This is a genomic window from Pseudomonas sp. 67(2021), assembly GCF_017491835.1.
GTDB classification, from domain to species: domain Bacteria; phylum Pseudomonadota; class Gammaproteobacteria; order Pseudomonadales; family Pseudomonadaceae; genus Aquipseudomonas; species Aquipseudomonas atacamensis.
This window is the reverse complement of record NZ_JAFGYL010000018.1, coordinates 57,672-143,007: the sequence shown is the minus strand read 5'-3', so window position 1 is coordinate 143,007 and position 85,336 is coordinate 57,672. Positions and strand designations below refer to the sequence as shown.

At 60.4% G+C, this 85,336-nt stretch carries 85 protein-coding genes, 4 tRNA genes and 2 pseudogenes (1 of these 91 running past the window's edge); 73 read left to right on the top strand and 18 right to left on the bottom strand.

Translation table 11 applies throughout. The features are described from left to right. Positions 1-105, bottom strand: a pseudogene (locus J5M66_RS27025) (two-component sensor histidine kinase); the annotation flags it as partial. Beyond that, positions 105-854 carry a response regulator transcription factor gene (locus J5M66_RS20975; protein ID WP_207807809.1) on the bottom strand — a complete coding sequence of 250 codons (750 nt, stop codon included), beginning with the start codon at positions 852-854 and terminating at the stop codon, positions 105-107. The pseudogene J5M66_RS27025 and the gene J5M66_RS20975, both read right to left, overlap by 1 nt. Before the next feature lie 262 nt (positions 855-1,116). Between J5M66_RS20975 and pyrF the strand changes: the two genes are divergently transcribed. Continuing rightward, complete coding sequence (pyrF, locus tag J5M66_RS20970; protein WP_123443619.1) at positions 1,117-1,815, top strand: orotidine-5'-phosphate decarboxylase; 699 nt, start codon at positions 1,117-1,119, stop codon at positions 1,813-1,815. Positions 1,816-1,940: 125 nt separating this feature from the next. Here pyrF and J5M66_RS20965 read toward each other — a convergent pair whose 3' ends face one another. Continuing rightward, positions 1,941-2,945: an NADP-dependent oxidoreductase gene (locus J5M66_RS20965; protein WP_024013948.1), complete on the bottom strand. Its 1,005-nt coding sequence runs from the start codon at positions 2,943-2,945 to the stop codon at positions 1,941-1,943. Between the two features lie 237 nt (positions 2,946-3,182). On the opposite strand from J5M66_RS20965, the gene J5M66_RS20960 reads away from it, so the two are divergent. The 3 genes from J5M66_RS20960 to J5M66_RS20950 all read left to right on the top strand — a co-directional run bounded on the left by J5M66_RS20960 (position 3,183) and on the right by J5M66_RS20950 (position 7,612). Beyond that, positions 3,183-3,944: an SDR family oxidoreductase gene (locus J5M66_RS20960; RefSeq protein WP_016773663.1), complete on the top strand. Its 762-nt coding sequence runs from the start codon at positions 3,183-3,185 to the stop codon at positions 3,942-3,944. Positions 3,945-4,135: 191 nt separating this feature from the next. Beyond that, a complete protein-coding gene (locus tag J5M66_RS20955; protein WP_207807808.1) occupies positions 4,136-5,536 on the top strand; it encodes a PLP-dependent aminotransferase family protein in 1,401 nt (466 codons plus the stop codon). 108 nt (positions 5,537-5,644) lie between these two features. Next, a complete protein-coding gene (locus tag J5M66_RS20950) occupies positions 5,645-7,612 on the top strand; it encodes a methyl-accepting chemotaxis protein (RefSeq protein WP_207807807.1) in 1,968 nt (655 codons plus the stop codon). 253 nt (positions 7,613-7,865) lie between these two features. Here J5M66_RS20950 and J5M66_RS20945 read toward each other — a convergent pair whose 3' ends face one another. Beyond that, a complete protein-coding gene (locus J5M66_RS20945) occupies positions 7,866-8,624 on the bottom strand; it encodes a hypothetical protein (RefSeq protein ID WP_039764159.1) in 759 nt (252 codons plus the stop codon). Positions 8,625-9,007: 383 nt separating this feature from the next. On the opposite strand from J5M66_RS20945, the gene J5M66_RS20940 reads away from it, so the two are divergent. The 4 genes from J5M66_RS20940 to J5M66_RS20925 all read left to right on the top strand — a co-directional run bounded on the left by J5M66_RS20940 (position 9,008) and on the right by J5M66_RS20925 (position 9,420). Further along, positions 9,008-9,083 (top strand) — tRNA-Glu (locus J5M66_RS20940). A gap of 2 nt (positions 9,084-9,085) precedes the next feature. After that, positions 9,086-9,161, top strand: a tRNA-Gly gene (locus tag J5M66_RS20935). Between the two features lie 104 nt (positions 9,162-9,265). Next, positions 9,266-9,341 (top strand) — tRNA-Glu (locus tag J5M66_RS20930). 3 nt (positions 9,342-9,344) lie between these two features. Further along, a tRNA-Gly gene (locus J5M66_RS20925) sits at positions 9,345-9,420 on the top strand. Between the two features lie 136 nt (positions 9,421-9,556). Here the strand turns inward: J5M66_RS20925 and J5M66_RS20920 are convergent. From J5M66_RS20920 to J5M66_RS20905, 4 genes are all read right to left on the bottom strand, one after another. Next, a complete protein-coding gene (locus tag J5M66_RS20920; protein WP_207807806.1) occupies positions 9,557-11,296 on the bottom strand; it encodes a dipeptidase in 1,740 nt (579 codons plus the stop codon). A gap of 187 nt (positions 11,297-11,483) precedes the next feature. Further along, positions 11,484-12,122: a LysE family translocator gene (locus J5M66_RS20915; protein WP_016773667.1), complete on the bottom strand. Its 639-nt coding sequence runs from the start codon at positions 12,120-12,122 to the stop codon at positions 11,484-11,486. 1 nt (position 12,123) lies between these two features. Then, the gene (locus J5M66_RS20910; RefSeq protein ID WP_110601728.1) at positions 12,124-12,894 is read right to left on the bottom strand and encodes a 2OG-Fe(II) oxygenase; all 771 of its coding nucleotides are present in this window, start codon (positions 12,892-12,894) and stop codon (positions 12,124-12,126) included. A 90-nt stretch (positions 12,895-12,984) separates the two neighbouring features. Further along, entirely contained in the window at positions 12,985-13,611 is a 627-nt protein-coding gene (locus J5M66_RS20905) for a hypothetical protein (protein ID WP_073472234.1), read from the bottom strand. Positions 13,612-13,700: 89 nt separating this feature from the next. Here J5M66_RS20905 and J5M66_RS20900 point away from each other — a divergent pair, with 89 nt between their 5' ends. Next, positions 13,701-14,699 carry a LysR family transcriptional regulator gene (locus tag J5M66_RS20900; RefSeq protein ID WP_024013940.1) on the top strand — a complete coding sequence of 333 codons (999 nt, stop codon included), beginning with the start codon at positions 13,701-13,703 and terminating at the stop codon, positions 14,697-14,699. Between the two features lie 647 nt (positions 14,700-15,346). Here J5M66_RS20900 and J5M66_RS20895 read toward each other — a convergent pair. Together J5M66_RS20895 and J5M66_RS20890 are read right to left on the bottom strand one after the other, a co-directional pair. After that, entirely contained in the window at positions 15,347-15,754 is a 408-nt protein-coding gene (locus tag J5M66_RS20895; RefSeq protein WP_039760212.1) for a PA2817 family protein, read from the bottom strand. A 73-nt stretch (positions 15,755-15,827) separates the two neighbouring features. After that, entirely contained in the window at positions 15,828-18,275 is a 2,448-nt protein-coding gene (locus J5M66_RS20890) for an acyl-CoA dehydrogenase (protein ID WP_207807805.1), read from the bottom strand. A gap of 247 nt (positions 18,276-18,522) precedes the next feature. On the opposite strand from J5M66_RS20890, the gene J5M66_RS20885 reads away from it, so the two are divergent. The 4 genes from J5M66_RS20885 (at position 18,523) to J5M66_RS20870 (ending at position 21,690) form a co-directional block, all read left to right on the top strand. After that, positions 18,523-19,182, top strand: coding sequence for a transglutaminase family protein (locus tag J5M66_RS20885; protein ID WP_071173232.1), 660 nt, complete (start codon positions 18,523-18,525; stop codon positions 19,180-19,182). Positions 19,183-19,225: 43 nt separating this feature from the next. Beyond that, positions 19,226-19,849: a glutathione S-transferase gene (locus J5M66_RS20880; RefSeq protein WP_123443610.1), complete on the top strand. Its 624-nt coding sequence runs from the start codon at positions 19,226-19,228 to the stop codon at positions 19,847-19,849. A 132-nt stretch (positions 19,850-19,981) separates the two neighbouring features. After that, complete coding sequence (locus J5M66_RS20875; RefSeq protein WP_016771010.1) at positions 19,982-20,914, top strand: ABC transporter ATP-binding protein; 933 nt, start codon at positions 19,982-19,984, stop codon at positions 20,912-20,914. Beyond that, positions 20,911-21,690, top strand: a complete 780-nt coding sequence (locus tag J5M66_RS20870; RefSeq protein ID WP_056788203.1) for an ABC transporter permease — start codon at positions 20,911-20,913, stop codon at positions 21,688-21,690. The genes J5M66_RS20875 and J5M66_RS20870 overlap by 4 nt, the downstream gene beginning before the upstream one ends. Before the next feature lie 139 nt (positions 21,691-21,829). Here J5M66_RS20870 and J5M66_RS20865 read toward each other — a convergent pair whose 3' ends face one another. Continuing rightward, entirely contained in the window at positions 21,830-22,348 is a 519-nt protein-coding gene (locus J5M66_RS20865; protein ID WP_016770668.1) for a DUF2062 domain-containing protein, read from the bottom strand. Between the two features lie 136 nt (positions 22,349-22,484). Between J5M66_RS20865 and J5M66_RS20860 the strand changes: the two genes are divergently transcribed. From J5M66_RS20860 to J5M66_RS20805, 12 genes are all read left to right on the top strand, one after another. Then, positions 22,485-24,719: a DNA internalization-related competence protein ComEC/Rec2 gene (locus J5M66_RS20860; protein ID WP_207807804.1), complete on the top strand. Its 2,235-nt coding sequence runs from the start codon at positions 22,485-22,487 to the stop codon at positions 24,717-24,719. 101 nt (positions 24,720-24,820) lie between these two features. Continuing rightward, positions 24,821-25,456 (top strand): MotA/TolQ/ExbB proton channel family protein, encoded by a 636-nt coding sequence (locus J5M66_RS20855; protein WP_016771007.1) that lies wholly within the window; start codon positions 24,821-24,823, stop codon positions 25,454-25,456. After that, entirely contained in the window at positions 25,453-25,881 is a 429-nt protein-coding gene (locus tag J5M66_RS20850) for a biopolymer transporter ExbD (protein WP_207807803.1), read from the top strand. Before J5M66_RS20855 ends, J5M66_RS20850 begins: the two co-directional genes overlap by 4 nt. After that, positions 25,881-26,891 carry a tetraacyldisaccharide 4'-kinase gene (gene lpxK, locus J5M66_RS20845; RefSeq protein ID WP_123443607.1) on the top strand — a complete coding sequence of 337 codons (1,011 nt, stop codon included), beginning with the start codon at positions 25,881-25,883 and terminating at the stop codon, positions 26,889-26,891. The genes J5M66_RS20850 and lpxK overlap by 1 nt, the downstream gene beginning before the upstream one ends. 23 nt (positions 26,892-26,914) lie before the next feature. Then, positions 26,915-27,100 (top strand): Trm112 family protein, encoded by a 186-nt coding sequence (locus tag J5M66_RS20840; protein ID WP_003179363.1) that lies wholly within the window; start codon positions 26,915-26,917, stop codon positions 27,098-27,100. Next, positions 27,097-27,861: a 3-deoxy-manno-octulosonate cytidylyltransferase gene (kdsB, locus tag J5M66_RS20835; protein WP_024013932.1), complete on the top strand. Its 765-nt coding sequence runs from the start codon at positions 27,097-27,099 to the stop codon at positions 27,859-27,861. Before J5M66_RS20840 ends, kdsB begins: the two co-directional genes overlap by 4 nt. Beyond that, complete coding sequence (locus J5M66_RS20830; RefSeq protein ID WP_123443606.1) at positions 27,861-28,325, top strand: low molecular weight protein-tyrosine-phosphatase; 465 nt, start codon at positions 27,861-27,863, stop codon at positions 28,323-28,325. Before kdsB ends, J5M66_RS20830 begins: the two co-directional genes overlap by 1 nt. Continuing rightward, positions 28,322-29,341, top strand: coding sequence for a UDP-N-acetylmuramate dehydrogenase (murB, locus tag J5M66_RS20825; protein ID WP_123443605.1), 1,020 nt, complete (start codon positions 28,322-28,324; stop codon positions 29,339-29,341). Before J5M66_RS20830 ends, murB begins: the two co-directional genes overlap by 4 nt. 299 nt (positions 29,342-29,640) lie before the next feature. Further along, on the top strand, positions 29,641-30,111 hold the full coding sequence (locus tag J5M66_RS20820; RefSeq protein WP_016771000.1) for a (2Fe-2S)-binding protein: 471 nt from the start codon (positions 29,641-29,643) through the stop codon (positions 30,109-30,111). After that, positions 30,108-32,429, top strand: a complete 2,322-nt coding sequence (locus J5M66_RS20815; protein ID WP_207807802.1) for a xanthine dehydrogenase family protein molybdopterin-binding subunit — start codon at positions 30,108-30,110, stop codon at positions 32,427-32,429. The genes J5M66_RS20820 and J5M66_RS20815 overlap by 4 nt, the downstream gene beginning before the upstream one ends. After that, the gene (locus tag J5M66_RS20810; RefSeq protein WP_016770998.1) at positions 32,429-33,409 is read left to right on the top strand and encodes an XdhC family protein; all 981 of its coding nucleotides are present in this window, start codon (positions 32,429-32,431) and stop codon (positions 33,407-33,409) included. Before J5M66_RS20815 ends, J5M66_RS20810 begins: the two co-directional genes overlap by 1 nt. Next, positions 33,406-34,002, top strand: coding sequence for a nucleotidyltransferase family protein (locus J5M66_RS20805; RefSeq protein ID WP_024013927.1), 597 nt, complete (start codon positions 33,406-33,408; stop codon positions 34,000-34,002). Before J5M66_RS20810 ends, J5M66_RS20805 begins: the two co-directional genes overlap by 4 nt. A 191-nt stretch (positions 34,003-34,193) precedes the next feature. Here J5M66_RS20805 and rne read toward each other — a convergent pair whose 3' ends face one another. Further along, a complete protein-coding gene (gene rne, locus J5M66_RS20800; RefSeq protein ID WP_207807801.1) occupies positions 34,194-37,466 on the bottom strand; it encodes a ribonuclease E in 3,273 nt (1,090 codons plus the stop codon). A gap of 699 nt (positions 37,467-38,165) precedes the next feature. Between rne and rluC the strand changes: the two genes are divergently transcribed. From rluC to sppA, 3 genes are read left to right on the top strand one after another with little or no spacing between them, the layout of a single operon-like run. Further along, the gene (gene rluC, locus J5M66_RS20795) at positions 38,166-39,125 is read left to right on the top strand and encodes a 23S rRNA pseudouridine(955/2504/2580) synthase RluC (protein ID WP_016770994.1); all 960 of its coding nucleotides are present in this window, start codon (positions 38,166-38,168) and stop codon (positions 39,123-39,125) included. Continuing rightward, entirely contained in the window at positions 39,112-39,774 is a 663-nt protein-coding gene (locus J5M66_RS20790) for an HAD-IA family hydrolase (protein ID WP_016770993.1), read from the top strand. The genes rluC and J5M66_RS20790 overlap by 14 nt, the downstream gene beginning before the upstream one ends. A gap of 24 nt (positions 39,775-39,798) precedes the next feature. Further along, a complete protein-coding gene (gene sppA, locus J5M66_RS20785; RefSeq protein ID WP_071173216.1) occupies positions 39,799-40,788 on the top strand; it encodes a signal peptide peptidase SppA in 990 nt (329 codons plus the stop codon). Positions 40,789-40,874: 86 nt separating this feature from the next. On the opposite strand, the gene J5M66_RS20780 is transcribed toward sppA, so the two are convergent. Next, the gene (locus tag J5M66_RS20780) at positions 40,875-41,453 is read right to left on the bottom strand and encodes a nucleoside triphosphate pyrophosphatase (RefSeq protein ID WP_123443601.1); all 579 of its coding nucleotides are present in this window, start codon (positions 41,451-41,453) and stop codon (positions 40,875-40,877) included. Positions 41,454-41,558: 105 nt separating this feature from the next. Here J5M66_RS20780 and J5M66_RS20775 point away from each other — a divergent pair, with 105 nt between their 5' ends. From J5M66_RS20775 to J5M66_RS20645, 27 genes are all read left to right on the top strand, one after another. Next, a complete protein-coding gene (locus tag J5M66_RS20775; RefSeq protein WP_003204262.1) occupies positions 41,559-42,086 on the top strand; it encodes a YceD family protein in 528 nt (175 codons plus the stop codon). A gap of 13 nt (positions 42,087-42,099) precedes the next feature. Further along, on the top strand, positions 42,100-42,282 hold the full coding sequence (gene rpmF / locus J5M66_RS20770; protein ID WP_003179396.1) for a 50S ribosomal protein L32: 183 nt from the start codon (positions 42,100-42,102) through the stop codon (positions 42,280-42,282). A 4-nt stretch (positions 42,283-42,286) separates the two neighbouring features. Continuing rightward, the gene (gene plsX, locus J5M66_RS20765) at positions 42,287-43,297 is read left to right on the top strand and encodes a phosphate acyltransferase PlsX (protein WP_083387041.1); all 1,011 of its coding nucleotides are present in this window, start codon (positions 42,287-42,289) and stop codon (positions 43,295-43,297) included. A gap of 123 nt (positions 43,298-43,420) precedes the next feature. Next, on the top strand, positions 43,421-44,359 hold the full coding sequence (fabD, locus tag J5M66_RS20760) for an ACP S-malonyltransferase (protein ID WP_207807800.1): 939 nt from the start codon (positions 43,421-43,423) through the stop codon (positions 44,357-44,359). 16 nt (positions 44,360-44,375) lie between these two features. After that, entirely contained in the window at positions 44,376-45,119 is a 744-nt protein-coding gene (gene fabG / locus J5M66_RS20755) for a 3-oxoacyl-ACP reductase FabG (RefSeq protein ID WP_016770989.1), read from the top strand. 196 nt (positions 45,120-45,315) lie between these two features. Then, on the top strand, positions 45,316-45,552 hold the full coding sequence (acpP, locus tag J5M66_RS20750) for an acyl carrier protein (protein WP_003175607.1): 237 nt from the start codon (positions 45,316-45,318) through the stop codon (positions 45,550-45,552). Positions 45,553-45,660: 108 nt separating this feature from the next. Continuing rightward, positions 45,661-46,905 carry a beta-ketoacyl-ACP synthase II gene (fabF, locus tag J5M66_RS20745; protein ID WP_038860467.1) on the top strand — a complete coding sequence of 415 codons (1,245 nt, stop codon included), beginning with the start codon at positions 45,661-45,663 and terminating at the stop codon, positions 46,903-46,905. Continuing rightward, positions 46,905-47,720, top strand: coding sequence for an aminodeoxychorismate lyase (pabC, locus tag J5M66_RS20740; protein ID WP_136492930.1), 816 nt, complete (start codon positions 46,905-46,907; stop codon positions 47,718-47,720). The genes fabF and pabC overlap by 1 nt, the downstream gene beginning before the upstream one ends. A gap of 3 nt (positions 47,721-47,723) precedes the next feature. Next, positions 47,724-48,905 (top strand): endolytic transglycosylase MltG, encoded by a 1,182-nt coding sequence (gene mltG, locus J5M66_RS20735; protein ID WP_207807799.1) that lies wholly within the window; start codon positions 47,724-47,726, stop codon positions 48,903-48,905. A 19-nt stretch (positions 48,906-48,924) separates the two neighbouring features. Next, complete coding sequence (gene tmk, locus J5M66_RS20730; RefSeq protein WP_016770985.1) at positions 48,925-49,557, top strand: dTMP kinase; 633 nt, start codon at positions 48,925-48,927, stop codon at positions 49,555-49,557. Then, positions 49,550-50,533 carry a DNA polymerase III subunit delta' gene (locus J5M66_RS20725; protein ID WP_136492931.1) on the top strand — a complete coding sequence of 328 codons (984 nt, stop codon included), beginning with the start codon at positions 49,550-49,552 and terminating at the stop codon, positions 50,531-50,533. The genes tmk and J5M66_RS20725 overlap by 8 nt, the downstream gene beginning before the upstream one ends. A 42-nt stretch (positions 50,534-50,575) precedes the next feature. Then, a complete protein-coding gene (locus tag J5M66_RS20720) occupies positions 50,576-50,932 on the top strand; it encodes a PilZ domain-containing protein (protein WP_016770983.1) in 357 nt (118 codons plus the stop codon). A 15-nt stretch (positions 50,933-50,947) separates the two neighbouring features. Further along, complete coding sequence (locus J5M66_RS20715) at positions 50,948-51,739, top strand: TatD family hydrolase (protein WP_116658525.1); 792 nt, start codon at positions 50,948-50,950, stop codon at positions 51,737-51,739. A gap of 351 nt (positions 51,740-52,090) precedes the next feature. Beyond that, positions 52,091-52,729, top strand: coding sequence for a TetR/AcrR family transcriptional regulator (locus J5M66_RS20710; RefSeq protein ID WP_016770981.1), 639 nt, complete (start codon positions 52,091-52,093; stop codon positions 52,727-52,729). Between the two features lie 138 nt (positions 52,730-52,867). Then, complete coding sequence (locus J5M66_RS20705) at positions 52,868-53,836, top strand: radical SAM protein (RefSeq protein WP_207807798.1); 969 nt, start codon at positions 52,868-52,870, stop codon at positions 53,834-53,836. Positions 53,837-53,963: 127 nt separating this feature from the next. Continuing rightward, entirely contained in the window at positions 53,964-54,569 is a 606-nt protein-coding gene (locus J5M66_RS20700) for a DUF4823 domain-containing protein (protein ID WP_016770979.1), read from the top strand. Positions 54,570-54,583: 14 nt separating this feature from the next. Further along, a complete protein-coding gene (locus tag J5M66_RS20695; RefSeq protein WP_207807797.1) occupies positions 54,584-55,144 on the top strand; it encodes a DUF1285 domain-containing protein in 561 nt (186 codons plus the stop codon). A 101-nt stretch (positions 55,145-55,245) separates the two neighbouring features. Continuing rightward, on the top strand, positions 55,246-55,962 hold the full coding sequence (locus J5M66_RS20690; RefSeq protein WP_016770977.1) for a FadR/GntR family transcriptional regulator: 717 nt from the start codon (positions 55,246-55,248) through the stop codon (positions 55,960-55,962). A gap of 133 nt (positions 55,963-56,095) precedes the next feature. Further along, entirely contained in the window at positions 56,096-56,971 is an 876-nt protein-coding gene (locus tag J5M66_RS20685) for an SMP-30/gluconolactonase/LRE family protein (protein WP_207807796.1), read from the top strand. A 270-nt stretch (positions 56,972-57,241) separates the two neighbouring features. After that, complete coding sequence (locus tag J5M66_RS20680; protein ID WP_130902383.1) at positions 57,242-58,060, top strand: SDR family oxidoreductase; 819 nt, start codon at positions 57,242-57,244, stop codon at positions 58,058-58,060. A 137-nt stretch (positions 58,061-58,197) separates the two neighbouring features. Next, complete coding sequence (locus J5M66_RS20675; RefSeq protein ID WP_016770973.1) at positions 58,198-59,202, top strand: substrate-binding domain-containing protein; 1,005 nt, start codon at positions 58,198-58,200, stop codon at positions 59,200-59,202. Positions 59,203-59,255: 53 nt separating this feature from the next. Continuing rightward, positions 59,256-60,803 (top strand): L-arabinose ABC transporter ATP-binding protein AraG, encoded by a 1,548-nt coding sequence (gene araG / locus J5M66_RS20670; RefSeq protein WP_041479431.1) that lies wholly within the window; start codon positions 59,256-59,258, stop codon positions 60,801-60,803. Positions 60,804-60,815: 12 nt separating this feature from the next. Beyond that, positions 60,816-61,784 (top strand): L-arabinose ABC transporter permease AraH, encoded by a 969-nt coding sequence (gene araH / locus J5M66_RS20665; protein WP_038861078.1) that lies wholly within the window; start codon positions 60,816-60,818, stop codon positions 61,782-61,784. Between the two features lie 186 nt (positions 61,785-61,970). Further along, a complete protein-coding gene (locus J5M66_RS20660) occupies positions 61,971-62,684 on the top strand; it encodes a GntR family transcriptional regulator (RefSeq protein ID WP_016770970.1) in 714 nt (237 codons plus the stop codon). Beyond that, positions 62,681-63,679, top strand: coding sequence for an ADP-ribosylglycohydrolase family protein (locus J5M66_RS20655; protein ID WP_207807795.1), 999 nt, complete (start codon positions 62,681-62,683; stop codon positions 63,677-63,679). Before J5M66_RS20660 ends, J5M66_RS20655 begins: the two co-directional genes overlap by 4 nt. Positions 63,680-63,881: 202 nt before the next feature. Beyond that, the gene (locus J5M66_RS20650) at positions 63,882-65,348 is read left to right on the top strand and encodes a cytosine permease (protein WP_024013910.1); all 1,467 of its coding nucleotides are present in this window, start codon (positions 63,882-63,884) and stop codon (positions 65,346-65,348) included. After that, positions 65,341-66,270: a PfkB family carbohydrate kinase gene (locus J5M66_RS20645; RefSeq protein WP_207807794.1), complete on the top strand. Its 930-nt coding sequence runs from the start codon at positions 65,341-65,343 to the stop codon at positions 66,268-66,270. The genes J5M66_RS20650 and J5M66_RS20645 overlap by 8 nt, the downstream gene beginning before the upstream one ends. 145 nt (positions 66,271-66,415) lie before the next feature. Here the strand turns inward: J5M66_RS20645 and J5M66_RS20640 are convergent, their stop codons facing one another. From J5M66_RS20640 to J5M66_RS20630, 3 genes are all read right to left on the bottom strand, one after another. After that, positions 66,416-66,796 carry a Rho termination factor N-terminal domain-containing protein gene (locus J5M66_RS20640; protein ID WP_071173202.1) on the bottom strand — a complete coding sequence of 127 codons (381 nt, stop codon included), beginning with the start codon at positions 66,794-66,796 and terminating at the stop codon, positions 66,416-66,418. 61 nt (positions 66,797-66,857) lie between these two features. Then, the gene (locus J5M66_RS20635) at positions 66,858-67,115 is read right to left on the bottom strand and encodes a hypothetical protein (RefSeq protein ID WP_024013907.1); all 258 of its coding nucleotides are present in this window, start codon (positions 67,113-67,115) and stop codon (positions 66,858-66,860) included. A gap of 44 nt (positions 67,116-67,159) precedes the next feature. Beyond that, a complete protein-coding gene (locus J5M66_RS20630) occupies positions 67,160-67,504 on the bottom strand; it encodes a hypothetical protein (protein WP_071173201.1) in 345 nt (114 codons plus the stop codon). A gap of 387 nt (positions 67,505-67,891) precedes the next feature. On the opposite strand from J5M66_RS20630, the gene J5M66_RS20625 reads away from it, so the two are divergent. From J5M66_RS20625 to J5M66_RS20580, 10 genes are all read left to right on the top strand, one after another. Further along, positions 67,892-68,371, top strand: a complete 480-nt coding sequence (locus J5M66_RS20625; protein ID WP_207807793.1) for a GNAT family N-acetyltransferase — start codon at positions 67,892-67,894, stop codon at positions 68,369-68,371. A gap of 159 nt (positions 68,372-68,530) precedes the next feature. Beyond that, complete coding sequence (locus J5M66_RS20620; protein ID WP_110601673.1) at positions 68,531-69,193, top strand: hypothetical protein; 663 nt, start codon at positions 68,531-68,533, stop codon at positions 69,191-69,193. Further along, a complete protein-coding gene (locus J5M66_RS20615; RefSeq protein ID WP_076563791.1) occupies positions 69,190-69,684 on the top strand; it encodes a PAAR domain-containing protein in 495 nt (164 codons plus the stop codon). The genes J5M66_RS20620 and J5M66_RS20615 overlap by 4 nt, the downstream gene beginning before the upstream one ends. A 6-nt stretch (positions 69,685-69,690) precedes the next feature. After that, entirely contained in the window at positions 69,691-70,431 is a 741-nt protein-coding gene (locus J5M66_RS20610; RefSeq protein WP_122507577.1) for an alpha/beta hydrolase, read from the top strand. Next, the gene (locus J5M66_RS20605; RefSeq protein WP_148046987.1) at positions 70,424-70,918 is read left to right on the top strand and encodes a hypothetical protein; all 495 of its coding nucleotides are present in this window, start codon (positions 70,424-70,426) and stop codon (positions 70,916-70,918) included. Before J5M66_RS20610 ends, J5M66_RS20605 begins: the two co-directional genes overlap by 8 nt. 209 nt (positions 70,919-71,127) lie before the next feature. Continuing rightward, positions 71,128-72,117 (top strand): 2-dehydro-3-deoxygalactonokinase, encoded by a 990-nt coding sequence (locus J5M66_RS20600; RefSeq protein ID WP_207807792.1) that lies wholly within the window; start codon positions 71,128-71,130, stop codon positions 72,115-72,117. Between the two features lie 19 nt (positions 72,118-72,136). Continuing rightward, entirely contained in the window at positions 72,137-72,757 is a 621-nt protein-coding gene (locus tag J5M66_RS20595; RefSeq protein ID WP_207807791.1) for a 2-dehydro-3-deoxy-6-phosphogalactonate aldolase, read from the top strand. A gap of 62 nt (positions 72,758-72,819) precedes the next feature. Then, a complete protein-coding gene (gene dgoD / locus J5M66_RS20590; protein WP_016770960.1) occupies positions 72,820-73,968 on the top strand; it encodes a galactonate dehydratase in 1,149 nt (382 codons plus the stop codon). Positions 73,969-74,159: 191 nt separating this feature from the next. After that, on the top strand, positions 74,160-75,470 hold the full coding sequence (locus J5M66_RS20585; RefSeq protein ID WP_207807790.1) for an MFS transporter: 1,311 nt from the start codon (positions 74,160-74,162) through the stop codon (positions 75,468-75,470). Between the two features lie 61 nt (positions 75,471-75,531). Next, positions 75,532-76,335: an IclR family transcriptional regulator gene (locus tag J5M66_RS20580; RefSeq protein WP_207807816.1), complete on the top strand. Its 804-nt coding sequence runs from the start codon at positions 75,532-75,534 to the stop codon at positions 76,333-76,335. An 11-nt stretch (positions 76,336-76,346) separates the two neighbouring features. On the opposite strand, the gene J5M66_RS20575 is transcribed toward J5M66_RS20580, so the two are convergent. Then, on the bottom strand, positions 76,347-77,399 hold the full coding sequence (locus J5M66_RS20575; RefSeq protein ID WP_016770957.1) for an alcohol dehydrogenase catalytic domain-containing protein: 1,053 nt from the start codon (positions 77,397-77,399) through the stop codon (positions 76,347-76,349). 190 nt (positions 77,400-77,589) lie between these two features. Here J5M66_RS20575 and J5M66_RS20570 point away from each other — a divergent pair, with 190 nt between their 5' ends. Together J5M66_RS20570 and J5M66_RS27245 are read left to right on the top strand one after the other, a co-directional pair. Then, positions 77,590-78,480, top strand: a complete 891-nt coding sequence (locus J5M66_RS20570) for an AraC family transcriptional regulator (protein ID WP_090288604.1) — start codon at positions 77,590-77,592, stop codon at positions 78,478-78,480. A 17-nt stretch (positions 78,481-78,497) separates the two neighbouring features. Beyond that, a pseudogene (locus tag J5M66_RS27245) lies at positions 78,498-78,590 on the top strand (metal ABC transporter ATP-binding protein); the annotation flags it as partial. A gap of 74 nt (positions 78,591-78,664) precedes the next feature. On the opposite strand, the gene J5M66_RS20565 reads toward J5M66_RS27245, so the two are convergent. After that, positions 78,665-80,329: an electron transfer flavoprotein-ubiquinone oxidoreductase gene (locus tag J5M66_RS20565; RefSeq protein ID WP_024013896.1), complete on the bottom strand. Its 1,665-nt coding sequence runs from the start codon at positions 80,327-80,329 to the stop codon at positions 78,665-78,667. Between the two features lie 550 nt (positions 80,330-80,879). Between J5M66_RS20565 and J5M66_RS20560 the strand changes: the two genes are divergently transcribed. The 6 genes from J5M66_RS20560 to J5M66_RS20535 all read left to right on the top strand — a co-directional run. Continuing rightward, positions 80,880-81,629: an electron transfer flavoprotein subunit beta/FixA family protein gene (locus J5M66_RS20560; RefSeq protein ID WP_007908338.1), complete on the top strand. Its 750-nt coding sequence runs from the start codon at positions 80,880-80,882 to the stop codon at positions 81,627-81,629. After that, on the top strand, positions 81,630-82,559 hold the full coding sequence (locus J5M66_RS20555; RefSeq protein ID WP_016770954.1) for an FAD-binding protein: 930 nt from the start codon (positions 81,630-81,632) through the stop codon (positions 82,557-82,559). It begins immediately after the preceding gene. Between the two features lie 81 nt (positions 82,560-82,640). Further along, positions 82,641-83,462 carry a transporter substrate-binding domain-containing protein gene (locus tag J5M66_RS20550; RefSeq protein ID WP_207807789.1) on the top strand — a complete coding sequence of 274 codons (822 nt, stop codon included), beginning with the start codon at positions 82,641-82,643 and terminating at the stop codon, positions 83,460-83,462. Positions 83,463-83,471: 9 nt separating this feature from the next. Next, positions 83,472-83,834 (top strand): DUF4398 domain-containing protein, encoded by a 363-nt coding sequence (locus tag J5M66_RS20545; protein WP_207807788.1) that lies wholly within the window; start codon positions 83,472-83,474, stop codon positions 83,832-83,834. Then, positions 83,831-84,643: an OmpA family protein gene (locus J5M66_RS20540; RefSeq protein WP_024013894.1), complete on the top strand. Its 813-nt coding sequence runs from the start codon at positions 83,831-83,833 to the stop codon at positions 84,641-84,643. Before J5M66_RS20545 ends, J5M66_RS20540 begins: the two co-directional genes overlap by 4 nt. A gap of 201 nt (positions 84,644-84,844) precedes the next feature. Then, positions 84,845-85,336, top strand: the 5' portion of a protein-coding gene (locus J5M66_RS20535) for a PLP-dependent aminotransferase family protein (protein ID WP_024013893.1). The gene runs 948 nt beyond the window's last position; the window shows 492 of its 1,440 coding nt (coding positions 1-492); its start codon is at positions 84,845-84,847; its stop codon lies off the right edge, out of view.

Genomic DNA, 85,336 nt, shown 5'->3' with positions numbered 1-85,336 from the left:
GCCGTAGAGCCTGAACCAGGCGAAGGCCAGCAGGTGCGCCAGGACAATCGCCACGAACAGCACCCCGAACAGGCGACCGAACAGGGTGTCCAAGCGCGCCTTCATCAGCCGATGTCCCGCGCGTCGAACAGGTAACCCTCGCCGCGCACGGTCTTGATCAACTGCGGGGCTTTCGGGTCGTCACCGAGTTTTTGCCGCAGGCGCGAGACCAGCAGGTCGATGCTGCGGTCGAAGGCTTCGATCGAGCGACCGCGAGCGGCGTCGAGCAGTTGTTCGCGGCTGAGCACGCGGCGCGGGCGTTCGATGAAGACCCAGAGCAGGCGGAATTCGGCGTTGGACAACGGCACTACCAGGCCATTGTCGGCGACCACTTGGCGCAGGACGCTGTTGAGGCGCCAGTTGTCGAAGCGAATGTTGGCGCGCTGGTCAGTGCGGTCGTCGCGCACGCGGCGCAGGATGGTCTGGATGCGGGCGACCAGTTCGCGTGGTTCGAACGGCTTGGCCATGTAATCGTCGGCGCCCAGTTCCAGGCCGATGATGCGGTCGGTGGGTTCGCAGCGGGCGGTGAGCATCAGGATCGGGATGTGCGATTCGGCGCGCAGCCAGCGGCACAGCGACAGACCGTCTTCGCCGGGTAGCATCAGGTCGAGGACGATGACGTCGAAATGTTCGCCCTGCAGCGCCTGGCGCATCGCAGCGCCGTCGGTGACGCCGCTGGCGTGAATGTTGAAACGGGCGAGGTAATCGATCATCAGCTCGCGGATCGGCACGTCATCGTCGACGATCAGCGCGCGGATGCTCCAGCGCTTGTCGTCTTTGCTTTCATCCGTCATGGTTGTCGGGGTGTTGTGCATGGGGCTGTTCGCTGCCAGTGGTGGTTTCAGCATAGGCGTCCGGCCGGGAGGCGGGAAGTGCTGTTGTAAGGACGTGTTGCGCCGGGCGAGGCTAACCCGTATGCGTGTTGCCGGCGTGTCGGCTGTGTATCGGAGTCGACACAATAGCCGTGCGGGCTAAGCTGATAACCGCCAGCGCGACGATTTACCGATCATCGGGTGCCGCGCTGCCGCCGGTTCCGCTACAATGCGCGCCGTTTTCGACCAGCCTGAGAGCCCATCCATGTCCGCCTGCCAGACTCCTATCATCGTCGCCCTGGATTTCCCCACCCGTGACGCCGCACTGAAGCTGGCCGACCAGTTGGACCCGAAATTGTGCCGGGTCAAAGTGGGCAAGGAACTGTTCACCAGTTGCGCGGCGGAAATCGTCGGCACCCTGCGTGACAAGGGTTTTGAAGTGTTTCTGGACCTGAAATTCCACGATATCCCCAACACCACCGCGATGGCCGTGAAAGCCGCTGCCGAGATGGGCGTGTGGATGGTCAATGTGCACTGCTCCGGTGGCCTGCGCATGATGGCCGCCTGCCGCGAAGAGCTGGACAAGCGCAGTGGTCCGCAACCGTTGTTGATTGGTGTGACCGTGCTGACCAGCATGGAGCGCGAGGATCTGGCCGGTATCGGTCTGGATATCGAGCCGCAGGAACAAGTGCTGCGTCTGGCGGCGCTGGCCGAGAAGGCCGGGATGGACGGTCTGGTCTGTTCGGCGCTGGAAGCGTCGGCGCTGAAAACCGCGCACCCGTCGCTGCAACTGGTGACCCCGGGGATTCGCCCGGCAGGCAGCGCGCAAGACGATCAACGGCGCATTCTGACCCCGCGTCAGGCACTGGATGCCGGTTCCGATTATCTGGTGATCGGCCGTCCGATCAGCCAGGCGCCGAACCCGGCCCAGGCGCTGGCGGCGGTTGTAGCCGAAATTGCCTGAATCTTATTGACGATCCAACTGTGGGAGCAGCCTGCTCGCGAGGAGGGAGTGTCAGTCGGCATCATTACCGACTGATCCACCGCTTTCGCGAGCAGGCTCGCTCCCACATTGGTTTCTGAGTGGTTTTAGACTTTCAACACCAACTTGCCAAAGTTCTCGCCGTTGAACAGTTTCATCAGCGTCTCAGGGAACGTCTCCAGTCCCTCAACCACATCTTCCTTGCTCTTGAGCTGCCCGTTGGCCATCCAGCCGGCCATCTCCTGGGCGGCGCTGGCGAACTGCGCGGCGTAGTCCATCACCACAAAACCTTCCATGCGCGCGCGATTGACCAGCAGTGACAGGTAATTGGCCGGGCCTTTGACCGCTTCTTTATTGTTGTACTGGCTGATCGCGCCGCAGATCACCACCCGCGCCTTCATGTTCAAGCGGCTCAGCACCGCGTCGAGAATGTCGCCACCGACGTTATCGAAGTACACGTCCACGCCTTTCGGGCATTCGCGCTTCAGACCGGCCACGACGTCTTCGGCCTTGTAATCGATGGCGCCGTCAAAACCCAATTCCTCGATGAGGAATTTGCACTTGTCGGCCCCGCCGGCGATGCCGACGACGCGGCAGCCTTTGATTTTGGCGATCTGCCCGGCCACGCTGCCCACCGCACCGGCCGCGCCGGACAGCACCACGGTGTCACCGGCTTTCGGGGCGCCGACATCGAGCAGGGCGAAGTAGGCGGTCATGCCGGTCATGCCTAGTGCAGACAGATAGCGTGGCAATGGCGCGAGTTTCGGGTCGACCTTGTAGAAACCGCGCGGCTCGCCGAGGAAATAATCCTGCACACCGAGGGCGCCATTGACGTAATCGCCGACGGCGAAGCCAGGATTGTTCGAAGCGATGACTTTTCCCACGCCCAGTGCGCGCATGACCTCACCGAGACCGACCGGCGGGATGTAGGACTTGCCTTCGTTCATCCAGCCGCGCATGGCCGGGTCGAGGGACAGGTATTCGTTTTTCACCAGAATCTGTCCCGCCTGTGGCTCGCCGACCGGTACTTCCTGGTAAGTGAAAGTCTCGCGGGTCGCGGCGCCCACCGGGCGTTTGGCGAGCAGGAACTGGCGATTGGTCTGGTTGGTCATGACAGGCACTCGAATGGAATGAAGCCTTGTTGATAGCTCTTCAACGCCGATGTCGCAAGGTTGGCTGATACGGCGAATGCGAGTCGATCCAGTGCAGTGATGGTTACAGGGCGGGTTTCATCACTGCGGCGCATGCGCCGGTAAACAGCGATTGCATAGTGCTGACGTGCTTTCGCTGCCCTTGGCTATGCTGCGACGCCAACATCTCCCAGTTTTTTTGCATTCGAGGACATCTCCATGAGCATGACGTTTTCCGGTCAGGTGGTTGTAATCACGGGAGCCGCCTACGGCATCGGCCGCGCGACAGCCCTGGCGTTTGCCGCCGAAGGCCTGAAAGTGGTGGTGGCTGACCTCGACGCGGCTGGAGGCGAAGGCACGGTTGCGCTGATTCGTACCGCCGGTGGCGAAGCGTCCTTCGTGCGCTGCGACGTGACGGTGGAAAGCGATGTAAAAAATCTGATGGATGAGGTGATCAATACCTACGGTCGTCTCGACTATGCCTTCAACAACGCCGGGATCGAAATCGAGAAGGGCAAACTGGCCGACGGTACGCTGGACGAGTTCGACGCGATCATGGGCGTCAACGTCAAAGGCGTCTGGCTGTGCATGAAGTATCAATTGCCGCTGTTGTTGGCGCAGGGCGGTGGCGCGATCGTCAACACGGCGTCGGTGGCCGGGCTGGGTGCGGCGCCGAAGATGAGCATCTACGCGGCGTCGAAACATGCGGTGATCGGCCTGACCAAGTCGGCGGCGATCGAATACGCGAAAAAGAAAATCCGCGTCAACGCAGTGTGCCCGGCAGTGATCGATACGGACATGTTCCGCCGTGCCTACGAAGCCGACCCGAAGAAGGGCGAATTCGCCAACGCCATGCACCCGGTCGGGCGCATTGGCAAGGTCGAGGAAATCGCCAGCGCGGTGCTGTATCTGTGCAGCGATGGCGCAGCGTTCACCACTGGGCACTCATTGGCGGTGGACGGCGGCGTGACGGCGTTCTGAAAGTTGCCGAAATACAAAGAACCGGCCTGCGTGCGGGTTTTTTTGTACCCCGCGGTCGGTCCCTGTGAATACCGTTAAACAATGTGTATCAAACCGTTAGAACTGCCGCATTTGGCGGCGTTGTCGCACAGCCTCGGCGGCGCGGCTGTGATTTACTGCTGCCAGCAAAACTGACAGGAGTTTGCGAGCTCATGGAACTGAGAATTGACCGACAGGCAATGGTGCCGGTCGTGCAGCAGATCGTCGACGGAATGACTGACTGGATTGTGCAAAGCGGCATCCCGCCTGCCACCCGGTTGCCCTCCGTACGGCAAATCGCCCGGGGTAATCTGCTCAGCCAGTCGTGTGTCGTCGAAGCCTGCGAGCGCCTGGTTTCGCAAGGTGTGTTGACTGCGCGTCAGGGCGCGGGATTCATCGTCGCGGCCTCGCCGCCGTTGCGCGAAACGGACTCGGAACTGGCAGTGTTCGAGGGCCGCCATGCGTGGTGCGATGAGGTGAGCGCTTCGACGGGCCGCTTGATCTTGGGGCAAGGAGGCTTGCCGCCGAGCTGGCGTGAGCCCGACGACCTCAGCTATGCGCTGCGCGAGGTGGCGCGCACCGACATGGCCAGCCTGTTCAACTACAGCTCGCCGTTGGGCCTGCCAGCGTTGCGCGAGCAAATAGCCAAGCGCCTGAAACTGCTGAATATCGACGCCTGCAGTGCTCGGCTCATGAGCACCAGCGGTGCCAGTCATGCGCTCGATCTGATCGTGCGCACCCTGTTCAAGGCCGGCGACTGCGTGGTGGTGGAAACGCCCGGTTATGCACCGTTGTTTGACCTGCTGCGCCTGCACGGCGTACAGATGCTCGAAGTGCGTCGGACACCGAGCGGGCCGGACATCGACATGCTCGAGTCAGTGCTGCGTCAGTTTCGTCCCGCTGCCTTGTTCATCGGCAGCCATCACCACAATCCCACTGGCAGTTGCCTGACGCCTGCCGTCGCCCAGCGCATCGTGCAATTGAGCAAGACCTACGACCTGCGCGTGATCGAAGATGACGTCTACGCTGATCTGCACACCGGCAGCGGTACGCGGTTGGCAGCGCTGGACCATGGCGGCCGGGTCATTTATGTCGGCAGCTTCTCCAAGACCCTGAGCAGTTCGTTGCGGATCGGCTTTGTTCTGGCTGACAGCGAACTGCTGACGCGCCTGGCCGAGGTCAAGATGATCAGCGGCCTGGGCTGTTCGAGGCTGGCCGAGGCGGTATTGGCAAGACTGATGGCGACCGGCGCGTATCGCAAACTGGTGCAGCGCCAGCGCCAGCGCTTGAATGCCGATCGCGCGGCGGCCTTGCAGGCTCTGGAAGATGCCGAGTGGGAAGTGTTCGGCAAGCCGGTTGGCGGGTTGTTTATCTGGGCGCGGGCGCGCTTGCGCGACCAGACGTCGGTGCGCAGGCAGGCCCAGCGTTGCGGACTGGAGTTATCAGCAGCGGACGCCTTCAGTCCCAGCGGTGAGTGCGGTGACTGGCAGCGCATCAATGTGGCCTGTGCCTGCGACCCTCGGGCGCGGCAGTTTTTTCGCAATACTTGCGCGGATCGACCTCCAGCATTCTGAAAACGACGCGGGCGTAGCTTTTTGCCATTATTCCGACGCCAGAGTCTTGTGCTGGTTCGAGCCCGTTGCGAATCTTCGGCAACAGACTTTGGCAGGGGACTACGCGCAATGATTTCGGCCGTGCAAGGACGTTTTGCCAACCTCGGTATGGCGAAAAAACTGGGTATCGGATTTGTGCTGGTCTTGCTGCTGACTGCATTGGTGGCGGCGATCGGCGTATGGTCTCTGCAAACCATCAGCCTGCGTTTCGACGGCTTGAAGCAGATGTCCGCGCTCAACAGCGGCCTGCTCAAGGTGCGCCTGCTCGAGCAGGAATACGCCCTGCGCGGCAATCCGAAAACCGCCGATGCCTTGCGCGAAGGCGTCGATGGGCTGATCGTTCTTGCCGGCGAGCTCAAGGCACATTCCCCGGCCAATGTGCCGGTGATGAGCGATGTCGAGCAAGCCCTGGGTGCGTATCGCAAGGCCTTCGATGAGTTCGTCTCGCTGAGCCAGGCCAAGGACCTTGCGCTGGAGATGGCCAGTTGGTCGGTGTCCAGTGTGGCCAATAACCTCGATGTGTTGCAGAGCGGGCTGGCCGATGATGGTGCCTACACCTTGAAAGACACCGAGGGCAAGGACGGCGCCCAGTTCATCGAACAGGCGAATCAGGTCAGTCAGGTCTCGCGACTGATGCTGCAAGCGATGAACGAAGCGCGGGTGCGTCTGGATCAGAGCCGCAAGGGCGATACCGACAATGCCGGTCAGGGCAACATCGAGCAGGCCGCGCAAGCGCAGGAGCAGGCCGAGGCGCTGAAAACCACGGTCAAGGACGAGGGCTATCTGACTGTGCTCAACGAAGTGTCGGGGCATATCGCCGGATTCAACGAGAAACTGGCTGAATACACCGGGTTGCTGGCGCAAGAAAAAACGGTTTATGACCAACTGCATCAGCGCGCCGCGCAGGTGGTGGACCGGGTCAATCAGGCCTACGTCGCCGAAGACGCTTCGATGCAGGCGGAGCTGAAAAAGAACACGGTGTTGATCATTGGCTCTTCGGCGCTGGCCTTGTTGGTCGGATTACTTGCCGCGTGGGTGATCACGCGCCTGATCGTTGCGCCGCTGCGCAGTGTCATTCGTGTGGCGCAGCAGATTGCTGCGGGTGATCTGACGGCGAAGGTCGAGGTGACGCGCCGCGATGAAATGGGACAATTGATGTTGGCCATGCAGCAGATGGCTGCCGGCCTCGGCACGATTGTCAGCGGCTTGCAGGCCGGGATCGAGCGCTTGGCCGGTTCCGCGCAATCGCTGTCAGCGGTGACCGAGCAGACCAATCTGGAGGTCAACAGCCAGAAGGAGGAAACCGAGCAGGTCGCCACCGCCATGAACCAGATGACCTCCACCGTGCATGACGTCGCGCGCAATGCCGAAGAGGCGGCGCTGGCGGCGCAGACGGCGGATGACAAGGTCGAGAGCGGCCAGCAGGTGGTGCGCCAAAGCATGGCGCGGATCGAGCAGTTGGCGGATTCGGCGACTTCGGCCAGTTCCAGCATCGAGAGCCTCAGTGCCGAAATTCAGAATATCGGCACGGTGCTCGAGGTGATCAAGAGCGTGGCCGAGCAGACCAATCTGTTGGCGCTGAACGCGGCGATCGAAGCGGCGCGGGCCGGCGAGCAGGGCAGGGGATTCGCGGTGGTGGCCGATGAAGTGCGTGCACTGGCGCGGCGCACGCAGCAATCGACCGAGGAGATCGAGCGCCTGGTCAGTGCTCTGCGCGCGGCGGCGCAGTCGTCGGTGCAGCAGATTCGCAGCAGTGGCGAGTTGGTCAAACTGGCGGTCAGTGATGCGTTGCAGACCGAAAGTGCGCTGGGGAGTATTGCCGCGGCGGTGTCGTTGATTCAGCAGATGAATCAGCAGATCGCGGCGGCGGCGGAGGAGCAAAGTTCGGTGGCAGAGGAGATCAATCGCAGTGTTACGCAGATTCGTGCGAGTGCGGATCACTCTTCCGTGGCCATGCGCGGGAATGCGGCTTCGAGTGTTGAGCTGGCGCAGTTGGGCGGGGAGTTGCGCTCGATGGTTGGGCATTTTCGGCTTTGAGTCTTGGCGGCCTTTGGGCCGGCCAGGCTCTTGGCTTCGCCGCGTGGGGATGGCCCGGGTTTGCTTTTGCTGTTCTGTGGGAGCTGGCTTGCCAGCGAAGGCGGCCTGACAGCCGACCGATTTTTACCTGAGAACACTGCTTCCCAATGTGGGAGCGAGCCTGCTCGCGAAAGCGGTCTTCAATTCACACCTCTTTCAATTCGCCCACAAAAAAGCCACCCATGAAGGTGGCTTCTTTACCGGCATTCTCGACTCAGTCGTAAATCACTTTCTTCTTCCAGTCCGCATCGGCTTCGACATCCTTCAAACCGGCGGTCAGTTGGTTTTCTTCACCTTCCACCGGGGCAATCTTGTCCATGACCTGGGCATTCGCTCGGGCGAGGAGTTTTTCCAGGTATTGCAGTTGCTCCGCGTACATCTGCGGGTCCTGCTGTTTGCGCAGATATTGCACGCCGCGTTCGAAGGCGAGGCGGGCCTGGCCGGGTTGGTTTTGTTGCAGGGACTGTTGGCCGAGGTTGTTGAAGAATTCGATGTGCAGCAGCACGAGAATGTGGCGCACCTCGCGAATCCATTGTTTGGCTTCGTTGGGTGGCAGGAAGCCGTCGTGGGCGGCGCGGGTGATCTGGCCGTGCAGGGCTTCGAGGAGGAAGCGCACGTCTTTGGCTTTGGCTTCGGTCAGGATCGGCGCGGGCGGGTTGTTCACCGGGATCGATTCGCCCTGGGCAACGAGGGCGCTGAGTTCGGTGATGCGGGCCTTGGTCGTCGCGCTGGTTTTTTCCAGATTGAGCAGGCGCTGGCAGACGTTGAGTTCCAGGCGGGTCAGCAGTAGCTTGAGCGCCGGGGTCATGAACTGGCCGGGGAAGGTTTCGGTCAGTTCGCCGCAGCGGCGCAGGCGGTCGTTGAGTTCGACTTTGGTGCGGGCCTTCTCCAGTTTGTTGTTTTCCACCACATGGTTCATGTAGCCAATGGCGATCAGAATTGCGATCCCGGCTACGACTAGCAGGGTGATCATGAGTGGTGTCACCGGTAAGACCTCTTTATAGGGTTCGCATGCGAGTGTAGTGGCTGGGCATTTAGGCGCCTAGCGCCGCTCGACGGGTTTGATCGGCTGCTGCAATCTGTATCGGCCGCCAGCTGTATAGATGAATGCTGGCGCTTGATGTGCAGATTGCCATCACTGTGCGGTGACTATAACGTCTTGGCGAGTGGCGGAATATAGGCGTCAGGTTTCGGACGACGGAAAAGCCCTACGCGGCCCGTAATCCAGGTCGAAGTCATTGATTTAAATAAATTTATATCAGGGGGTTGACGACCCCTCAATCCATCCATAGAATGCGCGCCACTTGCAGCGTAAAGCACACAGCGAAACGCGGCAGGGAGTGAATGTTGTAGTGTGTCCCCTTCGTCTAGTGGCCTAGGACACCGCCCTTTCACGGCGGTAACAGGGGTTCGAGTCCCCTAGGGGACGCCAATGCGGGAATAGCTCAGTTGGTAGAGCACGACCTTGCCAAGGTCGGGGTCGCGAGTTCGAGTCTCGTTTCCCGCTCCAATTTTAAACAGCAGTGCTTTCGGGCGGTGCTGAGTGAAACCAGAACCAAGTCTTCGGATGCGGATCTGGACACCGAAACACACACCATGTGTTCCGGGTAGCGTGTCCCCTTCGTCTAGTGGCCTAGGACACCGCCCTTTCACGGCGGTAACAGGGGTTCGAGTCCCCTAGGGGACGCCATTTGCGGGAATAGCTCAGTTGGTAGAGCACGACCTTGCCAAGGTCGGGGTCGCGAGTTCGAGTCTCGTTTCCCGCTCCAATTTCACAAAAACGCCGATCAGTGATGATCGGCGTTTTTGTTTGTGCGCGTTTTGTGGCGGCAATAAAAAAGGACCTTTTCACAGGTCCTTTTTTATTTTGCGCCCGGTCATCAATGATCGGGCTCAGGCAGAGCTTTACAGCTTCGGCAACTGCCCGACACGCCCCATCATTTCCGTGACGATCTGCAGATCCAGCAGGAACTGCTCGACGGTCTTGAACTCGCCATCAGTGTGGCCGGTGTATTTGGCTTCAGGTCGCGCCAGGCCGAATTGCACGCCGTTCGGCAATTCGTGAACCGACGTCGCGCCAGCGGAAGTACCGAATTCCGACTTCATGCCGAGGTTTTCGCTGGCTACGGCAAGCAGCGCCTTGACCCACTCACCCTCGGGGTTGCGATACATCGGTTCAGCCACTGAGTAATCGAACGCTACAGCGACATGAGTCTTCTTGCTCCAGGCATCCAGTTTCTCAGCAATTTCAGCCTTGAGCTTTTCCGGAGACTTGCCCTTCGGTACGCGCAGATTCACCGCCAGCTTGAAGGTTTTGTCATCCTCACCGACGTAGGTCAGCGAGGTGGTCAGTGGTCCCATGAACGAATCAGAGAAGCCAACGCCAAGTTTTTTGCCCAGATAATCCAGGCCCCAGTTGTCATCGGCATAGCGCGCCGCGTCGGTGAACTGGTTGTGCTTGAGCGCGATTTGGCCGTTCAGGCTGTTGAGGAAACTCAACATGCGCGCGACCGGGTTGACGCCGGACTCTGGTTCGGAGGAGTGCGCAGACACACCGGTTACGGTCAGTTTGACGTCTTTGCCATCAACCTTTGCCGCGACTTCGAAGTCGCCGCCGTTGGCCTTGGCATAAGCGTCGCCGGCCTTTTGCAGACTGGCGGCGAGCTCGGCTGGCTTGTCGGTTACCAGTGCGACCACCGAAGCGGACGGAATCTGGTTGGTCGCTTTGCCGCCGGTCATCGAAATGATTTCCGCGCCGTTGCCTTCGCCTTTGCGTTTGGCAAAGTTGGCCATGACGGTGCCGTAACCTTTTTCGGCGATCACCACCGGATAACCGCCGTCCAGCGCCATGTTGTAGTTCGGCGTCGGGTTGCGTTCGAAGTAATAAGGAATGGCATCGCCGCTGGTTTCTTCAGTGGTGTCGACCAGCAACTTGAAGTTACGCGCCAGTGGCAGTTTCTCGTCCTTGATCACTTTCATGGCGTACAGCGCCACGACGATAGCGTTCTTGTCATCCTCGGTGCCACGACCGTACATGCGATCGCCGATCAGCGTGACTTTGAACGGGTCGAGTTTGGTGCCGTCCTTCAGCACCCAGTTTTCCGGCGTCACCGGCACCACATCGGCGTGGGCATGAATGCCAACGACTTCGTCGCCTTTGCCGTTCAGAGAAATTTCGTAGACACGGTTATCGATATTGCGGAACTTCAAACCGAAAGATTCGGCGAGTTTCTGGATCTCGCCGGCAATCTTGATGAATTCCGGGTTGTCGTGTTGCTCCACGCCGTCCTTGCGGAAGGTCGGGATCTCGACGAGTTGGCGCAGGGTTTCCAGCGCGGCCTTGCCATATTTCACGCGGGTATAAATGCCCAGCAGACGGTGAATTTCATTCTGCTGTTCGGCGTTCAGGGTCTTGTTGTCGAGGAAGGCGCTGATGGACGGGTTGAGCTTATCCGTCTTGGCCAGGTCGCTTTTCGCCAGGCTGCCAAGAAAGCTACGGAAGTCCGTCAGATTCTTGCCGTCGAAGGATTTCAGAATCGCTGCACTTTGCTCGGCAGTGATGTTGGCTTGTGCGGCGCTGGTGAACGCTGTGAGGCTGGCCATGACGAGCGTGGCAGCGGCCAGTTTTTTCAGGGAAAAGACCATGTAACAGGCATTCCTTTGCTAGAGATTGGGAAAATATGTCTGACGCTTGCGGCAGAAACATTTTGCAACCTACCACCATGAGCAGGTGAAGAGGGAGTCACAAACTTGATCTGTCGCACAGAAACGCAAAAGAGGCGCACAAATGAAAAAGTCCCGGCAACTGATGCCGGGACTTTTTTTGTGCGAGTTACATCGACAGCATCAGGCGTCCGGCAAACAGAATGAGGATGACGCCCATGCTGCGCTCGAACCAGTGTCCAAGGCGCATGAACAGCAGGCGCACTTTGTTGCTGGAGAAAAACAGCGCGACGATCACGAACCACAGCGCGTTGACGAAGCACATCCACAAGCCATAGAACGCCTGGATCTGCAGCGGTGTGCTGGCGCTGATGATCGTGGTGAAGATGGCCAGGAAAAACAGCGTGGCCTTGGGGTTGGTCGCGTTGGTCAGAAAACCGGTGCTGAATGCCTTGAACAGTGACTGTTCAACCAGCGGCTCATCGGCGGTTTTTTCGCCTTCGACGCTGCTCTTCGGTTTGCTGCGGATCAGGCTGACGCCCAGATAGAGGATGTAAGCCCCACCGACCACTTTGGCCACAGTCAGCAGCCACGGCGTGGTGTGCATCAGGGCGCCGACGCCGAGCAGGGTATACAGCACGTGCACGGAGATTCCCGCGCCGATGCCCAGCGCAGTGCAGATGCCGACGAGCCGGCCGAAGCGCACGCTCTGGCGGATGGTCACGGCGAAGTCCGGACCGGGCGCCACCACGGCGAGAAAGTGGATGGTGGCCAATGCGAGAAACTCGCCCAGGTAATTGGAAAGCATGTCAGCTCCAGAAAGTCAGAGGGGAGGCATCGCCGCGATAGCCGACAAAGAACGACAGGCTCAAACGCGGATCGGCCACGCCCGGAGTCACCGAGTGCATGCGCCGCGAATTGAACATGATGAAATCGCCGGGCTGCGGTCGTACTTCGAGGGCGGGCGGCCCCAGCAGCGACGGCTCGATGCCATAACTGTCGCCGCGCATTTCGTCGAATTGATCCGGGGTGATGTGGTCGTTCCACATCTGCAAGGCGCCACCCTCGGTGGGCATGTTCAGGTAGACGTTGCAGGCGAATTGCGCCTCGAGGCTGCGCGCCTGAAAACTGTCCGGGGCGTCCTTGGCGAAGATGTCGTGATGAGCAAGAAAGCACACGCCGGGTTTGACCACTCGCGACAAGCCGACATACATCTTGCGCCCGTAGAGATTTTCCAGATGCGCGCCAGCGGGCCAGGACTCGTCGAGCATGCAGCGCAGGGTGTCGATCGGCGAGGAGTAGGGCGCGCAGCGCTGGCGCAGTTCGGCGATGTTGCGGGTGGCGCGTTCGAAGTAATCCTCGATCAGCAGCGGCTGGTTTTCCGCCTCGTAAAAGGCCATGCCGATGCGGCCGATGCTCGGTGCGTTGATGTAGCCTTCAAAGCCCGGGGCGAGGATCTTGTCGCCAATTTCGATCGCCAGCGGCTCGGGGAGAAAGCGTTTGACGCGGATGGCGAGGACTTCTTCGTTGGCCAGTTTTTTTATGCACGTCTCATCGAGACGCTCGACGTCTAGCATCATTTGTTTTAGGTCCATCTATCGATAGTCAACGGAACCGGCGAGTGCGGTTCCCCGGCGTCGGACGCTGCGCGATGGCAACGTCCGAAATGCTCAATCCACGCTGTAGTGGACGGACAGCGTGCCTTTCTTCTGCGAAAGGGACGCGATCGTGACTGTGCCCAGATCCTTCAGGCTGCGTACGTGGGTGCCACCGCAGCCATAGGCTGGCAGCTCACCGAAACTGATTTCCCGCGCGCCCTCGCGCAGTGAAGTCAGACGCGGCAGATCGTGTTCGATCCACTGCTCGATACCGGTTTGCACGGTTGGCGCATCGACTTCTTCCGCGCCATCGCCCGGTTTGAATTGCACCCGGCCTTCGTCCGGCCAGTGGTGCGCTTTGATCGGCATCCAGCCCATGGCCTGAATGAAATGACCGATCAGATGCCCGGCCGAATGCATGCGCGTGTTGAAGCGGCGGCGTTCTTCATCAATGCGGATGACGGTCATGCCCAGCGGCAGCGGGCGGTCGACGAAATGCACAATGCACTCCGCTTCCTGCACCACGCGCGACACCCGGCTTTCACCGATCCAGCCGGTGTCGCAAGGCTGACCGCCGCCCTGGGGGTGAAACAGAGTAGCGCGCAGCACTACGGCGAATTCGTTCTCGTGGGGTGTGCAGTCGAGGACTTCGACATTCGCCTTGAGGTCGTCACTGTGAAAAAACAGGCGAAGCGTCATATTCCATGCCCTGATCGAAGTTCTGTTTTTATTATATGAATCGTGCAATAACGTGATAATCCGTTCCAACATCAAAGGACTTGTGCGTCGTGAGCATCAATCTTCCGCTGCCGCTGCTGGGTGAAATGGCGATTTTCGTCAAGGTTGTCGAGACCGGCAGCTTCTCTGAAGCGGCGCGGCAGATGGGTTCCTCACCCTCGGCGGTCAGTCGCAGTATTTCCCGCTTGGAAAAGGCGTTGGCCACGCGCCTGCTGCAACGCACCACGCGCAAACTGCGCTTGAGCGATGGCGGCGAAGAGGTGTTCAAGCGTTGCCAGGAAATGGTCAGCGCGGCCAGATCGGTGATGGAAATCAGCGGCCAGTTCACCCACGAAGCCGAAGGTCTGGTGCGGGTCAGCGTGCCGAAAGCGGTGGGGCGCTTTGTGATTCATCCGCACATGCCGGAGTTTCTGCGTCGCTATCCCAAGGTTGATGTGGAGTTGCTGCTGGAAGATCGTCAGGTCGATCTGATCGATGATCATGTCGATCTGGCGATTCGCATCACTGATCGTCCACCGGCCGGTCTGGTCGGGCGGCAGTTGCTGACCATCGATCATTTGCTTTGCGCCACGCCTCAATACCTGGCCGAACACGGCACGCCGACGCATCCTCACGATTTGCTCAACCACAGTTGTATTTATCTGGGCGAAACGCCGAGCGATGCGCGCTGGAAGTTCAAGAAGGGCAGTAAAGCTGTCACGGTCGGGGTGCGTGGGCGTTATGCCGCCAATCACACGGGCGTGCGCTTGGGGGCGGTGTTGCAGCATATCGGGATTGGCAGTCTGCCGTATTTCACGGCGCGTTACGCCTTGGAGCAGAAGTTGATTGTGCAGGTGTTGCCGGACTGGACGTTTCTTGCCTCTTATCATGGTGGGTTGTGGCTGCTGCATTCGCCGACGCGGTATTTGCCGCCGAAGTTGCGGGTGTTCATTGATTATCTGGTGGAGTGTTTGCAGAAGGAGCCGACGTTGGGTAGGCCCGGGAAATCTGCCGGTGGGAGCAATGCGGCTGTGGCGTATGAGCTGCCGGAGAGTGAGGGGTTGCTTTGAGGTTTTTTTGGTGGGACTTGGCGGCCTTGGGGCCGACCAAGTTCTTGGGGTTTTGGGTGTATATCCGTTTCTGCGGGTGTTGCGGCTGGCGGTTTCGCCCTTACGGCGAGTCACCTTTTCCAAACGCCGGAGTGCCGGCCCAGCAAAAAGGTAACCGAAAAGGCTTGCTCCTGCGTTCGGCCCTCGCAGGCTCGGGTTCCTTCGCTCCGGAACTGATCCGGGCGCAGCGGCTACGGTTTGCTTCGCTGCACCTCCTTCCGCTGTGTACGACTGCGTCGTACGGTCGCTGCGCTCCCACGCCCGGATCAATCCCTCCACTCAGCCTTCCGACGTCGCCTGTGAATCAAGATCAAAAGCGGTACTCGAGCTTGCGCTCATTGTTTTGAACGGTGAAAAGCGTGTGGTCTGCTTTGGATCTGTGTTGAATTCGCCCCTCACCCCAGCCCTCTCCCCGAGGAGAGGGAGCTGATTTGTGTGCTTTTCAAATCCTGAGTTCAACTCGGACTTTCACATCGACGTACCTCGTCCAAACACCTCGGTCAGTCCCCTCTCCCTCCGGGAGAGGGCTAGGGTGAGGGGCTTTTGATCTTGAAAAAAAGGCCCGCATGGAATCACCAGTGCGGGCCTTTTCATTACCGTTTGAAAAATCAGTGCTTGCTGTCCTGTGCAGACATGGCCAGCAGTTGTTTTTCCTGGTTCCAGTCGAACGGTTCGTCGTTCTGTTCGGCTTCGTAGCGGCGTTCTTCGAGGGCCTGGTAGAGGTCGATTTCTTCGTCGGAGAGGTAGTGGAGGCAGTCGCCGGCGAAGAACCACAGCAGGTCGCGGGGGATCAAGTGGGCGATTTGCGGGTAGCGGCTGATGACTTGGGTGAGGATATCCTGGCCCAGGTATTGGCTTTCGATAGGGTCGATCGGCAGGGAGGCCAGCAGTTCGTCGAAGCGCTCGAGGAACAGGGCATGGCTTTCTTCGGGCACTTGTTCGGCCTCACCTACGGCGACCAGGATACTGCGCAGGTGGTCGAGCAACACGAGATGATCGGCAACGACGTTGGACACGAGATAAGTCCTCAAGAGCAAAACGGGCGCGGGAGTATAAAGCCCTCGCGCCGTTTTTTCACATAAACCGGGATCAGCGGACTTTGCCCGCTGCCTGGGTCAGTTCCTCTTTGGCGAAATCATCGACGTCGATCACCTTGCGGCGGGCCGCTTCGGCGTCGCGCAGGCTTTGCGCTTCGACGGCTTGCAGTACGCCGGCTTCCAGTGCGGCATCGATGGCGTGTTCGCCGGCTGCCGGTTTGACCTGGCCGCTCTTCAGTGCGGTGTGCAGTTTCTTGTGCAGCGGTTGCGCGGCGTTGAGCAGATCGCTGGCGTGTTGCAGCGCGCCCACGGCATCGTCCGCCGATTGCGGGCGGTAGCAGCCGGCGAGCAGTTCTTCCAGGGCCGGATCGCCTTTGGCGCGACCGATGACCCCAGCGACTTCGGCGCCGAGTTTGTCCGATGGGCCTTTGTGACGGCGACCAAACGGGAAGACGATGACCCGCAACAGGCAGCCGAAGACTTTGTTCGGGAAGTTGCTCAGCAGTTCATCCAGCGCACGCTCCGACTGGCCGAGACTTTCTTCCATGGCCCAGCGGAACAGCGGTTCCATGTACGCCGGCGAATCCAGGTCGTGATAACGCTTGAGCGCGGCGGAGGCCAGATACAGGTTGCTCAGTACATCGCCAAGGCGAGCCGACAGACGTTCGCGGCGTTTCAGTTCGCCGCCCAGGAGCATCATGCTGAAGTCGGCGAGCATGGCGAATGCGGCCGCCTGACGGTTCAGCGCGCGGAAGTAGCCTTGGCTGATCCTGTCACCCGGCGCATGTTCGAAATGGCCAAGGCCGAGGTTCAGCACCAGTGTGCTGGCGGCATTGCTGACGGCAAAACCGATGTGCTTGAGCAGCAGGCCGTCGAATTCCTTGAGTGCCTGATCCTTGTCCTCGCGACCGGCCAGGGCCATTTCCTTGAGTACGAACGGATGGCAACGGATCGCGCCCTGACCGAAGATCATCAGGTTGCGCGACAGGATGTTCGCGCCTTCGACGGTGATGAAGATCGGCGCGCCGTTCCAGCTGCGGCCGAGGTAGTTGTTCGGCCCCATGATGATTGCTTTGCCGCCGTGCACATCCATGGCGTGGCTGATGCATTCGCGGCCGCGTTCGGTGAGGTGATATTTGAGGATCGCCGACAGCACCGAAGGTTTTTCACCCAGGTCCACCGCGTTGGCGGTGAGCATGCGGGCGGCGTCCATCATCCACGCGTTGCCGCCGATGCGCGCCATGGCTTCCTGGATGCCTTCGAAAGCGGACAGCGGTACATTGAACTGCTCGCGAATCTGCGCGTACTGGCCGGTGACCAGACTGGTGAACTTGGCCGCGCCGGTGCCCACGGCTGGCAGCGAGATCGAACGCCCGACGGACAGGCAGTTCATCAGCATCATCCAGCCTTTGCCGAGCATTTCCTGACCACCGATGAGGTAGTCAAGCGGAATGAACACGTCCTTGCCGGAGTTCGGGCCGTTCATGAACGCGGCGCCCAGTGGCAGGTGACGACGACCGATTTCCACACCTGCGGTATCGGTCGGGATCAGCGCCAGGCTGATGCCGAGGTCTTCCTCTTCACCGAGCAGGTGATCCGGGTCATAAGCCTTGAATGCCAGGCCAAGCAGGGTAGCGACCGGGCCGAGGGTGATGTAGCGCTTTTCCCAGTTCAGGCGCAGACCGATCACTTCTTCACCTTCCCACTGGCCTTTGCAGATGATCCCGGTGTCGGGCATCGCGCCTGCGTCGGAACCGGCCAGCGGGCCGGTGAGGGCGAAGCACGGAATATCGTCGCCACGGGCCAGCCGCGGCAGGTAGTGATTGCGTTGTTCGTCGGTGCCGTAATGCAGCAATAGTTCGGCCGGGCCGAGGGAGTTGGGCACCATCACGGTAGAGGCGAGGTCGCCGCTGCGAGTGGCGAGTTTCATTGCCACTTGTGAGTGAGCGTAGGCCGAGAAGCCTTTGCCGCCGTATTCCTTGGGAATGATCAGGGCGAAAAAGCCATGTTCCTTGATGTGCGTCCAGGCCTCGGGCGGCAGGTCCATGGACTGGCCGATCTGCCAGTCGCTGACCATCGCGCAGAGTTCTTCGGTCGGGCCATCGATGAAAGCCTGTTCTTCTTCAGTCAGTTGCACCTTGGGATAGGACAGCAGTTTGTCCCAGTCCGGACGGCCGCTGAACAGCTCGCCGTCCCACCATACGGTGCCGGCATCGATCGCGTCGCGTTCGGTCTGCGACATCGGTGGCAGGGTTTTCTGGAACCAGTTGAACAGCGGCGCGGTGAAGTGTTTGCGACGCAGGTCAGGCAGCAACAATGGCGCGGCCACTACCGCCAACAGGACCCAGAAGACAAACAGCAGCCAGCCCGGCGCGTGACTGAAAATCCCCATGGCGACCAGATAGGCCGCAACGATGCCCAACGCGGGCAGCGGGGCGATGCGTCGATGGGCGAGATACGCCACGCCGACGATCAAAACCAGTATCCACAACAACAGCATATTCAGTCCTCCGTGAACCAAGGCAAATCGACCCTCCAGAGCTTAGACGGCATCTGCAAATAAGGGTGGTCAGAGCATGGTGATTGAAATCGTGGGAAACCCCGGATGGTTTTCGTAGGTTCGGTGGGCAACACGTGTGGGAAATCGTTCGTTGCTGCGCAGCTTTGCTTTCAGGTTTGGCCGAAACGTCGTTATCTCTGTGCTCAGGCTGTCGCTAGACTCGTGACTCATCCAGGAGATTGCCGTCATGCACGAGTATCTGAGCCCCGGCCGCTTCATCGATAGTGACCACCCGGCGGTGGTGGAGTTCGCCGAGCAGCATCGCGGTGCCAGTAATGATCCGCGTGAGCAGGCGATCAGTCTGTATTACGCCGTGCGCGAGGCGGTGCGCTACAACCCGTACACCTTCAGCCGTGATCCGCAAACCCTGCGCGGCAGTTACGCACTGGCAGCAGGGGAGAGTTACTGCGTGCCGAAAGCCACGCTGCTCGCCGGTTGTGCGCGGCATTGCGGGATCCCGGCGCGCATCGGTCTGGCCGATGTGCGCAATCATCTGTCGACGCCACGTCTGCTCGAGTTGCTGAAAAGCGATGTGTTCGCCATGCATGGCTACACCGAACTGTTTCTCGATGGTCGCTGGGTCAAGGCGACGCCAGCGTTCAACCAGCAACTGTGCGAGTTGTTCAACGTCGCAGCGCTGGAATTCGACGGCATCAATGACAGCGTTTTCCATCCGTTCAACCGTGACGGCGCGCAGTTGATGGAGTATCTGCTTGATCACGGCCAATTCACCGATGTGCCGGAAACCTTCTTCTTCGAGCACCTGCAAAAGTGCTATCCGCATCTGTTCAGTGAGCAACTGCCGGTGCTGCTGGGCGATATGCAGGCCGATTTGAGTCGCACCTGATCCGGCGTATGCTGGCCGTCCACTCACTTGCAAAGAGGCGGTCATGCTGAAGATCTGGGGACGGAAAAATTCATCGAACGTCAGAAAGCCCTTGTGGGCTGCCGAAGAGCTGGGCCTGGCGTACGAGGCCATCGATGCCGGCGGCGCGTTCGGTGTGGTCGACACGCCCGAGTACCGCGCGATGAACCCCAATGGCCGGGTGCCGGTGATCGAGGATGACGGGTTCGTGCTGTGGGAATCCAACGCCATCGTGCGCTATCTGCTGGCCAAACACGCCCCGGACAGCGCCTGGTATCCGGCGGATGCGCAAGCCCGCGCCGCAGCGGACAAGTGGATGGACTGGACCACTTCCAGTTTCGCCGGACCGTTTCGCACGGTGTTCTGGGGTGTGCTGCGTACGCCTGCCGAAAAGCAGGACTGGAAGGCGATCAACGCCGCGATCAAGGAATGCGATGAATTGCTGAACATGGCCGACCATGCCTTGATCAGCCAGCCTTATCTCTCCGGCAATGACATCGGGATGGGCGACATCCCGCTGGGCAGTTTCATTTATGCCTGGTTCGAAATGCCCATCGAGCGCGCTCCGCAACCGCATCTGCAAGCTTGGTATGAACGTTTGAAGCAGCGTGCGGCCTATCAGAAGGCGGTCATGACCGCGTTGACTTGATAATTACTATCGACACACTTGACTGTACTTGTGCGGCGGCGGCAAGCACCATTGCGAACTTGCGCCGCGGTTGTTTCCCTCGCCGCCGCCCTTATTTACTTCTTTCCTTCCTTCTTGGTGCGTAAATCCGATATGAGTTCCGCTCTGTCCATCCGGCAGCTAACCAAAACCTACGGCAACGGGTTCCAGGCCTTGAGTGGTATCGATCTGGACGTCGCCGAAGGTGACTTTTTCGCCTTGCTCGGCCCTAACGGTGCCGGCAAATCCACCACCATCGGCATCCTCTCGACCCTGGTCAACAAGACCAGCGGCACCGTGAATATTTTCGGCAATGACCTGGACAAGAACCCGGCGGCGCTCAAGCGCTCGATCGGCGTGGTGCCGCAGGAATTCAACTTCAACCAGTTCGAAAAGACCTTCGACATCGTCGTGACCCAGGCCGGTTACTACGGCATTCCGGCGAAAGTCGCCAAGGAACGCGCCGAGCAGTACCTGACCCAGCTCGGCCTGTGGGACAAGCGCGATGTGCCGTCGCGTTCGCTGTCCGGCGGCATGAAACGGCGTCTGATGATTGCCCGTGCGCTGGTGCATGAACCGCGTCTGCTGATCCTCGATGAGCCGACTGCGGGCGTCGATATCGAACTGCGCCGTTCGATGTGGACCTTCCTCACCGAGCTGAACCAGAAAGGCATCACCATCATCCTGACCACGCATTACCTGGAAGAGGCCGAGCAGCTGTGCCGCAACATCGGCATCATCGACCACGGCACCATCGTCGAAAACACCAGCATGAAACAGTTGCTGGGCCAGTTGCATGTGGAGACCTTTTTGCTTGACCTGAAGAACGACTTGAGCGCGGCGCCGCAATTGCTCGGCTACCCGGCCCGATTGCTCGACGGCCACACCCTGGAGGTGCAGGTCGACAAATCCATGGGCATCACGGCGTTGTTCACCCAGTTGGCGCAGCAGAACATCGAAGTGCTGAGCCTGCGTAACAAAACCAATCGCCTCGAGGAGTTGTTCGTGTCCCTGGTGGAGAAAAATCTGTCGAAGGTGGCGGTATGAGTTCCGAGTTCGGTCCCAACCTCGTCGCCCTGCAAACCATTGTCTACCGCGAGGTCAAACGCTTCATGCGGATATGGCCGCAGACGCTGCTGCCGCCAGCGATCACCATGGTTCTGTACTTCGTGATCTTCGGCAACCTGATCGGCCGGCAGATCGGCGACATGGGTGGCTTCACTTACATGGAGTACATCGTGCCGGGGCTGATCATGATGTCGGTGATCACCAACTCCTACGGCAACGTGGTCTCGAGCTTCTTCGGCAGCAAGTTCCAGCGCTCGATCGAAGAGTTGATGGTCTCGCCGGTGTCACCGCACACCATCCTGATCGGCTTCACCATTGGTGGCGTATTGCGCGGTCTGGCGGTGGGTCTGATCGTGACGATCCTGTCGCTGTTCTTCACCCATCTGCAGGTGCATCACCTCGGTGTGACCATTCTGGTGGTAGTGCTGACCGCGACAATCTTCTCGCTGCTGGGCTTCATCAACGCGGTGTTTGCGCGCAACTTCGATGATATTTCGATCATTCCGACCTTTGTGCTGACCCCGCTGACTTACCTGGGCGGCGTGTTCTACTCGATCACTTTGCTGCCACCGTTCTGGCAGACCGTGTCGCTGGCCAACCCGGTGCTGCACATGGTCAACGCGTTCCGCTACGGCATCCTTGGTGTCTCGGATATCCGTATCGGCATCGCCATCACCTTCATGCTGGTGGCGACCGTGGTGCTGTATCTCGGCTGCGCGCGGTTGCTGGTGAGCGGGCGCGGGATGCGTACCTGATCCCGACCGCGTCGCTTTCTTCGCTAGCAGGCTCGCTCCCGCATTGGAATGATATTCTCTGTGGGAGCGAGCCTGCTCGCGAAGGGGCCAGCCCAGACACAACAAAAAACGGCCTCCCATAGCGGAGGCCGTTTTGCATTCACTTCTGCCGACTTTTCTTGCGCCGCCGCCATTGCCGCGCCACCCACCAGCGCCAGTACAGCATCACCAGAAAGTACGCGAGAACGCCCAGCACCAGACCGACAACCACCGAGCCCAACAAAAACGGCTGCCACAATGTCGACAGCTCACCGCTGATCCATTCCCAGGTCAGCTCGTCCGGCAGATGCCGCGCCGGCACATCCATCAGGAACGCCCCGGCCTGATAAGTGCAGAAGAACACCGCCGGCATGGTGATCGGATTGGTCAGCCAGACCAGACTCACCGCGATCGGCATATTGCCGCGCACCATCACCGCCAATGCCGCCGCGACCAGCATCTGCGCGGGTATCGGCAGGAATGCCGCAAACAGGCCGACCGCCATCGCCCGGGCGACCGAGTGGCGGTTGAGATGCCAGAGGTTCGGGTCATGCAGCAACGTGCCGAGAAAGCGTAAGGATTTGTGTTCCCTGATGCTCGTCGGGTCGGGCATGTAACGTTTGAATAAGCGCCGGGGCATAAGGCTTCTCGGTCGGTTAAGGCGGCAAGTATGTCTGGATTCTACGAACCGCCCATTCAGACTTTGTGACAATTGTTGACGACGGTGGTGCCGCACACCCGCTATGCCTAAGGAGGGGACTCTCAAGGACGGGCATATGCGCACAGGGATGATGGCGCTGGCAGTCGGTCTGCTGGCCCCGGTTTTTTTGCCGGCCTTGCCGCCGGTCGGCTTGCTGGTAGTGCTGCCAGTGGTGGCGCTGATGCTGCTGCCGTTTCGCAGCTATCCATTGGCATGTTTGCTGTTTGGCTTTACCTGGGCCTGCGTTGGCGCGCAGTGGGCGCTGAATGACCGCTTGCCACCGAGTTTGGACGGCGAAACCCGTTGGCTTGAAGGGCGTGTGGTCGGCTTGCCGCAACACAACGATGGCGTGGTGCGTTTCGAGTTGGCTGATGCGCGTTCACGCCACGAAAAGCTGCCGTCGCTGCTGCGCCTGGCCTGGTACGCCGGGCCGGCGGTGAATAGTGGTGAGCGTTGGCGTCTGGCGGTGAAATTGAAGCGCCCGAGTGGCTTGCTCAACCCGGACGCCTTCGATTACGAGGCCTGGCTGCTGGCGCAACGGATCGGGGCGACCGGCACGATCAAGGATGGCCAGCGCCTGGCTGAGGCCCGGTATGCATGGCGCGACGGCGTTCGCCAGCGCCTGCTGGCGGCCGATGCACAAGGACGAGAGGGCGCGCTGGCGGCGCTGGTGCTTGGTGACGGTTCAGGCCTCAGTCGCGAGGATTGGCAGGTGCTGCAAGACACCGGCACCGTGCATTTGCTGGTGATCTCCGGCCAGCACATCGGCTTGCTCGCCGCAGTGATGTATCTGCTGGTCGCCGGGCTGGCGCGTTTCGGAATCTGGCCGTTGCGCTGGCCATGGCTGCCGTGGGCGTGCGGCCTGGCCTTCACGGCGGCGCTGGGTTACGGCCTGCTCGCCGGTTTCGATGTGCCAGTGCAGCGCGCCTGCGTGATGGTGGCGCTGGTGCTGCTGTGGCGCCTGCGTTTTCGCCATCTTGGTGCGTGGTGGCCGTTATTGCTGGCGTTCAATGGCGTGCTGTTGTTCGATCCGCTGGCCAGTTTGCGTCCAGGTTTCTGGCTGTCCTTCGCGGCGGTGGCAGTGTTGATCTTCACTTTCGGCGGGCGGCTGGGGGCCTGGCGCTGGTGGCAGACCTGGACCCGCGCGCAGTGGCTGATCGCAATCGGCTTGTGTCCGGTGTTGCTGGCGCTGAGCTTGCCGATCAGCGTCAGCGGGCCGGTAGCCAATCTGCTGGCCGTTCCGTGGGTCAGCCTCGTGGTGCTGCCGCCGGCATTGCTCGGCACGCTATTGCTGCCCGTGCCTTATGTTGGCGAAGGGCTGTTGTGGCTGGCCGGTGGTTTGATCGACTGGCTGTTTATCGGGCTGGCGCTGATTGCCTGGCACTGGCCGGCGTGGATACCTGCCGCCATTCCACTCTGGGCGTTGATCCTGGGCAGCCTTGGCGCGATTTTATTGCTGTTGCCCCGAGGCGTGCCAATGCGACCGTTGGGCTGGCCGCTAATGTTGCTCCTGGCATTGCCGCCTCAAGAGCGAATAGAAGAAGGGCGGGCCGATGTCTGGCAACTCGACGTCGGCCAAGGCCTGGCCATCCTCATCCGCACCCGCCATCACGCGCTTCTCTATGACGCCGGCCCGCGTTTCGGCGAGTTCGATCTCGGCGAGCGAGTGGTACTGCCAGCGTTACGTAAACTTAATGTCCAAGCGCTCGACTTGATGCTGCTCAGCCACGCTGACGCCGATCACGCTGGCGGCGCCCGGGCGGTAATGCAGGGATTGAAGGTGCACCGCGTGGTCAGCGGCGATGCGCCAAACCTACCGCCGGAGCTGAACGCCGAAGTCTGCGCAAGTGGCGAACGGTGGCAGTGGGACGGCGTGCAGTTCCAGCTCTGGCAATGGTCGGCGGCCGATGACAGCAACCAGCGCTCCTGTGTATTGCAGGTCGTGGCCAACGGTGAACGCCTGCTGCTCACCGGCGATATCGACATTCGCGCCGAGCGCGTTCTGCTCGACAGCCCGCTGGCCGTGCCGACGCAGTGGCTGCAATCGCCCCATCACGGCAGCCGCAGTTCATCATCGATGGCCCTGCTCAAAGCCTTGCAGCCCGAAGCGGTGCTGATCTCCCGTGGCCACGGCAACTCCTTCGGTCATCCGCATCCAACCGTGCTGGCGCGATACCGCAAGCAAGGTCTGCGCATCTACGACAGCGCCGAGCACGGTGCCATTCATCTGCAACTGGGCAGCTTCAAACCGCCGTGGACGATGCGTCAACAGCGGCGTTTCTGGCGCGATCCACCGGTGGCTGGCCGTTGATCGGTGCCAGCATGAGTGCCACCTCACGGTCGTCGGGGCGGCGACTCTTAATCGCGGATCGGTATGGTAAAGTGGCGCACTTTTTCGAGGGGACTGTCACTGTGTGGGAATTGGTCAAATCCGGCGGCTGGATGATGTTGCCGATCATTCTGAGTTCCATCGCGGCCATGGCGATCGTCGCCGAGCGCCTGTGGACACTGCGCGCCAGTCGCGTCACCCCCGAGCATCTGCTGGGTCAGGTCTGGGTCTGGATCAAGGACAAGCAGCTCAACAAGGAAAAACTCAAGGAATTGCGCGCCAACTCGCCGCTGGGGGAAATCCTCGCCGCAGGCCTGGCCAATTCCAAGCATGGTCGCGAGATCATGAAAGAGTGCATCGAAGAGGCCGCCGCGCGGGTCATTCATGAACTCGAACGCTACATCAACGCGCTCGGCACCATCGCCGCCATGGCGCCGCTGCTCGGCCTGCTCGGCACCGTGCTGGGCATGATCGACATTTTCAGTGCCTTCACCGGCTCCGGCATGACCACCAATGCTTCGGTATTGGCCGGCGGTATTTCCAAAGCGCTGATCACGACCGCAGCGGGCCTGATGGTCGGGATTCCAGCGGTGTTCTTCCACCGGTTTTTGCAGCGCCGCATCGACGAGCTGGTGGTCGGTATGGAGCAGGAAGCGATCAAACTGGTGGAAGTAGTGCAGGGCGACCGTGATGTCGATCTGGCCGAGGGCAAAGCGTGAAATTCCGTCGCAAGCCCCGGGAAACCGTAGACATCAACCTCGCGTCGCTGATTGACGTGGTGTTCATTCTGCTGCTGTTTTTCGTGGTCACTACCACTTTCACTCGGGAAACCCAGTTGCGCGTGGATCTGCCGGAAGCGGTCAGCGGTTCGCCTGCCGAAGATCAGCAGGTCAAACTGCTGGACGTCGCGATCAGTGCCGAAGGCGTGTTCTCGGTGAACAACAAGATTTTGCCGAAGAATGATCTGGCGACGCTGATGGAAGCCATGCAGAAAGAATCCAACGGCGACACCAACATGCCGTTGTCGATCAGTGCCGATGGCAAGGCCCAGCATCAATCAGTGATCACCGCCATGGACGCGGCCGGCAAGCTCGGTTTCAGCCATCTGCGCATGACCACGGTCGAGGCGGCGCCGAAATCCTGATGAGCATGTCCGATCGCCTGCTCGCCGCGTGGTATCAGGGGCATCCGGCCCTGACGCTGCTGCGGCCACTGGAAATGCTGTATCGCCGTGTGGTGATCAACAAGCGTCAGCGCTTTCTCGATGGTCAAGGCGAGATCTACCAGTCGCCCGTGCCGTTGATCGTGGTCGGCAATATCACCGTTGGCGGTACCGGCAAGACGCCGATGATTCTCTGGCTGATCGAACATTGCCGACGCCGTGGACTGCGCGTCGGCGTGGTCAGTCGCGGTTACGGCGCCAAACCGCCGCAACTGCCGTGGCGGGTTGAGGCCGAGCACAGCGCCGAGATTGCCGGTGACGAGCCGTTGCTGATCGTCCAGCGCACCGGCGTGCCGCTGATGATCGACCCTGATCGCAGCGCCGCCGTCAAAGCCTTGATCGCCAGTGAACCGCTGGATCTGATTCTGTCCGACGACGGCATGCAGCATTATCGCCTCGCGCGGGATCTGGAACTGGTGCTGATCGATGCCGCACGGGGCCTGGGCAACCAGCGCTGTCTGCCGGCCGGGCCGTTGCGGGAGCCGGTCGAGCGCCTGCAAAGCGTCGATGGCGTGCTGTTCAACGGTGCCCTTGATGATCGCGACGATGGTTTCGCCTTCCGCCTGCAACCCACCGCGCTTGTCAATCTGCGCAGCGGCGAGCGTCAGTCGCTCGAGCATTTCCCGCCCGGGCAAGCGCTGCATGCGGTGGCCGGGATCGGCAATCCGCAACGTTTCTTCAATACCCTCGAAGCGCTAGACTGGCGGCCGATCACCCATGCATTTGCCGACCACGCCGAGTACAGCGTGCAGGCGTTGAATTTCACCCCGTCATTGCCGTTGGTGATGACCGAAAAGGACGCGGTGAAGTGCCGTGCCTTTGCTGCTGCCGACTGGTGGTATCTGGCGGTCGATGCCGTGCCGTCGCCAGCCTTCGTGGCCTGGTTCGACACTCAGCTGATGCGCCTGTTGCCGGATCGTCTGCTGCCTTAACTCTTTTATTTCTGGGAATGTTCATGGACACCAAACTGCTCGACATCCTTGCTTGCCCCGTGTGCAAAGGCCCGCTCAAGCTCAGCGCCGACAAGACCGAACTGATCAGCAAGGGCGCCGGCCTGGCCTATCCGATCCGCGACGGCATCCCGGTGATGCTGGAAAGCGAAGCGCGCACCCTGACCACCGACGAGCGTCTGGATAAATGACCACAGCCTTCACCGTTGTCATCCCGTCGCGATTCGCCTCGACCCGTCTGCCGGGCAAGCCGTTGCTGGATATTGCCGGCAAGCCGATGATCCAGCATGTCTGGGAACAGGCGAGCAAAAGCAGCGCGACCCGCGTCGTGGTTGCCACCGATGACGCGCGCATCGTCGAGGCGTGCAAAAGCTTTGGCGCCGAAGTGGTGCTGACCCGTGAAGATCACAACTCCGGCACTGATCGTCTGGCCGAGGTCGCAGCGAAACTCGGTCTTGCGCCTGATGCGATCGTGGTCAACGTCCAGGGCGATGAGCCGCTGATTCCGCCGAGTGTGATCGATCAGGTCGCCGCTAACCTGGCCGCTCACACCGAGGCGCGCATGGCCACGCTGGCTGAGCCGATCGAAGACGTGGAAACCCTGTTCAACCCCAACGTGGTCAAGGTCGCCAGCGACATCAACGGCCTCGCGCTGACTTTCAGCCGCGCGACCTTGCCATGGGCACGCGATGCATTTGCCAAGAGCCGCGAGCAGCTGCCTGAAGGCGTGCCCTATCGTCGCCACATCGGTATTTATGCCTATCGCGCCGGGTTCCTCCACGACTTCGTGAGCTGGGGGCCGTGCTGGCTGGAAAATACCGAATCTCTTGAGCAACTGCGTGCCTTGTGGCACGGCGTGCGTATCCATGTTGCCGACGCGCTGATCGCGCCGCCGACCGGTGTCGACACCGTTGAAGACCTTGAGCGGGTTCGTCGCCTGCTGGGGGCCTGATGCGCGTTCTGTTTGTGTGCCTGGGCAACATCTGCCGTTCGCCCACCGCTGAAGGCGTGTTGCGCCACAAGTTGCGTGAAGCCGGGCTGGTCGATGTGGTCGAAGTGGCCTCCGCCGGCACCGGTGACTGGCACGTCGGCAACCCGCCGGACAAGCGCAGCCAGGCCGCGGCGAAAGTGCGCGGTTATGACCTGTCGACGCAACGCGCGCAGCAGGTCAGCCGGGCCGATTTCGCCAGCTACGACCTGATTCTCGCCATGGACAACAGCAATCTGCGCAATCTCAAGGCCCTGCAGCCGTCCACCGGCAGAGCCGAGCTGGATCTGTTTTTGCGTCGTTATTCCGGGCTGGTCGATGAAGTGCCGGATCCGTATTACGACGGTGATCAGGGTTTCGAGCAGGTGCTCGATCTGATCGAAGCGGCCTGCGACCAGTTGCTGATCGAAGTGAAGGGCCGTTTATGAGTTTGCAGGTCCAACCGCAAGTATCGTTGCAGGCCTTCAATACGTTTGGCGTCGATGTGCGCGCGCAGCTGTTTGCCGAAGCCCGCAGTGATGACGATGTCCGCGAAGCGCTGGCCTATGCCGCTTCCCATGACGTGCCGTTGCTGGTGATCGGCGGCGGCAGCAACTTGCTGCTCACGGCGGATATTGCGGCGTTGGTATTGCGCATGGCCACGCGCGGCATCCGCGTGCTCAGCGACGATGGCAGTCGCGTGGTGGTCGAGGCGGAAGCGGGCGAACCGTGGCACCCGTTCGTGCAGCACACGCTGGCCCAGGGTTTTGCCGGGCTGGAAAACCTCAGCCTGATTCCCGGCACCGTCGGCGCCGCGCCGATGCAGAACATCGGCGCCTATGGTGTCGAGATCAAGGACGTGTTTACCGGCCTGACTGCGCTGGATCGCGAGAGCGGCGAGCTGCGGGATTTCAGCCTGGAGCAGTGCAATTTCGGCTACCGCGACAGTGTGTTCAAGCAGCAGCCGGGACGTTGGCTGATTCTGCGGGTGCGCTTCAAGCTTGATCGCGCCGCGCACCTGCATCTGGAATACGGCCCGGTCCGTCAGCGCCTGAGCGAGCAGGGCATCGAGCAGCCGACGCCCAGCGATGTCAGCCGCGCCATCTGCAGCATCCGCAGTGAAAAACTGCCGGACCCGGCGGTGCTCGGCAATGCCGGCAGCTTTTTCAAGAATCCGCTGGTGCCTGCCGCTGTGGTCACGCAGATCAAAGCGCAGCACCCGGATCTGGTGGCTTACCCGCAAGCGGACGGGCAGATGAAATTGGCCGCTGGCTGGCTGATCGAACGCGCCGGCTGGAAGGGTTTTCGCGATGGCGATGCCGGCGTGCACAAGTTGCAGGCGCTGGTGCTGGTCAACTACGGCACGGCCACCGGCCTGCAACTGCTCGACCTGGCGCAACGTATCCAGAAAGACATCGCCGAACGGTTTCATGTCGAACTGGAAATGGAGCCCAATCGGTATTGAAGCAGCTGCAAGTTTCAAGCTTCGAGCGGCAAGCTGCACTGCGTCATGAGCTATCTGGCGCTCTTGCTTGCAGCTTGTAGCTAGAAACTTGCAGCTAAAAAGCCCTGTATAAGCAGGGCTTTTTTGTTAATGTTGGGTTAACTTAGCCGCCTAACGATACCAATCATTTGCTTCACCCAAGGCGCGGTTGCGAGCTGCAATCTGCGAGCGAATCAGACGCGCCTTCACTTTGAGCTTGCAGCTTGCAGCTTGCCGCTAAGATGTAACCCATAACCACTAAAAAATATGCGGGCGTGCCCATGATTACCCTGAAACTCAACGGTCAAGACCACTCCCTCGATGTCACCGAAGACATGCCGCTGTTGTGGGCGATTCGTGACGTCGCCGGTTACAACGGCACCAAATTCGGTTGCGGCATGGGCCTGTGCGGCGCCTGCACCATCCATATCGACGGCTTGCCGGCACGCAGTTGCATCACGCCGATCGGCTCGGTGATCGGCCAGAACGTCACCACCATCGACAATCTCCACGCCGACCCGGTAGGCAAGGTCGTGCAGCAAGCCTGGCTCGACAGCGCCGTGGCTCAATGCGGTTATTGCCAGGGCGGGCAGATCATGTCGGCCACCGCTCTGCTGAAAACCAACCCGAACCCGAGCGACGAGCAGATCGAAGAAGCCATGGTCGGCAACATCTGCCGCTGCGGCACCTACAACCGGATCAAAACCGCGATCCGCCAGGCCTCCACCCACCTGAAGGAGGTGAAGGCATGAGCCGTGTCCCGAATGATTTCGCCCTGAGCAACCTCAGCCGCCGTGGTTTTCTCAAAGGCGTCGGTGCCACCAGTGCGCTGGTCCTCGCCGCGAGCTGGGGCTGGCAGGATGCGCTGGCCGATGACGCTGCGAAGAAATTTGGCGCCGACGGCATGCCCAATGGCTGGATCGACGATCCCAAGGTCTACGTGAGCATTGCTGCCGATGGCAGCGTCACCGTGGTGTGCAACCGTTCGGAAATGGGCCAGGGCGTGCGCACCAGCCTGAGCATGGTAGTGGCCGATGAACTCGAGGCCGATTGGGCTCAGGTCAAAGTGCAGCAGGCGCCGGGTGACGAAGTGCGCTTCGGCAACCAGGACACCGATGGTTCGCGCAGCATGCGTCACTGGTACGAGCCGATGCGTCGTTGCGGCGCCGCCGCGCGGACCATGCTCGAACAGGCCGCCGCTGCGCAGTGGAAAGTGCCGGTTGGCGAATGCCATGCGCAGCTGCACAAAGTCATTCACAAACCGTCCGGCCGCGAACTGGGCTACGGCGAACTCGCCGCTGCCGCCAGTGCGCTGGCAGTACCGGCGCGTGACAGCCTGCGACTCAAGCAGCCGTCGGAATTTCGCTACATCGGTAAGGAAGGCACCAAGGCCATCGACGGTGCCGATATCGTCAATGGCCGCGCAGTGTACGGCGCCGACGTGCATTTTGACGGCATGCTCTACGCCACCATCGCTCGTCCGGCAGTGTATGGCGGCAAGGTCAAAAGCCTCGATGACAGCGCCGCGCTGAAAGTCCCCGGCGTGCTAAAAGTCATGCAGATCGAAGGCCGGCCGTTGCCGTCAGAGTTCCAGCCACTGGGCGGCGTCGCGGTTGTGGCCAGCAATACCTGGGCAGCGATCAAGGGCCGCGAGGCGCTGAAGATCGAATGGGACGACGGCCCGAATGCCAGTTATGACTCGATTGCCTATCGCAAGGAGCTTGAAGCCGCGTCGCTGAAGGCCGGCAAAGTGGTGCGCAACACCGGTGACATCGACAAGGCCTTGAGCGGTGCCTCCAGCACCCTCGAAGCCTCGTACTACCTGCCGCATCTGGCGCAGGCGCCGATGGAACCGATGGTTGCTATCGCCCGTTACAAGGACGGCGTCTGCGAGGCCTGGGCGCCGAGTCAGGCACCGCAGGTCACCCGTGAGCGCATCGCCGAGCGTCTGGGCGTGCCGTTCGAAAAGGTCACCGTCAACGTGACATTGCTGGGCGGTGGTTTCGGGCGCAAGTCGAAACCGGACTTCGTCGTTGAAGCGGCGATTCTCGCCAAGGAGTTTCCGGGCAAGGCTGTACGGGTGCAGTGGACGCGCGAAGACGACATCCACAATTCGTATTTCCACACCGTGTCGGCGGAATATCTCAAGGCGGGTATCGACAAGAACGGCATGCCGTCAGGCTGGCTGCATCGCACCGTGGCGCCAAGCATCACCGCGCTGTTTGCGCCGGACATGAACCACGAAGCGGCGTTCGAGCTGGGCATGGGCTTTACCAACATGGCCTATGCGATTCCCAACGTGCGCCTGGAAAACCCCGAAGCCAAGGTACACACGCGGGTCGGCTGGTATCGCTCGGTGTCGAACATTCCCCACGGCTTTGCGATTCAGAGCTTCGTCGACGAACTGGCGCACAAGGCCGGTGAAGATCCGCTCAAGTACCAGATCAAATTGCTCGGCCCGGACCGGCAGATCGATCCACGCACCTTGAGCGAAGAGTGGAACTACGGCGAATCGCCCGAGCGTTATCCGATCGACACCGGGCGCATGCGCACCGTGCTGGAAACCGCCGCCAAGGCAGCCGGATGGGGACGCAAACTGCCCAAGGGTCGTGGCCTCGGTCTGGCAGTGCATTACAGCTTCGTCACCTATGTGGCGGCAGTGATCGAAGTCGAGGTCAAGGACGACGGTTCGCTGATCGTGCACAAGGCCGACATCGCCGTGGACTGCGGGCCGCAGATCAACCCTGAGCGCATCCGTTCGCAGTTCGAAGGTGCGTGCGTCATGGGCCTGGGCAACGCCGTGCTCGGCGAGATCAGCTTCAAGGACGGCAAAGTCCAGCAGGACAACTTCCATATGTACGAGGTCGCGCGCATGTCGCTGGCGCCCAAGGAAGTCGCCGTGCATCTGGTCACGCCGCCGGGTGACGTGCCGTTGGGTGGTGTTGGTGAGCCGGGTGTGCCGCCGATTGCCCCGGCGCTGTGCAATGCGATCTTCGCCGCCACCGGCAAGCGCATCCGCAATCTGCCGGTGCGGTATCAGTTGCAGGGCTGGCAGAAGGCGCAAGCGTAATGGACAGCGTCGATCTCAACGTCCTGCGCAGCGTCCTCGAGTGGCGCCGCGCCGGACAGCGGGTGGTGCTGTTCAGCGTGGTGCAGACCTGGGGCACTGCGCCGCGCTCGCCCGGTGCCATGCTCGCCTTGCGCGAGGACGGCGTGGTGATCGGCTCGGTGTCGGGCGGCTGTGTCGAGGATGACTTGATCGCGCGGCTGCACGACGGCCGCATCGCCACCGACGGCCCGCCGGTGCAGATGATCACTTATGGCGTGACCCGCGAGGAGGCCGCGCGTTTCGGTCTGCCTTGCGGTGGCACCCTGCGCCTGACCGAAGAGCGCGTCGGTGACCCGGCGTGGGTCGCCGAGTTGCTGCAGCGTTGCGAAAACCATGAAATCGTTGCCCGAGAACTGAACATCGAAACCGGCGAGGTGCGGCTGGCTCCGGCGAGCAAGTCCGATTCGCTGGTGTTCGACGGCAAGACTCTGCGAGCGATTTATGGTCCGCGCTGGCGCTTGTTGCTGATCGGTGCCGGGCAGTTGTCGCGCTACGTCGCCGACATGGCGCGGCTGCTGGATTTCGAAGTGCTGATCTGCGATCCGCGAACCGAGTTCGTCTACGGCTGGGAAGAGCAGCATGGCCGTTTCGTCCCCGGCATGCCGGATGAGGCTGTGCTGAACATCCAGACCGACGAGCGCACAGCGATTGTCGCCTTGACTCACGATCCACGTCTGGATGACATGGCCTTGCTCACTGCGCTCGACTCGCCGGCGTTCTATGTCGGCGCGCTCGGCTCGCGGGTCAACAGCCAGAAGCGCCGGGAAAATCTGGCTCAGCTAGGCTTGTCGCAAGCATCGATTGATCGCTTGCACGGGCCGATCGGCCTGCACATCGGCAGTCATTCGCCGGCAGAGATCGCCTTGTCGTTGCTGGCGGAAATTGTTGCGATCAAGAACGGTGTGGAGCTGAAACAGAAAAAACCGCTGGAGGGTGCATGAGCCAATCCATCGCAGTGATTGTGCTGGCGGCGGGCGAGGGCAAACGCTTTCGCCAGATCGCCGGCCCCGACAAAGACAAATTGCTCGCTGATTGCACCGGGCGTGACGGCGCCGTGCGCTCGGTCATCGAACAGGTGCTGGTGAACCTGCCGGCCAGTCTCGCCAAGCGCGTTCTGGTCACCACTGAAGCGCGACCGCAGGCGATGCGCATGGCTCAGGCTTACGGCTGCGACGTGGTGTCGATCGAATCGACCGGCATGGGCGACAGCATTGCCGCAGGTGTTGCCGCTTGCCCGGGCGCTGATGGCTGGTTGATTGTGCTCGGCGATATGCCGTTTATCTTGCCTTCGAGTATCGAGCGAGTAGTTGCGGCGATGGCTGATGACGCGGTGAGTGTGCCGGTGCTGGGTTGCGAATTTGGCCATCCCGTGGGGTTTGGTCGTTCGTTTGGCGCGCAATTGCAGGCGCTGACCGGTGACCGTGGTGCACGGCCGTTGTTTGCGCAGGGACGGGTGGTGGAAGTGGCGGTGGATGATCCGGGGGTGTTGTGGGATATCGATGTGCCTGAATCTTTGGTATTTCCTCAGCCCTGAGCCGTGTTGAAATTCCTTGTGGGAGCGAGCCTGCTCGCGAATGCGCTGGTTCAGCTACATGAATATTGTCTGACCCAGCGCTTTCGCGAGCAGGCTCGCTCCCACAAAGGTTGTGGATGATGCTGGTATTTCAGGCAATAAAAAGCCCCGCCAGGCTTTCACCGGGCGGGGCTTTTTATTGGCTTCAGGAATTACACGAGTGGTTTAGGCTCGTGCTCTTTTTCCTGGGCTTCTTCGCGCTGTTCAACTGCATCCTGAACGGAGCGTGGTGCTTCAGCGATGACCGCTTCAACCGATGCTTCTTCCGCGACCGGGGCAGGGGCTGCCTCGATCACTTCAGCCGCAGCGGCTGGTTCGGCAGCAACCGGAGCCGCAGCGGCAGCCAGTTCGGCTTCCTTCTGCAGACGCTCGGCTTCACGCTTGCGACGACGCACTTCACGCGGGTCGTTTGGCGCGCGGCCGTTCGGCGTCAGGGCGCTGACCGGAGCCGGCGCTTCAACCACTGGCGATGGCGCTTCGACTGCGGCTGGTGCTTCTTCAACCTGAGCTTCGGCAACCGGAGTTTCAACCACTGGTGTCGGCGCCGGCTCGGCCGCTGCAACTACTGGCTCGGAAACCATGGCTTGCGGCACTTCGGCTTCAGCGACCGGCGCTGGAGCTTCGGTCACAGCTGGCTCGGCAACCCAGTTGAACGCAGTCTGCTCTTCGCGAACTTCACGCACGGTTTTGGTCACGTTTTCGCTGACGGTTTCTACCGCTGGCTCAGTGACGGCCGCTGGTGCTTCGACGACAGCTTCCGGTTCGGCAGTTGCTTCAGCCTGAGGTTGAGCTTCGCGGACCGGAGCGACTTCGATTTCCGGTGCAGCAGTCACTTCCACTGGTGTGGTGGCTTCGACAGCCGGCGCTTCGACTGGAGCAGTTTCCAGTGTGGCGGCGGTGGCGCGTTCAGCCTGCTCGTGGGCTTGGGCTTCTGCCGGAGCGCTGATGGTGCTGCTGGCAACAGCGGCGGTGACGGCCAGGCCAGCGGCCAGATCGGCAGTGCTTGGCTCGCCAGCGTTTTCAGCGGACTCGGATTCTTCCGAACCTTCGATCACGTTGCCGTTGGCATCACGTTGCCGCTCGCGACGGTTGCTGCGACGACGCTGGCCACGGGAGCGACGACGTGGACGATCGCCTTCGGCGTTGTCCTGACCGTCTTCCGGCAGTTGCTCTTCGTTGTTGCTGTTCACTTCTTCTTCAGCGACGGCAGCAGCGGCCTGCTCGGCACGCGGTTGACGCTCTTCACGCGGTGGACGCGGAGCGCGTTCTTCGCGTGGCTGACGGGCCGGACGCTCTTCAGCGGTCACGGCAGCAACAGCTGCGGCTGCGGCTGGCGCGGCGTCCAGCGGCTCGCGCAGTTCACGCACGCGTTCTTCACGCTCGCCACGCGGCTTGCGATCTTCACGTGGGGCACGCGGTGCACGTTCTTCACGCGGGGCACGTGGTGCGCGCTCTTCGCGGGCTACCGGCGCTTCGCTGCGGGTTTCACGCGGCTCGCGGGCTTCACGTAGCTGGCGCTCTTCGCGCGGCTCGCGTGGTGCGCGCTCTTCACGTGGAGCACGTTCTTCGCGCGGCTTGCGTTCTTCATCGCGGCGACCGTTACGGTTGCGGCTCTGCTGGCGACCGTTGCGACGCTCTTCGTTGCGGGCAGGACGCTCGGTGGCAGCCGGTTTCGCAACCGCGACCGGTGCGGCTGGCTCTTCCTTGGTGGCGAACAGGCTGACCAGCGACTTCACCAGACCCTTGAACAGGCTTGGCTCAGGCGCGGCAACCGGTGCAGGAGCAGGTGCGGCAGGGGCAACTTCAGTCGGCACCGGTGCGTTGGCACGGGCCGGCGCAGTCTTCACTGCAGCTTCCTGGCGAACCAGAGTACGGGTCGCAGCGGCTGGCTGGACTTCTTCGACTTCGGCAGCGGCGGCAGCGATTTCGTAGCTGGACTGGTTGGTCGCGGCTTCCGGGCTGTCGTCACGCAGACGCTGAACTTCAAAGTGCGGCGTCTCGAGGTGATCGTTCGGCAGAATGACGATACGGGCACGGGTGCGCAGTTCGATCTTGGTGATCGAGTTGCGTTTTTCGTTGAGCAGGAACGCAGCGACCGGGATCGGCACTTGCGCGCGAACTTCGGCGGTGCGGTCTTTCAGGGCTTCTTCTTCGATCAGGCGCAGAATGGCCAGCGACAGCGATTCAACGTCACGGATGATGCCGGTGCCGTTGCAACGCGGGCAGACGATGCCGCTGCTTTCGCCCAGCGATGGACGCAGGCGCTGACGGGACATTTCCAGCAGGCCGAAACGCGAGATGCGACCGATCTGCACACGGGCGCGGTCAGCTTCCAGGCATTCGCGGACTTTCTCTTCCACGGCGCGCTGGTTCTTGGCCGGGGTCATGTCGATGAAGTCGATGACGATCAGGCCGCCGATGTCGCGCAGGCGCAACTGACGGGCGATTTCTTCGGCGGCTTCAAGGTTGGTCTGCAGGGCGGTTTCTTCGATGTCGCTGCCCTTGGTGGCGCGCGCCGAGTTGATGTCGATGGACACCAGGGCTTCGGTCGGATCGATGACGATGGAGCCGCCGGAAGGCAGTTCGACGACGCGCTGGAACGCGGTCTCGATCTGGCTTTCGATCTGGAAACGGTTGAACAGCGGCACGCTGTCTTCGTACAGCTTGATCTTGCTGGCGTACTGCGGCATCACCTGGCGGATGAAGGTCAGGGCTTCGTCCTGGGCTTCAACGCTGTCGATCAGCACTTCGCCGATGTCCTGGCGCAGGTAATCGCGGATGGCGCGGATGATCACGTTGCTTTCCTGGTAGATCAGGAAAGGCGCGGAGCGATCCAGCGAGGCTTCTTTGATGGCGGTCCACAGTTGCAGCAGGTAATCGAGGTCCCACTGCATTTCTTCGCTGCTGCGGCCCAGGCCGGCAGTGCGCACGATCAGCCCCATGTCGGCCGGAGCGACCAGACCGTTCAGCGCTTCACGCAGTTCGTTGCGCTCTTCACCTTCGATGCGACGGGAGATGCCGCCGGCACGCGGGTTGTTCGGCATCAGTACGAGGTAACGACCGGCCAGGCTGATGAAGGTGGTCAGGGCGGCGCCCTTGTTGCCACGTTCTTCTTTCTCGACCTGCACGATGACTTCCTGGCCTTCGCTCAGGACGTCCTTGATGTTGACGCGGCCTTCGGGGGCTTTCTTGAAGTATTCGCGGGAGATTTCTTTGAGGGGCAGGAAGCCGTGGCGCTCGGAGCCGAAATCGACAAAGGCAGCCTCAAGGCTTGGTTCGATGCGAGTGATACGGCCTTTATAGATGTTGGCCTTCTTCTGCTCGCGTGCACCGGATTCGATGTCCAGGTCGTAGAGGCGCTGGCCATCTACCAGTGCAACACGCAACTCTTCGGGTTGAGTTGCGTTAATCAGCATTCTTTTCATGTAGTACCGTCGGTTTCCGGGCTGCCGGAAACGGCGTTCGGCACACACGACTTCTCACGGTCGGTGTCAGGTGCGTCGGGAGTGGTTGGCCATTCCCGTGTCCAGCGATGTGCGGCCAATTGGGCCGATACCGCGACGTACGCGTCCTGCTTGCTGTGGCTACTTAAGCACTCAGTCAGGAGGAGGAATCAACCAGCGGCTGTGGACGAGATGAAGCGTCTTGATCAAAGCTTGTTGCTACACAGTCCGGCGGTTGTGCATCTCCACCCTACACGTATCCCTGATAATTCGGGTGCTGCCGCGCGCAGAATCCGCAGCGGGTTGGCATTTACCGTGAGCTCCGAAAGGGGAGGTCACGCATCATGGCTAATTCAGGCGATGTTTCCGAAGCAATCGCTCGGGGTCATTCGCAGTCGACTGCACTTTGTGAACTGGCCTTGAATGTTGCCTGCCGGGCGAGTGAGAACTCTGCTCGGCGGTGTAATTCAGGCCTCATGTCACCTGCGCTCGTTACAACCGCAAACTCCACCGTTACGTAGCGAAAGCCCCGTAGGACGGCCTCGCGCCCTGGTGAATTGCGTTGGTCAGGGCCGGTCTTTGACCGTGGTTCCGCTGTCCAGGCCGCTTTTGGCGGCGTTCGCGACTATAGCAGCAATGATTAAGTGCTTCAATTCCATAAAAATTGTTATCATCCGCGGCATGACAACTACTGCCCCTTCGACTCCAGGCGTTCAACTGCTTGAAGTCTCGCCGGAGTATGCCGGCCAACGAATCGACAACTTTCTTCTCGCCCGGCTCAAAGGCGTGCCCAAGACCTTGATTTACCGCATTTTGCGCAAAGGCGAAGTGCGCGTGAACAAAGGTCGGATCAAGCCCGAATACAAGCTGCAGGCCGGCGATATCGTGCGCGTGCCGCCGGTTCGCGTGCCTGAGCGCGACGAACCGGTGCCGCTGGCCCAGGGGCTGTTGCAGCGCCTGGAAGCCTCGATCGTCTTCGAAGACAAAGCCCTGATCGTGATCAATAAGCCCGCCGGCATTGCGGTTCATGGCGGCAGCGGGCTGAATTTCGGCGTGATCGAAGCCTTTCGTCAGCTGCGTCCCGACGCCAAGGAGCTGGAGCTGGTTCACCGTCTCGACCGTGACACCTCCGGCCTGCTGATGATCGCCAAAAAACGCAGCATGTTGCGCCACCTGCACGAGCAGTTGCGCGGCGACGGCGTCGACAAGCGCTACATGGCGCTGGTCCGTGGCAACTGGGCAACCTCGATCAAGCAGGTTCGCGCGCCGTTGCTCAAGAGCAATCTGCGCTCCGGCGAGCGCATGGTCGAAGTTAACGATGAAGGCAAAGAAGCCCTGACGCTGTTCAAGGTGCTGCGCCGCTTCGGCGATTTTGCCACCATGGTCGAGGCGAAACCGGTCACCGGTCGTACCCACCAGATTCGCGTGCACACCTTGCATGCTGGCCATTGCATTGCCGGTGACAGTAAGTATGGCGACGAGGATTTCACCAAGGAAATCCGCGATCTGGGCGGTAAGCGTCTGTTCCTGCACGCTTACATGCTGACGGTGCCGCTGCCCGACGGCGGCAAGCTGAATCTGCAAGCGCCCGTCGATGAAATGTGGGCCAAAACCGTGGAGCGATTGAGTGCGCCCATCTGATTACAAGCTGTTGATTTTCGACTGGGACGGCACCCTCGCCGATTCCATTCATCGGATCGTCGAGGCGATGCACTCGGCGTCCGGGCGTTCCGGTTTCGAGCTGCGCGATGACTTCGCCGTCAAAGGCATCATCGGTCTTGGCTTGCCGGAAGCGATTCGCACCCTGTACCCGGAAATCAGCGACGCAGAAATGCTCGCGTTTCGCGAGTACTACGCCGATCACTACATCGCTGCCGAAGCCGTGCCTTCGCCGCTGTTCGAGGGCGTGGTCGAGTCGATGGCATCGTTTCGCGAGCAGGGTTATCACCTGGCGGTAGCGACGGGCAAGAATCGTCGCGGACTGGATCGGGTGCTCAAGGCCAATGGCTGGGAAGATTATTTCGATATCACCCGCGCTGCCGATGAAACTGCCAGCAAGCCACACCCTCTGATGCTTGAGCAGATCGTCAGTCACTGCGGCGTGCGCCCGGAACAGGCGTTGATGGTCGGTGATTCGTCGTTCGATCTGCTGATGGCGCGCAACGCGGGAATGGATTCGGTGGCGGTCAGTTATGGCGCGCAATCGATCGAGTCCCTGCAACAGTTCGAGCCGCGCCTGTCGATCGACCGTTTTTCTGAATTGCACGCCTGGCTGGGTCAGCGGGCTTAATACGTTTTTGCTGGGGTAGATGGCATGACCGACGAATGGAAAGCACCGGCCAAGGCAAGTGCCGACGACGGTGACGCGAAAAGCTGGAAGCTGTTGGAAAAGACTTTGCTGGCCGGCGTGCAGGAACAACGCCGTTCGCGGCGCTGGGGGATTTTCTTCAAGCTGCTGACGTTTGTTTATCTGTTTGTTGCGCTGCTGCTGTTCACGCCGCTGATGGACATGGAAAAAAGCGCCACCCGCGGCCCGAACTACACGGCGTTGATCGAGATCGATGGTGTAATCGCCGACAAAGAGCCGGCCAGCGCTGACAATATCGTTGGCAGTCTGCGCGCGGCGTTCGAAGACAAGAAGGTCAAGGGCGTGGTCCTGCGCATCAACAGTCCGGGCGGCAGTCCGGTGCAGTCCGGTTATGTCTATGACGAGATCAAGCGTCTGCGTGGCCTGCATCCAGAGATCAAGCTCTACGCAGTGATTTCCGATCTTGGTGCTTCGGGCGCCTATTACATCGCCAGCGCGGCGGATCAGATCTACGCCGACAAGGCGAGTCTGGTCGGCTCGATCGGCGTGACAGCAGCGGGTTACGGTTTTGTCGGCACCATGGAAAAACTCGGGGTTGAGCGCCGCACCTATACCTCGGGCGAGCACAAGGCATTCCTTGATCCGTTCCAGCCGCAAAAGCCTGAAGAAACCGCCTTCTGGCAAAGCGTGCTCGACACCACGCACAAGCAGTTCATCAACAGCGTCAAGCAGGGTCGTGGTGATCGCCTGAAGGACAAAGAGCATCCGGAGCTGTTTTCCGGGCTGGTCTGGTCGGGTGAGCAGGCGCTGCCGCTGGGTCTGATCGATGGCTTGGGCAGTGCCAGTTCGGTGGCGCGTGATGTGATTGGCGAGAAGGAGCTGGTGGACTTCACCGTGCAGGAATCGCCGTTCGATCGCTTCTCGAAAAAGCTCGGCGCCAGCGTGGCAGAGCAGTTGGCGATGTGGATGGGTTTTCACGGGCCGTCGTTGCGGTAAGACGGTTCAAGATCGAAAGATCGCAGTCGGCGGCAACTCTTGCACGGATCGGTGTAGGAGCTGCCGAAGGCTGCGATCTTTTGCTTTCAAGGAATTTGCACGCCTTCGACCAACAACATGTCGATCAGGCGAATCAGCGGCAGGCCGATCAGGCTGGTGGCATCCGGGCCTTCGGTCGATTGAAACAGGCTCACGCCCAGTCCTTCGGCCTTGAAGCTGCCGGCGCAGTCGTACGGTTGCTCGATGCGCAGGTAGCGTTCGATGCGCGCCTGATCCAGCTGACGCATGTGCACGGTAAACGGCACGCAGTCGACCTGGCATTGCCCGGTGTGGCTGTTGAGCAGTGCCAGGCCGGTCAGGAAGGTCACGCTCGCGCCGCTGGCCGCCATCAATTGCTCGCGAGCCTTCTCGAAGGTGTGCGGCTTGCCGATGATCTGTTCGCCGAGGACGGCGACCTGATCCGAGCCAATGATCAGATGAGCAGGGTGGCTGTCCGTCAGGGCGCGGGCTTTTTCCTCGGCGAGGCGTTTGACCAGATCGATCGCGGACTCGCCCGGGCGGTGGCTTTCATCGATGTCCGGCGAGCTGCAGACGAACGGCAGGTGCAGGCGGGCGAGCAATTCGCGGCGATAAGTCGAGCTTGAAGCGAGTAATAAAGGCAGCATGGACGTCTCCTGAGGCAGGTGCGGATTCTAGCGGAGGCGCGCAAGTGACGGACAGGGCACAATTTCCTTTGACATGGGTGGGTGCATCCCTATAATGCTGCGCCTATGTTGAATGACCCGATTCCACCTCACGTTGACCCGCGCAAATTGGCTGACCGTGGCACCACCCTTCAAGGTGAACTGCTGCTGGCCGATTTGAAGAGACTCTGCGACCCGCTTTCCGACGATGTCGGTACGGTGCAGGCAAAATTCGTTTTTGAACGAGATGAACGTAAGTCTGTGGTCATCCACAGCTTTATCGACACCGAAGTCAAAATGGTTTGCCAGCGTTGTCTTGAGCTGGTCACCCTGCCGATCCACAGCGAATGCAGTTACGCGGTGGTGAAGGAGGGTGCGAATACCCAGTCGTTGCCGAAAGGTTATGACGTGCTGGAACTGGGCGAAGATCCATTGGATCTGCAGTCACTGATCGAGGAGGAGCTTTTGCTCGCCTTGCCCATTGTGCCTGCTCATCATCCGGAAGAATGCCAGCAGCCGGCGGGAGCAGATGAGCCCGAACCGAGCGAGGACGAGGTAACGCGGTCCAACCCGTTCAGTGTATTGGCGCAGTTAAAGCGTGACCCAAACGTTTAGGAGTTAATCAATTATGGCTGTTCAGCAGAACAAAAAATCCCGCTCTGCCCGTGACATGCGCCGTTCGCACGACGCTCTCGAGGCTAGCACCCTGTCTGTAGAAAAAACCACTGGTGAAGTTCACCTGCGTCACCACGTATCGCCAGAAGGCGTATACCGTGGCCGTAAAGTGATCGACAAGGGCGCTGACGAGTAATCACTTGTCTGCTCAAGTCATCGCGATTGACGCAATGGGCGGGGACTTCGGTCCCCGCAGCATTGTTCAGGCCAGTCTCGCTTGCCTGTCTGCTACACCCTCGCTGCACCTGACCCTCGTCGGTCAACCCTCCCTTCTTGAAGAACTGATCCACGGCCAGTCGGCTGCCGATCGCGCGCGCCTGACGATTGTTGCGGCCAGCGAAGTCATCACCATGGACGAAAAACCCGCTCAGGCCCTGCGTGGCAAGCCGGATTCGTCGATGCGTGTAGCCCTTGAACTGCTGCGCGATGGCAAGGTGCAGGCCTGTGTCAGTGCCGGCAATACGGGTGCGTTGATGGCCTTGTCGCGATTCGTGCTGAAGACATTGCCGGGCATTGATCGTCCGGCCATGGTTGCGGCGATTCCGACGCAGACCGGTTATTGCCAGTTGCTCGATCTGGGCGCCAACGTCGATTGCAGTGCCGAGCACCTGTTGCAGTTCGCGGTGATGGGTTCGGTGGCTGCGCAGACTTTGGGCATTGCCCGTCCACGTGTTGCGTTGCTGAACATCGGCACCGAAGACATCAAGGGCAATCAGCAGGTCAAACTGGCCGCAACGCTGTTGCAGGCTGCGCGCGGGATCAACTACATCGGCTTTATCGAAGGCGACGGCTTGTATCGCGGTGAGGCCGACGTGGTGGTGTGTGACGGCTTCGTCGGCAATATCCTGCTCAAGTCCAGCGAAGGTCTGGCGACGATGATTGCCGCGCGCATCGAGGCGTTGTTCAAGAAAAACTTGGCCTCGCGCGCTGTCGGCGCTCTCGCGCTCCCGTTGATGAAGCGTCTGCAAGCTGATCTGGCCCCGGCGCGACATAATGGCGCAAGCTTTCTCGGCTTGCAGGGCATCGTTGTGAAAAGTCATGGATCGGCAGGGGTGCAGGGCTTTCAGAGTGCCATTCAACGGGCGCTGATCGAGATTCAGGAGAACCTGCCCGAGCGTCTCCACGGTCGTCTGGAGGAACTGTTGTCTTAGGCGTTTTCGTCGGACAATGCTTAAATGTGACCGCCCGGTTCAAAGGGCCATCCAAACTGTCAGTTTCTGGCGTCCCCAACAGGGCGTTATTTTCCGACGACAAGATCATTAGGGGCTTGTTACATGTCTGCTTCCCTCGCATTCGTCTTTCCAGGACAGGGTTCGCAGTCCCTCGGCATGCTGGCCGAGCTGGGCGCGCAACATCCGCTGATCCTCGAAACCTTTCAAGAAGCCTCTGCTGCGCTGGGCTACGACCTGTGGGCACTGAGCCAACAGGGCCCGGAAGAGCTGCTCAATCAAACCGACAAGACCCAACCGGCCATTCTGACCGCTTCGATCGCCCTGTGGCGTCTGTGGCTGGCCGAAGGCGGCGCGCGTCCGGCATTCGTCGCCGGTCATAGTCTGGGTGAATACAGCGCGCTGGTCGCTGCCGGCAGCCTGAGCCTGGCTGACGCGGTCAAGCTCGTCGAGCGCCGTGGCCAGTTGATGCAGGAAGCGATGCCGGCCGGGCAGGGCGGCATGGCCGCGATCCTCGGCCTGGAAGATGCCGACGTGCTGGCTGCCTGCGCCGAAGCGGCGCAAGGCGAAGTCGTCAGCGCGGTGAACTTCAACTCGCCGGGCCAAGTGGTGATCGCCGGTGCCAAGGCGGCCGTCGAGCGCGCCATCGAGGGTTGCAAGGCCCGTGGTGCCAAGCGCGCCATGCCGTTGCCAGTGAGCGTGCCGTCGCACTGCGAGCTGATGCGTCCGGCTGCCGAGCGCTTCGCCGAATCCATCGCCGCCATCGACTGGCAGGCGCCGCAGATCCCCGTGGTGCAGAACGTCAGCGCACAAGTGCCGGCCGATCTGGAAACCCTCAAGCGCGACCTGCTCGAACAGCTCTACAAGCCAGTGCGCTGGGTTGAATCGGTACAGACTTTGGCCGCCAATGGCGCGACCAATCTGGTCGAGTGCGGCCCGGGCAAAGTCCTCGCTGGCCTGAACAAACGTTGCGCCGAAGGCGTTTCGACTTCCAATCTCAATACCCCAGACGCCTTCGCTGCCGCTCGCGCAGCGCAGGCCTGAATCAGGAGAAACTTGCATGAGTCTGCAAGGTAAAGTTGCACTGGTTACCGGTGCAAGCCGCGGTATCGGCCAGGCCATCGCGCTGGAACTGGGTCGTCAGGGCGCCATCGTTGTCGGCACCGCGACCTCCGCGTCGGGCGCCGAGCGCATTGCCGCGACCCTGAAGGAAAACGGTATCCAGGGTGCCGGTTTCGAACTCAATGTCACCAGCGACGAATCGGTCAGCGCCGTGCTGGCAGGCATTCAGGAGCAGTTCGGTGCGCCGGTGGCGATTCTGGTCAATAATGCCGGTATCACCCGCGATAACCTGATGATGCGCATGAAAGACGACGAGTGGTACGACGTGATCGATACCAACCTGAACAGTCTGTATCGCCTGTCCAAGGGCGTTTTGCGTGGCATGACCAAGGCGCGCTGGGGTCGAATTATCAGTATTGGCTCGGTGGTGGGTGCCATGGGCAACGCCGGCCAAGTAAACTATGCAGCCGCCAAGGCCGGTCTGGAAGGTTTCAGCCGGGCGATGGCGCGTGAAGTCGGTTCGCGTTCGATTACGGTCAACTCGGTAACCCCAGGGTTCATCGACACCGATATGACCCGCGAGCTGCCTGAAGCACAGCGTGAAGCCTTGCAGACGCAGATTCCGCTGGGTCGTCTGGGGCAAGCTCAAGAGATCGCGTCCGTGGTCGCTTTTCTTGCATCCGACGGTGCGGCATACGTTACCGGGGCTACAATCCCGGTGAACGGTGGGATGTACATGTAAGTAAAATGTGACGGATTGCTTCAAAAAAATGTCATACGAGCTGTCTAAAATCCGTTATAAAGCTGCAATCTATTTATAGGCAGAGGGCCGCAGGGTTTGAGGAGTGAAGCTTTCAGTTGAAAAACTGAAAAGGCTTTCTATACACTTACCCACTGGCCAGCTGCCTGAATTTGTCCATTAGGAGTGAAAACAAGGTATGAGCACCATCGAAGAGCGCGTCAAGAAAATCGTTGCCGAGCAACTGGGTGTTAAAGAAGAAGAAGTGGTCAACACCGCTTCCTTCGTAGAAGACCTGGGTGCCGACTCCCTTGACACCGTTGAGCTGGTGATGGCTCTGGAAGAGGAATTCGAAACCGAAATCCCTGACGAAGAAGCTGAAAAGATCACTACTGTACAAGCTGCAATCGACTACGTTACCAGCCACCAGGCGTAACAGTTTGTAATCGTTGCTTGCTGTCATGGAAAAACCGCACTGCCATCATGGCGTGCGGTTTTTTCTTTAGGCCTGATGCAAAGTCGTCATTTGAAAAAGGAGAGTGCTGTGTCGCGTAGACGCGTCGTAGTCACCGGTATGGGTATGTTGTCGCCACTGGGCACGGATGTGCCGAGCAGTTGGCAGGGCATTCTGGCTGGCCGCAGTGGCATTGGTCTGATCGAACACACCGACCTTTCTGCCTATTCGACCCGCTTCGGTGGTTCGGTCAAAGGCTTCAATGTCGAGGAATACCTGTCGGTCAAGGAAGCGCGCAAGCTCGACCTGTTCATTCAGTACGGCCTCGCCGCAGGCTTTCAAGCCGTGCGCAACGCCGGTCTGGAAGTCACCGATGCCAACCGTGAACGCATTGGCGTGGCCATGGGTTCGGGGATTGGCGGTCTGACCAACATCGAAGAGACCAGCCGCACCCTGCACGAGACCGGTCCACGACGGATCTCGCCGTTCTTTGTGCCTGGCTCGATCATCAATATGATTTCCGGTTTCCTGTCGATCCATCTGGGCGCACAGGGACCCAACTACGCCATCGCCACCGCGTGCACCACCGGTACGCACTGCATCGGCATGGCCGCGCGCAACATCATGTACGACGAAGCCGACGTGATGATTGCCGGCGGTGCGGAAATGGCCGCCTGCGGTCTGGGCATGGGCGGCTTCGGCGCATCCCGTGCGCTGTCGACCCGCAATGATGAGCCGACCCGCGCCAGCCGTCCGTGGGACAAGGGCCGTGACGGTTTCGTCCTGTCCGACGGTGCTGGCGCTCTGGTTCTCGAAGAGCTCGAACACGCCAAGGCCCGTGGCGCGACGATCTACGCCGAGCTGATCGGTTTCGGCACCAGTGGCGACGCGTTCCACATGACCTCGCCACCCGCCGATGGCGCCGGTGCCGCGCGCTGCATCACCAATGCCCTGCGCGATGCGAAAATCAACGTCGACCAAGTGCAGTACATCAACGCCCACGGCACCTCGACGCCGGCCGGCGACCTTGCCGAAGCCAACGCGATCAAGTCGGTGTTCGGCGATCACGCCTACAAGCTGGCCGTCAGCTCGACCAAGTCGATGACCGGCCACCTGTTGGGTGCGGCGGGCGCGGTCGAAGCGATTTTCAGCGTGCTGGCGATCAACAGCCAGGTGGCACCGCCGACCATCAACCTTGATGAACCGGACGAAGGCTGCGATCTCGATTTCGTTGCGCACACCGCGCGTAACATGGACATCGATGTCGTGCTGTCCAACTCCTTCGGTTTTGGCGGCACCAACGGCACGCTGGCGTTCCGCCGGTTCGCCGGCTGATGGACAGCTGGGTCGACGGTCAACCGGCTGACGCGCTGTCGCTGAAAGATCGCGGCCTGGCTTACGGCGATGGCCTGTTCGAGACCATTGCCGTGCGCAGTGGACAGCCGGTCCTGCTGGATCGACACCTGACGCGCCTGGCCGATGGCTGCGCGCGTCTGGCCATTGCGACCGATCTCGAGCTGGTTCGCCATGAGCTGCTCAGCTATGCCGCTGCGATGGGCGAGGGCGTGCTCAAGCTCATCCTCACTCGGGGTGACGGCTTGCGCGGTTATGCGCCCGATCCTGCGGCGCAGGGCCGACGCATCCTGCAAGGCAATCCGCCGGCGGCTTATCCCGCTGCCCATGCCGAGCACGGTATCCGCCTGTTTCCCTGCAACACGCGTTTATCTACGCAGCCGTTGTTGGCCGGGCTCAAACATCTGAATCGACTGGAACAGGTGCTCGCCCGCGCCGAATGGCAGGACAGCGAGCATGCCGAAGGCTTGATGCTTGATCAGGCCGGGCGCGTCGTTGAGGGCGTGTTCAGCAATATTTTCCTGGTGCGCGACGGTGGTCTGATCACGCCCGACTTGAAGCGCTGCGGCGTCGCAGGTGTGATGCGCGCGGAAATATTGTTTCAGGCCGAGTCGCTGGCCATCCCCACGCAAATCGCCGATATCCGCCTCGAACAGCTGCAATGGGCTGATGAAGTGTTTGTCTGCAACAGCGTTTATGGCGTCTGGCCGGTACGCGCCTGTGCTGCACTGAGCTGGCCGGTTGGCCCGCTCACCCGTAAACTGCAAACCATTGCCCGCGCGCTACTGGATGCTTGATTCGTGAGACGTAAACTTTTGCTGCTGCTGGAAACCGGACTGGTTCTGGCAGGGCTGCTGTTGGGCGCCAGCGCCTGGAAAATTCATTCGGCGCTGGAACAGCCCCTGAACATCGCGCAGGAACAACTGCTGGATGTGCCGAAAGGCTCTACACCGACCCGTACCTTCCTTGAACTCGAAACCGATGGCGTCATCAAGGACGCGTTCTGGCTGCGCGTCTACTGGCGCTTCAATCTTGCCGGCACGCCGATTCACAGCGGCGAGTACCGCATGCAGCCGGGCATGACCGTCAACGGTCTGATCGATTCGTGGAAGCGCGGCGACGTGGTTCAGTACAGCCTGACCCTGGTCGAAGGCTGGACTTTCCATCAAGTGCGCGCCGCCCTGGCCAAGGACGACAAGCTCGAGCAGACCCTCACCGGCCTGAGCGACAGCGACGTCATGGCGAAGATCGGCCACAAAGGCTTGTTCCCGGAAGGCCGGTTTTTCCCGGATACCTATCGCTTCGTGCGCGGCATGTCCGATGCCGAGCTGTTGAAAAAAGCCTTTGATCGTCTCGATGAGGTGCTCGCCAAAGAGTGGGCGCAGCGTTCTGCCGACGTGCCTTACAGCGAACCTTATCAAGCGCTGATCATGGCCTCGCTGGTCGAGAAAGAGACCGGCGTTCCGCAGGAGCGCGGGCAGATTGCCGGCGTCTTTGTACGGCGCATGGCGCTGGGCATGCAGTTGCAGACCGATCCGACGGTGATTTATGGCCTCGGTGATCGCTACACCGGCAAACTGACCCGCGCACATTTGAAAGAGCCGACGCCCTATAACACTTACGTGATTCCCGGTTTGCCACCGACGCCGATTGCGATGGTCGGGCGCGAAGCGATTCATGCTGCGCTCAATCCGGTGGAAGGCAGCAGCCTGTATTTCGTCGCCCGTGGCGATGGCAGCCATGTGTTCTCCGATGATCTGGATGCGCACAACAACGCAGTGCGCGAATACCAGCTCAAGCGCCGTGCCGATTACCGTTCCAGCCCGGCACCAGTAACCGCGCCGGCCACCGATGAGGCCATTCCGGCGGCCTCGCCGAACACCGCGCCCGAGGTGCTGCCCGAAGTGCCATCGAAAGCGCCGCCGCAAGATCCGGCGCCAGCCCAAGAACCGGACGCCGCTGCACCGCAGAACGCGCAATGACTTTGATGAAGGACTGCCTGTGACTGGCTTGTTTATTACCCTGGAAGGCCCGGAAGGCGCGGGCAAGAGCACCAATCGCGAATACCTCGCCGAGCGCCTGCGCGCCGCCGGTATCGAAGTGCTGCTCACCCGTGAGCCCGGCGGTACACCGCTGGCCGAACGGATTCGTGACGTGTTGCTGACCCCGGCCGACGAAGTGATGCATCCGGACGCCGAGCTGTTGCTGGTGTTCGCCGCGCGCGCCCAGCATCTGGCCGAGGTGATTCGCCCGGCGCTGGCCCGTGGCGCTGTGGTGCTGTGTGATCGTTTCACCGACTCGACATACGCCTATCAGGGCGGCGGTCGTGGTTTGTCGCTGGAACGCATCGCCACCCTGGAAACTTTCGTGCAGGGCGACTTGCGGCCCGATCTGACACTTATTTTCGATCTGCCCGTAGAGATCGGTCTGGCCCGCGCCAGTGCCCGTGGCCGACTGGATCGTTTCGAACTCGAAGGCCGGGCGTTTTTCGAAAACGTGCGCAATGCGTTCCTGAAACGCGCCGAAGCCGACCCGTCGCGCTACGTGCGCATCGATGCCGGTCAGCCATTGGCCAAGGTCCAGCAATCGCTGGACACCTTGCTACCGAATTTGCTGGAGCTGGCCCGTGGCTGAGGCCTATCCATGGCAGGACAACCTCTGGCAGCAACTGGCCGGACGCAGTCAGCATGCCCACGCGTATCTGCTGCACGGTCCGGCCGGGATCGGCAAGCGTGCGCTGGCCGAACGCTTGATGGCCAGCCTGCTGTGTCAGCGTCCTACGCCTGAGGCGTGCGGCGAATGCAAATCCTGCTTGCTGCTCAAGGCCGGCAGTCATCCGGACAATTACATCCTGGAACCGGAAGAGGCGGACAAGGCGATCAAGGTCGATCAGGTTCGTGATCTGGTCAGTTTCGTCGTGCAGACCGCGCAGCTCGGCGGGCGCAAAGTGGTGTTGATCGAGCCGGTCGAGTCGATGAACATCAACGCTGCCAACGCCTTGCTCAAAAGCCTTGAAGAGCCGTCCGGCGATACTGTTCTGCTGTTGGTCAGCCACCAGCCCAGCCGTTTGTTGCCAACCATCAAAAGCCGTTGCGTGCAGCAGGCCTGCCCGTTGCCGGGCGAGGCGATGAGCCTGCAATGGCTGGCTCAGGCGCTGCCGGATTGCGCGGAAGAAGAGCGCGTCGAACTGCTGACGCTGGCCGCCGGATCGCCGCTGATGGCGGTCAGCCTGCAGTCGCAAGGTGTGCGTGAACAACGTGCACAAGTGGTCGAAGGCGTAAAGAAGTTGCTCAAGGGCCAGCAATCGCCGACGCAACTGGCGGAAGAGTGGAAAAGCATTCCGATGTTGCGTCTGTTCGACTGGTTCTGCGACTGGTCGAGCCTGATCCTGCGCTATCAACTGACTCAGGACGAAGCCGGCCTCGGCCTGGCCGATATGCGCAAGGTCGTGCAGTACCTGGCGCAGAAAAGCGCGCAGGGCAAAGTGCTGGATATTCAGGACTGGATTCTCGCCCAACGGCAGAAAGTGTTGAGCAAGGCCAACCTCAACCCGGCCCTGTTGCTGGAAGCATTGTTGGTGCAATGGGTGGGATTGCCTGGTCAAAGATAAGAATGTGTACCTAGACTCTGAAGATCAGCAGTGGAGGTGAACATGATTGAACCTGTCAGCCCGGGGCCGCGTAACGGCATCTTGTCCCTGACCATCAAGGACAAGTCGGTGCTTTACGCCGCCTACATGCCGTTCATCAAGAATGGTGGTCTGTTCATCCCGACCAACAAAAGCTACCGGTTGGGCGACGAGGTGTTCATGCTGTTGCACCTGATGGACGAAGCGGAAAAAATCCCCGTCGCCGGCAAAGTCGCCTGGATCACCCCCAAAGGTGCACAAGGCAATCGCGCCGCCGGTGTCGGCGTGCAGTTCAATGACGGCGACGACACTGCGCGCAGTCGCATCGAAACTCATCTGGCCGGAGCGCTGAAATCCGACCGTCCCACTCATACGATGTAAGTTGCAGTCCTTTTTATGCTCGTAGATTCCCATTGTCACCTTGACCGTCTCGACCTCGCCGCCCATGACGGCTCGCTGGATGCCGCACTCGCTGCGGCCCGCGAGCGTGGGGTCGGACACTTTCTGTGCATCGGCGTCAGTGCCGACAACGCCGCCGACGTCAAAGCCCTCGCCGAGCGGTATGCCGATGTTGATTGTTCGGTCGGCGTGCATCCGCTGGATGTTCAGCCGGGCGCGGCTCCTGCGCTGGACTGGCTTCTGCACGAACTCAATCATCCGAAAGTGGTGGCGATCGGCGAAACCGGTCTCGACTATCACTACGAGCCGGAAGCCGCCGAGTTGCAGCAGGAGTCGTTTCGCCTGCACCTGCAAGCGGCGCAGCAGACCGGCAAACCGGTGATCATCCACACCCGTGGCGCCCGTGCCGACACCCTCGAACTGCTGCGCGAAGCGGCGCTGCCCCAGGCGGGCGTGTTGCATTGCTTCACCGAAGACTGGGACATGGCCAAAGCGGCGCTGGACATGGGTTATTACATTTCCCTGTCGGGCATTGTTACGTTCCGCAATGCCGACGCCTTGCGTGACGTGGCGAGCAAAGTGCCGGCCGATCGCCTGCTGGTGGAAACCGACTCGCCGTACCTGGCGCCGATCCCGTATCGCGGCAAGCCGAACCTGCCGCAGTACGTGCGCGAAGTGGCGGAGTTTCTGGCGATGCTGCGTGGTGAGAACTACGAGCGCTTTGCCGAGCAGACCACAGAGAACTTCAAGCGTCTGTTCCCGCTGGCGAGTGTTAAATCTGCCCTGTGACGGCTGGCCAAATCGCAGGCAAAAAAAACCCGGGTTCTGGGGGGTGAATCCGGGTTAAGACCATTAGGAGTAAAACAAAGGCACGCGGTCCGTTGGTACCTTTACCGGCGCGACACTTGGGGGAGATGTCGCCCGACAGTTCAAGTATTGATCAGTCTGGCGTGCAGTCCAGTGAGCCGGTCGGGGTTTTTAAACAAATTTGGAATACGTTTGCTTCAGTTGAGTTCTCATTGCACCCGAATCGTTCTCGAAATGAACAAGAAACACAGATTTGGTCGATGAACCGTGCTTTTTTGCGCAAGTTAGGCATAATACGCGGCTTCGAATTTTGACCCTTCAGACCTTTTTCTTATGCATAAAGAACCTCGTAAGGTCCGTGAATTTCGTCGCCGCGAGCAGGAAATTCTCGATACCGCGCTCAAGCTGTTCCTCGACCAGGGTGAAGACAGTGTCACCGTCGAGATGATTGCTGATGCCGTGGGTATCGGCAAAGGCACGATCTACAAGCACTTCAAATCCAAGGCCGAGATCTACTTGCGCCTGATGCTCGACTACGAGCGCGATCTGAACGAGCTGCTGCATTCGGCCGATGTTGACAAGGACAAGGAAGCGCTGTCCCGCGCCTACTTCGAATTCCGCATGCGCGACCCGCAGCGCTATCGCCTGTTCGACCGTCTCGAAGAGAAAGTGGTCAAGGGCAATCAGGTGCCGGAGATGGTCGAGGAGCTGCACAAGATCCGTGCCTCGAACTTCGAACGCCTGACCCTGCTGATCAAGGGTCGCATCAGCGAAGGCAAGCTCGAAGACGTGCCGCCGTACTTCCACTACTGCGCATCCTGGGCATTGGTGCACGGCGCGGTGGCGCTGTATCACTCGCCGTTCTGGAGCAATGTGCTGGAAGATCAGGAAGGCTTCTTCCAGTTCCTGATGGACATCGGCGTGCGCATGGGCAACAAGCGCAAGCGCGACCCGGAAACGCCGAGCACATAAGTCATTCAGCGGGCTGATTGCGCCGTGTTTTCACAACATGGCGCAATAGCACAGGAATATACTCAGGCATAGGGCTTGCTAAAACCTGATTTCTCAGTCAAGTTTTGCTCGCTCGATTTTCTTTCGCCGGAGTGTTTCATGATCGTTGACCGTCAAGGCAGGCGTTTTCGCAATCTGCGCATCAGCCTGACCTCTGCCTGCAACTACGCCTGTACCTACTGCGTGCCCAACGGCAAGCGGTTGGTCGCTGCGCAGGATGAGCTGTCGGCCGAAGCCATGGCACGGGGCGTCGAATACCTGATCGAAGCGGCCGGCATCGAGCGCCTGCGCATCACTGGCGGCGAGCCACTGGTCAGCCCCAAACTCGAATCGTTCATGACTGCCGTCGGCCAGATGGGCCTCGACGACATCAGCCTGACCACCAACGGTCAACTCCTCGCGAAAAAACTGCCGCTGCTGGTCGATGCCGGTCTGCGCCGGATCAACGTTTCCCTCGATACTCTCGATGCCGCTGCTTTTCGCAGCATCGCCCGTGGCGGCGATCTGGCCAGCGTGCTCGATGGCATGGATCAGGCTGCCGCCGCCGGGATGAAGATCAAGGTCAACATGGTGCCGTTGCGCGGGCAGAACCTCGATCAGGTCATGCCGTTGCTTGATTACTGTCTGGAGCGCGGCTTCGAACTGCGCTTCATCGAGCTGATGCGCATGGGCCATCTGGCCAAGGATTCCAATGTCTTCCTGCAGCAGTTCGTCAGCCTTGAGCAGTTGCTCGGCCTGATTGGCGAGCGTTATGAATACGCCCAGACGGACGCACCGGTGGACGCCACCGCTGTGCGCTACTCGATTCCCGGTCGCGGCAATTTCGGGATGATCGCCAACGAAAGCGTGCCGTTCTGCCGCACCTGCTCGCGTTTGCGCCTGTCATCGACCGGTTGGCTGCATGGTTGTTTGTCGTCGAGCAACCGCCACTATGTCGGCGATCTGCTCGACAAACCGCGCCACCAGGCGTTGCCGGCGCTGCAACGTTTGCTGGTCAAGGCGTTGGGTGACAAGCAGGAGGTGGCGTTCTCCGGTGGTGCGACCGTCATGAAGATCATTGGCGGCTGATTCATCGCCTTCGCGAGCAGGCTCGCTCCCACAGGGAACGCCTTTCAAGGAAAATGCCGAGCTGGCGCAAAAGCTGCATCCAACGGCCATTCGCCGGTTTTCCGACACCGGCTTCTGGAGGAATAGGATGCGTAGCCTGGTTTTGCTGCTGGCCGTTTTGGCGCTTGGCGGTTGCATGAATGTCAGCGATATGGCCGAAGGCACTCGCTATCACATGAGCGATGCGGGGCTTCTGGACCATAGTGACAGCCGCCGGGTGAACAATCTCCGCATTCAGCCGGACTCGTTCATCTTCATCGCCCAGGGCGCGTTCGCACCGCCGGGTGGTTCCTATCCACGGCCGAACGTGGTCGCCGAAGAAGCCTTCAAGGGCTTTGTCGAATATTTCCCGATGGTCCGCCGCGCCCGTGCGCCGGAAGGCCTCGACCAGGCCATGGGCGAAGCCCGTGATGCCGGCGCGCATTACCTGCTCTACACACGTTTCGCCAAGGCTGACGACCGCATCGGCAACTCCGATGAGTGGCTGGACCAGGAAGCCGTGGATCGCCTCGGTATCGACGGCGGCGTGATTCAGATCATGTTGATCGAGACCAGCACCCAGTATTTGATTGATACTGCACGGATCAAGAGTCGTGGCGGTTTACTGACGTTCCATGACTCCAAACCCGAAGACCTCATCGGTCCGCCGCTGGCGCAATACGCACGCAGCCTGCTGGGGATCGGCGACCAGTAATCAAGGAGTACGCCATGAGTGACCCGCAAACAGCCAATGACCTGCTGGGGCAGATCCCCAAGACCAAAGGCCTGCCACCGGTGCATTTGTGGAACCCGGATTTCTGCGGCGACATCGACATGCGCATTGCCCGCGACGGCACCTGGTATTACCTGGGCACGCCGATCGGGCGCAAGCCGATGGTCAAACTGTTCTCCACCATCATCCGCCGCGACGGCGATGATTACTTCCTGATCACCCCAGTCGAGAAGGTCGGGATCAAGGTCGATGACGCGCCGTTCGTAGCGGTTGCCGTGGAAGTGCAAGGCGAGGGCGAGGCGCAGGTTTTGCGCTTTACCACCAATGTCGAGGAAACCATCGAGGCGGGGGCTGAACATCCGATCCGTGTCGAGATTGATCCTGAGACCCAGGAGCCTGCGCCTTATGTGCATGTGCGCAGCAACCTTGAAGCGCTGATTCACCGCAATGTGTTTTACCAGTTGGTGGAACTGACGGTGAGCCGCGAGATCGATGGTCAGCGCTGGTTGGGCGTGTGGAGTGGCGGCGAATTCTTTCGCATCGGCCTGGAACCCTGACACAACATCAAAATGTGGGAGCGAGCTGAAAAAAATCCGATTGACTGTTAATCGTATGATGATTAGCGTAGGCACCCATCGCGATTCGCCGTGAGGTGTACATGTCCAGCAGCTTTCATGCGTCGACCGTTGACTGGCTGGGCAGTTGGATTGCTGCCGGTCAGGTCAAGCCGGGGCAGACCATCAAGGTCGAGGCGGATCTGGGCGAACAGCTTGGTGTCAGCCGCACGGTGATTCGCGAAGCCATCAAAACCCTCGTCGCCAAAGGTATGCTCGAAGTCGGGCCGAAAGTCGGCACGCGGGTATTGCCGGTCCGGCGCTGGAATCTGTTTGATCCGCAAGTGGTCGGTTGGCTATCGCGCAACGGCTTGCCGGAAAACTTCGTCGATGACCTGCTGGATTTGCGTCGCACCATCGAGCCGATGGCGGTGCGCTGGGCCTGTGAGCGCGCAACGCCGGAGCAGATCGAAGCGGTGCAACTGGCCTTCAACGCACTGGAACGTGCGGTCGACAGTGGCATCGATTACAACCGTGCCGACCAGGCCTTCCACGAATGCATCCTGGCCGCCAGCCATAATCAGTTCATCGAACAAATGGTCCCGGCCCTCGGCGCGTTGCTGGCGGTGTCGTTCGAAGTCTCCGCCGCCGACCCCGATGAACTGCGCCGCACCTTGCCGATCCATAAGGACATGGCCGACGCCATCGCCGCGCGCGATTCGACCCGTGGCGTGTGGGCGTGCATGACCTTGATCGACAACGCCGACCTGGCGATAAAACGCTTTTACCCGAAAGTCATGGCCAGTAGAAAAGCTAGCTGAAAATGTCGAGACATCCTGTGGGAGCGAGCTTGCTCGCGAATGCGTCAGGTCAGATAAATCATCATTGACTGACACTCCGCCTTCGCGAGCAAGCTCGCTCCCACAGTAAAACAACAACTCAGAAGGACTTGATATGCCGTTCACCGCACTGACCCAACACCGCGCGCAACTCGGCGAAGGCCCGTTCTGGGATACGCCGACCCAGGCGTTGTACTGGGTCGATATCGCCGGTAAACAAGCGTTGCGCCTGATCGGTCAGAACGTGCAGATCTGGCAGATGCCCGAGCACATCTCCGCCTTCATTCCCTGCGCCAGCGGCGATGCGCTGGTCACGCTCAGCAGCGGTGTCTATCGGCTGGATCTCGATTCGCCCGGCCTCGAGCCACGCTTGACGTTGTTCTGCGTCGCCGACCCGCAACCGGGCAACCGCCCCAACGAAGCCCGTTGCGATGCCTTGGGCCGGTTGTGGTTGGGCACCATGCAGAACAACATCGGCGAGCACGGCGAGGATCTGCCGCTGGTGCGCCGTTCCGGTGGCCTGTTCCGTATCGATCCTGATCAACGCGTGACACCGCTGCTGCTCGGTCTGGGCATTCCCAATACCTTGTTGTGGAGTGACGACGGCACCACACTGCTATTCGGTGAAAGCCTCGACAGCACGCTCAATCGATATTTCATCCGCACCGACGGCAGTCTCGATGCACCGCAGGTGTTCTACTCGTCCGATCAACACGGTGGTCCCGATGGCTCGGCGATGGACGCCGAAGGCTACGTGTGGAATGCACGCTGGGACGACAGTTGCCTGTTGCGCCTGACGCCGGACGGGCAGGTGGACCGCAAGATCGATCTGCCGGTCAGTCGCCCGACCAGTTGTGTGTTTGGTGGCGAAGACTTGAAAACCCTGTTTATCACCAGTGCCAAGAGCCCGCTGAATCATCCTTTGGACGGTGCGGTGCTGAGCATGCGCGTTGATGTTGCAGGAAAACTCTGTACGCGTTTTGCTGGTTAAATCCCAAAATATGGGATGCAAAATTATATATTGAGATTATTTGGCGGTCGGGTTTATAGTCGGCTCCAGCAGTAACACGCACTCACACTTAAAAAGAACAAAACAGGTGAAGTGATGCAGCGAATTCTTCTCGCCCGCGCAAGCGGGATCCGCCTTTCGTCACGGCTTAATGCCGTCGGCTACGCTTGCCTGTTTGTTTTCCCCAGCCGTCAAAACCGGACATCGACCAATGCCCGGTTTTTTTGCGCCAGCGTGCAGGAGGCCTGAGCCATGGCTGAAGCGCTGACATTGCCGGCAGTGCCGGCGCCGCCGAAAGGCGAGCGCCTGAAAAACAAGGTCGTGCTGTTGACCGGGGCCGCTCAGGGCATCGGCGAAGCCATCGTTGCCGCGTTCGCCTCGCAGCAAGCCAGATTACTCATCAGCGATATCCAGGCCGACAAGGTCGAGCAGGTCGCCGCTCATTGGCGCGATCAGGGCCATGACGTGCAGGCGCTCAAGGTCGACGTATCGAATCAGCAGGATCTGCATGCCCTGGCCCGACGTGCTGTGGAATTGCATGGCCGCATCGATGTGTTGGTCAACTGCGCCGGGGTCAATGTGTTCCGCGATCCTTTGCAGATGACCGAAGAAGACTGGCGCCGCTGCTTCGCCATCGATCTGGACGGCGCCTGGTATGGTTGCAAAGCCGTGCTGCCGCAGATGATCGAGCAGGGCGTGGGCAGCATCATCAACATCGCCTCGACTCATTCCAGCCACATCATTCCCGGCTGCTTTCCGTACCCGGTGGCCAAGCACGGCTTGCTCGGCCTGACCCGCGCACTCGGCATCGAATACGCGGCCAAGGGCATTCGCGTCAATGCCATCGCGCCGGGCTACATAGAAACGCAACTGAACGTCGACTACTGGAATGGCTTTGCCGATCCGCATGCCGAGAGGCAGCGCGCCTTAGACCTGCATCCGCCCAAGCGCATCGGCCAGCCGATCGAAGTGGCGATGACGGCGGTGTTTCTGGCCAGCGATGAGGCACCGTTTATCAACGCTTCGTGCATCACCATCGATGGTGGCCGCTCGGTGATGTACCACGACTGAATAAAACGGATCTCCAGCGCTGAACTACGCTTGAAATCCAATCATCATACGATATGACTATTTTTAACCAGCTTCACTGAGAACACGCTTCAACGCTTTTCAAACCTTGCTCAAAAAAAATAACAAGGAGTCATCTGATGAAACGTCGTTTCGGGATTCGTACCCTGTGCAGCACTGCCCTGGCGGTCACTGCGTTCAGCCTGAGCAGTGCGCTGCTCGCCGCCGACGCGGTGAAGATCGGTTTTCTGGTCAAGCAGGCCGAAGAACCGTGGTTCCAGACCGAATGGGCTTTTGCCGAAAAAGCCGCCAAAGACAAAGGCTTTGAACTGATCAAGATTGCCGTACCGGATGGCGAGAAGACCCTCTCGGCCATCGATAGTCTGGCCGCCAACGGCGCCAAGGGCTTCGTGATCTGCCCGCCTGACGTGTCCCTCGGCCCGGCCATCATGGCCAAAGCCAAGATCAATGACCTGAAAGTAATTGCCGTCGACGACCGTTTTGTCGATGCCAACGGCAAGTTCATGGAAGACGTGCCGTACCTGGGCATGGCCGCGTTTGAAGTCGGCCAGAAGCAGGGCGCCGCCATGGCTGCCGAAGCGAAAAAGCGTAACTGGGACTGGAAAGACACCTACGCGGTGGTCAATACCTACAACGAACTCGACACCGGCAAGAAGCGCACCGACGGCTCGGTCGATGCCCTGAAGAAGGCCGGCATGCCCGAGGATCACATCCTCTTCGCCGCACTGAAAACCCTCGACGTACCGGGCAGCATGGACGCCACCAACTCGGCGCTGGTGAAACTGCCGAGCGCGGCGAAGAACCTGATCATCGGCGGCATGAACGACAACACCGTGCTCGGCGGCGTGCGCGCCACCGAAGCGGCCGGGTTTGCCGCGAGCAACGTGATCGGCATCGGCATCAACGGCACCGACGCCATCGGCGAGTTGAAAAAGCCTAACAGCGGCTTCTTCGGTTCGATGCTGCCAAGTCCGCACATCGAAGGCTACAAGACTGCCGAGATGATGTACGAGTGGATCACCGCCGGCAAAGAGCCGCCGAAGTACACCGCCATGGATGACGTCACCCTGATCACCCGCGAAAACTTCAAGCAAGAGCTGGAAAAAATCGGCTTGTGGAACTGAGGCAGCGACGGCCCGGGCAGCCGGGCCGTTTTTCGGTGTGAAGAGGTGGCTTTATGCACGCGCAAGTACAGACACAAGAACAACACGGCGCCAGCGGCAGCCTGCGCTTCAACGGGATCGGCAAGACCTTTCCCGGCGTGAAAGCGCTCGACGGCATCAGCTTCGTCGCCCACCCCGGCCAGGTTCATGCCTTGATGGGCGAGAACGGCGCGGGCAAATCGACCCTGCTGAAAATCCTCGGTGGCGCCTACATTCCGAGCAGCGGCGAGCTGCAGATCGGCGAGCAGGCGATGGCGTTCAAGTCCACCGCTGACAGCATCGGCAGCGGCGTCGCGGTGATTCACCAGGAACTGCATCTGGTCCCGGAAATGACCGTGGCCGAGAATCTGTTTCTCGGGCATCTGCCGGCCAGTTTCGGCCTGATCAATCGCAGTGAGCTGCGCCAGAAAGCCTTGAATTGCCTGAAAGGCCTGGCCGACGAAATCGATCCGCAAACCAAGGTCGGGCGCTTGTCGCTGGGTCAGCGGCAGTTGGTGGAAATTGCCAAAGCGCTGTCGCGCGGCGCCCACGTTATCGCTTTCGACGAACCGACCAGTAGCCTCTCGGCACGCGAGATCGATCGCTTGATGGCGATCATCGGTCGCCTGCGCGACGAAGGCAAAGTGGTGCTCTACGTTTCCCATCGCATGGAAGAAGTCTTTCGCATTTGCGACGCCGTCACCGTGTTCAAGGACGGCCGCTACGTGCGTACCTTCGATGACATGAGCCAGTTGACCCACGATCAACTGGTGACCTGCATGGTCGGCCGCGACATTCAGGACATCTACGATTACCGCCATCGCCCGCGTGGTGCCGTGGCGCTGAAGGTCGACGGCCTGCTCGGCCCGGGCCTGCGCGAGCCGATCAGTTTCGAAGCGCACAAGGGCGAAATCCTTGGCCTGTTCGGGCTGGTCGGGGCAGGGCGCACCGAGCTGTTTCGCCTGCTCAGCGGCCTGGAGCGCAACACCGCCGGCCGTCTCGAATTGCGCGGCCATGAGCTGAAACTGCGCTCGCCCCGTGATGCGATTGCCGCCGGCATTCTGCTCTGCCCGGAAGATCGCAAGAAAGAAGGCATCATCCCCCTGGCCAGCGTCGCCGAGAACATCAACATCAGTGCCCGTGGTGCGCATTCCGGGCTCGGCTGCCTGATTCGCGGCCTGTGGGAAAAGGGCAACGCCGACAAGCAGATCAAGGCCCTGAAAGTGAAAACCCCGCACGCCGGCCAGCAGATCAAGTTCCTTTCCGGCGGCAATCAGCAGAAGGCCATTCTCGGCCGCTGGCTGTCGATGCCGATGAAAGTCCTGCTGCTCGACGAACCGACCCGTGGCATCGATATCGGCGCCAAGGCCGAGATCTACCAGATCATTCATAACCTCGCCGCCGACGGTATTTCGGTGATCGTGGTGTCCAGCGATCTGATGGAAGTGATGGGCATTTCCGACCGCATTCTGGTGCTGTGCGAAGGCGCCCTGCGCGGCGAAGTCAGCCGCGACCAGGCCAATGAATCCAATCTGCTGCAACTGGCTTTGCCACGCCACCGCGCTGACGGCGTGGCGAACTGAGAGGTGACTATGATGACTACGCAAAACGAAACCCTGCCGACCGAGCGCAAACCGCTGGACCTGCGGCGCTTCCTCGATGACTGGGTCATGTTGCTGGCGGCGATCGGCATCTTTGTCGCCTGCACACTGCTGATCGACAACTTCCTCTCGCCGCTGAACATGCGTGGCCTGGGCCTGGCGATTTCCACCACCGGCATCGCCGCGTGCACCATGCTTTATTGCCTGGCATCCGGGCACTTCGACCTCTCGGTCGGCTCAGTGATCGCCTGTGCCGGCGTGGTCGCGGCGGTGGTGATGCGTGACACCAACAGCGTGTTTCTCGGCGTCAGCGCAGCACTGGTGATGGGCCTGATCGTTGGTCTGATCAACGGCATCGTGATTGCCAAGTTGCGCGTCAATGCCTTGATCACGACGCTGGCGACCATGCAGATCGTGCGCGGTCTGGCCTACATCTTTGCCAACGGCAAAGCGGTCGGTGTTTCGCAGGAATCGTTCTTCGTCTTCGGTAACGGCCAGCTGTTCGGTGTGCCGGTGCCGATTCTGATCACCATTGTCTGCTTCCTGTTTTTCGGCTGGCTGCTGAACTACACCACCTACGGGCGCAACACCATGGCCATCGGTGGCAACCAGGAAGCGGCGTTGCTGGCGGGCGTCAACGTTGACCGGACCAAGATCATCATCTTCGCCGTACATGGTTTGATCGGTGCGCTGGCGGGTGTGATTCTGGCCTCGCGGATGACTTCCGGGCAGCCGATGATTGGTCAGGGTTTTGAACTGACGGTGATCTCGGCTTGCGTACTGGGCGGGGTTTCGCTGAGTGGCGGCATCGGCATGATTCGCCATGTGATTGCCGGGGTGTTGATTCTGGCGATCATCGAAAACGCGATGAACCTGAAGAACATCGACACGTTTTATCAGTATGTGATTCGTGGTTCGATTCTGCTTTTGGCTGTGGTCATCGACCGCTTGAAACAGCGCTGACACAAGCACTTCCCTGTGGGAGCGAGCCTGCTCGCGAAGGCATTGGCACATCCAGCGTTGATGTGTCAGGGATACCGCCTTCGCGAGCAGGCTCGCTCCCACAGTTGATCGCGCCATTCCTGCCTTCTGTCATCTCCCTTAAATAATTCTTGCTCGTCAGCGACCGTTTCGGTTATCAATTTGTACATGATTAGACAGGTACGATTCGACAAGAAGCAAAGGGTGGTCGACGAGCTCGTCCGACGCATCGAGAGCGGCCTCATGGAGGACGGCTTTCTGTTGCCCGGCGAACATCAGTTGGCTCAAGAATTCCAGGTCAGCCGTGGCACCTTGCGTGAGGCGCTGGCCGAACTGAAGCGGCGTAATTACATCGCCACGCAGAGCGGTGTCGGTTCCATCGTCACTTTCGACGGTGTCGCGCTGGATCAGCGCAGCGGCTGGGCGCAGGCGTTGGCCGACAGCGGGGCGCTGATCAATACCGAAGTGTTGCGCCTCGAAGCCGTGACTCGCCCGGATCTGCTGGTGCGTTTCGGCACCGATCAATTCATCACCCTCGACCGTCGCCGGCGCGCCACCGACGGTACGCTGGTGTCTCTGGAACGATCCTTGATGCCGGCTAACGGCGGCCTGGAAAGCCTGCCCCGCGTTGGCCTGATCGACAATTCCCTGACCATCACCCTGGCCGCCTACGGCTACATCGGCGAGCGCGGCGATCAGTGGATCGGCGCCGAGCCGCTGAATGCCGAAGACGCCGAACTGCTCGGCCGTCCGGTCGGCACGGTGTTTCTCAAAGCCTTGCGCACCACCTACGACCGGCAGAACCGTTTCATGGAGCAGGTCGAAAGCCTGCTCGACCCGGTGCACTTTCGTCTGCACCTGCAATTCGGAGAATCGAAATGACCGCGCTCAACCGTGCGCTTGGCGCTTTCTATGGTCTCGCCCTGGGTGACGCGCTGGGCATGCCGACGCAGTCGCTCGATCGTGAAACGATCAAGGCGCGCTTCGGCCAGATCACTGATTTGCAGGACGCCGGCCCACTGCAACCGATCGCCGCGAACATGCCCAAGGGCTCGATCACCGATGACACCGAACAGGCGATTCTGGTCGGTGAATTGTTGGTCGAAGGCCAAGGCCGCATCGAACCGGCGGTCCTCGCCCAGCGCTTGATCGAATGGGAAGCCGAGATGCAGGCCAAAGGCTCGCAGGACTTGCTCGGCCCGTCGACCAAGCGCGCCATTGAAATGATCCTCGCCGGGCATTCCCCGGAAGAAGCGGGGCGCTACGGCACCACCAATGGCGCGGCGATGCGCATTACCCCGGTGGGCATTGCCGCGAACGTGGCCGATCCGCAGCGCTTCATTGCAGCGGTCGTGCAGGCTTGCCAAGTGACGCATAACACCACGCTGGGAATTTCCAGTGCGGCGGCGGTGGCGGCGGTGGTCTCTGCTGGCATCAATGACGTCGATCTCGGCGAGGCGCTGAACCTCGGCCAGCAGATCGCCCAGCAGGCCGAAGCCCACGGGCATTGGGTGGCTGGCGGGCGCATAGCCTCGCGTATCAGTTGGGCGCGCAGTATCAGCGTCGACAGCGACAAAGCATTGCTTGCCGATCTGCTCTATGACGTGATCGGTACATCGGTGGCGTCGCAGGAGTCGGTGGTGGTTTCATTCGCCCTGGCCCAGCAAGTGGCCATCGGTGAAATGACGGCATTCGAAGCGTTGTGTATGGCTGCCAGCCTGGGCGGCGACACGGATACCATCGCGGCGATTCTTGGCGCCATGCTCGGGGCTTGCCTGGGCCTTGAGTGCTGGCCGCGGCCGATGATCGAGACGGTGAAAGCTGTTAATCATCTCGAGCTTGAGCCGTTGGTGCAGGGGCTGTTGGCCTTGCGTTGACTGGCTGGCCTCTTCGCGAGCAGGCTCGCTCCCACAATTGGAATGCATTCCCTTGTGGGAGCGAGCCTGCTCGCGAAAGGGGCGGCGCATTTCTAAAGAATTCACACAGCAATGGATCGCACAGACAGGCCTCGGAAGGCCGGTTGTCTTGTCGTTTTGCATCATTGCCACAACCACAAAAAAGGCAAACAGGAGCATCTTCATGAGTTCATCAACCGCCGGGCAAAGCGTCGGGCAATTGGAAACCCGGGGCATCGAGCCGGTACCGGAAGCGGAGTGCAACGGTCATCCGCTGCAACTGTTCTGGGTCTGGTTCGCGGCGAATATTTCCATCCTCGGCCTGCCGCTTGGCGCGACACTGGTGGCGTTTCGCGGGCTGGCGATCTGGCAGGCGATCATCGTCGCCATCCTCGGTGCCGCCGGTTCGTTTGCCGTGGTCGGGATCATCTCGATTGCCGGGCGGCGTGGCCGCGCGCCGAGCCTGACGCTGTCCCGGGCAATCTTCGGCGTACGCGGCAACATCGGCCCGACGCTGGTTTCGCTGATGTCGCGTCTGGGTTGGGAAACCGTCAACACCACCACCGCTGCCTTCGTGCTGCTGTCGCTGTGTTCGATCCTGTTCGGCTCGCCGGTCGAGGCGAAAAGTGCGCCGATACTGACGCTGATCTTTATCGCCATCTTCGTCCTGCTGACCTTGTCAGTGTCCGGCCTCGGCCACGCGACTTTGCTGGTGATCCAGAAGTGGGCGACGTACGTGTTCGGTGCGCTGAACATTCTCGTCGGTGGTTTTCTCTGCGCGACCATCGACTGGAGCGCGGTATTCAACGCCACGCCAGCACCGCTGAGCGCAATGATCATCGGCATCGGCACCATGGCCGCTGGCACCGGTATCGGTTGGGCCAACGCCGGTGCGGACATGTCGCGCTATCAGCATCGCAGCGTCAAGGCTGTGCGCCTGGTGGCGTCGGCGGCGTTCGGCGCGGGCATTCCGCTGGTGCTGCTGATCACTCTCGGCGGCTTGTTGTCGGTGGGCAACAATGATCTGGCGTCGGCGACTGACCCGATCGTGGCGATCCGCGACATGCTGCCGACGTGGATGGCCGTGCCGTACCTGATCACCGCGTTCGGCGGTCTGCTGCTGTCGAACAACCTGTCGGTGTACTCCGCCGGTCTGACCACGCTGACCCTGGGCCTCAAGGTCAAACGGGTCTACGCGGTGGTGGTGGATATCGTCGCGATCTTCGCCGGCTCGATCTACTTCATGCTGATCGCCGACAGTTTCTACGGGCCGTTCATCACCTTCATTTCCCTGCTGGCAGTGCCGATCACTGCCTGGGTCGGGATCTTCGTGGTCGACCTGATTCACCGTCACTACTACAGCCCCAAAGACCTGCTCGACGTCAGCCCGAGCAGCGCCTATTGGTATCGCGGCGGCATCGAGTGGCGCGCGTTTGGTGCCTGGGCGATCGCTATCGTCCTCGGTTTCAGCTTTACCACCATCGGCACCACGGCGGAGAACGTCTGGTTCAAGGGCTTTCTGTCTGACTCCTGGCTGGGCCACAACGGCCTCGGCTGGATCGTGACCTTCGTCGTCGCCGGTGGCATTTACCTGGTCCTTGGTGGCGCGAAAGATCGCCGCGCCGCGCAACCCGAGAATGCTCATGCCTAAGATGTTGCACACCGGCCAGGTCATCATCGACCTGGTCATGGCCGTGGATAAACTGCCGCAGATTGGCGGCGACGTGCTGGCGCAGTCGGCGGGGTTCGAAGCCGGCGGCGGCTTCAACGTGATGGCCGCTGCGGTGCGTAACGGTCTGCCGGTGGTTTACCTCGGTCGCCATGGCACGGGGCGTTTCGGTGACCTGGCGCGCCAAGCGATGCAGGCGGAAGGTATCTGCATCGGCATCCGCGAACCGGCCGAGCGCGATACCGGTCTGTGCGTGGCGCTGACCGATGCGTCGGCTGAACGCAGTTTCATTTCCTACATCGGCGCCGAAGGCGAGGTGACCGGGGAAGACCTTAACAGCGTGGCTGCCGAGCCCGGCGATTACGTTTATCTCAGCGGTTACAGTCTGCTGCACGAGGGCAAGGCGCAGGCGTTGCTCGACTGGACGCTGGCGCTGCCGGCGTCGGTCAATGTGGTGTTCGACCCGGGGCCGTTGGTGGAGTCACCTGACGCGCCGATGATGCAGGCATTGCTGCCGCGCATCGATGTGTGGACCAGCAACAGTGTCGAGGCGCTGCGATTTACCGGAGCTGATGAGATTGGTATCGCGATGGATCGCCTCGCGGAACTGCTGCCGGAAAATGTACTGATGGTGGTGCGTGACGGGCCGCAGGGGTGCTGGATTCAGCAGCGTGGCGAGCGTCGACAGGTGCCGGGGTTTGCTGTCAAAGCAGTGGACAGCAATGGCGCCGGTGATGCGCATGCCGGGGTGTTTATTGCCGGATTGGCGCAGGGGTTGGAGGCACCGGAAGCGGCGCGGCGGGCCAATGCGGCAGCGGCACTGGCGGTGACTCGCTGGGGACCGGCTACATCGCCGGGGGCGGGTGAGGTGGATGCTTTTATCTGTCAGTCCTGCCGCGACTGACATGAGGCCTTCGCGAGCAAGCTCGCTCCCACTTTAGATCTACGTCGTACACAAATCTTCAGTAGGAGCTGCCGAAGGCTGCGATCTTTTGATCTTGAAAAGCAAAAGATCGCAGTCTTCGGCAGCTCCTACAGTGGGCGTCGTTCTAGCTCGCCTTGCGCAACGCCTCAATCAACTCCTGCTTGCGCATCGAAGACCGTCCCGGAATGTTCTTTGCCCGGGCCTCTTTCATCAGGCTATCGACAGTCTGCGTATCCTTCGAAGTCTCGCTGTTGCGTGAATGGCCCTTGCGGCTGGCCACCGCGCGACGCGATGATTCTTTGCGATCTTCCGACTTGGCACTGGCGGGCTTCTTGCGACCCGAACCGCCGGACTTTTCGCCGCCACCGGATTGTTTGTTTACCGTCGCCCAAGCGCGCGCCTCAGCCTCATCTTTCGACACGCCCTTTTTCTCATAGCTGTCTTCGATGTGCTCGGCTTTGCGCTTCTGTTCACTGGTGTATTTGTCTTTGCTTCCACGAGGCATGGGATTTCTCCTCAAGTTGCGGATCCGGCCGCTCGCCGCTGCGACGGCGAGCGGCTTGGCACTACTGCAGATCCAGTTTGCGCGCCGCTTCGACGCCGGCTGAACTGAGCTTGATCGGCAGGTTCAGCGAGTGTTCGCCCGCTTCGCTCAAGGTCACATGACCATGATGAATCAGCCCGCGATCCTGCAGGGCGGCGAGGGCGCTGGCCACGACTTTCTCGCCCCGGTAATTGTCCAGCACCTCCTTGCCCAAGCCGTTGGGATGGGCGTGCAGCAGGCGGGTGAGGACTTCTTTTTCCAGGTCTTTGTCGACGTTCATGGTTACCTCTTCATGGGAGTGAATAGGGCGCTCGCGTCGGCGAACTACTGACCGGCACCTTCGGAACCGGAGCCACCGGTGGTGGTTTTCGAGCCGACACCGGGGCCGGCATTGTCAGGCGCAGTGGCAGGAGAGTCGGGCGTGTTCATGCCACCCTGACGGCCCGGATCACTGCCTTGAGTGCGCGGATCGGTGCCGGTGGCGGGTGGCTGATTGATCAGCGGCACGCCGGAACCATCGGTGTTCATTCCGGGGGCACTGTTGATGGCGGGCGCGCGTGGCGGGGTCGGATCGGTAGGGCCAGTGCCCGCTGCCGTGGACGAGGCGGCGAACACCGCAGGGCAGAGCAGGGCGCTGAAGACTAAAGCGGTCAACCTTGACGGGATCATAGGGCTTCTCCAGTGATTGGAATCCTTACACTGGATTGGTCAGCCCTGATGACGGATTGGTGCCTGATGATCGACGAACGGTCTATGCCGGGCGCGCGTGTCTGCTGTTCAGACGATACCGATCGCTAGTGTTTCCGGCGGCGCAAAACAGTTAACGGTCATAAGCATCCTTTCAGAATTCGCGATATCAACTGTGGGAGCGAGCCTGCTCGCGAAAGCGTCATTTCAGTCAGACGTTGATTCAACTGACAGAATGCTTTCGCGAGCAGGCTCGCTCCCACAAGGGCAACAGTGTTCAGCAAATTGGGCAGATCAGTATGTTTGCCATGTGACGAGTGCCGCTGCGCGCCTTAGTATGGCGCTTTAATTTGCAGACAAGGCCCGTTCATGACGATCGAAATCCGCGCGGCGACCCCCAGCGATGCGCCGCAAATCCTCACCTTCATCACCGAACTGGCAGATTTCGAGAAGGCCCGTCACGAAGTCATCGCCAGCGTCGCTGACATCGAACGCAGCCTGTTCGGCGAAGGCGCCACCGCCCACGGCCTGATCTGCCTGCGCGACGGCTTGCCGATCGGCTTCGCGGTGTTCTTCTTCAGTTATTCAACGTGGCTGGGCAGCAATTGCCTGTACCTCGAAGACCTCTACATCACCCCCGAACAACGTGGCGGCGGCGCCGGCAAAACCCTGCTGCGCCACCTGGCAAAAATCGCCTGCGCCAACGACTGCGGCCGCTTCGAATGGAGTGTGCTGGAATGGAACACCCCGGCCATCGAATTCTATAAATCGCTCGGTGCGCAACCGCAGGAGGAATGGGTGCGGTATCGCATGGATGGCAAGGTGTTGCGCGAATTTGCCGAGGGCTGAGCACAATGATGGCAATCTACTGCTGATTCAGTTGTCGCCACCGCTCTAGTCCGGCATTCTGTGCACCATTTTTGCGCGCTCACGGACGACACCTGCAATGCATCTGGCAAAATTTCTCCGCGCCTGTGGAGCCCTCGCTGCGTCAATGAGTGACCAGCTATGAGCGGACTGCAGGCGTCCATGCGTCTGTATGGTCTGGTGAAAACTACCGGCTCTTCTGACGACCCGAATCGACAGGCTGTGGAAATTCTCTGCATGGCCCAGCGCACTGGCGGCGTGGCTATACGGGCTTTCGTGTCGCGGCTTGATGCCGAGTTGATGACGCGCAGTGCCGACCTTGGCGACTACCGCGTGGTAGCGCTGAGAACCTTTGATCCCACAGCGATTATCGACGCCCATCAAGGCTGGCTGATGCTGCACGTCTGTTGCGGCTTCGTCGCTCTCGCCGGCCATTCTCTGTTGAAAAACGGTGCGTTGATCCCGATGGGCTGGCACGTCTACTCCGAAGTGGGGCGCTGGACCTCCAGGCATCATCTGGACCTTGGCGTGGAAATGGGCGACTTGCTGCAATCGGCTTTCGAGCGCAATCACCTGCGCAACTACAACGCCTGGCTCAACGAACTTGATGATGCAACGCCTGCCGAGTTGAGGTGGCAAGCCGACGAAGCCTGGCGTGCCATGCAAACCGCCACATCACCTGTAAGCCGTGAGCATTGTCATGCTCTGTTCGACCCGGTCGACAATCGCTGGCGCTTTGCCGCGACCGACATCGACATCTATCAGCCATCCCCGGCACCCCTTAAGCAAGGAGCTTTGAATTGAGTGGTAAACCCGCAGCTCGCGTCACCGACCCAACCGCCTGCCCACTGCCAGGTCACGGCACCAATCCGATTGTCTCCGGCTCGCCGGACGTATTCTTCGACGGCCTCGCGGCTGCCCGCATGACCGATAAATCAGCATGTGGCAGCCCTATCACCGGAGCGGTCTCCGGCACTGTTTTCATCAACGGCCTGAACGCCGCGATGCTCGATAGCACTGGTGGGCATGGCAATGTCGTGATCGGTGGCTCGGGCACGGTGATCATCGGCCAAAGTGGGGGAGGGGCCGCATTTAGCGGGCTGTTGCCGATGCCGGTGCATTTCAACGACCGGATGCAAGTAATCAATGAGATCACAGGAGAGCCCATGCCGAATCATCCCTACGCGATTCAACGCGGTGATGGACGCGTCGAACACGGCGTTACCGATGGCAAGGGTTTCACTCACACGGTGAGCTCGCACCTGCCTGAATCCATCAAATTGTTCGTAGAGTAAGAAGCTATGGCCGCTGAAAATTCGCAACTGAAAGGCTGTCAAAGACTGGTCGTGACACACGAATTAACATGTAAAACCGACGGGACCGTAAAGCAGGCTACGGTTAGCCCGAAAAAAATTGTTTTATTTTTCGTCGGAGGGGCGGGAGACAAGGAGAGTTATTACGGAACGGGACCGAACAATAATGTGGCTGAGGCACTGAAAATATTCATCAAGAATATGGACGCTGAAGGCCTTTGCCCTGATACCTACGACGCACACCACATCGGTTATAACGCCTTCACCAGTGATGAGGGACTTAATGCAAATGTGTTGGCGAAAATTCCCGATCTGACCACTCCGGTCTACATTATCGGGCATAGCTTGGGAGGCTGGAATGGAGCTCACTTGTCTAAAGTGCTGGCAGACAGAGGCTATCGAATCCCGGTATTGGTTACGCTGGACCCCGTCGGAGAGGGTCAGATCGTATGGGGCATATCAAATATTTATCAAAAAGAGCCTACTCCCAAGGCTGAATATTGGGTGAATGTAAGAGCGGATGCCAAAGACTGGAATTTTTCTGATCTCGTGGCGGATTTTGGAGAGCAGTGGGACATGACAAGCGGCCCGAATATGAACGGCCGGGTAGATGTGAACCATGCCGATGCCTGGGCTATCTACATTGCCGTATTAGGTGGCGGAGTGTCAGCGAGGGATATTCTGATGCAGTCAGTGATACAGCACTTCAAAGGGAGGAAATGTGCGTAAATCTTTACTGATTTCAATGTTTTTGGTATGTGCGTCATGCGCCGTCAGTCATGGGCGGCCGATTGCACATATTGAATATATGAATGTGGAGCGCTATCTCAATCGAAATGTTTACCCAGTCATGTTCTCTTCTGATGTCGACGTGGAGCAATTATTCAAATCGAAAATAAGCCAATCTCTGCTCTGTTCCTTCGACCAGAAAACAGATTTCTCAATGCCGCAAGATCTGAAGGAATATGGCGAGGGCTGGGTTGAGCCGGTTAAGTCAGGGGACGGACTGGTATTCAAGGCGGATCTGATGTTTTACAAGGTTAAGGATTCGACAAGTTATACGCTAATGAGCAGCAATGAATTAAAGGCCTTGCTGGCTCGGCAACAGTCGCTAGCTTGTAAAGTCCGAATCAACTCTTACTCCTACAAGGTCTATTTATCGGAGGTCATGAAGATTCCAGTTAAAGATCTCATGAGAGAAGTCAATAAATACTGAGTCGGGGGCGCTCGATGAGTCACGTGAGAGTTTCGGTTCCCTAGGTCATCGACCGATGCTCTAACGCAACTGAGCCATCCACCCATCAAGTCCAAAGCGGGGCGATTTATCGTCCCAAAATATGGGATCGATATTTATATATTGAGATTTCCCGTCCCTCGGGTTTATAGTCCATCGCACTCACTGCCAAAAACAAAACAGGTGAAGCGATGCAGGCGCAATTGATCGCGCTCGATTGGGGGACGACCTCATTACGTGCTTACAAAATCGCGGCGGACGGTGTGGTGCTGGAGCAGCGTGCGCTGTCGTCCGGGATCATGCAGTTGCCCAAGACCCCGCGAATCATCCACGGCCGTGAATGCGCCGATGGTTTTGAACTGGCCTTCGACGAAGCCTGTGGTGACTGGCTCGATGCGCAGCCGGATCTGCCGGTAATCGCTTGCGGCATGGTCGGCAGTGCGCAGGGCTGGCGCGAGGCGGCTTACTGCGAGACGCCGGCCGACGTCGCCCATCTCGGAAATTCCCTACAAACCGTTGTCAGCTTGCGCGGTACGCCGGTGCATATCGTCCCGGGCGTGATTCAGCGTTCGCGACTGCCGAATGTAATGCGTGGCGAAGAAACCCAAGTCCTCGGCGTGCTGCAAAGTCTGCCGGTCGAGGCGGGTAACGATCTGCTGATCGGCCTGCCCGGCAGCCACTCGAAATGGGTGGATGTGGTCGATGGCCGCATCACCCATTTCGACACGTTCATGACCGGCGAAGTGTTTGCCGTGCTCAGCGAGCACAGCATCCTCGGTCGTACCCAACAACCGAGCGCGACATTCGATGCGCAGGCGTTCGATGGTGGTGTGCAAATCGCGCTGTCGGCGGATGCCGAGCTCGGTGTGCTGTCGACCTTGTTCAGCGCCCGTACCCTCGGCCTGACCGGCGAACTGAGCCCGAGCGCTCAGGCGGATTATCTCTCCGGCCTGATGATCGGCCATGAGCTCGCCGCACTCGCCAATGTGCAGCGGCGCCGGCGCAATCAAGCGAATCTTCCATCGATCGTGCTCATCGGCAATGCGCAGCTGTGCGCGCGTTATCGCCGTGCCCTCGACGCCTGCGGCTTTGCTCAGGTGACGCTGGCCGAGCAGGCCACCGAGCGTGGCCTGTGGCAACTGGCGCGTGCCGCCGGACTGATCGATTCCTCATCCCGTTAACCCTGACTGGAAGCCTGACATGCTCAAGCAAGCACTGGCACAAAACGGTCTGATCGCGATTCTGCGTGGCCTGCAACCGCAGGAAGCGGCGGCTGTCGGTGAAGTCCTGTATTCCGCCGGATTTCGCGTCATCGAAGTACCGCTCAATTCCCCATCGCCGTACGAAAGTATCCGCATCCTGCGTGATGCGCTGCCCGCCGATTGCCTGATCGGTGCCGGCACGGTGCTCAGCCCCGAGCAGGTCGAGCAGGTCAAAGCTGCTGGCGGACAGGTGATCGTCATGCCGCACAGCGATGCCAAGGTTCTGCGCGCGGCGAAAGCGGCGGGCCTGTACCTGTCGCCGGGCGTGGCCACGCCGACCGAAGCCTTCGCCGCATTGGCCGAGGGCGCGGACATTCTCAAGCTGTTTCCGGCCGAGCAAATGAGCCCGGCGGTCGTCAAGGCCTGGCTCGCGGTGTTGCCAGCCGGCACGGTGCTGGCGCCGGTCGGCGGCATTACGCCGGACAACATGCAGGCCTTTATCGACGCCGGTGTGAAAGGTTTCGGTCTCGGTTCCGGCCTGTTCAAACCGGGCATGACGCCCGATCAGGTGGCGGTCAATGCCAAGGCCTACGTGGCTGCCTGGAAAGCCCTGCGTTAAGAATTTTTGGGCGCTGTGTGCGCTGCATCTAATAAAAGCTGCATTTACAAAAGAGAGCAGAGATGAAAATCACCAAACTCACGACCTTCATCGTCCCGCCGCGCTGGTGCTTCCTCAAGGTCGAAACCGACGAGGGCGTGACCGGTTGGGGCGAGCCTGTTGTCGAAGGGCGCGCGCATACCGTAGCGGCTGCGGTGGAAGAATTGTCCGACTACCTGATCGGCAAAGACCCGCGCAATATCGAAGACATCTGGACCGTGCTCTATCGCGGCGGCTTCTACCGTGGCGGTGCGATCCACATGAGCGCGCTGGCCGGTATCGATCAGGCGCTGTGGGACATCAAGGGCAAGGCCCTTGGTGTGTCGGTCAGCGATCTGCTCGGTGGCCAGGTGCGCGACAAGATTCGTGTCTATTCGTGGATCGGCGGCGACCGTCCGGCCGACACCGCGCGTGCGGCGAAAGAAGCAGTGAGCCGTGGTTTCACGGCGGTGAAAATGAACGGCACCGAAGAACTGCAGTTCCTCGACACTTTCGAGAAAGTCGACCTTGCCCTGGCCAACGTTGCCGCCGTGCGTGATGCGGTCGGGCCGAACGTCGGTATCGGCGTCGACTTCCACGGCCGCGTGCACAAGCCGATGGCCAAGGTGCTGATGAAGGAGCTCGACCCGTACAAACTGATGTTCATCGAAGAACCGGTGCTCAGCGAAAACTACGAAGCGCTGAAAGAACTGGCGCCGCTGACCAGCACGCCGATTGCCCTCGGCGAACGGTTGTTCTCGCGTTGGGACTTTAAACGGGTGTTGAGCGAAGGCTACGTCGACATTATCCAGCCGGATGCCTCCCACGCCGGCGGCATCACCGAAACCCGCAAGATCGCCAACATGGCCGAAGCCTACGACGTCGCGCTGGCGCTGCATTGCCCGCTGGGACCAATCGCCCTGGCGGCGTGTTTGCAACTCGACGCGGCTTGTTACAACGCGTTTATCCAGGAGCAGAGCCTCGGCATCCATTACAACGAGAGCAACGACTTGCTCGACTATGTGAAGGATCCGCGCGTGTTCGACTACGACCAGGGCTTCGTGAAGATTCCGAACGGCCCAGGGCTGGGCATCGAGATCAACGAGGAATACGTGATCGAACGCGCCGCCGTCGGCCACCGCTGGCGCAACCCGATCTGGCGTCATGCCGATGGCAGCTTTGCCGAGTGGTGAGTCTCTGACTCGCTAGCATCAGATCGTTCCCACGCTCGGCGTGGGAATGCCTCAATGGACGCTCTGCGTCCGCTGTCGGGACGCGGAGCGTCCCGGGCTGCATTCCCACGCCGAGCGTGGGAACGATCAGTTCTCCGAAGGAGAGGAGATCTGCGTCATGACCTCAACAAACATAAAAAGAGGCATCTCTCATGCAAACGCACACCCTCTCCGGGCAGGCGTCTTTAGTCACGCCTAGCCGCAAGCGATTTTTCATCATGGTGTTGCTGTTCGTCACCGTGGTCATCAACTACCTCGACCGCAGCAACCTGTCGATTGCCGCGCCGGCGCTGACCAGTGAGCTGGGCATCGATCCGGTACACGTCGGTCTGATCTTCTCCGCGTTCGGCTGGACTTACGCCGCGATGCAGATTCCCGGCGGCTGGCTGGTCGATCGCGTGCCGCCGCGCATCCTTTACAGCGTCGCGCTGCTGCTGTGGTCGGTGGCGACGGTGATGCTCGGTTTCGTCAGCAGCTTCATCGCGCTGTTCGTGCTGCGCATGGCCGTCGGTGCGCTGGAAGCGCCTGCCTATCCGATCAACAGCCGCGTGGTCACCACCTGGTTCCCCGAGCGCGAGCGCGCCACGGCGATCGGTTTCTACACCTCCGGACAGTTTGTCGGCCTGGCCTTCCTGACCCCGGTGCTGGCGTGGCTGCAACATGAATTCGGCTGGCACATGGTGTTCGTCGCCACCGGCGCGGTGGGCATTCTCTGGGCGCTGATCTGGTACGCGGTGTATCGCGAGCCGCGCGATTTCAAAGGCACTAACGAGGCGGAAATCGACCTGATCCGCGAAGGCGGCGGGCTGGTGGATATCCAGGCCGAGGCGGCCAAGGTCAAAGCCAAATTCAGCTGGACCGATCTGGGCATCGTCCTCAGCAAGCGCAAGTTGTGGGGCATCTACCTCGGCCAGTTCTGCCTGAACTCGACGCTGTGGTTCTTCCTCACCTGGTTTCCGACCTATCTGGTTAAATATCGCGGCATGGACTTCATCAAGTCCGGCCTGCTCGCATCGCTGCCATTTCTTGCCGCGTTCGTCGGCGTGTTGTGCTCGGGATTCTTTTCCGACTTCCTGATCCGTCGTGGCTACACCGTGGGCTTCGCACGCAAGTTGCCGATCATTGGCGGGCTGCTGATTTCGACTTCGATCATCGGCGCCAACTTTGTCGAGTCGACGCCGCTGGTGATTGCCTTCCTCGCCCTGGCATTTTTCGGCAACGGTCTGGCGTCGATCACCTGGTCGCTGGTGTCGACGCTGGCACCGGCGCGTTTGCTCGGTCTGACCGGTGGCGTGTTCAACTTCATCGGCAACCTGTCGGCGATTGCTACGCCGATTGTGATCGGCTTCCTCGCCAGCGGCGATTCGTTCGCTCCGGCGATCACCTACATCGCCGTGCTCGCACTGGTCGGTGCCTTGTCCTACGTGCTGCTGGTGGGCAAGGTCGAGCGTATCGAGTTGTAGTGCTCAGTCTCGGGCGACCATAATGCCGCCCGTTCCTTCGCTCAACGGTAAAAGGCTGGATATGCAGGAAGACGCCCCGGAAAAAACCAAGGACGCCGCGCCCACCGGCACCCAGACGCTGCTGCGCGGCCTCGGTGTGGTGCAGGCGGTGGCCAGTGGCGCGCGTGATCTCAAGGAGATTGCCCGGCTGATCGGCACCACGCGCAGCACCACCCATCGTCTGGCCAGTTGCCTGGTCGACGAGCGTTATCTGCGCGTGGTGCCGCAGATCGGTTATCTGCTCGGGCCGAAACTGATCGAACTGGGCTTTCAGGCCCGCGAAGAGTTGCCGCTGGTGACGTTGGCCGGACCGTATCTGGACGAGCTCTCGGCACTGACCGGCGACACGGTGCATTTTGGGATCAGGGAAGGCGACGAAGTGCTGTACCTATTGAAGAACCCCGGGCGCAACGGCCCGGAAATGCGCTCGCGGGTTGGCCATCGCATGCCGCTGGTGCGCACCGGGATCGGCAAGGCCTTGATGCTCGATGATTCGCCGCAGGATTGGCGGCGGCTGTACGACATCAGCCTGCCGGCGGGTGGGAAAAGTCAGTTCTGGCCGCAGCATCCGCAGCAGTCGTGGGAGCAGCTTGAGCAGCGCATGGGCGAATACGTTGCCGGTGGCTACGCGTTCGATCTGGAAGACAACGAACCGTCGATCCGCTGTGTGGCGGCGCCGATTCGTGATGCGAGCAAGTGCATCGTCGCGGCGATCAGTATCGCCAGCACCGTGCCGTACATGCCGCTGGAAAAAATGGCCGAGTTGATCCCCCTGCTCAAAGGGGTCACAACCCGGCTGTCGGCGGAGCTGGGCTTGAAGGTGTAAGCCGTGAAGGTTTAAGCCTTCAGCGTCGCCATGTCGATGACGAAGCGGTACTTCACATCACCGGCAATCATCCGCGCGTAGGCTTCATTGATCTGGCGGATGTCGAGCATTTCGATGTCGCAGGTGATGTTGTGCTCGGCGCAGAAATCCAGCACTTCCTGGGTCTCGGCGATACCGCCGATCAAGGAACCGGCCAGCACCCGGCGGCTCATCACCAGTTTGCCGGCGTGGACGGGCGGGTTCACCGGCTCGATCAGGCCGACCAGAATGTGCACACCGTCGAAACGCAGCGTGTCGAGGTACGGGTTCAAATCGTGTTGCACCGGAATGGTGTCGAGCAGGAAGTCGAAGTAACCGGCCGCGGCCTTCATCTGCTCGGCATCGGTGGAGACGATGACGTGATCGGCGCCCTGACGGCGACCTTCTTCAGCCTTGCTCGCCGAGCGGGTGAACAGCGTGACTTCCGCGCCCATCGCCTTGGCGAACTTGATGCCCATGTGGCCGAGGCCGCCCATGCCGAGAATCCCGACCTTGTCACCGGCCTTGACGCCGTAGTGCTTGAGCGGCGAGTAGGTGGTGATGCCGGCGCAGAGAATCGGTGCGGCGCTGGCCAGAGCCAGTTTCTCGGGGATGCGCACAACGAAGTGTTCGCTGACGACGATGCTGTCGGAGTAACCGCCCATGGTGTTGCTGCCATCGACCCGGTCCGGGGTGGCGTAGGTCATGGTCGGGCCTTCGAGGCAATATTGCTCGAGGTTCGCCTGGCAGGCTTCGCAGCTGCGGCAGGAGTCGACCATGCAGCCGACGCCAACCAGATCGCCTACCTTGTGACGGGTGACATTCGCACCGACAGCGGTGACTTTTCCGACAATCTCATGGCCGGGCATCAGCGGATAAACGGCGATGCCCCATTCGTTGCGTGCCTGATGGATGTCCGAATGGCAGACGCCGCAATAGAGAATTTCGATCGCCACGTCGTCGGCGCGCGGGCTGCGGCGTTCGAATTTCATCGGCGCGAGGGGAGTGGTGGCCGATTGGGCGGCATAGCCGATGGCGGTGTACATGGAGGACCTCGCAAAATCAGTGACAAGTGAGGCGGTGAATTCTGGGCGCCAGAGGCGGGTGCGGCCATGACGATTTCTCCGGGTCTCATGCCTAATCCTCCGGCATGCGGGTTTCGGCGATCGCATTGGCCAGCGGATCTGCGATGATGTTTTCATCCCCTTTTCCGTGAATTTTACGAAGACCTATTCGATGCAGTTGACCCGTCATCTTGATGCCAATGCCCGGCTGGTTTCGTTGATCGAACCGCTGGCGCTGCGCGATGGCTACAGCCAGACCGGCCTGCCCGGTGTGCAGATTTTGCGCGCCAGTTGCGACGTCGCCCGTGGCCCGCATATCTACGAGCCGAGCCTGATGATCATCGCCCAGGGCAGCAAACTGGCGTTCCTCGGCCCACGGACCATGGAATATGGCGCCGGGCATTACCTGATCCAGGCGCTGCCGGTGCCGTTCGAATGCGAAACCTTTGCCTTGCCCGATGCGCCATTGCTCGGTGTGTCGGTGGCGATCGATCGCGTCCTGCTCGGCGAACTGGTGCTGGCCATGGGGCTGGCGCCGGGTCGGCATATTCCGGCGCAGACGCCGGAGTCGATGACCTCGGTGGTACTCGACGATGGCATGCGCGGTTGTGTCGAACGGCTGCTCAGTTGTCTGCACGATCCGCTGGAATGCCAGATTCTCGGCCCGGCGCGGGTTCGCGAATTATTGTTCGTCGCGCTGCGCGGGCCGCAAGCGGATGTGTTGCGGGCGTTGGTCGAGCAACAAGGGCAATTCGCCCGGGTGGCGGCGTCGATCAGCCATCTGCATGCGCATTACACCGAGCCGCTCAATGTCGAGACACTGGCCAGTTGCGCGAACATGAGCGTGTCGACCTTTCATGAGCATTTCAAACGCAGCACGCTGTTGTCGCCGGTCCAGTATCTGAAGCGTTTACGTTTGTTGAAGGCGCAGACGCTGCTGGTGGCGGAGGGGCTGGGCGTGGCGCAGGTGGCGCATCGAGTGGGGTATCAGAGCACGTCGCAATTCAGTCGCGAATACAAGCGTTACTTCGAACGCAGTCCGGGGGATGAGCGCGCTGCCTGATCCGCCGATAATCCCCTGTGGGAGCGAGCCTGCTCGCGAAGGCGGTGTATCAGTCGACATCATCTTTTTATGACACACCGCTTTCGCGAGCAGGCTCGCTCCCACAGTTGTTTTGTGGTGGCAGAGGAATTTTGGGCAACAAAAAGGCCCCCATTTCGGGAGCCTTGTTGTTCAGCGTTTCGACTTACATGTTCGGGTAAGTCGGGCCGCCGGCGCCTTCCGGCGCGACCCAGGTGATGTTCTGCGCAGGGTCCTTGATGTCACAGGTCTTGCAGTGCACGCAGTTCTGGGCGTTGATCTGGAAGCGCTTCTCGCCGTCTTCCTTGGTGATCACTTCGTATACGCCGGCCGGGCAGTAACGCTGCGCCGGTTCGTCGTACAGCGGCAGGTTTTTGCTGATCGGGATGCTCGGATCGGTCAGCTTCAAGTGGCACGGCTGCTCTTCTTCGTGGTTGGTGCCGGAGATGAACACCGAGCTGAGTTTGTCGAAACTCAGTTTGCCGTCAGGTTTCGGGTAGTCGATCTTCTTGCAGTCGGCCGCGAGCTTGAGGCAGGCGTAATCCGGCTTGGTGTCGCGCAGGGTGAACGGCAGTTTGCCGCCGAAGATGTTCTGGTCCAGCCAGTTGAAACCACCGCCGATGATCGCGCCGTACTTGTGAATCGCCGGGCCGAAGTTACGGCTGGCGAACAGTTCTTCGTGCAGCCAGCTGTTCTTGAATGCGTCGACGTAAGTGGTCAGTTCGACGGTGCAATCCTGCTCGGCGAACAGCGCATCGGCTACCGATTCCGCCGCGAGCATGCCGGATTTCATCGCGGTGTGGCTGCCTTTGATCTTGGCGAAGTTCAGGGTGCCGAGGTCGCAACCGATCAGCGCTCCGCCCTTGAAGACCATTTTCGGCAGCGAGTTCAGGCCGCCCTTGGCGATGGCGCGGGCGCCGTAGCTGACGCGCTTGCCGCCTTCCAGATATTGCTTGAGCACCGGGTGATGCTTGAGGCGCTGGAACTCATCGAACGGCGACAGGTACGTGTTGCTGTAGGACAGGTCGACGATCAGACCGACCACCACCTGATTGTTTTCCAGGTGATAGAGGAACGAGCCGCCGGTGTTCTCGGTGCCCATGATGTCCAGCGGCCAGCCGGCGGTGTGCACCACCAGGCCTGGCTGATGCTTGGCCGGGTCGATTTCCCAGATTTCTTTCAGGCCGATGCCGTAGTGCTGAACGTCGGCATCGCTGTCGAGGTTGTAGCGTTTGATCAGTTGCTTGCCGATGTGGCCACGGCAGCCTTCGGCGAACAGCGTGTATTTGCCACGCAGTTCCATGCCGGGGGTGTACAGACCTTCTTTCGGATGGCCTTCACGGTCGACGCCCAGATCACCGGTGATGATCCCGCGCACCACGCCGTTTTCATCGATCAGCGCTTCCTGAGCGGCGAAGCCCGGGTAGATTTCCACACCGAGGTTTTCCGCCTGCTGGGCCAGCCAGCGGCACAGGTTGCCCAGGGAGATGATGTAGTTGCCTTCGTTGTGCATGGTCTTGGGCACAAAGAAGTCAGGAATCTTCTGCGCGCTGTCAGCGTTTTTCAGCACGAAAATGTCATCGCGTGTGACGGGCGTGTTCAGCGGCGCGCCGAGTTCTTTCCAGTCCGGGAACAGTTCGTTCAGGGCGCGGGGTTCGAACACCGCTCCGGAGAGGATGTGTGCGCCGACTTCGGAGCCTTTTTCGACCACGCAGACGCTGATTTCCTTACCGGCGTCAGCGGCCTTCTGCTTCAAGCGGCAGGCGGCGGACAGACCAGCGGGGCCGGCACCGACGATGACGACGTCGAATTCCATGTATTCGCGTTCCACAGGCTATCTCCTACTCAAGGCTCAACAGTTTTTTTTCTAATATGGAGGTTTGATCTCGCATCCGTATTGCCTTTACGTTAACGTCAAAGGGAATATTGGCGAATCCACCTTTCTCTCTAGGCGGCGCATTATATCTACACCACTCCGAGCGTCCAATACAAACGTTTGTTTGAATCGCCTCCAGCCCTGATAAATCAAAGAAGCACGGCTTATGACAGGGCATTTTGGCGTATTGACCAGAATGGGCGTTCCGGTCAAGATACGGGCGGTTTTGCGCTCGCCGTAGGCAGACTGGCGGTTTCAAGAGCACCTCTAAAGACAGGGCACAGGCAGTAGACGGTGATGCGCAGCGCAAGTCCGGCGCGCAGTTTACACAGCGTGAGAATGAATGACCCGACAGTCACCCCTGACGAACGGTCACCTCCCTTCGCGAAGTGAATCACCTCACATTCAAGCCGGCGTTTTTAGAGGTGCCCTTGTCGCCCGATGAGCATCATCCGCCAGGTTCGCCTAGGCGACTTTCTTTTCACCGGAGAGTAACGAGGAATCCATGAAGGTTCTTGTAGCTGTCAAACGCGTTGTGGATTACAACGTCAAGGTCCGCGTCAAGGCGGACAATTCCGGCGTCGACCTCGCCAACGTCAAGATGTCGATGAACCCATTCTGCGAAATCGCCGTGGAAGAAGCCGTACGCCTGAAAGAGAAGGGCGTTGCGACTGAAATCGTCGTCGTCTCCATCGGCCCGACCACCGCTCAGGAGCAGCTGCGTACCGCACTGGCTCTGGGTGCCGATCGCGCCATCCTCGTCGAATCCGCTGAAGACCTGACCTCGCTGGCCGTGGCCAAGCTGCTCAAGGCCGTCGTCGACAAGGAACAGCCGCAGCTGGTGATCCTCGGCAAACAGGCGATCGACAGCGACAACAACCAGACCGGCCAGATGCTCGCGGCACTGAGCGGCTACGGTCAGGGCACCTTCGCTTCGAAAGTCGAAGTCTCCGGCGACAGCGTTGCCGTGACCCGCGAAATCGACGGCGGCGCGCAGACCGTTTCGCTGAAACTGCCAGCCATCGTCACCACCGACCTGCGTTTGAACGAGCCGCGCTACGCGTCCCTGCCAAACATCATGAAAGCCAAGAAGAAGCCTCTCGAAGTGCTGACTCCGGACGCTTTGGGCGTTTCCACCGCCTCCACCAACAAGACCCTGAAAGTCGAAGCGCCGGCTGCACGCAGCGCAGGCATCAAGGTCAAGTCGGTGGCTGAACTGGTTGAAAAACTCAAGAACGAAGCGAAGGTAATCTAAATGACTATCTTGGTTATTGCTGAACACGACAACAAAGTGCTGGCCCCGGCCACACTGAACACCGTGGCCGCTGCTGCCAAAATCGGCGGCGACATCCACGTTCTGGTAGCAGGTCAGGGCGCAGGCCCGGTGGCCGAAGCCGCGGCGAAAATCGCTGGCGTGAGCAAAGTCCTGAATGCTGACAACGCCGCCTACGCGCATCAGCTGCCAGAGAACGTAGCTCCGCTGGTTGCAGAGCTGGGCGCTGGCTACAGCCACATCCTGGCTGCCGCGACCTCCAACGGCAAAAACATCCTGCCGCGCGTTGCTGCTGCGCTGGACGTTGACCAGATCTCCGAGATCATCTCGGTAGAAAGCGCTGACACTTTCAAGCGTCCGATCTACGCCGGTAACGCCATCGCTACCGTGCAATCGACCGCCGCGATCAAAGTGATCACCGTGCGTGCCACCGGTTTCGATCCGGTTGCTGCTGAAGGTGGTTCGGCTGCCGTTGAAGCCGTTGGCGCTGCCCACGACGCCGGTACTTCGAGCTTCGTCAGCGAAGAGCTGGCCAAGTCCGACCGTCCTGAGCTGACCGCTGCCAAGATCGTCGTTTCCGGCGGTCGCGGCATGCAGAACGGTGACAACTTCAAACACCTGTACGCGCTGGCCGACAAACTCGGCGCTGCTGTGGGCGCCTCGCGCGCTGCGGTCGACGCAGGTTTCGTACCGAACGACATGCAGGTCGGTCAGACCGGCAAGATCGTTGCGCCACAGCTGTACATCGCCGTCGGTATCTCCGGCGCGATCCAGCATCTGGCCGGCATGAAAGACTCCAAGGTGATCGTTGCGATCAACAAGGACGAAGAAGCGCCGATCTTCCAGGTGGCCGATTACGGTCTCGTGGCGGATCTGTTCGAAGCAGTACCTGAGCTGGAGAAGCTGGTCTAATCCGGCGGCTTCACTTATAAAGAGCCCGGCCTGTTGGTCGGGCTTTTTTTTGTCTTGGATTTGGCTGGGGAGCGTTTTGCCATGGATCTGCGCTGCGGATGGTTGTTGGGATTGGTGCTGTTGCCAGGTTTGGCCATGGCCGCTGGCAAGTGCGAGCGCCTGGTTGTCACCGGCAGCCCGGACGCGCCGCCGTACCTGTGGCAGGACCCGCAAAACCCCAAGCGCCTGATCGGCGCCAGTGCCGATCTGCTGCAGCAAGTGGCCAAGGATCTGGGCATCAAAGTCGACCTGCTCTACGCCGGCAAACGCTCGCAGGCCCTCGATGAAGTGCGCAGCGGGCGCATGGACATGCTGGCCGACGCGCCGCTGACCGTGAATGAGCTGGAAAACTTCGACTTCATTCATCCGCCACTGCTGGAAAACGACTACCTGGTGTGGACCCGCAAAGGCTCGACGCTGACCTATGCCGAGGCCAGCGACCTGAAAGGCCATGCCGGCGCGGTGTCGGAAAAGTCGCGGATGACCCAGGCATTCGGCACTTTCGCCGAACAGAATCTGACCCTGACCCGCACAGCCAACCTTACCGAGGCATTACAGAAACTGCTGTTGGGCGAGGTGGAATATGTCCTCGCCGGCCGTTACTCAGGCCTGGCCGCCGCGCAGACATTGGGCATGACCAGCGATCTGTTGGCGTTCGAACAACCCATCGACCGGCCGGGTCTGTTCCTCGCGGTTTCGCATAACTCGGCCTGCAACGATCCGTGGTTGCGCGGACAGCTCGCCAAAAAGATGACAGAATTGCCCGCGTCCGGACTGACGGAAGCCGCGCTGCAACGCAACATCGAGCGCTGGAAGGCGCAACAGCAACAGCCGCCACTACCTGTCAGTGCCCCAAAACAGTAGGGATTCTTAGTGAGTATTCGACCTCTTTTCGCGGCAGTGGCCGTTCTGGCCCTGGCCGGGTGCGCATCCGATCCGGCACCCAGTGAACAAATGCGTTTGACCGAACAAGCCATCGTGCAGGCCAAGGCAGTCGGCGCCACCGCTGACGAAGTGCCGGAAATGCAACTGGCCGAAACAAAATACAACCGCGCCAAAGGCAGCATGGCCGACGAGTCCTATCGCAACGCGCGCATGCGTGCCGAGCAGGCCGAACTGGATGCACGTCTGGCCGAGGCCAAGGTGCTGACGAAAAAAAGTGAAGAACAGCTGAATGTGCTCAATATCCGCATTGTCCGCCTGCGCAAGCAGCTGCAACTGGGGGAAGCACAATGAGCCTCAAGTCCAATGCTCTCGGCATTCTGCTTCTTGCCGGTTGCGCCAGCCTCTACGGCTGCGCCGGCCAGCACAGCGAGGCTGCGCTGCAACAGGCCGGCGCTGATTTCCAGAAGGTCAAGGAAGATTCCAACGTGCTGCGCATCGCGCCGAAAGACGTGATCCGCGCCGGTGAGTCCCTGGCCCGCGCCGATCGGCTGTCGACCTATTGGGGCAGCGGTGCCGACGTGGTGCATTACGCCTACCTGAGCCAGCGCTACAGCGAAATCGCCCGCGAGCACACCAATCAGGCGCTCAACGAGGAGCGCGCCGCCAAGCTCGAGCTTGAGCGCCAGCGTCTGCAACTGGCCCTGCGCGAATCGAAACTGCTCAGCGTGCAGCAACAAGGCAAGTGGCTGGAGGAACAGATCGTGGCGCTGGCCACCACTCAGACCGATCGGGGTCTGGTGATGACCCTCGGCGACGTGTTGTTCGACACCGGCCAGGCGGAACTGAAAAACTCGGCCAACCGCGTCGTACTGAAGATCGTCCAGTTCCTGCAACTGAATCCCAAGCGCGTTGTGCGCATCGAGGGTTACACCGACAGCACCGGTGGCAGACAGGAAAACCTCAAACTGTCCCGCGATCGTGCGCAATCGGTGGCTGACGTGCTGGTCGATCTGGGTATCGACGAAAAACGCATTCAGGTCGAAGGTTACGGTGATCAGTTCCCGGTCGATGCCAACGCCTCCGAGCGTGGACGGGCGCAGAACCGCCGCGTAGAAATCGTGTTCTCTGACGAAAAAGGCCAGCTCGGCGCCGCCCGCTGAGGGCTGCGTCTCTGGAAAGCCCGGACTGTCATGCAGTGCCGGGCTTTTTTGTGTCTGTCGATTGCCGCGCAAAACCGTACAGATGGGGCAGACACCGCACTGTACGGTCGAGTAATCTGGCAACTGTCCCAGTACACTTCTAAACTGTTCCGGTATTGTTTCAGACAAGAATAAAACGCCCGTGAAATCGAGTGCTGCGTCATGACCAATCTCTTGCTATACCAACGTATTGCTCAGCAACTGGCCGAAGACATCCGCCGTGGTGTCTATCAACCGGGGGAGCGCGTGCCTTCGGTGCGCAAGATGAGTTCGCAGCTCAACGTCAGCCATGCGACGGTACTGCAGGCTTACGCCAATCTCGAAGATCAGGGCCTGATCCGCGCCCGGCCGCAGTCGGGTTACTACGTACACCAGACCCCGGCGCTGACCGCGCCGACGCCGGACATTGCCCGGGTCGAACGGCCGGGGCTGGTGACGCGCAGCAGCATCATTCAACAGGTATTGGTCGAATCCCGCCGCGAAGGCGTGTTTCCGCTGGGCGCTGCGGTGCCGAGTGTCGATTATCTGCCGGTGCGCGCGCTGCATCAGCAATTGGCCAAGGTCACCCGCTTCCACAGCCCTCGGGCGTTCAGCTACATGTTCAGCCCCGGCTTCGAACCGCTGCGTCGGCAAGTGGCGATCCGCATGCGTGAC

What these genes read in the sequence shown, in the direction of transcription:
- pabC (WP_136492930.1), top strand. Translation starts at nt 46,905, where the DNA reads ATGGACAGCTGGGTCGACGGTCAACCGGCTGACGCGCTGTCGCTGAAA.
- J5M66_RS20635 (WP_024013907.1), bottom strand. Translation starts at nt 67,115, where the DNA reads ATGAACGTCGACAAAGACCTGGAAAAAGAAGTCCTCACCCGCCTGCTG.
- J5M66_RS20555 (WP_016770954.1), top strand. Translation starts at nt 81,630, where the DNA reads ATGACTATCTTGGTTATTGCTGAACACGACAACAAAGTGCTGGCCCCG.
- J5M66_RS20870 (WP_056788203.1), top strand. Translation starts at nt 20,911, where the DNA reads ATGAGTTCCGAGTTCGGTCCCAACCTCGTCGCCCTGCAAACCATTGTC.
- J5M66_RS20875 (WP_016771010.1), top strand. Translation starts at nt 19,982, where the DNA reads ATGAGTTCCGCTCTGTCCATCCGGCAGCTAACCAAAACCTACGGCAAC.
- J5M66_RS20950 (WP_207807807.1), top strand. Translation starts at nt 5,645, where the DNA reads ATGATTTCGGCCGTGCAAGGACGTTTTGCCAACCTCGGTATGGCGAAA.
- J5M66_RS20690 (WP_016770977.1), top strand. Translation starts at nt 55,246, where the DNA reads ATGTCCAGCAGCTTTCATGCGTCGACCGTTGACTGGCTGGGCAGTTGG.
- araG (WP_041479431.1), top strand. Translation starts at nt 59,256, where the DNA reads ATGCACGCGCAAGTACAGACACAAGAACAACACGGCGCCAGCGGCAGC.
- J5M66_RS20705 (WP_207807798.1), top strand. Translation starts at nt 52,868, where the DNA reads ATGATCGTTGACCGTCAAGGCAGGCGTTTTCGCAATCTGCGCATCAGC.
- J5M66_RS20680 (WP_130902383.1), top strand. Translation starts at nt 57,242, where the DNA reads ATGGCTGAAGCGCTGACATTGCCGGCAGTGCCGGCGCCGCCGAAAGGC.
- J5M66_RS20890 (WP_207807805.1), bottom strand. Translation starts at nt 18,275, where the DNA reads ATGCTGTTGTTGTGGATACTGGTTTTGATCGTCGGCGTGGCGTATCTC.
- sppA (WP_071173216.1), top strand. Translation starts at nt 39,799, where the DNA reads ATGACCGACGAATGGAAAGCACCGGCCAAGGCAAGTGCCGACGACGGT.
- J5M66_RS20570 (WP_090288604.1), top strand. Translation starts at nt 77,590, where the DNA reads ATGCAGTTGACCCGTCATCTTGATGCCAATGCCCGGCTGGTTTCGTTG.
- J5M66_RS20630 (WP_071173201.1), bottom strand. Translation starts at nt 67,504, where the DNA reads ATGATCCCGTCAAGGTTGACCGCTTTAGTCTTCAGCGCCCTGCTCTGC.
- J5M66_RS20885 (WP_071173232.1), top strand. Translation starts at nt 18,523, where the DNA reads ATGCACGAGTATCTGAGCCCCGGCCGCTTCATCGATAGTGACCACCCG.
- J5M66_RS20805 (WP_024013927.1), top strand. Translation starts at nt 33,406, where the DNA reads ATGAGCCAATCCATCGCAGTGATTGTGCTGGCGGCGGGCGAGGGCAAA.
- J5M66_RS20810 (WP_016770998.1), top strand. Translation starts at nt 32,429, where the DNA reads ATGGACAGCGTCGATCTCAACGTCCTGCGCAGCGTCCTCGAGTGGCGC.
- J5M66_RS20975 (WP_207807809.1), bottom strand. Translation starts at nt 854, where the DNA reads ATGCACAACACCCCGACAACCATGACGGATGAAAGCAAAGACGACAAG.
- J5M66_RS20910 (WP_110601728.1), bottom strand. Translation starts at nt 12,894, where the DNA reads ATGATGCTAGACGTCGAGCGTCTCGATGAGACGTGCATAAAAAAACTG.
- J5M66_RS20560 (WP_007908338.1), top strand. Translation starts at nt 80,880, where the DNA reads ATGAAGGTTCTTGTAGCTGTCAAACGCGTTGTGGATTACAACGTCAAG.
- fabD (WP_207807800.1), top strand. Translation starts at nt 43,421, where the DNA reads ATGTCTGCTTCCCTCGCATTCGTCTTTCCAGGACAGGGTTCGCAGTCC.
- J5M66_RS20585 (WP_207807790.1), top strand. Translation starts at nt 74,160, where the DNA reads ATGCAAACGCACACCCTCTCCGGGCAGGCGTCTTTAGTCACGCCTAGC.
- J5M66_RS20620 (WP_110601673.1), top strand. Translation starts at nt 68,531, where the DNA reads ATGAGCGGACTGCAGGCGTCCATGCGTCTGTATGGTCTGGTGAAAACT.
- J5M66_RS20720 (WP_016770983.1), top strand. Translation starts at nt 50,576, where the DNA reads ATGATTGAACCTGTCAGCCCGGGGCCGCGTAACGGCATCTTGTCCCTG.
- J5M66_RS20960 (WP_016773663.1), top strand. Translation starts at nt 3,183, where the DNA reads ATGAGCATGACGTTTTCCGGTCAGGTGGTTGTAATCACGGGAGCCGCC.
- J5M66_RS20860 (WP_207807804.1), top strand. Translation starts at nt 22,485, where the DNA reads ATGCGCACAGGGATGATGGCGCTGGCAGTCGGTCTGCTGGCCCCGGTT.
- lpxK (WP_123443607.1), top strand. Translation starts at nt 25,881, where the DNA reads ATGAGCATGTCCGATCGCCTGCTCGCCGCGTGGTATCAGGGGCATCCG.
- araH (WP_038861078.1), top strand. Translation starts at nt 60,816, where the DNA reads ATGACTACGCAAAACGAAACCCTGCCGACCGAGCGCAAACCGCTGGAC.
- J5M66_RS20645 (WP_207807794.1), top strand. Translation starts at nt 65,341, where the DNA reads ATGCCTAAGATGTTGCACACCGGCCAGGTCATCATCGACCTGGTCATG.
- J5M66_RS20695 (WP_207807797.1), top strand. Translation starts at nt 54,584, where the DNA reads ATGAGTGACCCGCAAACAGCCAATGACCTGCTGGGGCAGATCCCCAAG.
- J5M66_RS20550 (WP_207807789.1), top strand. Translation starts at nt 82,641, where the DNA reads ATGGATCTGCGCTGCGGATGGTTGTTGGGATTGGTGCTGTTGCCAGGT.
- J5M66_RS20710 (WP_016770981.1), top strand. Translation starts at nt 52,091, where the DNA reads ATGCATAAAGAACCTCGTAAGGTCCGTGAATTTCGTCGCCGCGAGCAG.
- J5M66_RS20655 (WP_207807795.1), top strand. Translation starts at nt 62,681, where the DNA reads ATGACCGCGCTCAACCGTGCGCTTGGCGCTTTCTATGGTCTCGCCCTG.
- J5M66_RS20600 (WP_207807792.1), top strand. Translation starts at nt 71,128, where the DNA reads ATGCAGGCGCAATTGATCGCGCTCGATTGGGGGACGACCTCATTACGT.
- J5M66_RS20675 (WP_016770973.1), top strand. Translation starts at nt 58,198, where the DNA reads ATGAAACGTCGTTTCGGGATTCGTACCCTGTGCAGCACTGCCCTGGCG.
- dgoD (WP_016770960.1), top strand. Translation starts at nt 72,820, where the DNA reads ATGAAAATCACCAAACTCACGACCTTCATCGTCCCGCCGCGCTGGTGC.
- J5M66_RS20905 (WP_073472234.1), bottom strand. Translation starts at nt 13,611, where the DNA reads ATGACGCTTCGCCTGTTTTTTCACAGTGACGACCTCAAGGCGAATGTC.
- J5M66_RS20700 (WP_016770979.1), top strand. Translation starts at nt 53,964, where the DNA reads ATGCGTAGCCTGGTTTTGCTGCTGGCCGTTTTGGCGCTTGGCGGTTGC.
- J5M66_RS20595 (WP_207807791.1), top strand. Translation starts at nt 72,137, where the DNA reads ATGCTCAAGCAAGCACTGGCACAAAACGGTCTGATCGCGATTCTGCGT.
- J5M66_RS20660 (WP_016770970.1), top strand. Translation starts at nt 61,971, where the DNA reads ATGATTAGACAGGTACGATTCGACAAGAAGCAAAGGGTGGTCGACGAG.
- J5M66_RS20915 (WP_016773667.1), bottom strand. Translation starts at nt 12,122, where the DNA reads ATGCTTTCCAATTACCTGGGCGAGTTTCTCGCATTGGCCACCATCCAC.
- J5M66_RS20955 (WP_207807808.1), top strand. Translation starts at nt 4,136, where the DNA reads ATGGAACTGAGAATTGACCGACAGGCAATGGTGCCGGTCGTGCAGCAG.
- J5M66_RS20880 (WP_123443610.1), top strand. Translation starts at nt 19,226, where the DNA reads ATGCTGAAGATCTGGGGACGGAAAAATTCATCGAACGTCAGAAAGCCC.
- acpP (WP_003175607.1), top strand. Translation starts at nt 45,316, where the DNA reads ATGAGCACCATCGAAGAGCGCGTCAAGAAAATCGTTGCCGAGCAACTG.
- J5M66_RS20575 (WP_016770957.1), bottom strand. Translation starts at nt 77,399, where the DNA reads ATGTACACCGCCATCGGCTATGCCGCCCAATCGGCCACCACTCCCCTC.
- pyrF (WP_123443619.1), top strand. Translation starts at nt 1,117, where the DNA reads ATGTCCGCCTGCCAGACTCCTATCATCGTCGCCCTGGATTTCCCCACC.
- J5M66_RS20775 (WP_003204262.1), top strand. Translation starts at nt 41,559, where the DNA reads ATGTTGAATGACCCGATTCCACCTCACGTTGACCCGCGCAAATTGGCT.
- J5M66_RS20625 (WP_207807793.1), top strand. Translation starts at nt 67,892, where the DNA reads ATGACGATCGAAATCCGCGCGGCGACCCCCAGCGATGCGCCGCAAATC.
- J5M66_RS20650 (WP_024013910.1), top strand. Translation starts at nt 63,882, where the DNA reads ATGAGTTCATCAACCGCCGGGCAAAGCGTCGGGCAATTGGAAACCCGG.
- J5M66_RS20640 (WP_071173202.1), bottom strand. Translation starts at nt 66,796, where the DNA reads ATGCCTCGTGGAAGCAAAGACAAATACACCAGTGAACAGAAGCGCAAA.
- J5M66_RS20715 (WP_116658525.1), top strand. Translation starts at nt 50,948, where the DNA reads ATGCTCGTAGATTCCCATTGTCACCTTGACCGTCTCGACCTCGCCGCC.
- murB (WP_123443605.1), top strand. Translation starts at nt 28,322, where the DNA reads ATGAGTTTGCAGGTCCAACCGCAAGTATCGTTGCAGGCCTTCAATACG.
- rluC (WP_016770994.1), top strand. Translation starts at nt 38,166, where the DNA reads ATGACAACTACTGCCCCTTCGACTCCAGGCGTTCAACTGCTTGAAGTC.
- kdsB (WP_024013932.1), top strand. Translation starts at nt 27,097, where the DNA reads ATGACCACAGCCTTCACCGTTGTCATCCCGTCGCGATTCGCCTCGACC.
- J5M66_RS20780 (WP_123443601.1), bottom strand. Translation starts at nt 41,453, where the DNA reads ATGCTGCCTTTATTACTCGCTTCAAGCTCGACTTATCGCCGCGAATTG.
- J5M66_RS20945 (WP_039764159.1), bottom strand. Translation starts at nt 8,624, where the DNA reads ATGATCACCCTGCTAGTCGTAGCCGGGATCGCAATTCTGATCGCCATT.
- J5M66_RS20540 (WP_024013894.1), top strand. Translation starts at nt 83,831, where the DNA reads ATGAGCCTCAAGTCCAATGCTCTCGGCATTCTGCTTCTTGCCGGTTGC.
- J5M66_RS20865 (WP_016770668.1), bottom strand. Translation starts at nt 22,348, where the DNA reads ATGCCCCGGCGCTTATTCAAACGTTACATGCCCGACCCGACGAGCATC.
- J5M66_RS20830 (WP_123443606.1), top strand. Translation starts at nt 27,861, where the DNA reads ATGCGCGTTCTGTTTGTGTGCCTGGGCAACATCTGCCGTTCGCCCACC.
- J5M66_RS20920 (WP_207807806.1), bottom strand. Translation starts at nt 11,296, where the DNA reads ATGGTCTTTTCCCTGAAAAAACTGGCCGCTGCCACGCTCGTCATGGCC.
- rpmF (WP_003179396.1), top strand. Translation starts at nt 42,100, where the DNA reads ATGGCTGTTCAGCAGAACAAAAAATCCCGCTCTGCCCGTGACATGCGC.
- J5M66_RS20580 (WP_207807816.1), top strand. Translation starts at nt 75,532, where the DNA reads ATGCAGGAAGACGCCCCGGAAAAAACCAAGGACGCCGCGCCCACCGGC.
- J5M66_RS20965 (WP_024013948.1), bottom strand. Translation starts at nt 2,945, where the DNA reads ATGACCAACCAGACCAATCGCCAGTTCCTGCTCGCCAAACGCCCGGTG.
- rne (WP_207807801.1), bottom strand. Translation starts at nt 37,466, where the DNA reads ATGAAAAGAATGCTGATTAACGCAACTCAACCCGAAGAGTTGCGTGTT.
- J5M66_RS20685 (WP_207807796.1), top strand. Translation starts at nt 56,096, where the DNA reads ATGCCGTTCACCGCACTGACCCAACACCGCGCGCAACTCGGCGAAGGC.
- fabG (WP_016770989.1), top strand. Translation starts at nt 44,376, where the DNA reads ATGAGTCTGCAAGGTAAAGTTGCACTGGTTACCGGTGCAAGCCGCGGT.
- J5M66_RS20815 (WP_207807802.1), top strand. Translation starts at nt 30,108, where the DNA reads ATGAGCCGTGTCCCGAATGATTTCGCCCTGAGCAACCTCAGCCGCCGT.
- J5M66_RS20840 (WP_003179363.1), top strand. Translation starts at nt 26,915, where the DNA reads ATGGACACCAAACTGCTCGACATCCTTGCTTGCCCCGTGTGCAAAGGC.
- J5M66_RS20610 (WP_122507577.1), top strand. Translation starts at nt 69,691, where the DNA reads ATGGCCGCTGAAAATTCGCAACTGAAAGGCTGTCAAAGACTGGTCGTG.
- J5M66_RS20820 (WP_016771000.1), top strand. Translation starts at nt 29,641, where the DNA reads ATGATTACCCTGAAACTCAACGGTCAAGACCACTCCCTCGATGTCACC.